104 protein-coding genes, 1 tRNA gene, 1 pseudogene and 1 CRISPR repeat array (2 of these 107 running past the window's edge) are annotated in these 115,343 nt (G+C 37.1%); of the genes and pseudogenes, 51 read left to right on the top strand and 55 right to left on the bottom strand.

Features of this window, described 5'->3' with window-relative positions; genetic code table 11:
- The 8 genes from H7A25_25425 to H7A25_25390 form a co-directional block, all read right to left on the bottom strand.
- Window positions 1-459, bottom strand: partial view of a DUF4384 domain-containing protein gene (locus H7A25_25425; GenBank protein MCP5503264.1) — the beginning only. Its footprint begins 468 nt before the window's first position; 459 of the gene's 927 nt are visible here — the first part of the coding sequence; it begins with the start codon at window positions 457-459; its stop codon lies beyond the left edge, outside the window.
- 7 nt (window positions 460-466) lie between these two features.
- The gene (locus H7A25_25420; GenBank protein MCP5503263.1) at window positions 467-919 is read right to left on the bottom strand and encodes a hypothetical protein; all 453 of its coding nucleotides are present in this window, start codon (window positions 917-919) and stop codon (window positions 467-469) included.
- A 58-nt stretch (window positions 920-977) separates the two neighbouring features.
- A complete protein-coding gene (prfB, locus tag H7A25_25415) occupies window positions 978-2,081 on the bottom strand; it encodes a peptide chain release factor 2 (GenBank protein MCP5503262.1) in 1,104 nt (367 codons plus the stop codon).
- A 78-nt stretch (window positions 2,082-2,159) separates the two neighbouring features.
- Window positions 2,160-2,519: a VOC family protein gene (locus tag H7A25_25410; protein MCP5503261.1), complete on the bottom strand. Its 360-nt coding sequence runs from the start codon at window positions 2,517-2,519 to the stop codon at window positions 2,160-2,162.
- Between the two features lie 98 nt (window positions 2,520-2,617).
- Window positions 2,618-3,916: a cyclic nucleotide-binding domain-containing protein gene (locus tag H7A25_25405; protein ID MCP5503260.1), complete on the bottom strand. Its 1,299-nt coding sequence runs from the start codon at window positions 3,914-3,916 to the stop codon at window positions 2,618-2,620.
- Window positions 3,913-4,851, bottom strand: coding sequence for an alpha/beta fold hydrolase (locus H7A25_25400; protein ID MCP5503259.1), 939 nt, complete (start codon window positions 4,849-4,851; stop codon window positions 3,913-3,915). Before H7A25_25400 ends, H7A25_25405 begins: the two co-directional genes overlap by 4 nt.
- On the bottom strand, window positions 4,852-5,703 hold the full coding sequence (locus tag H7A25_25395) for a class I SAM-dependent methyltransferase (protein ID MCP5503258.1): 852 nt from the start codon (window positions 5,701-5,703) through the stop codon (window positions 4,852-4,854).
- A gap of 65 nt (window positions 5,704-5,768) precedes the next feature.
- Window positions 5,769-6,977, bottom strand: a complete 1,209-nt coding sequence (locus H7A25_25390; GenBank protein ID MCP5503257.1) for a hypothetical protein — start codon at window positions 6,975-6,977, stop codon at window positions 5,769-5,771.
- A gap of 622 nt (window positions 6,978-7,599) precedes the next feature.
- Here H7A25_25390 and H7A25_25385 point away from each other — a divergent pair.
- On the top strand, window positions 7,600-7,803 hold the full coding sequence (locus H7A25_25385) for a hypothetical protein (protein ID MCP5503256.1): 204 nt from the start codon (window positions 7,600-7,602) through the stop codon (window positions 7,801-7,803).
- 272 nt (window positions 7,804-8,075) lie between these two features.
- Here the strand turns inward: H7A25_25385 and H7A25_25380 are convergent, their stop codons facing one another.
- Window positions 8,076-8,600: a hypothetical protein gene (locus H7A25_25380; protein ID MCP5503255.1), complete on the bottom strand. Its 525-nt coding sequence runs from the start codon at window positions 8,598-8,600 to the stop codon at window positions 8,076-8,078.
- A gap of 133 nt (window positions 8,601-8,733) precedes the next feature.
- Between H7A25_25380 and H7A25_25375 the strand changes: the two genes are divergently transcribed.
- Genes H7A25_25375 through H7A25_25365 form a run of 3 tightly spaced genes read left to right on the top strand, consistent with a single transcriptional unit; the run spans window position 8,734 to window position 11,028 of the window.
- Window positions 8,734-9,042 carry a hypothetical protein gene (locus H7A25_25375; GenBank protein ID MCP5503254.1) on the top strand — a complete coding sequence of 103 codons (309 nt, stop codon included), beginning with the start codon at window positions 8,734-8,736 and terminating at the stop codon, window positions 9,040-9,042.
- 35 nt (window positions 9,043-9,077) lie between these two features.
- Window positions 9,078-9,368 carry an IS66 family insertion sequence element accessory protein TnpB gene (tnpB, locus tag H7A25_25370; protein ID MCP5503253.1) on the top strand — a complete coding sequence of 97 codons (291 nt, stop codon included), beginning with the start codon at window positions 9,078-9,080 and terminating at the stop codon, window positions 9,366-9,368.
- A gap of 52 nt (window positions 9,369-9,420) precedes the next feature.
- On the top strand, window positions 9,421-11,028 hold the full coding sequence (locus H7A25_25365) for an IS66 family transposase (protein MCP5503252.1): 1,608 nt from the start codon (window positions 9,421-9,423) through the stop codon (window positions 11,026-11,028).
- 53 nt (window positions 11,029-11,081) lie between these two features.
- Here H7A25_25365 and H7A25_25360 read toward each other — a convergent pair whose 3' ends face one another.
- Window positions 11,082-11,738 carry a hypothetical protein gene (locus H7A25_25360; protein MCP5503251.1) on the bottom strand — a complete coding sequence of 219 codons (657 nt, stop codon included), beginning with the start codon at window positions 11,736-11,738 and terminating at the stop codon, window positions 11,082-11,084.
- A 419-nt stretch (window positions 11,739-12,157) separates the two neighbouring features.
- On the opposite strand from H7A25_25360, the gene H7A25_25355 reads away from it, so the two are divergent.
- The 4 genes from H7A25_25355 to H7A25_25340 all read left to right on the top strand — a co-directional run bounded on the left by H7A25_25355 (window position 12,158) and on the right by H7A25_25340 (window position 15,619).
- Window positions 12,158-13,102: an Rpn family recombination-promoting nuclease/putative transposase gene (locus H7A25_25355; GenBank protein MCP5503250.1), complete on the top strand. Its 945-nt coding sequence runs from the start codon at window positions 12,158-12,160 to the stop codon at window positions 13,100-13,102.
- A gap of 423 nt (window positions 13,103-13,525) precedes the next feature.
- Window positions 13,526-14,080, top strand: a complete 555-nt coding sequence (locus tag H7A25_25350; GenBank protein MCP5503249.1) for a hypothetical protein — start codon at window positions 13,526-13,528, stop codon at window positions 14,078-14,080.
- A complete protein-coding gene (locus H7A25_25345; protein ID MCP5503248.1) occupies window positions 14,081-14,470 on the top strand; it encodes a hypothetical protein in 390 nt (129 codons plus the stop codon).
- A 213-nt stretch (window positions 14,471-14,683) separates the two neighbouring features.
- Window positions 14,684-15,619, top strand: coding sequence for an SH3 domain-containing protein (locus H7A25_25340; protein MCP5503247.1), 936 nt, complete (start codon window positions 14,684-14,686; stop codon window positions 15,617-15,619).
- 428 nt (window positions 15,620-16,047) lie between these two features.
- Here the strand turns inward: H7A25_25340 and H7A25_25335 are convergent, their stop codons facing one another.
- Together H7A25_25335 and H7A25_25330 are read right to left on the bottom strand one after the other, a co-directional pair.
- Window positions 16,048-16,377, bottom strand: a complete 330-nt coding sequence (locus H7A25_25335) for a type II toxin-antitoxin system RelE/ParE family toxin (protein MCP5503246.1) — start codon at window positions 16,375-16,377, stop codon at window positions 16,048-16,050.
- Complete coding sequence (locus tag H7A25_25330; protein MCP5503245.1) at window positions 16,367-16,624, bottom strand: hypothetical protein; 258 nt, start codon at window positions 16,622-16,624, stop codon at window positions 16,367-16,369. The genes H7A25_25335 and H7A25_25330 overlap by 11 nt, the downstream gene beginning before the upstream one ends.
- A gap of 145 nt (window positions 16,625-16,769) precedes the next feature.
- Here H7A25_25330 and H7A25_25325 point away from each other — a divergent pair, with 145 nt between their 5' ends.
- The 11 genes from H7A25_25325 (at window position 16,770) to H7A25_25275 (ending at window position 31,049) form a co-directional block, all read left to right on the top strand.
- Window positions 16,770-17,102, top strand: coding sequence for a helix-turn-helix transcriptional regulator (locus H7A25_25325; protein ID MCP5503244.1), 333 nt, complete (start codon window positions 16,770-16,772; stop codon window positions 17,100-17,102).
- Window positions 17,103-17,879: 777 nt separating this feature from the next.
- A complete protein-coding gene (locus H7A25_25320; protein MCP5503243.1) occupies window positions 17,880-19,394 on the top strand; it encodes an IS1182 family transposase in 1,515 nt (504 codons plus the stop codon).
- A gap of 620 nt (window positions 19,395-20,014) precedes the next feature.
- Window positions 20,015-21,139, top strand: coding sequence for a type III-B CRISPR module RAMP protein Cmr1 (gene cmr1 / locus H7A25_25315; protein ID MCP5503242.1), 1,125 nt, complete (start codon window positions 20,015-20,017; stop codon window positions 21,137-21,139).
- Window positions 21,139-22,905: a type III-B CRISPR-associated protein Cas10/Cmr2 gene (gene cas10, locus H7A25_25310; GenBank protein MCP5503241.1), complete on the top strand. Its 1,767-nt coding sequence runs from the start codon at window positions 21,139-21,141 to the stop codon at window positions 22,903-22,905. The genes cmr1 and cas10 overlap by 1 nt, the downstream gene beginning before the upstream one ends.
- Entirely contained in the window at window positions 22,905-23,978 is a 1,074-nt protein-coding gene (cmr3, locus tag H7A25_25305; protein ID MCP5503240.1) for a type III-B CRISPR module-associated protein Cmr3, read from the top strand. The genes cas10 and cmr3 overlap by 1 nt, the downstream gene beginning before the upstream one ends.
- The gene (locus H7A25_25300; protein MCP5503239.1) at window positions 23,968-25,434 is read left to right on the top strand and encodes a putative CRISPR-associated protein; all 1,467 of its coding nucleotides are present in this window, start codon (window positions 23,968-23,970) and stop codon (window positions 25,432-25,434) included. The genes cmr3 and H7A25_25300 overlap by 11 nt, the downstream gene beginning before the upstream one ends.
- 110 nt (window positions 25,435-25,544) lie before the next feature.
- On the top strand, window positions 25,545-26,606 hold the full coding sequence (gene cmr4, locus H7A25_25295) for a type III-B CRISPR module RAMP protein Cmr4 (protein MCP5503238.1): 1,062 nt from the start codon (window positions 25,545-25,547) through the stop codon (window positions 26,604-26,606).
- Window positions 26,596-27,036, top strand: coding sequence for a type III-B CRISPR module-associated protein Cmr5 (cmr5, locus tag H7A25_25290; protein MCP5503237.1), 441 nt, complete (start codon window positions 26,596-26,598; stop codon window positions 27,034-27,036). The genes cmr4 and cmr5 overlap by 11 nt, the downstream gene beginning before the upstream one ends.
- On the top strand, window positions 27,023-29,644 hold the full coding sequence (gene cmr6 / locus H7A25_25285; GenBank protein ID MCP5503236.1) for a type III-B CRISPR module RAMP protein Cmr6: 2,622 nt from the start codon (window positions 27,023-27,025) through the stop codon (window positions 29,642-29,644). Before cmr5 ends, cmr6 begins: the two co-directional genes overlap by 14 nt.
- Window positions 29,641-30,600, top strand: a complete 960-nt coding sequence (locus H7A25_25280; GenBank protein ID MCP5503235.1) for a hypothetical protein — start codon at window positions 29,641-29,643, stop codon at window positions 30,598-30,600. Before cmr6 ends, H7A25_25280 begins: the two co-directional genes overlap by 4 nt.
- Window positions 30,601-30,641: 41 nt before the next feature.
- Entirely contained in the window at window positions 30,642-31,049 is a 408-nt protein-coding gene (locus H7A25_25275) for a hypothetical protein (GenBank protein ID MCP5503234.1), read from the top strand.
- A 28-nt stretch (window positions 31,050-31,077) separates the two neighbouring features.
- Here the strand turns inward: H7A25_25275 and cas6 are convergent, their stop codons facing one another.
- Window positions 31,078-31,848: a CRISPR-associated endoribonuclease Cas6 gene (gene cas6, locus H7A25_25270; GenBank protein ID MCP5503233.1), complete on the bottom strand. Its 771-nt coding sequence runs from the start codon at window positions 31,846-31,848 to the stop codon at window positions 31,078-31,080.
- 169 nt (window positions 31,849-32,017) lie between these two features.
- Here cas6 and cas1 point away from each other — a divergent pair, with 169 nt between their 5' ends.
- From cas1 to H7A25_25205, 13 genes are all read left to right on the top strand, one after another.
- Entirely contained in the window at window positions 32,018-33,001 is a 984-nt protein-coding gene (cas1, locus tag H7A25_25265; protein ID MCP5503232.1) for a CRISPR-associated endonuclease Cas1, read from the top strand.
- Window positions 32,998-33,297, top strand: a complete 300-nt coding sequence (cas2, locus tag H7A25_25260) for a CRISPR-associated endonuclease Cas2 (GenBank protein ID MCP5503231.1) — start codon at window positions 32,998-33,000, stop codon at window positions 33,295-33,297. The genes cas1 and cas2 overlap by 4 nt, the downstream gene beginning before the upstream one ends.
- A 315-nt stretch (window positions 33,298-33,612) precedes the next feature.
- A CRISPR array of direct repeats spans window positions 33,613-34,183; the repeat unit is 37 nt; unit sequence GTGGAAATGGATAATCGGACTCGTAGAGTGTTGAAAC.
- A gap of 190 nt (window positions 34,184-34,373) precedes the next feature.
- Entirely contained in the window at window positions 34,374-34,628 is a 255-nt protein-coding gene (locus H7A25_25255) for a hypothetical protein (protein ID MCP5503230.1), read from the top strand.
- Window positions 34,628-35,737, top strand: a complete 1,110-nt coding sequence (locus H7A25_25250; GenBank protein ID MCP5503229.1) for a suppressor of fused domain protein — start codon at window positions 34,628-34,630, stop codon at window positions 35,735-35,737. Before H7A25_25255 ends, H7A25_25250 begins: the two co-directional genes overlap by 1 nt.
- Window positions 35,738-35,755: 18 nt before the next feature.
- Window positions 35,756-36,952 (top strand): hypothetical protein, encoded by a 1,197-nt coding sequence (locus H7A25_25245; GenBank protein ID MCP5503228.1) that lies wholly within the window; start codon window positions 35,756-35,758, stop codon window positions 36,950-36,952.
- Window positions 36,949-37,335 (top strand): hypothetical protein, encoded by a 387-nt coding sequence (locus H7A25_25240; GenBank protein MCP5503227.1) that lies wholly within the window; start codon window positions 36,949-36,951, stop codon window positions 37,333-37,335. Before H7A25_25245 ends, H7A25_25240 begins: the two co-directional genes overlap by 4 nt.
- Window positions 37,336-37,421: 86 nt before the next feature.
- Entirely contained in the window at window positions 37,422-37,931 is a 510-nt protein-coding gene (locus H7A25_25235; protein ID MCP5503226.1) for a sigma-70 family RNA polymerase sigma factor, read from the top strand.
- Complete coding sequence (locus H7A25_25230; GenBank protein MCP5503225.1) at window positions 37,915-38,202, top strand: hypothetical protein; 288 nt, start codon at window positions 37,915-37,917, stop codon at window positions 38,200-38,202. The genes H7A25_25235 and H7A25_25230 overlap by 17 nt, the downstream gene beginning before the upstream one ends.
- Window positions 38,203-38,310: 108 nt before the next feature.
- Complete coding sequence (locus H7A25_25225; protein ID MCP5503224.1) at window positions 38,311-38,628, top strand: hypothetical protein; 318 nt, start codon at window positions 38,311-38,313, stop codon at window positions 38,626-38,628.
- Window positions 38,625-39,563 (top strand): hypothetical protein, encoded by a 939-nt coding sequence (locus H7A25_25220; GenBank protein ID MCP5503223.1) that lies wholly within the window; start codon window positions 38,625-38,627, stop codon window positions 39,561-39,563. The genes H7A25_25225 and H7A25_25220 overlap by 4 nt, the downstream gene beginning before the upstream one ends.
- A 46-nt stretch (window positions 39,564-39,609) precedes the next feature.
- Window positions 39,610-40,470 carry a hypothetical protein gene (locus tag H7A25_25215; protein MCP5503222.1) on the top strand — a complete coding sequence of 287 codons (861 nt, stop codon included), beginning with the start codon at window positions 39,610-39,612 and terminating at the stop codon, window positions 40,468-40,470.
- A 158-nt stretch (window positions 40,471-40,628) separates the two neighbouring features.
- Window positions 40,629-41,474: a hypothetical protein gene (locus H7A25_25210; GenBank protein ID MCP5503221.1), complete on the top strand. Its 846-nt coding sequence runs from the start codon at window positions 40,629-40,631 to the stop codon at window positions 41,472-41,474.
- Window positions 41,471-42,715 (top strand): amidohydrolase, encoded by a 1,245-nt coding sequence (locus H7A25_25205; GenBank protein ID MCP5503220.1) that lies wholly within the window; start codon window positions 41,471-41,473, stop codon window positions 42,713-42,715. Before H7A25_25210 ends, H7A25_25205 begins: the two co-directional genes overlap by 4 nt.
- A gap of 16 nt (window positions 42,716-42,731) precedes the next feature.
- Here the strand turns inward: H7A25_25205 and H7A25_25200 are convergent, their stop codons facing one another.
- The 4 genes from H7A25_25200 to H7A25_25185 are packed head-to-tail and all read right to left on the bottom strand — an operon-like array spanning window position 42,732 to window position 46,780.
- Window positions 42,732-43,049 carry a hypothetical protein gene (locus H7A25_25200; protein ID MCP5503219.1) on the bottom strand — a complete coding sequence of 106 codons (318 nt, stop codon included), beginning with the start codon at window positions 43,047-43,049 and terminating at the stop codon, window positions 42,732-42,734.
- Window position 43,050: 1 nt separating this feature from the next.
- Window positions 43,051-44,148: a CPBP family intramembrane metalloprotease gene (locus H7A25_25195; GenBank protein ID MCP5503218.1), complete on the bottom strand. Its 1,098-nt coding sequence runs from the start codon at window positions 44,146-44,148 to the stop codon at window positions 43,051-43,053.
- 51 nt (window positions 44,149-44,199) lie between these two features.
- Window positions 44,200-45,426 carry a SpoIIE family protein phosphatase gene (locus H7A25_25190; protein ID MCP5503217.1) on the bottom strand — a complete coding sequence of 409 codons (1,227 nt, stop codon included), beginning with the start codon at window positions 45,424-45,426 and terminating at the stop codon, window positions 44,200-44,202.
- Between the two features lie 7 nt (window positions 45,427-45,433).
- The gene (locus H7A25_25185) at window positions 45,434-46,780 is read right to left on the bottom strand and encodes a DUF445 family protein (protein ID MCP5503216.1); all 1,347 of its coding nucleotides are present in this window, start codon (window positions 46,778-46,780) and stop codon (window positions 45,434-45,436) included.
- A 188-nt stretch (window positions 46,781-46,968) separates the two neighbouring features.
- Between H7A25_25185 and H7A25_25180 the strand changes: the two genes are divergently transcribed.
- Window positions 46,969-51,135: an Ig-like domain-containing protein gene (locus H7A25_25180; GenBank protein MCP5503215.1), complete on the top strand. Its 4,167-nt coding sequence runs from the start codon at window positions 46,969-46,971 to the stop codon at window positions 51,133-51,135.
- Window positions 51,136-51,198: 63 nt separating this feature from the next.
- Here H7A25_25180 and H7A25_25175 read toward each other — a convergent pair whose 3' ends face one another.
- The gene (locus tag H7A25_25175) at window positions 51,199-53,865 is read right to left on the bottom strand and encodes a PAS domain S-box protein (GenBank protein MCP5503214.1); all 2,667 of its coding nucleotides are present in this window, start codon (window positions 53,863-53,865) and stop codon (window positions 51,199-51,201) included.
- A 113-nt stretch (window positions 53,866-53,978) separates the two neighbouring features.
- Between H7A25_25175 and H7A25_25170 the strand changes: the two genes are divergently transcribed.
- A complete protein-coding gene (locus H7A25_25170) occupies window positions 53,979-55,202 on the top strand; it encodes an amidohydrolase family protein (GenBank protein ID MCP5503213.1) in 1,224 nt (407 codons plus the stop codon).
- Between the two features lie 25 nt (window positions 55,203-55,227).
- On the opposite strand, the gene H7A25_25165 is transcribed toward H7A25_25170, so the two are convergent.
- The 6 genes from H7A25_25165 to H7A25_25140 form a co-directional block, all read right to left on the bottom strand.
- On the bottom strand, window positions 55,228-55,920 hold the full coding sequence (locus tag H7A25_25165) for a leucyl/phenylalanyl-tRNA--protein transferase (protein ID MCP5503212.1): 693 nt from the start codon (window positions 55,918-55,920) through the stop codon (window positions 55,228-55,230).
- Window positions 55,921-55,925: 5 nt separating this feature from the next.
- A complete protein-coding gene (locus H7A25_25160; protein ID MCP5503211.1) occupies window positions 55,926-57,134 on the bottom strand; it encodes a CapA family protein in 1,209 nt (402 codons plus the stop codon).
- Window positions 57,124-58,203, bottom strand: coding sequence for a hypothetical protein (locus H7A25_25155; GenBank protein ID MCP5503210.1), 1,080 nt, complete (start codon window positions 58,201-58,203; stop codon window positions 57,124-57,126). The genes H7A25_25160 and H7A25_25155 overlap by 11 nt, the downstream gene beginning before the upstream one ends.
- A 284-nt stretch (window positions 58,204-58,487) precedes the next feature.
- Window positions 58,488-59,192 (bottom strand): hypothetical protein, encoded by a 705-nt coding sequence (locus H7A25_25150; protein ID MCP5503209.1) that lies wholly within the window; start codon window positions 59,190-59,192, stop codon window positions 58,488-58,490.
- Window positions 59,193-59,230: 38 nt separating this feature from the next.
- Window positions 59,231-59,809 (bottom strand): D-sedoheptulose 7-phosphate isomerase, encoded by a 579-nt coding sequence (locus tag H7A25_25145; protein ID MCP5503208.1) that lies wholly within the window; start codon window positions 59,807-59,809, stop codon window positions 59,231-59,233.
- A gap of 8 nt (window positions 59,810-59,817) precedes the next feature.
- Window positions 59,818-60,561 carry a methyltransferase domain-containing protein gene (locus H7A25_25140; protein MCP5503207.1) on the bottom strand — a complete coding sequence of 248 codons (744 nt, stop codon included), beginning with the start codon at window positions 60,559-60,561 and terminating at the stop codon, window positions 59,818-59,820.
- A gap of 73 nt (window positions 60,562-60,634) precedes the next feature.
- Between H7A25_25140 and H7A25_25135 the strand changes: the two genes are divergently transcribed.
- The 3 genes from H7A25_25135 (at window position 60,635) to H7A25_25125 (ending at window position 64,657) form a co-directional block, all read left to right on the top strand.
- On the top strand, window positions 60,635-61,921 hold the full coding sequence (locus H7A25_25135) for a hypothetical protein (protein MCP5503206.1): 1,287 nt from the start codon (window positions 60,635-60,637) through the stop codon (window positions 61,919-61,921).
- Window positions 61,922-61,923: 2 nt separating this feature from the next.
- Window positions 61,924-62,994: a hypothetical protein gene (locus H7A25_25130; protein MCP5503205.1), complete on the top strand. Its 1,071-nt coding sequence runs from the start codon at window positions 61,924-61,926 to the stop codon at window positions 62,992-62,994.
- Between the two features lie 76 nt (window positions 62,995-63,070).
- A complete protein-coding gene (locus H7A25_25125; GenBank protein MCP5503204.1) occupies window positions 63,071-64,657 on the top strand; it encodes a DUF342 domain-containing protein in 1,587 nt (528 codons plus the stop codon).
- Here H7A25_25125 and mtnA read toward each other — a convergent pair.
- On the bottom strand, window positions 64,654-65,748 hold the full coding sequence (gene mtnA, locus H7A25_25120; GenBank protein ID MCP5503203.1) for an S-methyl-5-thioribose-1-phosphate isomerase: 1,095 nt from the start codon (window positions 65,746-65,748) through the stop codon (window positions 64,654-64,656). The genes H7A25_25125 and mtnA overlap by 4 nt on opposite strands.
- Window positions 65,749-65,880: 132 nt before the next feature.
- Here mtnA and H7A25_25115 point away from each other — a divergent pair, with 132 nt between their 5' ends.
- From H7A25_25115 to H7A25_25080, 8 genes are all read left to right on the top strand, one after another.
- A complete protein-coding gene (locus H7A25_25115; GenBank protein MCP5503202.1) occupies window positions 65,881-66,135 on the top strand; it encodes a DUF2061 domain-containing protein in 255 nt (84 codons plus the stop codon).
- A 27-nt stretch (window positions 66,136-66,162) separates the two neighbouring features.
- The gene (locus H7A25_25110) at window positions 66,163-66,879 is read left to right on the top strand and encodes a phosphoadenylyl-sulfate reductase (GenBank protein ID MCP5503201.1); all 717 of its coding nucleotides are present in this window, start codon (window positions 66,163-66,165) and stop codon (window positions 66,877-66,879) included.
- Window positions 66,880-66,892: 13 nt separating this feature from the next.
- Window positions 66,893-67,798, top strand: coding sequence for a sulfate adenylyltransferase subunit CysD (gene cysD, locus H7A25_25105; GenBank protein MCP5503200.1), 906 nt, complete (start codon window positions 66,893-66,895; stop codon window positions 67,796-67,798).
- Window positions 67,798-69,045: a 50S ribosome-binding GTPase gene (locus H7A25_25100; protein ID MCP5503199.1), complete on the top strand. Its 1,248-nt coding sequence runs from the start codon at window positions 67,798-67,800 to the stop codon at window positions 69,043-69,045. Before cysD ends, H7A25_25100 begins: the two co-directional genes overlap by 1 nt.
- Window positions 69,046-69,047: 2 nt before the next feature.
- Window positions 69,048-69,818: a uroporphyrinogen-III C-methyltransferase gene (gene cobA / locus H7A25_25095; protein ID MCP5503198.1), complete on the top strand. Its 771-nt coding sequence runs from the start codon at window positions 69,048-69,050 to the stop codon at window positions 69,816-69,818.
- Window positions 69,819-69,823: 5 nt separating this feature from the next.
- Window positions 69,824-70,426, top strand: a complete 603-nt coding sequence (locus tag H7A25_25090) for a bifunctional precorrin-2 dehydrogenase/sirohydrochlorin ferrochelatase (protein MCP5503197.1) — start codon at window positions 69,824-69,826, stop codon at window positions 70,424-70,426.
- Between the two features lie 16 nt (window positions 70,427-70,442).
- On the top strand, window positions 70,443-72,104 hold the full coding sequence (locus H7A25_25085; protein ID MCP5503196.1) for an NADPH-dependent assimilatory sulfite reductase hemoprotein subunit: 1,662 nt from the start codon (window positions 70,443-70,445) through the stop codon (window positions 72,102-72,104).
- A 111-nt stretch (window positions 72,105-72,215) separates the two neighbouring features.
- On the top strand, window positions 72,216-75,413 hold the full coding sequence (locus H7A25_25080) for an SUMF1/EgtB/PvdO family nonheme iron enzyme (protein MCP5503195.1): 3,198 nt from the start codon (window positions 72,216-72,218) through the stop codon (window positions 75,411-75,413).
- Window positions 75,414-75,426: 13 nt separating this feature from the next.
- Here the strand turns inward: H7A25_25080 and H7A25_25075 are convergent, their stop codons facing one another.
- The 11 genes and pseudogenes from H7A25_25075 to H7A25_25025 form a co-directional block, all read right to left on the bottom strand.
- On the bottom strand, window positions 75,427-76,809 hold the full coding sequence (locus H7A25_25075; GenBank protein ID MCP5503194.1) for an adenylate/guanylate cyclase domain-containing protein: 1,383 nt from the start codon (window positions 76,807-76,809) through the stop codon (window positions 75,427-75,429).
- A 14-nt stretch (window positions 76,810-76,823) separates the two neighbouring features.
- Window positions 76,824-78,272: a DASS family sodium-coupled anion symporter gene (locus H7A25_25070; protein MCP5503193.1), complete on the bottom strand. Its 1,449-nt coding sequence runs from the start codon at window positions 78,270-78,272 to the stop codon at window positions 76,824-76,826.
- A gap of 1 nt (window position 78,273) precedes the next feature.
- Window positions 78,274-79,596, bottom strand: coding sequence for a TRAP transporter large permease subunit (locus tag H7A25_25065; protein ID MCP5503192.1), 1,323 nt, complete (start codon window positions 79,594-79,596; stop codon window positions 78,274-78,276).
- The gene (locus H7A25_25060; protein ID MCP5503191.1) at window positions 79,593-80,141 is read right to left on the bottom strand and encodes a TRAP transporter small permease subunit; all 549 of its coding nucleotides are present in this window, start codon (window positions 80,139-80,141) and stop codon (window positions 79,593-79,595) included. The genes H7A25_25065 and H7A25_25060 overlap by 4 nt, the downstream gene beginning before the upstream one ends.
- Window positions 80,138-81,250: a TRAP transporter substrate-binding protein gene (locus H7A25_25055; GenBank protein ID MCP5503190.1), complete on the bottom strand. Its 1,113-nt coding sequence runs from the start codon at window positions 81,248-81,250 to the stop codon at window positions 80,138-80,140. Before H7A25_25055 ends, H7A25_25060 begins: the two co-directional genes overlap by 4 nt.
- Before the next feature lie 250 nt (window positions 81,251-81,500).
- Complete coding sequence (locus H7A25_25050; GenBank protein MCP5503189.1) at window positions 81,501-81,695, bottom strand: pentapeptide repeat-containing protein; 195 nt, start codon at window positions 81,693-81,695, stop codon at window positions 81,501-81,503.
- 38 nt (window positions 81,696-81,733) lie between these two features.
- The gene (locus tag H7A25_25045) at window positions 81,734-82,441 is read right to left on the bottom strand and encodes a WG repeat-containing protein (GenBank protein MCP5503188.1); all 708 of its coding nucleotides are present in this window, start codon (window positions 82,439-82,441) and stop codon (window positions 81,734-81,736) included.
- A complete protein-coding gene (locus tag H7A25_25040) occupies window positions 82,432-83,397 on the bottom strand; it encodes a methyltransferase (protein MCP5503187.1) in 966 nt (321 codons plus the stop codon). The genes H7A25_25045 and H7A25_25040 overlap by 10 nt, the downstream gene beginning before the upstream one ends.
- Window positions 83,385-84,026, bottom strand: a complete 642-nt coding sequence (locus tag H7A25_25035; GenBank protein ID MCP5503186.1) for a tyrosine-protein phosphatase — start codon at window positions 84,024-84,026, stop codon at window positions 83,385-83,387. The genes H7A25_25040 and H7A25_25035 overlap by 13 nt, the downstream gene beginning before the upstream one ends.
- A pseudogene (locus H7A25_25030) lies at window positions 84,023-86,343 on the bottom strand (glycosyltransferase). The gene H7A25_25035 and the pseudogene H7A25_25030 overlap by 4 nt, the downstream one beginning before the upstream one ends.
- 83 nt (window positions 86,344-86,426) lie before the next feature.
- Entirely contained in the window at window positions 86,427-87,680 is a 1,254-nt protein-coding gene (locus H7A25_25025) for a hypothetical protein (GenBank protein MCP5503185.1), read from the bottom strand.
- A 385-nt stretch (window positions 87,681-88,065) separates the two neighbouring features.
- Here H7A25_25025 and H7A25_25020 point away from each other — a divergent pair, with 385 nt between their 5' ends.
- Entirely contained in the window at window positions 88,066-89,322 is a 1,257-nt protein-coding gene (locus H7A25_25020) for a hypothetical protein (GenBank protein ID MCP5503184.1), read from the top strand.
- Window positions 89,323-89,448: 126 nt separating this feature from the next.
- Here H7A25_25020 and H7A25_25015 read toward each other — a convergent pair whose 3' ends face one another.
- Window positions 89,449-91,170 carry a hypothetical protein gene (locus tag H7A25_25015; protein ID MCP5503183.1) on the bottom strand — a complete coding sequence of 574 codons (1,722 nt, stop codon included), beginning with the start codon at window positions 91,168-91,170 and terminating at the stop codon, window positions 89,449-89,451.
- Window positions 91,171-91,283: 113 nt separating this feature from the next.
- On the opposite strand from H7A25_25015, the gene H7A25_25010 reads away from it, so the two are divergent.
- Window positions 91,284-92,048 (top strand): MBL fold metallo-hydrolase, encoded by a 765-nt coding sequence (locus H7A25_25010; protein MCP5503182.1) that lies wholly within the window; start codon window positions 91,284-91,286, stop codon window positions 92,046-92,048.
- A gap of 47 nt (window positions 92,049-92,095) precedes the next feature.
- Window positions 92,096-94,366, top strand: a complete 2,271-nt coding sequence (locus H7A25_25005) for a SpoIIE family protein phosphatase (GenBank protein ID MCP5503181.1) — start codon at window positions 92,096-92,098, stop codon at window positions 94,364-94,366.
- A 5-nt stretch (window positions 94,367-94,371) separates the two neighbouring features.
- Here H7A25_25005 and H7A25_25000 read toward each other — a convergent pair whose 3' ends face one another.
- From H7A25_25000 to galK, 5 genes are read right to left on the bottom strand one after another with little or no spacing between them, the layout of a single operon-like run.
- Window positions 94,372-96,525, bottom strand: coding sequence for a penicillin acylase family protein (locus H7A25_25000; protein MCP5503180.1), 2,154 nt, complete (start codon window positions 96,523-96,525; stop codon window positions 94,372-94,374).
- 2 nt (window positions 96,526-96,527) lie between these two features.
- Window positions 96,528-97,286, bottom strand: a complete 759-nt coding sequence (locus H7A25_24995) for an SDR family oxidoreductase (protein MCP5503179.1) — start codon at window positions 97,284-97,286, stop codon at window positions 96,528-96,530.
- Window positions 97,287-97,814, bottom strand: coding sequence for a 2-amino-4-hydroxy-6-hydroxymethyldihydropteridine diphosphokinase (folK, locus tag H7A25_24990; protein ID MCP5503178.1), 528 nt, complete (start codon window positions 97,812-97,814; stop codon window positions 97,287-97,289).
- Between the two features lie 27 nt (window positions 97,815-97,841).
- On the bottom strand, window positions 97,842-98,252 hold the full coding sequence (locus H7A25_24985) for an STAS domain-containing protein (protein MCP5503177.1): 411 nt from the start codon (window positions 98,250-98,252) through the stop codon (window positions 97,842-97,844).
- 4 nt (window positions 98,253-98,256) lie between these two features.
- Window positions 98,257-99,399 carry a galactokinase gene (galK, locus tag H7A25_24980; protein ID MCP5503176.1) on the bottom strand — a complete coding sequence of 381 codons (1,143 nt, stop codon included), beginning with the start codon at window positions 99,397-99,399 and terminating at the stop codon, window positions 98,257-98,259.
- A 245-nt stretch (window positions 99,400-99,644) separates the two neighbouring features.
- Here galK and H7A25_24975 point away from each other — a divergent pair, with 245 nt between their 5' ends.
- Window positions 99,645-100,661 (top strand): ankyrin repeat domain-containing protein, encoded by a 1,017-nt coding sequence (locus H7A25_24975; GenBank protein MCP5503175.1) that lies wholly within the window; start codon window positions 99,645-99,647, stop codon window positions 100,659-100,661.
- A 235-nt stretch (window positions 100,662-100,896) separates the two neighbouring features.
- On the opposite strand, the gene H7A25_24970 is transcribed toward H7A25_24975, so the two are convergent.
- From H7A25_24970 to H7A25_24915, 12 genes are all read right to left on the bottom strand, one after another.
- A complete protein-coding gene (locus H7A25_24970; GenBank protein ID MCP5503174.1) occupies window positions 100,897-101,673 on the bottom strand; it encodes a hypothetical protein in 777 nt (258 codons plus the stop codon).
- Window positions 101,674-101,731: 58 nt separating this feature from the next.
- Window positions 101,732-102,547, bottom strand: a complete 816-nt coding sequence (locus H7A25_24965; GenBank protein MCP5503173.1) for a hypothetical protein — start codon at window positions 102,545-102,547, stop codon at window positions 101,732-101,734.
- The gene (locus tag H7A25_24960) at window positions 102,547-103,362 is read right to left on the bottom strand and encodes an aldo/keto reductase (protein MCP5503172.1); all 816 of its coding nucleotides are present in this window, start codon (window positions 103,360-103,362) and stop codon (window positions 102,547-102,549) included. Before H7A25_24960 ends, H7A25_24965 begins: the two co-directional genes overlap by 1 nt.
- 113 nt (window positions 103,363-103,475) lie before the next feature.
- On the bottom strand, window positions 103,476-104,375 hold the full coding sequence (locus H7A25_24955) for a polyprenyl synthetase family protein (protein MCP5503171.1): 900 nt from the start codon (window positions 104,373-104,375) through the stop codon (window positions 103,476-103,478).
- A 55-nt stretch (window positions 104,376-104,430) separates the two neighbouring features.
- A complete protein-coding gene (locus H7A25_24950; GenBank protein ID MCP5503170.1) occupies window positions 104,431-104,847 on the bottom strand; it encodes a nucleoside-diphosphate kinase in 417 nt (138 codons plus the stop codon).
- A 14-nt stretch (window positions 104,848-104,861) separates the two neighbouring features.
- Window positions 104,862-105,350, bottom strand: a complete 489-nt coding sequence (gene coaD / locus H7A25_24945) for a pantetheine-phosphate adenylyltransferase (protein MCP5503169.1) — start codon at window positions 105,348-105,350, stop codon at window positions 104,862-104,864.
- The gene (locus H7A25_24940) at window positions 105,347-106,561 is read right to left on the bottom strand and encodes an argininosuccinate synthase (GenBank protein ID MCP5503168.1); all 1,215 of its coding nucleotides are present in this window, start codon (window positions 106,559-106,561) and stop codon (window positions 105,347-105,349) included. The genes coaD and H7A25_24940 overlap by 4 nt, the downstream gene beginning before the upstream one ends.
- Before the next feature lie 62 nt (window positions 106,562-106,623).
- A complete protein-coding gene (locus H7A25_24935; GenBank protein MCP5503167.1) occupies window positions 106,624-107,349 on the bottom strand; it encodes an NTP transferase domain-containing protein in 726 nt (241 codons plus the stop codon).
- On the bottom strand, window positions 107,349-108,332 hold the full coding sequence (locus H7A25_24930; protein MCP5503166.1) for a phosphotransferase: 984 nt from the start codon (window positions 108,330-108,332) through the stop codon (window positions 107,349-107,351). Before H7A25_24930 ends, H7A25_24935 begins: the two co-directional genes overlap by 1 nt.
- A 10-nt stretch (window positions 108,333-108,342) precedes the next feature.
- A tRNA-Gly gene (locus tag H7A25_24925) sits at window positions 108,343-108,413 on the bottom strand.
- A gap of 50 nt (window positions 108,414-108,463) precedes the next feature.
- Entirely contained in the window at window positions 108,464-108,907 is a 444-nt protein-coding gene (locus H7A25_24920; GenBank protein MCP5503165.1) for a hemerythrin family protein, read from the bottom strand.
- Window positions 108,908-109,053: 146 nt separating this feature from the next.
- Entirely contained in the window at window positions 109,054-111,762 is a 2,709-nt protein-coding gene (locus H7A25_24915) for an ankyrin repeat domain-containing protein (GenBank protein MCP5503164.1), read from the bottom strand.
- Between the two features lie 207 nt (window positions 111,763-111,969).
- Here H7A25_24915 and H7A25_24910 point away from each other — a divergent pair, with 207 nt between their 5' ends.
- Together H7A25_24910 and H7A25_24905 are read left to right on the top strand one after the other, a co-directional pair.
- Window positions 111,970-112,545, top strand: a complete 576-nt coding sequence (locus tag H7A25_24910; protein MCP5503163.1) for a hypothetical protein — start codon at window positions 111,970-111,972, stop codon at window positions 112,543-112,545.
- Window positions 112,542-113,930 carry an MORN motif precursor gene (locus H7A25_24905; protein MCP5503162.1) on the top strand — a complete coding sequence of 463 codons (1,389 nt, stop codon included), beginning with the start codon at window positions 112,542-112,544 and terminating at the stop codon, window positions 113,928-113,930. The genes H7A25_24910 and H7A25_24905 overlap by 4 nt, the downstream gene beginning before the upstream one ends.
- A 5-nt stretch (window positions 113,931-113,935) precedes the next feature.
- On the opposite strand, the gene H7A25_24900 is transcribed toward H7A25_24905, so the two are convergent.
- Window positions 113,936-115,343, bottom strand: partial view of an FAD-binding oxidoreductase gene (locus H7A25_24900; protein ID MCP5503161.1) — the 3' portion only. 26 nt of this gene lie beyond the right edge of the window; only the last 1,408 of its 1,434 coding nucleotides appear in the window; the start codon falls outside the window, past its right edge — the gene reads right to left on this strand; the stop codon is at window positions 113,936-113,938.

Genomic DNA, 115,343 nt, shown 5'->3' with positions numbered 1-115,343 from the left:
CATAGAATCGAGAATACTCAGAAGTTCATTCATCGAATAAGACAGTTTTTTTATCGCCGATGCAAAGGAACTATCCTGAATTGTTTTTCCACCTATAATGAGTCCGCTTTCTGTTTTCATCAACCTTGCTGCTATCGTATAAACTGTTTTTTTAGAAGAAGTTTCTTTTACAATATCACCAATAAGAATATGGGTAGAACCAAGTAGCTTTCCTGCTTGCAAGTAGGCTTCATTTTCATAAAGACCTGTCTGTGCGTTTTTTACTTCGTCAAGGGCCTTGTTCAGTTGAGATTTTTCCACCAGCCTGTATTTACGGTACGAAGCCAGTTGGGAAGTTAAAAGGGAAGCTGCTTTTTTACCCTCATCTTTACCTCCTCCTTCAAAGGGAAAGATTCCGACAACAGGTTTTTCAGCAAAAATTTGTATGCAAAAGAAAAAAAATAGCAAAAGAAAGCGCATGACGACCTCAGTTCAGGGAATTTAGACTTGTTTCCAGAGAAGCTTTTTCGCTATCAAAATTCAAATATAAATTTTCTCCTTTCACTTTTAAAATAGCACAGGAAAAACTTAAAAAATAAACTTCCTCTTTATTTTTTATGGCAGAGGTAAATACGGGTAGGCAACGCTTGGCTTTTTCTTTTCCGTAGGCGGGCTCATTTTTCTGCAAAATCTGGTTTAATAGATTTATTATCTCCGGTTTCAAGGAATCCGTTTTAAACGTTGCTACTTTCTCCGGATCTACCTCTTCGAGACTCGGAGCAAAGCGGTAATAAATAACTTCTTTTTTTTTGGGAACAATCTGGATTTGTCTTTCTCGGAAAGGAGTAGAAGCTGTAAACGCAGTTTTTGGCTGGGCGCTGCACTGAAAGAGAAAAAGTAGTACCAGATATAATCTGATAAATAAGTATAAAGAGTTCATGAATTCCTCCGGTCTATAGGCAATAGATACACAGAGGCAAATAAAATTCTTCTTTTTTTTAGAGAGATTTGAGATAAGCCATAATAAAAGGCTCCAATTCTCCATCCATGACCGGACTAATATTGGCAGTTTCGAATTCGGTACGATGGTCTTTTATCAGGTTATAGGGATGAAACACGTAGCTGCGGATCTGGGAACCCCAGGCGATGTCTTTTTTCTCCCCTGATTTTTTTTGGAGTTCTTCTTCGGCTTTTTCTTTTTCCATTTCATAGAGTTTGGCTTTCAACATTTTCATAGCAGTGGCCCGGTTCTTAATCTGGGAACGTTCATTCTGGCACTGTACGATAATATTGGTGGGAAGGTGGGTAATTCTCACAGCCGAGTCGGTAGTATTGACGTGCTGTCCTCCTGCACCGGAAGAGCGATAGGTATCGATTTTTAGGTCTTTTTCATCAATTTCGATATCAATTTCCTCGTCTACATCGGGGGTTACATGAACCGCGGTAAAAGAAGTGTGTCGGCGTTTATTAGAGTCAAATGGAGAAATTCGTACCAGACGGTGGATTCCATTCTCACCTTTTAAGTATCCAAAGGCATAGTCTCCCTGGACATAAAGGGTTACGTTTTTAATTCCAGCTTCTTCCCCTTCCTGATAGTCAATAATATCAAACTTATAGCCTTTCTTCTGAAAATAACGGCTGTACATTCGAAATAGCATCTCGGCCCAATCCTGACTTTCGGTTCCACCGGCTCCCGGATGGATGTTAAAAAAAGCTCCCCGGCTATCATCCGGTCCGTTTAAAGCACCCAACAGCTCCAGATCTTCTAATTTTTCCGAAAGTCTTTCATAATCCCGGTTTAAATGTTCAAGTCCGGCTTCTCCTTCTTCTTCAAGGGTCATTTCTACCAGATCGGGGAAATCATGGATTTCCTGGCGGATTTCGAGCCAGGGAGCCAATTTCCTTTCCAATTCGGTCTTAGTCTTTGTCACCTGTAGGGCTTTCTCCGAGTTCTCCCAGAGAGCGGGATCTTTGGCCTGTTCTTCGTACGAAAGCATTCTGTCATAGTCAGTCTGAAGATTCAGGCTTTTCCACCTTTTCTGGAAGTTTTCTAAGATTTCTTTAGAAAGTTTAATAAGTTCTTTAGCCGGTCTGATTTCCATATTATATACCTTAAAATAAAAAAACAAGCTTTCATTCGGTTATTCAGAAATCCGATAGGGCTTGTTTTTTAAAATACTTCAGTTGTAAAAGATTTCTATGAGGTTGTTATCAGGATCTCCAAACAGCAGGTATTCTCCTTCTCCGGACACTTCCGGACCTTCAAAAATTTTTAAACCTCTCACTTCCAGCTCCTGAATGGCTTCTGTAAAATCGTCTACGTCCATTCCAAAACTCATGACAGGTTGTCCCATTGCGGTCAGGTGGTTTTCTACCTTTTCTGTTTTCACGAGTTTTATCTTGAATGGTCCGAAGGAGAGAAAGCTATTCGTATCATCTTTTTCCAGTTCTTCAAAATCAAAAACATCTGTGTAAAACGCTATGGATCTCTGTAGATCGGTAACGGCAACGCTTATATGGTCTAAACCTTCAAGTATCATTCTTTAACCTGTTCTTTTTTTGAACATGTTCGATTTGAAGCATTGCCTTGTCTATTTAAAAACAATTGCCCGAAATATTTTCCTCAGAATCCGCTTTTCTACAGGGCCTGGTTTCTTAAAATAAGCCTTTTGGTGAGAAGTCTCGCCAGAAATACACCGGCATAAGGATATTTTTTAATCATAGTGATAAAACCGGTTCGAGAAATAGGAACGAGAGTAGAGTGGGTTTTGGCTCTCACTGTTCCCGTTCTTTTATTATGGTGTAAAAAGGCCATTTCTCCAATAAAAACATCTTCCGGACCGAGCAGGGCGATTTCCTTCTCGTTTACATAAACTCCGAGTCTTCCGCTTATGATATAGTAAAAAAAGTCGCTCTCTGAACCGGCTTCGAAAAGAAGTTCTCCGGGTTTTAAATGGATGAATTTCCCATTTCCGAGTTTAACCAGCTCATTCTCTCTCCGATAAAAGCGGTTCTGGTTATGAAAAAGAAGGCTGACCCGGTTCCCTTTTCTATTATATTTCATCCGGTCTACAAAATTACGGGTCATTAAAATCCCGCGTCCATGCGTTAAAAGCAGGCTGGCTTCAGAAGTTGGACTGGGAAGTTTGTCAACTGAAAACCCATCCCCTTCATCAGCTATCGTAAAAACAGCTCTTTTTGCATTAATATCATAGTATATCAGAACCTTTTTGTCTTTATTTTCCGGTAGTTCAGTGAGTTGCTTGAGATAACCGGAAATACTGCCTCTTTCGTCGAGAAGTCTGGTCTTGGTTTCATAGCCGAGTTTACAATTTCCATGCTCAACCGAGTTGGTAATCATCTCATGTAGACAGATAGAAATCCTGGTATAACTCTCAAGGTTCCGAAAACCTGCTGTATAGCAGAGTTCGATAATCTGGTTTGTGACTTCCGGAATTTGAGAAGGTAGATTCGGAAGGATAATTTTTCCTTTTTCATGCAGGGTATTTTCCAGAAGAAACTGTTCGGATTCAAAAATAGAAAAATTTTTTGCGATTACCTTGATTACAGTAGGAAGTTTATAGAGAATTTCCTTGCAAAAAATAATATCAGCAACCCCCAATTCCAGAAGGCTATTCATTTCCCGGCGATTTAAGGTTTTTGCCAGAATGATAATGACTGTACCGTGTAGCCAGGGGTCGTCATGAATTTTTCGAATCGTTTCTTTAATTCGTTCCCCTTCTTCATCGTATTCTAAAAGAAAAATGCGACTGGTTGATTGTCCGTAGGTTAAGAAATCTACAGCTGTCTCCAGTTCTTCAAAAATCTCCGAACAGTACTGGTATTCATCCGTTTCGGAAAATTCTTCACTTCTTTTAACTTCTTCAATAATTTCAGGTAAGGTTGCGTAAACGGTATAGGATATTCGTGCATTCATTCGTAAAGGGCTCTTGTAAAGGTTTTTGAAATTTGTTCGGCATAAGCCTTTTTTTGATGGTTCCATATCCGGCAATGCCCGGCACCTTCCGCCTTATAAAAGGTTTTTTCCTTGATAGGTAGAGCCTGAAAAATATCCAGACCGTGCTGGAAGGGTATTGTCTTATCCTCCGTTCCATGACTCACAAGAACGGGAATTTCCGGAAAGTCTTTTAAGTTTTCCCCGGGTTGAATCATTCCCGGTTCAAATTCATTATATACTTGCATCCAAAAATAACTCAATCTCAGAAGAAAATAAGGTAGTTTTTTTGCTGTAGGATTTTCTTCGATTAATCGTTTCAGGCTAAAAAAGGGGTTTTCGAGGACAAGAGCTTTTACTCTACCCTTCCAGTCTTTATGGCTTAACAGGACGGCTGAAGTTCCGGCAGAAGAAGCAAATACATAGATATTTTTTGCTTTTTTCTCTGCGAAAGATAAAACCTTTAAAAAGCCTTCTTTTTCTTTGAACCCATAGGAAATACCTTTTCCATCGTTATAAGATTCGCCATGATTGGGAGAGTCGTATAACAATACGGAATAACCTGCCTTCAAAAAGGTAGATACGTATTTATAGCCGTTTCTGCGGTCTCCACCCGCTCCATGAACAAAGAGAAATAAATGTTCGGAACCCTTTTCTTTGGGAAAAAACCAGCCTCTGAGGAAGGAATCCCTGTAAGGGATACGAATCGGCTCAAAGGGGATTTCTAAGGCCAACTCAGGATTTGAAATACAGAGTTTGGGAGCAGATTGGATTTGTTCGGAAGAGCATTCTTTTCCCAGGCCCGGATGGTACCAGGGAGGACGGGTGACTAAAGAAGCTAAATAAATCCCGGAGAACAAAGGAAATAGAAGTATCAGGAAAAGAACAATAAATACTATCCATTTCCATTTTTTCATCTACTGCCTCCTGATGGTAGCAAAAAGGGTATTATTCAGGTTGATATGATGAAAGCTTGCTTCCCAGAGAAAATGGGTAATATAATAGAAAGAAAGCTTGGCCAGTTTACCCAGAGAGCTTTTACTTCCGGAAACCGAGAGAATGGGTTTTAAAACATAAAATTCCGGCCTCTTAAATCCGCATTGCAGGGCCAGGTGGCTGAGACTTTCCCGGGTATAATTATTTATATGGTCTTTTGCTTCAAGGTAATGCACTCCTTCCCTCATCCCTTTTAACAGGACTTTAAGCCTCGCTTTAAAAAGTTGAATCGGAAAGTTAGGTGTCTGTAGAAAGAGGATTCCGTCAGGCTTTAAGAGGCTGTGCAGGTAGTTCAGCAAGGACTGGGGCCTTGGAATGTGTTCAATCACATCCCAGAGAGTAATAATATCGAGACTTCCTTTTTCAATCCCGCTGGATTGAACCATGCCCTCAAAAACGGTATCCTGCCCATTTTTTTCCCGGGCAAATTTTACTGCCCTCGGAGACATTTCATATCCTTTCACTTCCCAGCCGGGAAAGGTTTCCCGAACATGCTTCACAAAAAAACCCAGACCGCAGCCCACATCCAGAAGCCGACCTTCTTTCTTATGAATGAAAGTAGAACTGAACTGTTCATAAATTGGCCTGTGAGCCAGATCCCACCAGTCCAGATCGAAATCTTCTCCTTCATCCCAGTAGCCGGCATAATGTTCTTCCTGCTCATAGGTAGAATACGTATGTCCGCAGTTCTCGCATCGGACAATGGGAATTCCATTTTCATTAAAAACTTCCCTATACTTATCGCTTAAACAGAGATAACAATTCGTATTCACTTTATCTGCTTCCCTTTTTCAAATTTATTTTGTCCATTGGATAGACTGGCTCTAATTTGTATGCCTTATTTCTTTTGATTCAAATGGGCTCCGGTTTTGTAGGGAGCAAGGTGCTTCACTCTCGGAATTGAAATTTTGATTTCAGATGCACTTCCGGCAGGACGCAGAGAAATCACTTTGCGCTCTCCTGTTTCGATGCCCGGAAGATGAGCCGGAGCCTGACTTTTTTGATTTGTCGGTTTATAGGGACTCGGAGTAATGGCTCTCGAATAGGGAGTTCCGCCATTATCCTGAACAGGAGGAGCAGTTGCAACCTGTGGTTTGGGCTTTTGAGCTTCTAACCTGGAAAGGATGTTTTTCGCTAATTTCAGTTCTATGAAATTGGGTTCCGAGGTAAGTTTCCATTCTCTATAATAAAAGCGAGAGCCCTGTAGTCCCGATGGAAAATTAACCTGTCCTCCTGGTTTGCTTTCCCCTTCTTTAGGTGGAGCCGGGTTTAAACGTTCCAGATCAACTCTCATCCTGGAAGTATAATATTCTTTCTTTTTTTCATTTTCTAATTTTATATTCTCTTCTAAAAATTTTAACTTCTCTTCCTCTGTAGCTTTCGTAAGCCAGGGGTTTTTATCTACAAACAGGTTCAGTTTTTTTTGCAGGCTTCCTTCCTTTTCCTGAATATCTTTTTGAATACCGGAAAAGATCTGGGTCTGGATATCCGGACAGGGAGTTTCATTTGGATCCCGGTTTTTATCACAGACTTCTGCCATGAAGGGTTGAAGATACGTCAGTTCGATATAGGCACTTATGAAAGATTCGTGCTCCGGAAGTTTCTTTAAAGATATTAACTGAGGAAGTGTTGAATCTCTGAAACTCAATTTCAGAGGACTTGATGAGGAATTTTGCTTTTGAACCTCATGAATCAGGAGAGGTTTTTTTATTAGGATTTCTCCACGAGAATTACGAATTATAAGAGAATGTTCCAGAATTCTTCCTTTTTGAATTTCCTCTACAAGATGAAAGCCGGACTCTTTGTCCTTGATTTCTACAATGAAGTAAGGTTTACCGGACTTATCTTCTTTTACCTCAATAAATTTTTCATCCTTCTGAGGAGAAATACGAATAGCTTTAAGGGATAACTTATCTGGATAAACGGGATAGTCAGAAATAAACTTTTCATTTTTTAACAGGAAGTTTTTACAGTTATTAAGTAAAAAGAAACTCATAAAAAAAAGAAATAGGACTCCCATGGGAGGACGTGAAATCATAAAATTCATGATTTCAGGGATGAAGCTTCCAGATTAATTTTCAACAAAAAAACCACCCGGAATTTAAACTCCATGGTATAGTAGTTTTCGGATAAACAGATTTTGAAGTAAGCAAGCCAGCTTTTTACCTATTCCCCGGCCCCTTGGCTTCGGCTCAGACTTACGTCATCGCTCAGCCGGCGGGCGGCTACTGCCCTTCGGCTACTCTACGAACCGCGAGCCAACGGCGAGTCGAAGTATAGCCCGATAAGAAAAGCTTACGCTTGCTACCCTTATTCTATATTTTTAAACTTACTTTCTATTAGACCGAATAATTTTTGTCTGTAGCTTGACTTCGGTATTCCCTTCAGCCGGACGCTGTGCGCATGCTCAGCAACCACATCCGGCTGGGAAAAAAGGGCACCGCCCTGTGCTTGGCTTCGGCTCGTTTCACTCTCTCAGCCAGCGCAGAGCGACCCCTGAGCAAGCGAAGCGCGTCGAAGGGTAGATTATTTATTTTATTTTCTTTTTTTCAAGGACTCCGGGTTTCTCCTGTCATGCCATACGGCTATAATCGAAACCAAAGTTTCTTTGAGAACATAATAGAGGGAGAAAGGAAAACGCTTTAGTCTTGTTTTCTTCACAGTAGGAGATATATTGCTATGCGTCTCTACAGTGCTTCACCTATAGGTACAATGTGAATAAGCTTGTATATTATGAACTATTTCACGATCTAGAAGAAGCTATCCATAGAGAAAAGCAGATAAAAGGATGGAGAAGATCTAGGAAAATTGATTTGATTGAGTCTGTGAATCCTGAATGGAAGGAACTTTTTGATGATATGGTGTTTGAGTAAACTACGTCATTCTGAATTGAGCGTAGCGAAAATGAAGAATCTCACTGGGTTTTGCATGGTGCTTGTCCTTGTGGGATCCTTCACTACGTTCAGGATGACGTGGTAGTGTCGTGGGATGAGAATACGTCATTCTGAATTGAGCGTAGCGAAAATGAAGAATCTCACTGGGTTTTGCATGGTGCTTGTCCTTGTGGGATCCTTCACTACGTTCAGGATGACGTGGTAGTGTCGTGGGATCCTTCGTCCTACGGACTCAGGATGACGCGTGGTAGCTACGCCAGCATACTCATCGCCCTACTCCACATGGCTACGAGTGTCCAGGCTGTACCGCTGACTAGGAAGCCTATCAGTGCCCACTTTAGTGCATCTTTTGCTGCAGAGAAACCACCCTCGCCTCCTGCTCTGATGTACTTGATACCTGCTACGAATACACCCAGTATCGCTGCTACGAAAGCCATGCGATAAAAGAATGTAACGATACGGTTGATCCAGTTTAGGATAGACCACTCACTACGACCTTTGGATCTAAAGTCTAGGATCTCCTGAGCATGGAATGGTGCACAGTCGATATTGTATTGCAATACTCCTCCGTCCTCTGCATTGCCTGTCTTGATAGTACCGTCTTTGTTTTCACAGTTGGCATATATCTGACGGTTGAAGGATTCTTGTACTTTTTTTTCGTCTTTTTTCTCCAAAGGATTAGCAGTGTCTGATGATGTATTCTCTTGTGCAAATATAAAGTCTGTTGGCAGAAGTGTGTTGAATATTAATACAATTGTAAATATTTTTATAATCATTCTATAACTATTATTATACAAAAAACATCTAGATATAGTTTTTTAGATTGATCTTTATTATAAATTATTTTCTAATGTAAGCGTATCATGAACCCACCTTCCCAAATCCTGGGAACCGTGTTACACTGGCTTCATGAAGACAATACAAAACTGGGAAGAACATATCGAGAACTGGCAGGCAAGCGGCAAGAGCTGCATGGCCTATTGTAAAGAGCATAGTCTATCTTATTCATCCTTCAGATACAATCTGAAGAAGTCTACAAAACCCGTAAAGGTAAGTCCAAAAGAATATCCCTTCGAAGACCTCGGATTTTTGGAATACGAACAAAAGGAAGAGAACTCAGAACAAAGTCCTCTATTGAGTATCAGTGTCAATCAGGAAGGGATGATAGAATGTAAGATAAATCTAAGATTCCAAGTTATGATTTGGGATTTCTCATGAGACGTCGTGTATTTATACGTCCTGGAGTGACGGATATGAGAAAATCAATAAATACACTTACTCAGTTGGTTCAGACAGAAATGAACTTATCACCCTTTGATAAGAGTCTGTTTATATTCTGCAATAAGCGCAAAAACATGTTGAAAGTCTTATATTGGGATAAGAATGGGTTTTGTCTCTGGCAGAAGAAACTGTCCAAACAAAAGTTTCCCTGGGTCAATACGGATGAGGAAGTAAAAGAGATTTCAAATCAACGCTTGCTCTGGTTACTTAAAGGAATAGATTTTTTTAAGGAGCATAAAGAAGAAAAATATCTAAAAGTATAAAATAATTCTTTACAGATGGTATGTGGGAATAAACATATCATCTGTAATATTCATGAAATCTACCGAACTTCCAACAGGCATTAAAGAATCACATAAAATAATTCAGCAGCAATATGAAAAGCTTCAGGAATATTCTAAGATTATCAAATCTCTTGAATCTCTAAACAAATTGAAAGATGAGAAAATAGAGTATTACAGAAACCAGTTGTATAATAAAAAATCAGAGAAGTGGACACCTGAAGAACAAAAACAGGCACTACTCTTCAACGAAGCAGAACAAATAGTTGATGAAGAGAAAACTATTTTAGTAAAAGAGCATAGAAAGAAGAAAAAAAAGCGCGGAAAGCGAGACGGCCTGGATCCAAACTTACCGAGAGAAGAAGTGATTCTTGACCTCGAAGAACACGAAAAGGTATGTGGCTGTGGTTGTATGCTGACAGCTTTAGCACATTCAGAAGTTCTTGAAAAGCTGAAGATCATCCCGGCTCAGTTTGTAGTTGTGAAGACGATTCGACCTCAATATGTTTGTAAGAAATGCGAAGGTAGCGGTGATGAAAATCGTCCCGGTGTAAAATCAAAACCTCCGGTTCCTCAGCTTATTCCCAAAGCGATTCTGCATCGTGATAGTCTGGCATATATGATTGTTCAAAAGTATTGCGACCATCTTCCTATAAACAGAATATCTAATATATTAAAACGTTTAGGTGTAAGTATTTCAAAAGCTACTATAGCAAGAAATTTTATAACGATTGCAGAAATGCTTGAGCCAATAACAAATCAAATTTTACAACTAATACAATTCGCTCATGCTATTCAGATAGATGAAACTCGCTTACAGGTAGTCAGTGAGCCGGGTAGAAAAGGAACCAATTTATCCTGGATGTGGTGTTTTCGCAGCGGTCTGGTAGGCGAGACTGAGAGAGCAGTATATTTTCATTATGACCAATCGAGAAGTGCAAAATTTCTAAAAGACTTTCTATTTGGCTACAAGGGAATCATTCAAACCGATGGTCTTGGAACCTATAATGCACATTTATCTTCTATTGTTTCTGAAGATGAACATGCCGGTTGTAATGTTCATGCAAGAAGGAAGTTTACTGATATTTATAAATCGATTAAAAATAATAAGTCTGTAAATCACATATTAGAGGAATATAACAGACTCTATAGATTAGAAGAATCTTATTATCAATTAAAAATACACCATAATAAAGATAAACTCGAAAAGCGACGGCAAAGACATAGCCTTCCAATAATGGAACGAATGAAAGCTTTTATTGCGAGTGAACTCTCGGTTATGGAACCTTCAGGTGATCTATATAAAGCAATGAGATATTTTATATCTCATTATGATAAATTAATAATATTTATATATAATGGGAATATAACACCTGATACAAACCTGGTAGAAAATGCCATTCGTCCATTTGCACTGGGAAGAAAGAATTGGTTATTTGCCTTTTCCCCTGAGGGAGCAAAGGCAAGTGCAATTTACTATGCTCTGATCGAAAATGCAAAATTATGCGGTCTGGATCCTTACCAATATCTTAAAACCGTTTTTGATGAGATAGTGGAAAATCCCAATTTCGATCCGAAAGATTTGACTCCGCAGGCTATCGCAAAGAAACAAAAAGAAGAATCCAGAACAACCACAACTTAAATCTACCTCCGGGCCAAGCACTGCCGGGGGTGGGTTTATGATACGCTTACTTTCTAATTATCTTTAGTGTAACTATATTCTTTAGTTACTAGATTTAATTTGTTGGTGTATTTCTTACCGTCTTTTTCTGTACTATAAATAAATATATTGCCGTCTAGGTCAATTTTTGTTATTGAATAATCTTTTTCATAAAGTCCACCAATAGCTGTTGTTGCTCTTGTGACTTGTACTGGAGTAAATCCTGCCCCTGTCAAACCAACGCGTAAAACTGCTTTAGCAGTACGCATATTGTAATCTTCTAAAGCCCTTAGCGTTCTTCCACCTATACTACAAGCCTTATCATCTGGGCTGTCACAGTGTTGTAGTTCTACTTCGTAGAGTTTGTTGTCGGTTACTTTTTTCTGTATCTTGTTACTACGCTCGCTAGGAGTTGCTATGTTGTTTTTTTGGTTTGAGCTAGGTTTATTGATGTTTGGATTTTTGTCCGATGTATCTTCTGTGCCTGCTGGTTTGTCCCCTGCTGGGTTGGTTGGGGTTGATTTGTCTGCAGATACAAAGTATCCAGCTGCTACTAATAATCCTCCTCCTATCAATCCGGCAATTGTTTTCTGCAACCCCGTAAAGCCTTTTTTTGCTTTTTCTGTTGGTGTTTCTTCCTTCACTTCTTTTTTCTCCTCTGGTTTATTATTGGTATATAGGAATTTACTCAAAGTTTAAAGTCCAATGTCTACCCAAAAATCTTATGGCTTATAAATAAGTTACTTCCCATAAGGTGATATATGTCCTATTGCTCCATGGGTAACTTATTGTTAAGACTTAAATTTCGGAAAAATTCCAAAATAAATTCTAATCAAAAAAACGATCCCCATTAAGGACTTCGTAAGTGTTTCATAAACCCACCCCCGGTTGCAACATCTCTTTACCCATAAGTTTTTTACCTATCCCCCTCTTTCCCCCTTCCCTAATTCGTTCTCTCGCTTCGCTCATGCTTTAGCGTGGGGAAACGGGGAAATGAGGATTTAAAAAAATCTTAAAAATTATCCCAAAAGTCCAGTTTCAGTTCCTGTTTAATAGAAAATTTTTGTTCCTTCTGTGCATTTTCAAACCCTTTATAGTAGGAGATCATAAAATGAAACAGAAAGATACGGAAAAACAGAACGGACTTCTACCCTTACATAGCGATATTGTATTTAAGATATTTTGCATAAAGTATCCGCACTTGCTGACTGACCTTTTAAACTCGGTTCTCGGTTTTGAAGGTAACCAAAAAATTACCCGGCTAAAAATATTAAACCCGGAAATTCCCGGAGACCTTATGAGTGATAAGTTGTCGGTTCTGGATATACACGCAAAGAATAAAAACAAACAATATTTCGGAATCGAAATGCAGGCCTTTCCCCAAAAATTTTATGGAAAACGAATCCTGTATTACTGGGCAAAGCTTTATTCTCAGCAAATAGTTCGAGGAAAGAAATACTCGGACTTAAAACCGGTTTATTCCGTTTCTTTTTTGAATTTTAAGCTTCTGGAAACAGAAAACTACCATTCGATTTTCCGGGTTCTCGAAGCAGAAGGCAGAGAAATAGCCTTGACGAAAGACCTCGAAATCCATATTTTAGAATTGAAGAAATTCCTGAATACATCCGGAACTCAGGAGTCTAATTTAGAAGATTGGATATATCTCATCCAAAAAGCCGAGAAATTAAAGGAAGAGGACGTGAAAAAGCTCAAAATCAAAAACCCCGTGATTCGTGAAGCCGTTGAAGCTCTTCAGGATATTTCTCTCGACAGAAAAACAAGAAACTACTACGAGATGCGCCTGAAAACAGAAAGAGACCACGAAGCCACTATCGAGTATGCTTTCGAGGAAGGACTCAAAAAAGGAAAGGAAGAGGAACGCCTGCTGGCCGAGAGACAAATTGAAAAAGAACGAAAAAGAGCCGAGCATAAAAGTAAACTCAGGACTGCGATAAAAATGAAACGTGCAGGCTCCTCTTTAGATTTCATCTCAGAAATGACCGAACTCCCGGAAGCCTATCTGGAGAAGTTTTTTCGGAAAGCGATTAGAAATTAAGAAATAGGAATTAGTAATTTACTAATCCCTAATATCTAAATACTAATCACTAAGTTTACCTATCCCCCTCTTTCCCCCTTCCCTAATTCGTTCTCTCGCTTCGCTCATTTACAGGGCAGGGGAGGTCTTATTTGGCGGACTATGCTGTTTTGATACCAGGCCGGTCTATCCCTTTCCGTTTCGGAGAGGGATTTGGTTAAGTAGAGCTTTCTAATTCTGGTAGATAGGGAGAGGTATACAGTAACTTGTTAGATTATCATAATATTAGAAGATGCTTTCTCTTAAGCCCATGTTTCAACGTGGGGTTAAGGAGGATTTAAAAAAATCTTAAAAATTATCCCGAAAGTCCAGTTTCGATTCCTGTTCTATAAAAATTTTTTGTTCCTTCTGTGCATTTTCAAACCCTTTATAGTAGAGGGTCACATGAACAAACGAAAACTCCAAAAAACCTTTGATGAAGTATTTAAGAAAAGAGCCATATCGTTTTTCTCAAAGTTTGCAAAGGTTGAAACGGAATATGAATTACACAGGCTTCCGAGAAAACTCGATGTCCTTGTGATTGAAAGCGATAAACCTATAGGTAAACACCTCGACTTAATGAACTATTTTCAGGAATTCAATATCATCGAGTTCAAGTCAGAAAGCCAGGGCGTAAAACTACAGGATATATATAAAACTTTATATTATATCTCGGCTTTTATCCTGCGGAAAAAAGAAAAGGGATGTTTAAGCTTTACTCTTATCACGACAAAGAAGCCAAAGCGATTTTTGGAGGCATATCATTTCTTTGAAAATAAAAGAGGACTTTATGTCATGGAAATTCCGGGGATTACAAAGATACACTGTATCGTAGTTTCAGAACTGGACAAAAACTCTGACCGAGAACTGGAGTTTTTGCAAATATTTGGCTTCGATACAAAATATTTTGTTTTCACAAAATATTTCACTCAGCCGCCGAGAATCCAATACGGTTGCTGAGTGAAATTTATTGCTTTTGCAATAAATTTAGTATCGAAGCAACTTTACAGAGAAGAAGTTGAGTCTATACTAAAGGAGATGGGAAAAGATATGACTGCTATAGAAGAAAGAGTCTGGGAATTAGCTGAAGAATTCGGAATCCGGGAGAAAAGTATACAGGAGGGCAGAGAACAGGAACGCTTCTTTGCTCAGAAAGAAATTGAGAAAGAGCGAAAACGCGCAGAAAAAGCAGAGCATAAAAGTAAACTCAGGACTGCGATAAATTTAAAGAAAGAAGGAGCTGAGTTGAAATTCATTTCTCGTATTTCTGAACTTCCCGAAGCTTATTTGGAAAAATTTTTTATGCTTCGGCTCAGACTTAAGTCATCGCTCAGCCGGCAACACCCTTGAAGATAGGTCATTTATTTTATTTTCTGTTTTTCGGATATTCAAAAATTCTTCTGCTAAAATTATAATGTGCCACAGTCATTGAGCTATGGACGTGAGATTTCACCTTTTTTAAGCTTTTAAAAGTCCGGTTTCATCTGGAGCTTGACTCTTTATAGAAGTTCTATTATAAATACATTGGAGATTTTCCTAAAAGAATAAATAGAAGGATATTAAATGAAGAATATTATTTTAGTAAGCATATTCATATTTGTTTCTTTGTTTTCTACAAATTGCAAAGAAAGCAAGTCAATCGATTCCAGGACCACTTCTTCTGATAATCAAACTGTATTCAAATATGTTACTCCCAAAAGTGGTTTGATTATGAGAAGTAAACCTTCAACATCCGGTAAAAAACTTGGATTAATTCCTTTTAAATCTAAAGTAAAGATAATTGAGGAATCTAAGGAGGTATTAACTATTTCCGGGGCAACCGGTAGATGGACAAAGGTTAATTATAACAAGCAAGATGCTTGGGTTTTTGGAGGATTTTTAGGAGATGAACCTTCTGATTCAAATGAAAATTTAGATTCTGGAGAATTTTTTGGAGATAAAGACAATCTTAAAAATTATGAAGCGGCTACGAGTCTTTTCAAAAAAGCTAAAGAGGTTAAAAAATCATCCAAAGAAGAAGCGTTGAAACTCTTTAAAGAAGCGAACCTGAAAAGGTCAAAAATTGATTTAGCTAAAGAAAAAACGAGTTCTTTTAATAGGTATGATATTTTAGATTCGTTTGATTCTGATATTGAATACCAACTTGTAGAAATCGAGCATTGCTCTAAGGATAATGTACAGAAGAAAGAATTTGGTTCTATGGATGAAGCAATAAAATTTGCAAACTCTGCTATTAAAGAAAAAAATTTAGATGCATTGGTATCTATAACAGGTTGCGTACTTGCGACCGGTAGATATGGAACTGAGTCATTTCCAACCTATTCGCCCGCAAGAAAAAGGCTCAAGGAAATGTTAGATAAAAATGAATTAAAGCCGGAAGAGATTGACCCTGAAAAACCGGAAGAATATAAAAACTTAGTAAATTTAGGATATCTTTTTGTTTTTGAAAAGGATGAAAAAACTAAGAAATGGAGTTTATTTATGGTGAGTAACGATTAATATGTAAGCTAAATGATTTAGTGAAACATACTCTTCATTCTAATTCAAAGAAAAGACTTGAAAAAAAAGGGTGCTTGGCTTCGACTCAGACTTACGTCATCGCTCAGCCGGCGGGCGGCTACTGCCCTTCGGCTACTCTACGAACCGCGAGCCAACGGCGAGTTGAAGTATAGCCCGATAAGAAAAGCTTACGCTTGCTACCCTTATTCTATATTTTTAAACTTACTTTCTATTAGACCGAATAATTTTTGTCTGTAGCTTGACTTCGGTATTCCCTTCAGCCGGACGCTGTGCGCATGCTCAGCAACCACATCCGGCTGGAAAAAAAGGGCATCGCCCTGTGCTTGACTTCGGCTCGTTTCACTCTCTCAGCCAGCGCAGAGCGACCCCTGAGCAAGCGAAGCGCGTCGAAGGGTAGATTATTTATTTTATTTTCTGTTTTTCAAAGACTCCGGGTTTCTCCTGTCATGCCAGACAGCTACTATCGAAATCAGGGTTTCTTTGAGAACATAGTAGAGGGAGAAAGGAAAACGCTTTAGCTTTGTTTTCTTTACCGAAGGAGATGTATTGCTATGCGTCTCTACAGTGCTCTCTCCCATCTTTTTTCCCAGCTTTTCGGCTGTATCAAAAACCTCATTAGCAAACTCTAAACCCAAACCTTTCTTCTGCTTTTCATACCAGAGAAAGGAGTCTTCCAAATCCTTCTTGGCTTCCGGTTCAAACCGATAGCTCTCTCCTTTTTTGTCTTCATTTTCCATGAGAAACCCCCTGAAGACTCCCATTCAAATCTCTTTCCACTTCTTCCCTTGAAAAACCGGGATGAGGGTTTTCTTCCATACGCTTTAAGCGGATTTCAAGTTCAGTCCTGCGTTCTTCTTCGTTTACATTGGGTTCATCCTCGAAAACTACAACGACTGTGTAAGTTCCGGGTTCTACAGCCTGCGGTAGCTTGGTGGTGAGGGTTCCATCCTCGGCGACCGTGGCTTCTACTTCGTAGTGTTGCATAACTATGCTCCTTAAATTTCCAAGCTCACTACTAAGTACTTGACCGAGAGGTCTTACTTGCAGAAAACTTAGATTGGTGATATAGTCATTATATATAGATATATAGATTAAAATCAAGTAAAATATCGATTTTTCTATCAATAAAATGAAAAAAGAAAACTACAACGAGTTATTTAATTATTTAAAAGTGACACAAAGGGGTTTTGCAAAAGAATTTAGTATTTCCCAATCCACTATTAGTGATATTGTGAATGGAAAGGTAAAGACACTACCAGTTGAAATAATTTACCGACTCAATAAGGAATATGGAATAAGTCTTGATTGGTTAGTAAAAGGTGAGGGTCAAATGTTCGATGTTGGAAGTAAAGATTCTCTAACAAAAGAAGAAGAGGAGCTTTTTCAGGAAGTCAGAAAAGACCCCAAACTCTTAGTTCTCATAAAAAGCTTAATCGAAACTCTAAAGAAAACGTATAAATGAAAATTATAATATTACAGAGCTATTTTCGTATATAGTAGAGGGTTTATATTATGATAACAGAATATTTCTGCTATAGTCTCGAAAACAAAAAAGTGTACCCTTTTTTAGTTCCAAAAAGGGGGGAGGTTAGAAGTTTTTTGAAAACTTTTACTAAACAAATACTTACAAAAATGGGTAAAAAAAGGCCGTTTTTCGCTATAACAGAGGGCGAAAAAAGTGTACCCTATTTTCGGGTCAAAAAAGGGTTAGGGTACACTTTGACACAAAAATTTGTGCTTGATACTATATTCAGAGTATTGTACAATGGCACCATGCCACGATGCTGTGGAAATGGATAATCGGACTCGTAGAGTGTTGAAACCTTTCGTTCTTCTTATATATAAATCAGCCCTCTTCTTTGGTGGAAATGGATAATCGGACTCGTAGAGTGTTGAAACTTAACAGGGTAAATTCAGCCTTCTCTTGTCGATTCTTCAGTGGAAATGGATAATCGGACTCGTAGAGTGTAAAATAGCTGTTAGCTGGAAAATTAATCGGACTGTTTAGCTGCCAGCAATCAGCGGGTCAGCGGTCAGCTTTTTACCTATCCCCCGGCCCCTTGGCTTCGGCTCAGACTTACGTCATCGCTCAGCCGGCGATCTCCTTTTGCGTTGCTTCAATTCAACCGGCTACTGACAGACTGTGTGAAAAGTCTCGTTATTGAATATTTTTTGTTTGTCAGGAATGTAATGTATATAGAAAATTTCCTTATAACGATAAAGAGTTATAGGTGCAGCTATGAATTATATACAAGGAACTTCTCGAGAACAGATAGTATTATACAGTGAATGTTTGGATAACGTCATAAAAGAAGATAGTCCGGTAAGGGTTATTGATGCCTATGTTGATAATCTCGATCTTAAAAAATTGGGTTTTAAAATTCCAAAGTTAGAAACAGGTAAACCACCATATAATCCACATGATTTACTAAAAATATATTTATACGGATATATAGAACGAATCCGAAGTAGCAGAAAATTAGAGAAGGAATGTAATAGAAACCAGGAACTTAGGTGGTTAACAAAGAATCTCGCCCCGGATTTTAAGACAATAGCTGATTTTCGAAAAAATAATAAAGATGGAATAAAAAATATCTTCAAAGAGTTTTTATTCTTTTGCAAGAAAATGAATCTACTAACTCTTTCAATAGTTGGAATTGATGGAACGAAGCTAAGAGCACAGAACGGACAAAATAATGTATTTAAAAGAGAGCGTATTGAAAATATCGAGCAAAATATAAAATCCAAAATACAGGAATATTTGGAGGAATTAGAATTGAATGATATTTCCGAAGCAAATGAACTAAATCTTAAAGATGGAGATGAAGCCAGGGATGTATTAAATAAACTAAAAAGACTAACGAAATACAATGATAAAGTGAAAGGGATTCGGGAATTATTTGAAAACGACCCGGAACTACAGGTCTATTTTGCTAACGACACAGATTCAAGATTTCAAAGTGACAAAGGAAAAATTCGTCCTGGATATAATGCCCAAACTGCAGTGGATAATACAAATAAGTTGATTATTGCAAATGATGTATCGCAAAAGTCAAATGACCTGGAACAAATGACTCCTATGATTGAAAAAGTCCAGTCGATAAAAGAAGAACTTAAAATAGAAAATGAGACAAATGCAGTAATGGATTCCGGATATTTTAGTGAAAAAGAAATAATGAATAATAAAGATAAATCGGGGATAAATATTATAGTACCAGATACCAAATCTGCACTGGATAGTAATAATAAGCGTGAATGTAAAAGTAATCCTGATAAACTTCCTGCAAAAGGATATGAAATCCAGGATTTTGTTTATGATAAAGAGCGGGATATATACGTATGTCCGGCAGGAAAAGAATTAAATAGACAAAATGAAAATCCAAGACAGACGTCATACGGGATTTATGTAAATGAGTATAAATGTAAGGAATGTAAAGATTGTTTTCATAGAGCAAAATGTACCAATAGTAAAACTGGACGAACTATTCGGGTCTCGATAAACCGAGAGACAATGGATGATTTTAAAAAAGAGATGGGGAACGAGGAAAATAAAAAGCTAATTCGTAAACGTAAGGAGATTGTGGAACACCCATTTGGCACTATAAAGAGAAATTTGGGGTTCACTTACTTTATACAAAAAGGAATTAGAAGCGTTCAGGCCGAATTTAGTTTCATATGTTTTGCTTATAATTTTAAAAGAGTCATAAATATTCTGGGAATAAGGGCTTTTATAGATGCTGTAAATGCAAAATAGTAGGAATAATAGATTTTTATTTGATGGATAGCAATGAATTTTCTCTCTTTTATGACTTATAGTAAATTTATTTACTAAAAACCAATTTGGAATGATTGGTTTTTAGTTTTTTTAGTAAGAACCGAGTTCGTCAATATCTACAGGTTTTTTTTTGCTCACTTTTCACACAGTCTGTGAGCGAGCCAACGGCGAGTCGAAGTATAGCCCGATAAGAAAAGCTTTTCTACAAAGAAGGGAAGACTTTTTATTAAGGTCATTCTTATATTACAAGAGGATTCGGATAATAGAGCCTTTCCCGAGGGCGTGGGTTTGAGCCACGTCATCGGGTTATTAGCCCGGAAATGGAACGGTCACGACCGTTCCTTACGTTTGCTACCATATCTCATGTATTAGAAGAAGCTTTCTCTTAAGCCCACGTTTTAACGTGGGGGTACGGGGGATTGTAGTCACGACCCGGAGACAATCCGGTCTTTTTTTTAGCTCAATCTAAAAAGAACTTCCCTGTATATTGCATTTCTATCTTTTAAATAATCCAATGAAAGGAGAAAACAGCCAAAATATGAAATATATGTTTACAAAAAGAAAGAAATGAATAGTTTTGCTTTGAGGGAGAGACTTACGTGCAAAAAACCATTACTTTCGACTGTGAAGTGATTACCCCTATGTTCTGCGGCGGTGCGAATCCGCAGGAAGTAGAACTACGGCCACCCGCGATAAAGGGAGGACTCAGGTTCTGGTGGAGAGCCATGCACGGGGACTGGCCTCTTGATAAGCTTAAAACCGAAGAAGCGAAGCTATTCGGGGGGACAGAGAAGCTTTCCTATAGAGAAGATGGCAGGCGAGTTGATTATGAGCCTGCAAAGAGTTGTTTCACTGTTGAAGTCCAGGATAAGGGGCTTCAGGTTCTATCAAAAAACCATCTTCCTGTTTTAAAACCCGAATGGCATCCGGATTACTACGATGATTATAAAACAAAGAAGACCGATCTCTTAAAATACATGGCCTATGGAACTTATGACTTTCACAAAGGTTTTCATGAGTATTATTCTGTAGGAAGTAATTTTTCTATTCTACTGACTCTTTCAGAAGGTAGAATCAAGCACCAGAAACTGGAAGTTGATACTGTCAGAAAAGAATTGATATATTGTATGCGCTTATTCTCTACTTTCGGAGGCATCGGACAGAGAAGCCGAAATGCACTGGGTTCTTTTAAGATAAATAGAATAGATGCTAAAGAAGTGGACTACGTGGGAATTTCTGCTCTCAGAAAAGGAGAAGAAGGAAAGTATTCTCACTTCTCCGCAAATGCCAGGCTTTTCAAGACAAGGAAATTATATGATAAATGGGAAGAGGCATTTAAAGAAATAGCTGAGGTCTATCGCAAAGCAAGACTTCAAACAGAAGGCACAAAGTGGAAGTTTCAGAAGCGCGTTTATATTGCTTCTCCCTTACAGCAGGCAAAACCCTATGAAAGAGTATTGGATAGACACGCCAAACCTTTTTTCATGAATATTAGAAAAGAAGGGAATCAGTTTGCAGGTTATATGCTGTTTTTACCCTCTTATTTTGTAGATAAAAGTGTAGAATTAAGTAATAAGAACTTATTTGTAATGAATGCCAGAGGGAAAAATATTAAAGATATGCCGGACCACCAGAGAGCCAATCATAATTTTCATTTAGTTTGTAATGAATTTATAGAAAAGGCTCTGAATAAGAAAGAGAAAGAGTTTTTAGAAGAAGTTTAATGAAAGAATACCTGTTATTATTATCGATTTCACCCGTCCAAAGTTTTATCGAAGCTTCCAGAAAAACTGTAGATCTATTTAACGGAAGCCAGATTTTATCAGATTTGATAGATGGTGTAAATAAGAATTCTGATTTTATTAATAAAGACCTGATAATCTTTCCTGAACAGAGTTTATCATCTAAACCCAACCGTTTATTAGCAATTGTGCAAACAGATAATCCTATGGAATATGGAATACAGCTAAAAAACTATATTACAGAAACACTACTGATAGGCAAAGCTAACAAAACACTTGGAGAACAGCTTACAGAGGATAGTATCAAACAATTTAAAGATCACTTTCAAATTAACTGGAATCTCCTTGAATATTCCAAAGAGAATTACCATGAATTGTTCTGGACTATAGAGAGAGAACACTCTGCTATGAAAATGCAACGTGAAGTTTCATACTTTTCAGAGACAGGAAGAAAATGTGCTCTCGATGGAAAGTATAATGTAAAGTTTTATAGAAAAACAGAGACAGAGAATGATGAAAGAAAGCTTTATAACAATAAGTTATTCCAAGAAAAAGATAGTGTAGAGATATTTGCCTATGAAAACAGTTCTAAAAAACTTCAACCCGGTGAAGGGCTTTCGGCTGTCAGCTATTATAAGAGGATGTATAACAACGAGCACTTTTCTTCTACTGCCGGAATTGCTTTGATGGAGCAAATAAATAATACAAATGTAGGCACCCTTTGTAAAATAAATAATTACTTCAAAAAATTTGATGAATCAATAGAAAATCATCAATTATTATATGAAGAAAATCTAACAGAAGAGTATTTTAGAAAAAATGGATATTCTAATTTCCTCGAAAAGCTTTCCTCTCTTCAGAATGAAAGAAAAGATCTTGAAAAGTGTATCAAGGAAAATACAGGTTTTAAACAGCTTCATAAATACTATGCCATGATTCTTTTTGATGGTGATAGTATGGGCGCCTTTCTATCGGGAGAGACCTTAGAAGAAAAACCGGAAGGTGAAGAGTTTCAGGAGTTTCATAAGTATGTGTCTCAATGTCTGGGTGAGTTTGCAAGCTATGCAAAAAATTATTTGGATTCCGAAAACAGGGGCAGAACAGTCTATGCTGGTGGTGAGGATTTTTTGGGCTTTATTAACTTAGTTCACCTGTTTGAGGTTATGCGAAATTTAAGAATCAAGTTTAAATTAATGGTATTTCAAAAGATCAAAAAAATCTATTCTTTAAAAAAAGAGCTGACCTTTTCAGCAGGAATTGTAATTGCACACTATAAAATCCCTCTCTCTGTAGTTCTCGGACAGGTACGAAAAGCAGAGAAAAGAGCCAAATCAGTAGATGGAAAAAATGCTTTTGCCATATCGGTGTTGAAACACTCCGGGGAGAGACAGGAAGCGGTCTGGAAATGGGGGGAGAAGAAAAATGTTTTAAAGCCTATTCAAAAGATTTATAAACATTTTTATGATAAACAATTCTCTTCAAATTTTGTTAAAGTGCTAAGCCGGGAGTTTTCGCTTCTATATGAGAAAAATGGGAAATATTTCAATCAGGAACATGTTCGAGCTGAACTGAAAAGATTGTTAAAACGTGCCTATCTGGGTAATAGAGAAAATAAAGAAAAGAAAGAAAAGAATATAGAAGAAATGTATAGTTTTCTGAATATGCTTCTATCAACTAGAACATCCAGTCTGAAGCATTACTTAATAACTCTAAATATTATCGATTTCATGATAAGGAAAATAAGCTAATGCAATGTTTAGAAATTAAACCATTAGACCCGGTATTTTTTAGAAACTCTGCTCCTTTTACTATGGGGGATGAAACAACAGCACAGGAGATGTTTCCACCAAATCCTTCTGTGATTTATGGTGCTATAAGAGCCAGTTTTTTTAATGAAGGAAATATATCACTAGCTGAGATAAGAAAAAAAACAGAAAAATTGAAAATAGAATCTATCTATTATAAAAAAGGAAATAAAGCAGGTTTTTTAATTCCCTTACCGGCAGATATTTGTAAGATAAAAAAAAATAACAAAATTGATAATTATATTTTAAATTCACTCTCAGATTTTAAAAGTGAAGCATTGAAAGGTAAGAAATACATAACACCGGGTGATCAAAAGGACATTAGCGAAGTTATAGAAAATGCCTTTTTCGAATTAAACTTAAAGAAATATATTCTTGGAAGCATAAAGAATGAATCTAAAGTTTCTGGTATTGTTCCTTTTGATTCTATAACAATGAATGAAGCAAAAATAGGAATAGGTAGAGATAATATAAGTCGGAGTTCGGAAGAAGGAAAATTATACAGGACGGATTTTATACGATGGGAAGGAGAGAATAAAGAATCCGATCTGTCTTTAATTGTAGCAATTTCAGGGCTTAACTTACCGGATTCTTCCGGATATCTAAAGCTGGGAGGAGAAGCAAAGCTTGCTTTTTATAAAACTATAGAGAGTTTACCTTTTTATTGGAACGAGACAAAACCCAGGTTAAATAAGCAGTATTTTAAATTAGTCTTACTCACTCCTACATTTATTAGGAATGAAGAATTTTTAGATAAAGCAATTTGCAAAATTATAAATAAAGTCCAGTACATAGGTGGTTTTGATATTCGCGATAAAAAACCAAAACCGTTAAGAAAAGCGTATCCGGCAGGTTCGGTCTTTTTCTTTGAAAGCAATCAGTTTTCAGAAGAGAGGAAACAGGAATTGATTGAAACCTATCACGGAAAAGCAAATCTATGTTCTGAGGAAGATCAATTGCAGGGATATGGAATGAGTTTTCTAGCAGATATAGGAGAGGTTAAGAATGGCAAATAAAATACTAATCACTACAGTAGGAACTTCTCTTTTTGAGAATTTTGCAAAATACAGAATGGATAATGAATATGATGTTCCGGCTGAAATAGAATATCTAAAAGATAATACAGATTACAAAGATTGGGATGACGAAAAAGAGAATATTAATAATTTAAAAGAATATATTATAGAATGGATGAATGAGAAAAAAGAAGACATTCATGATTGTTCTGCTGAAATAAAAAGTATTTTAAAGATAAAGGACGAAATAAAAATTGAAAAAGTTTATCTCATAGTCACAGAAACTATCCTTTCCCGCTTAGCAGCAGAGATTATTCAGGAGAAATTAGAAAATGTGAGTATCCAATTTGATTCTCAAAAAGATGTGATAGGAGGTCTGCAGGTAGATGATTTTAATACTTTTAATGAAAAAGGGTTTTTAGGTTTAATTAATCGAATTGAGGAAATTAAATACAGCTATTTTCCGAATGGAGAAACACAGGATAAATTTATACTGAATACTACAGGTGGTTATAAGGCTTTAAACCCTATTATGACGATCATCGGACAGATAGAAAATTGGGATTTAAAATATATTTATGAAGACAGTGATGCGTTAATTACTATCCCCGGAAAGCTGCCTATCAGTTTTAATTGGGATGTTGTAGAAGCTTTTTCTTCCTATATCAGTAAAGAAGGTTTAAAAGAGTATGTGACGAATTCTGAATTAATGAAGGAACTAGTTGAACTTCAGTTGATTGTAGAAAACAAAAACGAAACAGATCCTGAAAAGAAATATCAGGTTTCAATTATAGGACAACTATTGTCCAGATATATAGAAGAAAGGTCAGAGATAAATAAAGGGAATCTGGGTTTGTTCTTAGAATATATTTTATACCGCTACTTTAACGAAGAAGATGTTAAAAAGACGGGGTATAGAACTAAGAGTAAACTAAGCTTTAATGAATATTATAAGTTAAGTGATGAATACGACCCGAATGAATTAGAATACGAAAAGATAGAATTCACAAACTCTAAGAATGATAGAAGTGTTGGAGATATTGATCTTTTTTTAGAAAACCAGAAAGGGAAACCTGTATTATGTGAAGTAAAGTCGTTTAAAGAAGTTGTTGGTTTTTCGTATAATCTAAGCGATAAACAAAAAGATTATTGTTTTAAGATCTTTGCCAGAATAGAAGCCTACCATAAAAATAAGGGACAATATCCGGAAGAGTTTTTACTTATCATTCATAGAACAAGGTATGGAAAAGATCAATCGATTCTGATTTCTATGGATGAGAAAGTAAGGGAAGTAATTGACAACTTTAATTCAAGGATAAACAGGAAATACGATGGGAAAGTGAAGCTTAAAGTAAAAGCTTATTATGTAGATTTAGTTAAAAAGTCTCTCAAAGTAAATTACACAGACTTGCTACAAAATTCAATTAAAGAATCCAACTGGGAGAATATTCTGTGATCTTCCCTAACCCTTCTCCAGAAACCGCCATTTCTGTGTTCCAAAACTTTTTCAGGATATATTAGAGATTCAAAAAGTATTTGCCAAAGAATTTTTATAAGAGGAATAAAATGTTTAAAGAAGCAAAGCCCTTATTTTTAATCTGCGAGACTCCCCTTCATGCCGGTAGCGGTGATGAACTGGGAGTAATTGATTTACCCATACAAAGAGAAAAACACACAAACTTTCCCAAAGTGGAAGCTTCCAGTTTAAAGGGAGCATTACGGGAAAGTTTTGAAAGTAAATGTGATATTGAGAAAGATAGTTATGTACTAAAAGATGATAACTTATTAAAAAAATATCCAAACTTAAATGATCCCTGGATGATGAAATCAAAAAAAGATGGAAAAGAAGTTGAATCGCAAAAAAAATTCCGACTCAAAGAAGCTAAGAAAGAGATATCTGCTATTATATACAACCAGGTAATCTTTCATTTATTCGGTCCGGAAGATGAAGAAAATAATTATGAAGGTGCCCTCGGCTTTACGGATGCTCGCCTCCTTTTCTTTCCGGTAAAGTCTATGAAAAATGTTTTTGCTTATATTACCTGTCCTCGCGTGCTGAAACGTTTTAAAGAAGAAATGGAGATGACAGGACTTAAAGACATCCCTGAACTTCCCAAAAAAGAAACCGTACCTGACAAGTCTCCACTTCTCTTTATTTGTGATAAACAAAAGAAAGTTATATTAGAAGAATTTACCTTTGATTTTACTGAGGATGAAAATGCTGCAAAGTTTGCAGAATGGATTTACAATAACGTTATACAGGATGAAAAACTCAAAACGGATATTGTGGTCTTAAGTGATGAGGACTTTCGGGATTTTGTCACCCACTCAACAGAAGTTATCACCCGAACCAAAATCAATAACGAGACGGGGACGGTTCAAGATGGTCAATTATTCACAGAAGAATACCTACCGCAGGAAAGTATTTTGTATTCCCTCGTAATGGCTTCCCCTATCTTCAATGAGGAAAAAGGTATTTTCCAGAAAGACAGCAAAGAAAAGCAAGCACAGGAAGTTTTAACGTTTTTTCAAACCGGCTTATCTTCAGTTTTTCAATTAGGAGGAAATGCAACAACCGGCAAAGGTTTACTCAGAACCAAATTTTTGGGAGCTAAAAATGATAAGTGAAGATGATAAAAAAAAGGGTCTGAAAGGAATTGAGCAGGGACGGGCGGATTATGCCTATCGTTGTGTGGAAGATGCAAAAAGGGATTTGAAAGAAGATGCGGATAAATATAAATCCTACTGTAAAAAAATCCCCATGATGCTTAAAATAAATGGTTTGGGAAATACAATCGGTTTTATTAAAGCTAAAAAAGAAAAAGCTTATGGTATATTATATAAACAGGTAAGTGAATACTTATATAATGAGAAAAAATGTATCTATCCATTTGATACAGAGCAGGAACTCTTAAAACAAATCATTCAATTAGACACTCCCGAATACAGAGCGATTACCCATGAGCTATTGGCTCTTTTTAGTTGGATGAAGAGATTCTCGGAAGGCTTAATCAAAGGCAAAGAAGATAAGCAAGAGAAAGATCATGCCGAAGGATAGACAACCAAAACAAACACAGGGTTTGGAAAGTATAGGGGAGCATTTTGGTAAAACACCGGAATATACAAAACCTGTAGATAAAGATAATTCCTCTCCTTATCTTCTACCCAGAGATACGGTTCGAGTATTAAAAGAGTCAAACTATTCTATAGAAAACACCTATCTCTGGTTTCATCGTTTAAGAGATTTCAACTTTAATAGAAATGAGTTTTTTAAACTCAAGGGAACGGATAAATTTCCTTATCTAAGAGGAAAGAAGGATTCATTTGACTTTACAAAATTCAATAAAAGACAATATGAAAATGCGGAAACTATATTTCAGAAAGAAAACATTTTTCGTATCCTTCTTACGACTTCCTGGAAACTGGCTATTGGACTCGGAGACCATTCGGTATTAGAAACATCGGTTACTCTTCATCCTGTATATGGCTTTCCTTACATTCCCGGCTCGGCTATCAAGGGTACATTAAGAAGTTATATCATTGAAGAGTTTTTTAATTGTGATGAGAAAAAGGCTTTTAAGGATAAAGGTTTCTGCCTTCTCTTTGGTTCACCCAAAGAAAGTCAATTGAAAGAGCATAAGGGAATTCTTACATTCTTTGACGCTTATCCCACGCATACACCCAATCTTTCCTTGGACATTATGAATCCACATTTCGGTGACTATTACCAGGATACTACAAATAAAAAACCACCGGCTGATTATTATAATCCCGTCCCCGTAACCTTTCCGGTTGTGGAGAATACGACTTTCCAGTTTCTCGTGGGAGTCGATAGGAAATATAATGGAGTATTGGAGGAAGGGAGTTTTTTTGGAAGGTTACCTAAAATATTAATCGAACAGTTATTGATAGAATGCCTACAAAACAAAGGGATTGGAGCAAAAACATCAGCAGGATATGGACGTATGAGAGAATTAAATGTAAGTTATTATTTAAATTGTGAAAAAACAAAAGAATATTACGAATCCTTGATTGAAAAAAAGTTACAAGAAAACAATATTCCAAATTATATAAAAAACAATCCGATTACTCACGGAATTATTATTCACACAGTTGATGAAGCTCAAGATAAAAATTTAATTTTTAAATCAATTGAATCTTATATTAAAAATAATATACCATTTAAGATATTTGTTTTTGCAGATGACCCTGAAATCAAAGAAATCGATTTAAAAAAATACGAGTCCAGTAAAAAAGTAAAAGAGAAACTTTTAAAAGAATATAAAAATAATACAATAGAGTTTAAAAAAGAAGAGGAATTAAAGAATTCCATTTCAATTTTCTTAAGAAACATAACCAAACGCGATGTCCAGGATGCAAAAATTATTAACTTAAAGTTAAAAAATATTGGATTATTTGATGAATTGGAATTAGGCTTTGAAGAAAACTTTAATGTATATATTGGAAATAATGGCTCCGGAAAATCTACTATTCTGCGGGCAATTGCACTCGGCCTTGTCGGACATAATTATAATGGTATAGATAAGGAAAAACTTATCTATTCATTACCGAAACGAAAAGGACGGAATGGTAAATATGTAATTGTAGATGAAGCATTGATTGAGTTACAGATTAAGATAGGTGAAGAAACTTTCACAAATATAATTAATTTTGTTAAAGATGGAGAAGAGAAGAGTGGATTCCGCATTGAGTCTAAATTAGGATTTGCAGGTGGAAAAGATTCCAGTTTTATTTTAAATTATTTGGCTATTGGTTTTGACCAGACAAGAACTAAAGCTTCTATTCTGGAACCTGCGGAGCTAAATGGTTTTATCGAACCAAATGCAAGTGACTTGTTTTCTGTTATTAATGATACACAGGATAAGAAAATGTTATCAGTAATTGCGTGGTTGGCAAATTTAGATAATGATGAAAGAAACAATCATCAAACATCAAAAGAATCAGCCGAGTTAAAAGCTTTAGTTTTTGATACCATTTCAAAAATATTAGGAGAAGCAGATAGTATTAAATTTAAAAAATTAGTAAACGTAGAACCAATAGAAATTGATATAACTACTCCTATAGCACCTCAAGGTGTAGATATTCGATTAGCCAGCGATGGAGAACAATCAACGATGGGAATGATCGGATATATTATAGAGAGAATGAGAGAATGTTTTTCTGGAGAAAAAGATTTTCTGAAACGTTCAGGAATCGTAATTATTGATGAAATAGATTCTTACCTTCATCCCTCCGCACAAAGAAATATAATTCCTTTACTTTCGGAAATATTTCCCAACGTGCAGTTTATTGTTAGTACGCATAGCCCTTTTGTATTAAACCAATTGACACCAGACTCTGTAAAGATCGTAAAAGATAGGATAATTAAAAGCATTAAAGATTTATTATCTAATTATAATACCTATGGAGCAGATATAAAAGAAATTATAGAAGAAGTTGTGTTCCCTAACGAAAAATATCCTTATTACCCACCCAAGGTTAAAGAAGGTTTTATAGAATATTTCATGAGTATTGATGATAATAATTTTGAAAAAGCAGAAAAAATAAAGAAAACATTGATTAATGAAACAGGAGTAGATTCTGACCATCCCGAATTTCTGAAAGGTGAAAGTCAAATAAAATTAAAGAGGTTATTCAAAAGATGATCTATATTAATAAAGATATTTCCCTTGAACAAAATAAGAAAGCTATTGGTCTTTTAGAAGATTATGAAAAATTTGAAAATATTAGTAAAGAGCAACAGGATAAATTTAAAGATGATGAAAATATCGATAAAGAGCGATGGAAAAAATTTAGAAATTATAAAGAAGGAAGGTCATATAAGGACTTACTTAATGAATTATTACTCATACAGGGATTTGTCTGTTGTTACTGCGGTTCAAGGGTAACAAATGAAAGTTTATCTTATGAAATCGAGCATGTTAAGCCTAAAACTAAATTTCCAAAGAAAGCTCTAAGCTTTGAAAACTTATTAGTATGTTGTAAAGGCGGTTCTAGGGATATTATTCATATAGCAAAATTAGATGAAAATAAAACTATTATTGCACAAAAATATGGATTATTAGAACAAGACCTTGAAGAAATTCAAGTTAAACTGAATGATATAATTAAAGACTTAGAGAAGAAATGTTCAAATAAGGTTATAGATAAAATAAAGCAAAAAATTGATCTAAATGAAATCAAGGAAGGAGATAGAATTCTAATAAGTATAGCCAAAGAAAAAGAAGAACAACATTGTGGAGTAAAAAAAGGTAAAAAAGAAATAACACTTAGTCCGCTTAATAAGAATGTAGAAAATATTTATTATACTATTGAAGGTGAGGTAAAAGCAAACGGATTCGAAAATGATATAGAAAAAATACTGAATTTAAATACTACACACTTAAGACTTATTAGAAAAAGAAGAATTTCTAATATTCAATCTAATATATTACCTTCTATACCCGATGATATTGAGCTAAATTTTGCTTTAAGAAAGTTAATAGATGATTATAAAAGTAAAAGCGAAAGTGGAGAATTCGAGCCATATTATTTTGTAAATGTTGCTATTTTAGAGGGTAGATTTAAGAACAATACAATATCTAACAATTCCCAACTTTGATTAAATGGTTTAGAGAATTAGAAGGCATATAACCTAAACCCATGTTTCTCAACTGCACAGCTCATAGCTTAAATCCAAGGCAAGTCAAGAAAGCTCTGGAGCTTTCTGCTAATATAGCGGAGTTAAAAACAATAAAGCCTTCCCTGCATGAAAGACTTATAAATTGTCCTTCTACAGAGATAGAGCAAATAGACCTTGCCTATGAACTTTTTGATGAAATACTAGTTCAGAAAGAAAAGTGCAAAGAGGATTTGTATGTACATCTTCCTGTTGGTAGTCCCTTTTTTATGACTGTTTTTATCCACTACTTCCCGAAAGACAAAAAAGGTATTCACTTCGTGTTCTCTCATTCCAAAAGGGACAGTGAGGAAGTTCAGCTTTTAGATGGTAGCACAGAAAAGAAAAGTCTTTTTGTTTTTGAGAAGTTTCTTGTGCTTAATAGAAACTAAAAAGTTCTTTTTTTCTATAACATACTGGTCATGAGGAAATTTCTTTCTTCACTTCCACACAACCGAAACCCATACTATTTTTTTCACCAAATCCTGCATAGTAAGCCATGCGATTTATCTCGGCATTTGCTTTGATTTCAAAGGCAAACTGGTAGACCCTGACACTTTGAACATTTTCAGAAGAAGCCTTCAGCTTGATTAACTTCCTTACGGGCTTATCCAGAACCTTCAATTGTAAAGTTTCTGATAACTCTTCTTTCGTATCCTTTGAAAGATAGGATTCGTATTTATGAATAAGGTGCTTTAAAAAATAAGATTCATAGTTTTCATCTTCCGGACCGAGATAGTCTGGAAAACCATTACTTCCGGGTTTGGAAATGCAAATAGGAGACAGGGTATAAAAACGCATGGTATCGGTAAAATTTGGTTTCGGTTTTTCTTCCAGTTTTTCTATGTTAAAAGTAGCACGAGACTTTTTATCTCCTATACTAAATTCTTTCTGCGAAAAAAGACCTATCAGGAAAGTCTTACCCGTTTTTTCTTCTAAGAAAGATATCTCAAAACTGGAGTATTCAGAAAAAAGAATCAACCTGTCTTCATAAACCTGAACTTCAGGAGTTTTCAATTTGGAAAAGGTAAAAAGCTTGTAAGCACTTTCTTTCTTGCTATGTAAGTTTTTAGCATAATTTTTATCACCCTGTGCCAGGACAGAATATATCCATGAAGCCAACTCGTACTGATAGTTTATGGGAAGAATTCTTTCTCCGGGAATGTTTTTTAATTTAAGTATAAAACGCATAAATATACCACTGTTCTTTTTTATATTTTTTAACCTGATACATCCTGACAAGTAGATTATTCCTTGCTTTCGTTTTGAGATATGTCAGAAAGTAGTACAGGAAGAGAGTAAGCATTATTTTAAAAAGGAGAGTAAGGGGAAACCGAAAGAAGTTGCCCTGATTTTTTAAATGGCAGATATTTATATCGTAGAGGATTATGCCTGTCTCAGTAAAAAAGGGGATAAGCTGAATATCTCTAAAAATAAGGAAAATATGGGTTCTGTTCCTTTTCACAAGGTGGATAGTATTCATGCTTTTGGTAATGTTCAATTCTCAACTCAACTTTTACATGAGTTGCTGAATAAGAATATTAATTTATCTTTATATACTCATTCGGGTAATTATATAGGTCAATTAATTTCTCCTACTTCGAAAAATATAGACCTTCGCTTCATGCAATATAAACAGTACGAAAATGAAGAGTTTCGTCTTGCAATAGGAAAGGCTTTAATTGCACAAAAATTTGAGGCAAGTATTCGACTTCTGGAAGATAATGTAAAAAACTCGGAAACTCTTTCTTTAAAAGATGAACTGAAACAACTTCGTAAATGGAGAAAGAAACTGGAAACAGCAAAAGATATTCCGGGTCTTTTGGGATTGGAAGGAAGTTTTGCCCGTATTTACTTTGAATGCTTCGGAAAACTATTTAAACAGGAAAACATTTTTCAGGGTAGAAGTAAGAAACCTCCGAAGGACCTTGGAAACTCCCTTCTCTCTTTTCTATATGTGGTACTTACCAATCGAATTTCTTCCTATCTCGAAGGACAGGGCTTTGAACCCTTTATTGGTTTTCTACATGCAAGAAAATACGGAAGAATCAGCCTTGCCTGTGATATTATAGAGCCTTTGCGTCCTGCTTTTTGTGATAGGCTTGTCTTAAAAGCGTTTAATCTAAAAACTGTAAGTGAAGAAGATTTTGAGAAAAAAGAAGAAGGTTTCTATTTAAACCCCGAAGCCAAGAAAGCGTTTTTAAAACTCTATTCTACGGAACTCTTTGAAGAACGTCAGTATCTTTTTCACAAAGGAACGATTCAGGATATACTCATATACTTTTCAGACTGGTTAAAAACCTGCCTGGAAAAAGGAGAAGTCATAGCACTTTCAGGAAAATGACAGAGAAAACCTATTTATTTTGTTATGATATTCCTTCGGATAAAGAAGGAAATCGAAGGCGTACCAAACTTATGAAACTTCTGGAGAAGAATGGAATACGTGTGCAGTATTCTATTTTTGAAATTCGCCTGGAAAAAGATGAGGAACTCAATGAGCTTCTGAATGCAGTGCAAAATATTGTTTCTAAAAAACAGGACTCGATTCGAATCTACCCCTTGTATACGGATGTCATGAAGAATTTAATTTTAATCGGTCAGGCCAATCTTTATAAGGAGCCTAATGAATATATTTTTTAATATTACAGAGCTATTTTCGTATATAGTGGAGGATTTATATAATGATAACAGAATATTTCCGCTATAGTCTCGAAAACAAAAAAGTGTACCCTTTTTTAGTTCCAAAAAGGGGGGAGCTTAGAAGTTTTTTGAAAAATTTCACTAAACAAATACCCGGCAAAATAGGCAAAAAAAGGCCGTTTTTCGCTATAACAGAGGGCAAAAAAAGTGTACCCTATTTTCGGGTCAAAAAAGGGTTAGGGTACACTTTGACACAAAAATTTGTGCTTGATACTATATTCAGAGTATTGTACAATGGCACCATGCCACGATGCTGTGGAAATGGATAATCGGACTCGTAGAGTGTTGAAACTTACACGTTCTACTTTTACGGTTTGTTTTTTTGCAGAAGTGGAAATGGATAATCGGACTCGTAGAGTGTTGAAACACATATAAAATTCCTATGGAGAAAAACGTATTTTTTTCGGTGGAAATGGATAATCGGACTCGTAGAGTGTTGAAACCGGTTAATAGCGCTTTCACTATCAAGTCACGCTTTCTTGGTGGAAATGGATAATCGGACTCGTAGAGTGTTGAAACATAGCACAGGAGGCTGACGGGATATCTACACCCTCATTAGTGGAAATGGATAATCGGACTCGTAGAGTGTTGAAACGGCTGACAGAAGCAATATGGATAATACCGCAATTAATGTTGTGGAAATGGATAATCGGACTCGTAGAGTGTTGAAACAAACAATCTCGAAACCGTTTCTTATTAGAAACGTATCTACCGTGGAAATGGATAATCGGACTCGTAGAGTGTTGAAACTCTAACTTACTTAATAACCCAATTTCTTTTGGTAATGTTGTGGAAATGGATAATCGGACTGTTTAGCTGCCAGCAATCAGCGGGTCAGCTTTTTACCTAAAGCCCTCCTTAGTTTTTTGGTATCGGATATTAGTGATTTCCACTTTTTTTACTTGCTTTTGCAGATCCTATTCCTATAATCACGCCGAAAACAGGAAGGGATTTCGGCTTGAATTTTCTATCGCATTTTCATATTTGTTTTAAGTATTAATTTCACGGAGACATTCATGAAGAATCAAATGACACCGGAGTCGGCTATTGCAGCCTTCATTCAATCCGAAAAAGAGGGAACAGAGCTTCCTTCTACTGCTCTTGAATCCATTCAAAATTACCAGAACTGGGGGGAAGTAGCCCTGAAAGGCCTTTTAAATACCTCGGCTTATTACCCCAAAATTCTTTTAGAAGAGGACATGGAAAGAAAAATCATCCAACTTCTGGAAGGTTTTAAAGCGAGACAGGTAGAGAGGCAAATTACCTACTAATGACAAACGAAGAGGGTATAACCTATCAGGAAACAAACCCCTACGGGAGCATGACTGCTTTCCTGGAGGATGATGGAAGAACCGTGTACTTATACCTGCAAAGCCAGATGAACCCTGCATACGAAATGCAATCTGTCTGGGTAAAAAACCGGGTGGAAGCCCCGGAAAAAAGAACCGAAGAGGAGTTACGCTCCGGCAGGGCTCCCGTTCTCACTCGTTCCGAACTGGCTTCAAACCCCGACATTTCTCCACTCTCAGAAAAGGATCTCTACTTTATCTGGCTCGAAGAAGGAAACGGTCTTGCTCTTTTTGTAAACGATTCTTTATACACCTTTCTCCCTCCCTGGTCCGGAATGAAAGGTTTTCACGGTTACAGTCGGTATGTCAAAGATGAGGCCCTGACAGCTACTGCGATAGGAGATACAAATCATGGGGTCATAGTCGAGAGAATTGAAAAAGCGAGACAATTCTGGGAATACCGTTCCAAACCGGAAACCTGGATTCAAATTCGTGATTCCCGGCTGCATTTTTTAGAATCTAAGTTCGGAACCCATACAAAATACTGGTCGGCAGATGGAGGGAAATTCCCTTTTATCGGAATCGCCCGGTTTCAGTTAAAAGATAGTTCTATTCAAATATATTCCACCATAGGAATGAGCGGCCAGAACATGCCCGCAGTAGAGTTTTATCATAAAGATTATGAAGCCTATGCCAGAATTGAGCTTGTGTTTGCCATCCGCTCCGGAGCCGGGCCTGATTCTACTGAATCCTGGGTTCCTCATTTTATGGGAGAACTGGTTAAGTTTCCCTGGAACATGCAGAAATGGCTGGGAGAAGGCCATACGATTCAGCTCGGTCGTCAGGATCCGGAAGCCTTACTGGAATTTAACCATCTTTTACTTTTTGAAGATTCTAAGCCTTCTCTACTTCCTTCTTTAATGGGTTTCAATACGGAAAAAGAAAAACCGGTAAGATTTCTTTATATGCTTCCGATTACAGAAGAAGAGAAAGTCTGGGCCTCAAGAAATGGTTCTTTACAACTAAAAGAAAAATTCATTGAAAAAGCTTACGGTGTCATTCACCATCCGGACAGGCAAAGCCTGGTATAGGGAAAGGAAAAAGGTCTTATGAAGAAATATATTTTAAATGATCAGGCAACTCTGGGTAATATTATCAAAAGACTGGTAGGTAAAAGTCTTACCGCCAGACAGGAAAGCGGTAAATATAAAATTAACAGCTATTCTTTAGAAAAAGACCTGAATAACTCGGTTCATATAATTATAGAACAGGTAGAAGGACCTCCGGGAAAACCAGGCACTCTGATTTCTATCACGCGGGAAAACCGGGTAGAAATTCGAATCAAACAGGTAAACCCCTATCGAACCGATTTATTTCATGTTCAGGAAATTATTATTACCCCTTTAGAAAGAGCAGCCCAGAGGGCAAGTATTAAGAATATTAAACTCATCAACCTGCATTATTCTCCTCAATTAGACCTTCCTACTCTACTTTCCCTATACGGAAAAACGTATAGCATTACAGAATCCATCCAGAACTTTCAGATGGAGCTGGAGTCGACCTTAAACAAATCGGGTTATTTTATTACAAAGGTAAACGTGGGTTTTTATTATGCTGCCAATACTCCTCTTTTGAATCATCTGGCAGATTCAAAGATGCCTTATTTCTTGCGGGATGCCTACCGTAAGATGTTTTATACCCAGAGCACCTTTTTTAACCCGGAACAAAAGATGAAAAAGGAACTCAGAGAATCGATTGTCCAAAAACACCTGATAGAAAACATCAAGTCGGTATTGATTATTCCCTTCTTCGGAGCCGGTAACTCCCTTATCGGCTATGTGGAACTTTTAAGCAGTCTTCCGAATCTCGGAAATGATAATCTCGCTTTGGATATAGAATCTACCAATGGTCTTCCGGCCATTATGAGTTTTATAGAGTCACGCTGCGAAGATTTTACCTTTGAAATGGAACTCTCCTACGTAAAAGAATGGAAGTTTTTTTCAGCAGAAGAAGAAATCATGGATATAAGCCAGGATGGAAGAGGAGTCGGTTGCCGGGTCAAGGAAGGTGCCAAATATGATTTTTTGGTCCCCGGTGCGAAGATAGCTTTTTCTATACTTATTAATAATCAGAACTATGATTTTTATGCCGGGGTAAAAAATATCAAGAAACGACCGGAACTGGGAACAAACGCTGTAAGCATGGGTATAAAAATTTATATGGCGAATCCCCCTGATGGAATTCACCTTCTGGCTACTTTTGTAAACCAGTTGATTAATCAGAATGAAATCAGTAAGATACAATGAGTCCTGAGGAAAAAAAAGCATTAGAAGAAATTATTCGAACCGCTCTCGAAACAGGTTCTAATAAAGGTGGAGAAAGCGGTTATACCCTTGTTTTATACCTTGTTCCAATTTTTGGGATTGTGTTCGGTTCAACCCTTCTCTGGTTTTTGTTCTTCTGGTGGCACCGACAAAAAATAGCCCTCATTAAAGCCGGCCTGTATAAGTCTTTCCCCTTCGATATTCGAGCTTACTCCTTTTTTATCGGTCTTTTGTTGACATTTACAGGACTCGTTCTTTCCATTGTATTTATCATGGTACTGGGTCGTTCTATGGCCATGTTAGGAGGGTTAATACCATTAGCAATAGGGCTCAGTCTCTTAACCTTTTACAAACTTCGGAAATAGAAAAAAAAGCCATCCTCTGTGATCCGACAGATTGGCAGGCTATTCATGTCATACTCTCCGGAAACGTAGATGCTTTTGAAACCCTGATGGATAAATACCAGGATCAGGTCTTTGCCCAGGCCCTGAAATATACCGGTAATCCGGACGAAGCGGAAGACATAACTCAGGAAGTTTTTCTTAAGGCCTATGAAAGTCTTTCTGCATTTCGGGGGGAATCTCAATTTTCATCCTGGCTGTATCGCATCACCCAGAATGAACTTATTAAGAGAATTCGAACCAGGTCACGTTTACCTGAACAACTGGAAGAAAACCCGGAAACGAGTTTTTCTTACTCTGATATGTTTAAAAAATGGAGTGCTTCTCTCAGTCCGGAAGTAAATCTTATTAAAGAAGAAATGGCTCAAAGAATTCATTCCCTTATAGGTCGCCTTCCACTTAATTATAAAAAGCCTCTGGTTCTTTATTATTTTGATAATATGTCTTATAAAGAAATATCCGAAAGCCTGAATTTGAAAATGAATACCCTAAAAAGTTATATCTTCAGGGGAAAAGAACTTATGAAGGAATGGATAAATAAAGATGAAGATAGAGAGTAAGTTAAGAATTAAAAAGAATGTTCTCTCCCGCTTGCTTCCTATCAGGTGGTTGAAATACCTTGCGTTTAGCCTATTTTTGCTCTTTATCTCTCCCTTTCTTCTCCTATATGCAAAACCTTCCCTACCGGGGAATGAAAAACTTTTTCATTACATCATTTTTAGCCTGAGTTTTCTTTTCTGTATCGATGCTCTTTTGTTTGGGATTATTTTTCTCAACTATAAGCTCCCGATTCTACAGGAATGGAAAGATAAACTGGGTTATATAGAATAGAACATCATTATGAAACACAAAAACCTTGTTTTTTCAATTATTTTTACTGTCTTATTTCTCTTACTTCCTTTCATCGGATTGCCGGCAGAAGAAAAGCCCCTTCCCAGAATAAGTGCAGAAGAACTCCTTCAAATGGATCTGGATAAGGTATTTCCTATTATTGAAAAGCTGAATAAAGAAGAGACAGCCGCCCTGATTACCCAGATACGTTCTACAGCTAAAACTTCTTATAAAGATATTGATAAGTTTTATCTTCTTATTTCTCAACTGGAAAGCATTAAAGCCATTGCGATTGAAGAAAAAAGACTAAAAGATCTACATCTGGTCTATGGTCTTGGTCTCTTTTTGTTTTCTTCAGTTCTCGGTTATGTAATCTTCTCACAAAGAAAGATTATCCAATCCCTGCAACAGTATCTTGATAAGTGACCGGCGTTTCTCCTTTTAGCATTCATGAAATAGAAGGGCAGGATATTGCCCTGAGATTTGTCAATTACTACTGCCTTTATCCGCATAAAATTCCCCCTCTCTTAATTTTTTATGGACCGGAAAGTGTAGGAAAATGGTCTCTGGCAGAGCGTTTTGCCCGACATGTCCTCTGCTTGCAGGGTTCGAGCTGCGGTATCTGCCCTTCCTGTAAAGCTTTCATGCACCAGGCTCATCCGGATTATATTGAATTTCCGGATAATCAGCGTATTGCTATCGGTGAAGAAAAAGATCCTTCCGAATTTACCGTACGCTGGCTACAAACCAAGCGCTTAAATTTTTACCCTCACCTGTCTCAAAAACGTTTGATCGTGTTTCCCGATGCAAGCCTGATTAATAACGAAGCCGAGACCGCCCTATTGAAATCTCTTGAAGAACCACCGGAACACTCCCGTTTTCTGTTTATAGTAGATGACTTAAGTAAGTTAAAGCAGACTATCGTAAGCCGGGGTGTATGTGTACCCTTTGCTTACATTCCTCCTGATAAAGCCAGAGAGTTGAGGCAAAAATATTCTTTACCTACAGAATCTTTTATAGGGGGAAGCTTAAACCTATTCAATGCTCCTGCTGAAGTTTTGAGTCTTATCCAGACAAAGGTAAAAGAAACTGCTTTTGACCCCCTGCTACTCTTAGAACTGGAGAACTGGGTTCGAAACTATAAAGATAAGCACCCTCAATGGGAAGATGACTTTAATTATGACTCTTTTCTGGAATTATTCTGCCTTGTTCTTTTGAATTTCTATTATGAGCAGGATCCGAAACAATACGAGAGAAAGATGGAAGCTATTTTTACCTTTAAGGAAGAACTTCATAAGAAAATAGCCGGTCTTGAACCCTATCTTTTAAGCAGACTTTTTCATAGCCTTTCTGCTTCCTGATAAAATTACTTGTAAGAATTAAAGGAAAGTTTTACTCAGAGCTATAATGTTTTTTCTAAAAATTCCTGTTTTCTTTATTTTTTCAGTTTTTCTTCTATCCTTTATCTCTTCTTTGCCATCCGAAACCCGGCTCAGACCGGAAGAATACAGAGCCATCCGCACAGCACTTAAAGTGAAAGATAAGGACTTCTTTAAAAACATAAAAAAGGATTTTCTTGAAAAGGGAAACTTGAAAGGTACTCAGGGTTTCAGTCTTTTAGAAAGAGCGAAATATAAATATACAGAAGCTTTAATCAGTGGAAAAGACAATCCGGATCCACAAATAAGAGCGGTATTATACCGCTCCTTAAGCTTTCCCTACTATACAAAAAAATACAATAAAAGTCCCAAATACGTTCTCCTTCAAAACAAGGAATGGAAAACCTATTTACAACAAATTCTTGTATTAGCCTATTCCACTATTGAAACAGAAGAACCCGCCAGAGAAGCTCTGATAGAATTAAAAAAACTGTATTCTTACAGTCTCTCAGAATGCATTCTACACCGATTACATTTACCTCTGGCTCATCTTTCACCGGAAGAATTTCAGAAACAAAACCGCATCGGTAATAAAAGTTTTATATCATCACAGGGAAAAAAGGCTATGGTTCCCCTTCTGAACGCTTTATCTGTAAAAGGTGCCTTGAAAGAAACAAAAATTCTTATCCTCGAAGCCCTTCGTTTTCAAGATAGGGGAGGACCGGAAAATCTTATTAGCGATGTAAAACTAAAAGATGAAATAAAAAAGAAAGAAGAAAACCTTCTGAAAAAAGCAGAAAGAATTTTCCTTCTTGCAGATACAGAAAAAGACCCGGAACTAAAAAAAATGTTACTCAATTTAGCCATACTCTATTATCCGTATAAATAATGGTTTACAATCCGGACAGATACGAACCGAAGAATAAAACTTCGAAAGTAAAATACTTATTCTTTTTCACAGCATTTCTGGTGCTTATATTTGCGGCTTACAAACTTGTTGCACCACGTTTTCTTCATAGTACCTCCTCCTTAGGTGAGGTGAATCGTTTGGAAAGTGAAGGAGCTGCCAGGCTTCTTAACAAAGAATCTATAGGGAATATAAGTAAAAGCTTAAAGACTGCTATTTTTAAACACTTAAAGAAAGAACGTCTCGACCCGGATGCTTTTCACTTTCTTGCAAGGGCCTACTTCTTTGATGCAACAGAAGCCGGTCTGGACTTAAATGCAACCTTTCTTTTAAAACAGGCTTCCGGTAATAAGTTTAACTTCAATCTCAGTCGTAATATAAGTCTTGCTCTCACCAAGATGTACAAATCAGCCCTGAGGGCAAGGGCCTTAGTAAAAGACAGGCATTATTCCGGTTTAAACCGTCTCTTTATTCTTCTGCATGAAACATTCGAGGCACGCAAAAAGAAGAAATACATTATGCAGGAATTAGAGGAAATTGATATAGATAGTATTCCTTCTGCTTATAAGAAACTCTATCTCTGGTTACACCTTTATGGAATTTCCCAGAGTGGCAAGATTGAGAAATTTCAAAAGTTTGAAAATGAAAACCAGTCTCTTCCCGTAAAACAAAGGATTCAGTTTTCAGAAAGAGAAAGAGCTTTTCTTTCCGGCATTGTTTATTTCTACAATAAAGATTATATAAAATCTCTCAGCTTTTTACGAAAAGCAAGAACTGAAAAAGATTTGATTAGTCTCAAGGCTATGAAGCTGGAAGCGAGAATTTTTTACAAGCAAAACCTTCCCGACAAAGCCATACATCTTTTAGAAGATCTTTATAAACAAACCGAAGGTAAGGATTCGGAAATATTAGATATCGCAAACCGAATCTTTTTTGATTATCCCGAACTGAAAAAGAAATCCGAGTTAAAGGATGTAAAACCATGAAAGAAAAAATTTCAGGTAGATTAGTAAACCATGAAAAAGAATGGTATGGAACGATTGTTTTCGATTCTAAAACCGGTCTAATCGAGGAGGTAACCGAAAACATCGAAGGCTATGCAACTTTTTCTCCGGAAGACTGTATCATTTTTCCGGGTTTTGGAGATATCCACATTCATGCTCGTGAGGATTTAAGCGGTCTTCATACGTATAAAGAAGATTTTTTTTCAGCAGGAATAGCAGCTCTTAATGGAGGACTCTGCCATATCGCTGATATGCCCAATAATCCGGTGGCACCTATCAATGATGATATATACAGAAAAAAAGAGTTTTTAAGCCGTAAATCTCCGATTCATGTTACCCTATATGCAGGCATAGGGCCACAAACGAAACCTCTTTCTCGCTCAGTTCCTTATAAGGTTTTTATGGGTCCTTCTGTAGGAGACCTTTTCTTCAAAGATAACGAAAGTCTGGAAATGGTTATACGAGAATATGAAGGCCAGAATGTTAGCTTTCATTGCGAAGACCCAATCATTCTCGAAAAACATGCAACAAATCCAAAACACGAAGAAAGACGACCTCCCGAAGCGGAAATTACGGCTACCGCATTTGCCTTACATCTGATAGAAAAATATAAGCTTCGTGGAAAACTCTGTCATTACTCGACCGGTGAAGGATTACAACAAATCATTTCTGCAAAAAAGAAAGGCCTACAACTTAGCTGTGAAGTAACACCCACACACCTATTCTTTGATAAGAGTATGCTAACAGATGAGAACAGGCATTGGTTGCAGATGAATCCCCCCTTACGTACAAAAGAAGATAAGGAAATTCTCTTACAGGCTTTTATAAATGGAGATATTGATTATCTTGCCAGTGACCATGCTCCTCATAGTATAGAAGAAAAACAAAAAGGCATCAGCGGTGTATCTCATCTCGATACCTATTCCTTATTTGTGACTTATCTAATTTTGGAAAAAAAAGTTCTCCTGACACGAATTGCAGAGACCTGTGCAAAAAATCCGGGAGAATTTGTAAACCCCTATTTACCTTCTAATTTTGGAAAAGGATTTGGAAAATTAGAAAAAGGTTATGTTGCAAATTTTACGGTTCTGAACCTCAAAGAAAAAACCAGCTTTGAAAGAAATATGGTGAAAAGCAAAAGTGGCTGGTCTCCCTTTGAAGGCTTCACCTTTCCCGGTTCAATAGAAGCGGTATATTATCTCGGAAAAAGAATGAAAAGATAAGCAAATATATTAACACTCAGTTTTTTCTTAAACGAACTCCCGGAGGCAAAACATAGGGGACATCTACCTTGAACATTTCCAGACAAACGAGTGGATACGTTAGAAATGGACAATTTGATTTCACTATGGAAAACACACAGGCATTCATAGCTGTTCTTTTCGGTCGATCCATAAAGATAATCGGAAGAGCCGGTTTTTGACCGCATTCAGCTTCTTTATAAAGAATCGCAGCATAGATCTCAATATAAGCTTCTTCTTTCTTTGGATATTCTTCATCCAGGTTATAACAAGTTGCGAAAAACAAAAGGCTCAATAAAATAATTATTTTTTTCATATTAAAACCTGTATTCATAAAGAGTTGGCATGAAATGAACCTCTCTACGATTCTTGCTAAAATTATCATCCGGTTTATACTTCCGAAGTTCTATTGCTATGGCAATAATATCCCACCAGAAATGTAGGGCTATGCCGGGGCGAATATCATAACCGTTGATCTGGTGTAAGAAGGCCGCATAAAAACCAAAGAGCGTTTGGATTACCGGGGCCCGATTTTCCTCACCATAATGAGCCAGTCCGAATGTCAGACCGGAAACAAAGCCTCCTGCTATAGCTCCATGTCTTCTGGAGATACTATGATTCAAATAGCCTCGAAAAAAAGCTTCTTCCCCCACACCGGCATTGAAACTTACCACCGTTGTAAAAAAAGCTCCATCACCGTTACTATGAAAATTTTTGGGAACGAGAGTAGCTTGCTGACTATCCAAAAGACCGCTGGCTCCGAGTATAGCCAGAGCGGCGATAGGTGTCCATATTGTCGGATGAGAAAGGATTTGGAAATCAAAAGGAGCAGTTGCCAGAGAAGCGAATGTTTCTTTGCTTCTTTCTTCTCCCATAACTCCCGTATCCCTGTAAGCCGAATACACGGAATAAAAGAGTGTATGCAGCATAGTCTGCTCGGCCATCTGTGCATACAGACTCACCTGGTTAATCCGAGTATAGGGTCCGTATTCAAGAAGGGGATTCTGTTCGGCCATTTTTTTTTCTTTTAAGAATCTTAGCCTTCTCTCATATTCTGTCTCCCAGATACCGGGTGCGGGTACATCTTTATTATACATATTCCTTGCTGAGATTTCATTTGAAAGATACGTATAAAATGGATCAAAATCAATCTTCCTTTCATTTATATGAATATAATCTCGATGCCTGACATAGTAGGAACTTAAATAAGCAGCAGAGCTAAATGTCAATACTTGAGTTGCAGCAGAGAAATATTCTCCATTGATAATTTGTCCGAGACCCGGCACAAGTCCATAAAAAGCTGCTGTCTCCGGGCGAATATGTGTTTGGCCTTTTTCCGGACTTAAGGGTTCAGAAAATAAAGAATCCACAAAGAAAGAAAGAATTATTAAACAAATATAAATATATTTAATCATAACATTCCAACAGTATCCTTTAAAAGATGGCATTCACTCTTTTTCTTCTATTCAAGTAATATCAATTCCGATTAGCGTAATGTCATCCTGAATGGGCTTTCCATTTAAAAAGGTTTTTAAATTACGAAGAATAGTTTCTACTGAATCATTTAGCTGCAAATTTTTATATTCCTTAAATATTTGCACCAGACGTTCTTCGCCAAATTCTGATTCATCTGAATTGAATTCTTCATATATTCCATCAGAGAATAGGAATAAACGATCACCCGGCTGAATGTCGTATTGCTTAAGCTTATAGTTTACCTCGGAAACAACACCAATGATTCTCCCTGTTTTTGTGATGGTATGAACTTCTTCATCCCGTAATAAGAATTGAGAAGGATGACCGGCAGAAGCTACTTCTAATTTAAAATTTCTCAAATCGAAATCCAGTATACAACAGGAAAAGTAAGAATTTAAAGAATTATATTTTTCGATAAAGCGTTTATTGAGTATGGTCAAAAGTTCTGCCGGGTTACGTACCTGTTGTTTTAAAATTTCATATTCCCCTTTAATCGCCATTGTAACCAGAGCTCCCTGAACTCCATGTCCGGTAGCATCAGCAACTAAAACTCGAACATCCCCTTCTTGATTCTTTGAAATATCATAAAAGTCTCCTCCTACTTCCTGAAGAGGTATATAACGTATACAAAACTTCAATCTATCTAAGGAATCTATTTTATCAGGAAGAATATTTGACTGAATCTTTTTGGCTACACTCAAATCTTTCTTGATACCAGCAAGGCTTATATCCAATTCCTTCGTTCTTTCAAATATAAGCTGTTTTAGCATCTGGCTTTGCTCGTTCTGTAATTCCTTGATAACTTTAAAGCTTATATTTTCATTATTTTCAATTTTCCTTAAAATTTCTTCTTGAAGTTTCTGTTCTGTAATGTTCTTGCTATTGGATACAAGACCTATAGGTTCATTCCATACATTCTTTAGAAGACTAACCGCAAGCAGGCAGGTGATCGGGCTATCATCCTTTCTTCTCTGAACAATTTCTCCTTTCCAGTAACCGGCGTTCTTTATAGATTCAATAATTACATCGGTATTATGGCTCAAATGGGAATTGAAAATATCTACACTTTTTCCGATTAACTCCCCCGGTTCATAACCGTATAGGAGTTCCGCAGCTTTATTTGTATAGATAACCGTTCCCTGTAAGTCAGCATAAACAATGGCCTCCCAACAGTTTTCTAAGATTTGTTCAAATACAAATTTATCTTCTATATTCATTGATGATTTATTTGTTTATTTCATACTTTCTCTTGTTCACAACATGGGCAATATAGGCAATTAAAACTAAAACCATAACCGGGAAAGTAAAGAGAATATGAACCTGTATCAGACCGGCTATCATCCCGAGAACTCCACCTAAGACCTGGATTACAACCAAATTACCACCGGTGTTATCTAAGATCATTTTTTCTAATTCATCCGTATCGAGCTTCATGACCTGTTCTTCTACGAGCTGGGTAACATTAATCTGGTGAACCACTTTCGCTATATTTGTTTTGACATGTTCCTGTCCTTCGTCTGAACTCATATACTCCAGTACTTTTACCTTACCCCAATCGAGTGTTTTAAAAATAAACTGATCCAATTTTTGCCAGTTCTTTTCATCATCGAGATACGCTTTTAGTTTATCAATTCCGGTAGGCAGGATGGATTGTCTTGCATATTTACTCGAAATACTGATCCAGTCTTCTACCTTGGAAAGAATAAAGTCCTGGGTTTCCTGGGAGTTCAATTTGGCCTGAAATTCATCAACCAGGGTGTCGAGCATACCCATAAACTGTTCCGAGGTTTCCGGATCCTTTATAAATTTTTCCAGGACTTCCTGAATCGCGCCATCATTGAAAGAAACCAGCTTCTTCAAGCTCATCCCCAGAGTTCCTATGGCTTTTTTCTGGTGGAGGTAGGTTTCCAGGGCTTCATTTAAAACCCTGGAAAGCCTCGGAATTTCTTCTAATAAAACTTTTTTTGTACTGACCGCTATGGCTTCCCGGTTTTCTTCCGTCTTTATATATTCTACAATTCTTTCTCTTGCATGTTCCCAGAACTTTTTGATTTCTTCGGGATTCCGGGCGAGATTTTTTAAAGTTTCCTCTGAAACATCAAAAACGGCACTTACGATTTCCGGTCCCTTCTCTTTTAAAACACTGATAATTTTGGCTGTTACTGCATTTCGAACTTTTTCATCCTGGAAAATCTGGTCTATCCAATTTGCCAGCTTCAGAGTTCCGGTTTCAATTAACTTCCTTTCGTAGATATAAGCCAGGATAATCTCCGGGGCTAATAATTGATTCTGAATACTATTCCCGAGACTTCTGGCAATTTTCTTTTTATTTTTGGGAACAAGCCCCTCCCAGCCTAAAACTTTTCCCTGCTTGGGTTGAAAAAGCATTTTAATAGCTAAAAAATTTGTAAAATAACCCACAATCCCGGCCATAAGGACTACAAATAAGGCCCTGACCCAGATATTATCTTTGAAAAGGGTAAACTCTAAGATGCCAAAGAGAAGGGTAATAATCACAATTCCCCTTCGAAAGAGAGTATCTACAGTATTGATACTGAGTTCATGTTTCATATATTATCCAATTTTTATGAAGTATAGATTTCAGGGAATTCTTCACAATCAAAATACAGGAAATGAGAAATTTAATCTTCTTTTTTTTGAAAACCCGTTAAAAAAAACCTTTTCACTTGTTCTAATGAATAGGGACCTTTAGATCTCGTATTAGGGAGCAGGGTAGCGTTTGCTATAGGGTAATTATCATGTTTAAATTTATTTATATCCTTGTCTTTTTACTTCTATCTTTGAGTCATTGCATGAATGTTCCGAGTGCGGATTCCTTTCTTCTGTCTTATTTTGCTCTTTTATCTTCGGGAGCGAAAGAAACATCGACAACAGTTCCGGTTCCGGTGGTTCCGGTAGATCCAACTCAAACAGAAACATTCTCTTTAAATTCTTTCAGTCCCTCTGCCGGGGCTGTGGATATTTCGACGACTACTCCAATTAATCTCTTATTCAACTCTTCAGTAAATCTTATAAGTATTGTTACAAACACAGGCTCCGGAACCTGCACAGGTTCCATTCAGTTTAGCACCGATAATTTTAGTACCTGCCTTGCAGTTTCGGTAGATGCGTCTTCTAATCCGCAGATTATCATAAGTCCAAATCCGAATTGGCCTCTTCAGGCCCAGGTATCTGTAAAGGTTCAAACTGCTCTTGAAAATGCAAATGGAATCTCCTTAGATAAGGAATACTCATTTTCTTTTACTACAGGAACCGTTCCGGCTGTAAGCGTAAACAATGTTAGTTCAAGCAATGCAGATGGTATGTATTATGACGCTCAAAACATTGATATACAGGTATTCTTTTCTGATGTGGTGACAGTTAGCGGAAGTCCTTTTTTACAATTAGAAACAGGAACTACTGATGCAAATGCGGTTTATCTTTCCGGTAGTGGCACCAATACCCTTGTCTTTCGTTATACTGTGTTAAACGGTCATTCCTCTGCCGATCTGGATTATCTCAGCACATCAGCTTTGAGCTTAAACGGGGGAAGCATTCAAGACAAATATGGAAGAGATGCAAGTTTGATTTTACCCACACCTGCAGCTGCATCTTCTCTTTCCTATAATAAAAATATCAGTATTGGAATTTTATATAAGGTGGGTTTTACAGTACAAAATCTGAGCGGAACGGGACTTATCCTACAAAATAATGCAAGTGACAATCTGGCGATTCCGAGTAATGGTACTTATACATTTGCAACTCTCTTAGGAGATACCCAGGTTTATGATGTTACTGTCCTGCAACAACCCGCAGGCCAGTATTGTGGAGTTATAAACCGGGCAGGAAAAATTCAAGCCTCAGATGTCAGTAATGTTCTTGTTGATTGTCAGGCCTCCTATACAAGCTTTGTGGCTTCTACTTCGGGAGTTATTTCTTACTGGAGGTTGGGAGAAATTGGAGCTACAGCTACGGATAGCATTTCCGGCTTGAATGGAACCTATTTTAATACTCCGAACCAAAATGTTTCCGGGGCTATTATGGGAGACACAAACGGAGCTGTTTTTTTAAATGGTAGTACGCAATATATTGAGGTTTTTCATTCTGCCGGGATTTCTCCCACTTCAGCCCTCAGTCTGAATCTCTGGATATTCAAACACGATTCTTCCATTAGTTCCTGCAATGCGGTAAGCGGAATTGTATCCAAGTTTGAGTCCGGGGGATACGAACTTAGTTGCAATAATACGAATATTCAGTTTACCTTAAGGAGAAATTCTATAGATGTAAGCATAAGCTTTGCTTTAAGTTCTGTTCCTTATGGCTGGCACATGTTAAGTGCTACCTACGATGGACAGATTATGAAATTATATCTTGATGCAGGTTTAAAAGCCAGTAATGATGCGGGAGCAGTCTATCCAATCGATTATACAATTTCCAATTCTTTAATTCTCGGGGCGGCCTCCGGTACAAGCGGGCCGGAAACAGGGACCTATGCAGGAGTCAAAATCGATGAACTTTCCCTGTACAACCGGGGGTTGGAAGCAGGAGAAATCCTCGAACATTTCAAACTCGGTACCCGACTGGTACGGAATTATAATTTTAAGGCGGGAAGTCTTTCAGATTCTTCCAAATTTTCTTCCCTTACTCATACTCTCAGCTCTGATTCGGGAACATCGCCCTCACCTGTAAACAGTGGCTTTTTGGATACTCACGGAGAACTGGGGGGTGCCTACTATTTTGATGGAACAGGAACTGATGGTTCCGGTTTTGTTTCATACAGTCCGAATGATCTTCCTCTTGGAAATTCGCCCAGAACTATCTGTACCTGGTTTTTCCCCGATGCCTATATACCTTCTGATAGCACTATTTTCGGATATGGAAATTATAGTACAGCCGCCGGAAATTTCATTATAGGAATTTCTAATCATAAGCCCTATGTGGCATCAACAGGTCTTGGATTTTTACAAACCTCTTCCAGCCCGGCCATTCTAAAAGACTGGACACATCTCTGTGCTTCCTATGACGGAAAAATTGTTATCTTGTATGTAAATGGTATGGCGGAAGCTCCGGTTATAACTTCTTTGAATACAACTTTTACGAAGCTTTTAATAGGCAAAGCTGATGCAGGAACAAATAAGTTTACCGGAAGAGTCGATGATGTAAAGGTTTATAATACAGCCCTGAGTGCTGAACAGATAAGAATGCTTTCCACAAAGGTTCCGGATGGTCTTATTGCCCACTATGACTTCAAAGGTAATGAGAGAGATATGAGTGGCTTCGGTCAACATTTAAATACGATAAATGTAACAGCAGTTAATGGAAGACTCGGAGTATCGAATACAGCCTATAGCTTTAATGGGGTAGATAGTGAAATGGTAAGTAATGTAATTCATTTACCTACTTCTAATAAACCCAGAACTCTCTGTACCTGGATGAATCCCAAAAGTCTGACTTCCCAGACTCTCAGTAGCTATGGAAGCCCCTTGAATTCAAAAGGCTTCGGCCTTTCTTTTGATAGTTCAAATTTAATCGGAATGGGTTTTGCAGATGATGTGGTATTTAATAAGTTGTCCCTTCTGGCTCACTGGTCTCATGTCTGTCTGAGTTATGACGGTAGCATTGCGAGACTCTATAAAAACGGAATTGAGTTAAACAACGCAACAAAAACCTGGATGACAGGTTCTTCTCAATTCCAAATCGGCTTTCGTATGGATGGACAAGAATATTATAGCGGTCTTATGCAAGATGTCCGACTTTACTCCAGAGCCTTAAATTCAGGTGAAATTGCAAGCCTCAGCGGAGAACCCTATTTCTCTGAAATAGGGCCTTCCTTTTTTAATGCTTTCCAGAAAGATTTGTTATATTCCTACAGGCAGGGAAGTGGTTCTGTTTCTGATAGCAGTACAGGTTCTTTTCTTAATGGAGGTAAACTCTGGTCAGGAGGAGTACTCGCTCCCAATGGGAAAATTTATGCCATGCCTTTTCGGGCAAAAGAAATCCTGGTAATTAATACCAATGACCAGACTACTTATACAATCGCTTTACCTGCACCTTATAATAATGGTTTAACGGAAAAGTGGTCGGGAGGAGTGCTGGCCAAAAATGGAAAGATCTATGGAATCCCCTATGATGCCTCTCATGTATTAATCATTGATTATAACAATGAGACAGCGATAGATGTGGTGAGTATTGATGTTTCAGGTATTGATACGGGAAGTAATAAATGGAAAGGAGGAAGTGTGGGAGCAAATGGAATGATATATTGCGCCCCCTATAGTTCCTCTCAAATTTTAAAGATAAATCCGGATACCGGACAGTTGAGTCTGGTAGGGCCGACTATGGCTGGACTCGGAAAGTATTCCGGGGCTACCTTAGCTCCAAATGGCCAAATATATCTTATTCCTTATAACTCTTCGAGAGTTTTTACTTTCGATTCGAGATCTGAAGGTTTTTTTATTACGATGGGAGGCACTTATACAAATCTAAACAAATGGTCGGGAGCAGCTATCGGTCTGGATGGAGATATCTATGCTGTTCCGGATACCGAATCCTCCGTTTTAAAAATTTCTACCGATTCCCAAACTACCTCCCTCCTTGCTTTACCGGGTTCAGTGGTCTTACCGGCCTCAGGAAAATTTAGTGGAGCTGTGCTGGCTCCGAATGGTAAGATATTCGGAATTCCTCATTCCTCAGGTAAAGTTCTCAGTATCGATGTGTTTACACAGACTCTGGATCTTTCCTATTCGGTGGGCCTTGCCCCTAAAAAGTGGGAGTCGGGTATTCTTTCTTTCAATGGAATTATATATGCCATTCCTCATGGTGATGGATTTGATATAAGTCCTCTGAATGTACTGATGTTAAAAACAGGTGCGAATGGTTCCTTTATTCCGCATACAAGGATTTCTGCCTATCTGAATAAATTTTAAATCTTCGCGAAATAGGCCTTAGGTGGATAAACATAAGCTCGATAGAAGATAACTTTTGTAGTCCTATAGTAGAATACTATAGGCAGGAATATTTATATAAAAGATAGTTCCCTCATTTTCTTTAGATTCAAACCAGATTTTTCCTTTCATTTTTTCTACACAGGATTTCACAATATTTAAACCCAAACCAATTCCCGATATATTCTTCACATTACTGGCGCGAAAAAAGGATTTAAATAAACTATCATATTCCTTTTGCGGAATTCCGATTCCATAATCTTTTACTTGAATTAATATATCATCTTTATCTAATTCTAAGTAAACTTCTATACTCTTTTTTCCCGGAGAATACTTAATTGCATTTGTTATTAAGTTTTGCACAATAATTCGAAATAGACTATCATCGAGGCTATAAACCGTTTTACGATCTCCTTCTACTGAAAAAAGTATTTGGTGTGTTTTATAACTTATTTCAAGTTTTTCAATAATGTCCTGTATCGTATTAACAGGTTTCATTTCTACCGGATGATTGTTCAAACTATCTTCTTCAGACTGGTTGATTAAGATAACATCATCAAGCAAACCTATTAAATTATGAATGGCATCTTCTATATATTTAAAATACTTTTCTTTCTTTTCGTCATCAAGCCGATTCCCGTAAGACTTAATCAGATGAGAAGAATTCATTATAGTGGTAAGAGGAGTTCGGAATTCATGTGAAACCATCCGGATAAAACGTGACTTAAACTCATTGAGAGCAATTTCTTTTTTTAATAAATCTTTAACTCTTTCTTCCTCTTTTCTTCTCTCTGTAATGTCCCTTGAGATTCCAACAATCCCGATGACCTGCTCATCCGAAAAAAGCGGGTATTTATAGGTATCAAAAATTCTAACTTTTCCATTTTTATCAATCACTTCGACAGAACTATTATGAATGGTTTTCCCTTTTAGTACTTCCAGGTCCTCTTCTCGAAAGCCCTTGATTTCTCTTTCATCATCGCCAAAAACAATATTTTCATGAAAACCTATTTGTATATCACTTCTTCCTAAAATATCATCCGGATTCAAGTGCATATCTCTTGCAAAAGAATCATTTACTCGAAGGTAACGAAATTCCAGGTCCTTGATATAAATCCAGTCGGGAGAAGCATTGATGATAGTACTCAGCATTTTTCTTGAACTTTGTTCAACATTTAATAAATTCTTAATATTTCGTTCCGAAATCTTTTGCTGACTTACATCGATTATGGCTAATAATCTATACTTTCTTCCATCACTATAGGTAATAGAAGTCGCTTTAATGTCTATCCAAATATTATTTCCTTTCAGGGTTTTGACCTTCAGAGGTTTCTTGTTTGACATGGTATCTTTAGTAAAGAGCAGATGATAGAACCTTTTTTTTCTGGTTCCACTTAAGCCGGCAAACTGGTGGAAACTTTTAAAGTTGACATCTTCATTTTCACTAAAAATAGTTTTGAACTTCTGATTATATTCTTTTATATTCCCCTCTCTATCTAAAATACATATCCCTACTTGAACCAAATCAAATACGGAACTTAGAAGTTCTTGTTTTTCTTTAATTAGATTTTCTGTATATTTTTTTTCTGCAACATTTCGACCAACAGATAGAATAACAGGCATTCCATTCCATTCCATTTTCGTATATAACAACTGGACAGGATATAGCATTCCATCTTTTCGTTTATGCAAACATTCGAATTCCAAACGTTCCACCTCATCTTTTAAAAGTGGATCAATCAGTTTAAAAAATTCTTCCTTACTCATCCCTTCTTTTATCTCATAGGGATGTTTTAAAAAAATTTCTTCTTGCTCAAGGGCCAGGTTACTTAAAGCAGTTGAATTTGTATAAAGGTAACGAAAAGTTTCAAGTGATATAATATAAAATTCTTCAGAGGTAGAATCTAATATTTTAACTAATTCTTTTTTCTTTTCCCATTGCTTACTCGAAGTAATATCATTAAAAACCCAGAGGTTTCCTTCATATTCATTATCATGCGAAAAAAGAGGAATATACTCTAAAGAAAGAATTTTTCCCTCTTTATTTGTAAACTCTTCCCCCTTGAAATGATAGCGGTTTTCCGCCATCCACTGGTATTTCTCTTTTAAGTCAAAAGACTCCGCATAGTTTCCGGCTAAAAACTCCACTACCTCTAAAAATTTTTGAGGTATTTCGTAAGGTTTAAATCCTAAAACCGGGATAAAATGTGGATTCATATAGGTAATATATCCATCTTTATCCTCAAGACAAATTCCGGCAGGAAGATTCTCCATCAATTTCTGCATCCTCAGGTTAGCTGCCTGCAAAGCCTGACTTCTTTCGATTACTTCCTGATTCTGACGGGTTCTCTCGAGAGAGTATTTAATGGAGCGCTCTAATACATAGGAATTAATTTTCCCTTTCAGAAGGTAATCCTGGGCACCAAGAGAAATGGAATTTAAAGCCAGATCGTTGTCTCGGTTACCGGTAAGAATAATAAAGGTAGATTTCGGAGACCTTAATTTAAGAGCCTGAAAGGTATTTAAACCGCTGGAATCCGGTAGATTGAGATCTAAAAGAATAATGTCAGGAAAACCACTCGTTCTTATGTGCTCTAAAGCTGAAGCAAGATCCGACTCATGATGTAAATTATACTCAATTTGCGTATCTTTAAGAAGCTCTGTGACATAAAAACAATCGAATTCACTATCTTCAACCAGTAGTATATTCATTATTTTGATAGACCTGACTCTTTATTAATTTTCCAGTCTGTTTCCTATATTATACCGGTAAAAAATATTTGCAAGATATTTTGTATAAAACAAAACTCTTACAGGAGACAAAAATGCGACTCATTCAAAAATTCGGTTTTTTCTTACTTTTCCATATTTTCTTAGAATCCTGTATGTTTCGCTCATTCGGAGGAGCTTTTCACCCGGATCCTTCTTTTTCAAACTTGAGTAAAGAAGCAAAAGCCCTGGTTGCTGAGGCCTATAAAGGAATCAATGTAGAGAAGCTTGTAGATTTTCATACCCATATAATAGGAACGGGAACTTCCTGCAAAGATTGTTATATCAATCCAAATATGAAATCCATTTTTCATCCTGCTCATTTTCTTCGGTATAAAATATATTTAAGTACTCTCGGAGTAAAATCTGCCTCCCGTGCAGACGAAGAAGCCCTTCATAGACTCATAAACCTGATTCGCTCCAATCCTTACCATGGAAAGCATTATATTTTGGCTTTCGATAAACACTATAATCAGGATGGAACCGTAAATGAAGAGAAAACAGAATTTTATGTTCCGAATGAATATGTATATGCACTCTCTCAACAGTATCCCGATATTTTCCTTCCGGCGATTTCTGTTCATCCCTATAGAAAAGATGCTCTGGAACAAATAGACTATTGGGCAGAAAAAGGAGTCAGACTGATGAAATGGCTTCCCAATGCACAGGGAATGGATCCCTCTGATAAAAACATTATACCATTTTATAAGAAACTCATTGAGAAAAGAATAGTTCTTTTGAGCCATTCCGGGGAAGAAAAAGCAGTAGAAGCAGACGAATACCAGAAACTAGGAAACCCTCTTTTATTCAGACTGGCACTACAACTCGGAGTCCATGTTATCCTTGCTCACTGTGCCAGTCTGGGACAAAATTCAGATCTCGATACAAAAGAGTTGAGAACCATAGATAATTTTGTTTTATTCAGTCGACTTATGGAAGAAAAATTTAATGGGAAGCTATATGGAGATATTTCTGCTTTAAGTCTGGTAACAAGATTACCCAAACCTATCCTGACTGTATTGGAAAAAGAAGATTGGGCGAAAAAACTCGTGGATGGAAGTGATTATCCGATTCCGGCTGTTAATGTTTTAATTCACCTTGGCAAATTAGAAAAACTCAAACTCATTACAAAAAAAGAACGGGAACTTCTAAGAGAAATATACCAGGTAAACCCTCTACTCTTTGATTTTGTTCTAAAAAGAAGCCTGCGTCATCCTTCCAGCGGAAATCGTCTAAAACCAGAAATATTTGAAAACAAAGAAGGTATATTCCAATACTAAACTGTCTAACCTTCCTGTAATTTATTCAGGAGTTTCTTTCAGCATAATCAAGAGGAGAAATTTGTTCGAGGAGAGGAGGCTGCCACTTTGTAGGAACTTTTACTGCGTCTTTTAGCCTCGATAGATAAACCGATTTGGGAATCTCATAGGCTCCCAAATTCCAGGTGACCTCATTCAACTGCTGGGTATCAAAGAGGGTAAAACCGGACATATCCAGGGCTGAAAAGAGATAAGATAGGGCTACCTTACCGGCATCTGAACTAAAAGAAAACATACTTTCACCTGCAAAAAATTTCCCTATAGCGACACCGTACGCTCCGCCTACGAGGTTTCCGTAACTATCCCAGGCCTCAACACTATGGGCATAACCATCCCGGTGAAAATTTGTATATCCTTCAATAAAACCTTTGCTTATCCAGGTAGGTTCATAAACTCGCAGAGCACAACCTTTCATTACATCCGTAAAAGCTTCATTAAAAGTAATGGTATATAAACCTTTTTTAATCTTTCTTTTTACCGTACGGGAAATGTGCAAACCTTTAATATCAAAAATTGCCCTGGGGTTTAAGCAATACCAGCGGATCGGATTTTGTGACCAGGGAAATATTCCGTGACTGTAAGCATAAAACAGCCTCTCCGTACTAAAATCCCCTCCAATAGCCACCATATCGCTTTTTATCATTGAAGGATTACCAAAAAAAGATTCAAAATCTCTCACAGACATCAATCACCTCCTGCTACAAGTGGCTCCTCCAGAATTGAATGCTTTTTAAAATGTCCCTGTGTATCTTTATAAAATAATTCCATTTTCTTTGTATCGGATAGAGCCAGTTTTAACTCACCCTTTTCTTCTCTGTATTTATTAACGGGTAAAACATAGTAATTCCTTTTACCTTTTATCCAGTTACGATAAACCCAGACCGGTTCATAGCCTACAGAATGAATGGAATAGCTCACTTCTTTTTTTTCACCATAATCAATCAGCTTTTTTGAAATGGAAAAATTGAAGATGATACCTCCATCAGTGAATCTTCTGTGCTGGGCAGATACAAAATTACCCAGAGAGTAAATATGCAGGGTTTGCCTGTGTCTTCCCTTTTTATCCTTTCTTGTCTGTAAACCAAAAGGTTGTAGAACGTGAGGATGCCCACCGAGAACTACATCCGCTCCTTCTTCTAAAGCCAGTTCTACCATTTCTTTTTGAAACTTATCCGGAAGACGCAAATACTCTGTTCCGAAATGATAGTATACAAATATCATATCAAAGGACTGGCTTCTGGCGAGAAGGATATCTTTTTTTATTTGTTCTTTGTCTATCAGGTTCACTACAAAGTTTCCGGGTACGCGGATTCCGTTGGTACCGTATGTATAAGCAAATAATGCAATTCTTATACCATTTTTTTCTATAGTGTAAATGCGATTCTTCTCATATTCCTTTTTATTCTTATAGGTGCCGAGATGTCCGAGTCCCTGCTTATCAAGAGCCTCTATCGTGTGTTCCAGTCCAACTTTTCCCGTATCACAGGAATGATTATTGGAGGTGGTAAGAATATCAAAACCGGCTTTTTTTAAGGCTGAAGTTAGGGAGTCCGGGGTTCCGAAAGCCGGGTAGCCGGCATATAACTTAGGATTATTGGGAAGAGTTGTTTCGAGGTTGCCAATGGTAAAGTCTGCCCGGGAAAGATAGGGACTGATTTCTTTGAATACCGGTTCAAAATCATAGCACTTGCACTTTTTGTCATAAGCTGCATCCAGCTGGGTATTGTGAACCATAATATCTCCTACTACAGAAAAGCTGAGCGAGGATTGAGAGGTTTCGGGAGAAATTCTGCGAATGGTACTGGCACAATTTACAAACCAAAACGCTAAAAGAATAATTAAAATGCTTTTTTTTGGTACAACACTCTTATATTTCTCTTTTTTATTTTGCATATTTATTAATATCACCTGATTCTTTGACTCCTGCTTCCTCCGGACTGGCCTTCTGAATGGAAAAACCTTTCTCTAATTTGGTACGTCCATTCAGGAGATTTCGAAAACTTATTTTGGATTTATATCCCATCCATTTCTTGAAATTTTGCAGAGGGTGTAGGTTGTAATGGAAAGGATAGTCCGGGAAACGCTCGCCTTCTCCCTCCGGAAAACCAAAAATTCCTTTGGTAAAGGAGGTAATGGTTCTCAAAAGCACACTTTTTTCATCTACCGGTAGGGATAAAATATTGTCTCGAAACCCCTGCGGAAACTTTGTATACTCTTCTGCATTGGAAGTATATAAAATCCGAATAGGAATATTTAATTTCTTTGCTGAAAGGGAAATGGCCTGCATGGTCTTTTTCCCGGTTAAATCCCCCGGAATCGCCTGAATTCTACCCTTCTTAGCCAGTTCGTGTAAATAAGCATATTCCTTCTCTACATTGTGAAATGATTGCAAACCAAAACGCTTTGTCATATAATTCAGGTCTTTCAAACGAGAGGGAACTCCAACTTTTGTTGCCGCAATTTTCCAGGCCTGGTTAATCAGGTTAAAGTCTGAACCGGCTTCAAATTCTTTTTTTATCAGTTCATAGGAAGCTTTATTATTACTAAAAGACCAGAGTTTTAAAAATTCGGGATAAGTGGGGGCTGTTTTTAAAAATAAGATATGTATCTTATTCACCCTGACAATCACCGGGTCAAAATCCATGAGATAGGCAAATTCACTTCTGGCCTTTGCTATAAAGCTCAGATTCTGGTCCGTTCCCACACCGATATAGCCTCCACCGATATTTTCAATAGGTTTCATGAATAAATCAATCCTCATCTCGTTGGAAATTGGATAATGAGCAGCAAATAATTTACGTTCTTTAGGCAGTTCATCATAGCTGGATTCCGGGATTTGGAAAGCTTGAAGAATTTCGGCTTCTGTAGGCTTTTTCTCGATTTTCTTTTCAGGGCCGGAACAGGCGAGTAAAAGAAACAAGCCGGGAATTATACTGAAAATGACTCTTTTTTTCAAATTCATAGTCTTACCTTCGGATATTGGAAGTTATTACCCAAAACAGCGTTTGGTCTTACCAAGAAAAAATTTCAGGCCAAAAAAGAAAGAAAAACTTCTGAGAAAACGGTTGTGAATTTAGGACTATACGGAGTAAGATTAAACATAGCTATAAGATCATAAAACAGGCTTGTGAGATGGAGAAATGGTATTGTCCGCAACCGGTTGCTGAGCTATATACTGAGCGGAGAAGGTGCTCCCTGAGCGGAGCCGAAGGGCAGCAACCGCAAGGGGGCAAAGAGAAGTTGGTTTTAATTCGAATCTTTCTTGTTTCTTTTGAAACGATTCAAGGCACGTTTGAAGATACCTACTTTGTTGACTTTGTTGAAATGAGATTCTAATTTTTTAATGAAATGACTTTTGGGATCAATTTGTCTCATATCTTCGATATACTTCTGTGCTTTTTCGCTTTCTTTATTTTCTACGCAGTATCTTCCCATTACGTAAGCAAAGTTCAGAGCTTCCACGATATGGAAGGTATCCCGCGATGGATTAATGTCTCGGAATTTTGTAATATTACCCAGAATATGGGGAATTTCCTGAAAATTTCCCGCCTGTAAGGCTTCTTCCGCACTGGCCAGTTTTCCGAAAACAAATTCAGGGAACCTTTCTTTGGCTTTCCGAATGATATCCATTGCATTTTGTTTTTCATCTTCTGCCAGATAGGCTGTGTATAAAAAGTTATAAGCCATGGGTAGATCCGGATTTTCAGTGATGATTTCTTTTAATCTTTCAATTGTTTCTGCCGGTTTCTTTTGTAATTTGAAATACAGGTCTATCAGTTCAGAACGAAGTTCATCTTCCACTTTCCTTGTGGAATACATGGGATCCCAGGAAATACTAAAGGTACTGGTCTTTATTACTTTTTTAACTTCCGGTCTGACTTTTTTAGGAAGAATTGTTTCCCTTTCCGGTACATTGATGGGTGTTTTTTTTCTTCGACTTGACTTTCTCATATTTTTCCGTCTCTTTTTACTAAGTATAATTCCTTACTTTAATTTCCGAATAACTCTTTTTCAATACATGCACAAATTATGTGACCAAATAAAATATGACACTCCTGGATTCTCGGAGTGTCTCTCGAAGGAACTTTTAAACAAAAGTCACAGAGTTCTAACATTGCACCTCCGCTTTCCCCGGTGAATCCTATTGTTACTAAACCCTTTTCCCTGGCAATTGACAGAGCTCGTATAATATTCTTTGAATTGCCGGAAGTGGAAATTCCGATAAATATATCTCCTGAATTTCCATTAGCTTCTATTTGCCTGGCAAACACATGCTCATAACCATAGTCATTTCCGATGGCTGTTAGTGTGGAACTGTCCGTATTCAGAGCTATTGCAGCAAGGCCCGGCCTGTCAAAATAAAAACGAGAAATTAGTTCACCGGCAATATGTTGACTATCTGCAGCACTACCTCCGTTTCCGGCAATCAGGATTTTTCCTTTTTGTTTATAGACTTCTATCGCTTTCTGACTTATGTCCTGCAGGGTTTGAAGAATTTCTTTGTCTTCTATTGCTTTTTGTTTGGTGAAAATTGAATCTGTAAATTGTTTTTGTATGTAATCTTTCACTTGTTTACCTATTGCTTAAGAGCTAATATAACCATACGACTATCCGTTTGTGCAAAAGGTTTTTGCAAATAATTTCCGAATACCTTCAAAATTCTGAACTTGTGTTCTTCTAAAAGCTTTGTAATTTGCTCTTCGTAGAAAACTCTCATAATGTGTCTGTCTTTGATCACCTTTTCATCAAGGTTGTAGACAAAATTTACTTCTACAAGAATTTTTTCCTGATTCGGGTCTTCCTTTAAGCGGAAACCTCGATTCCTTTGAATGATGGTTTCTCCTATGCGAGAAGTACTGACAGTAGTAATAGGTTTTCTTTGAATTTGTTGAATAGGAAAAGCATTCCAGACTTCTAAAAGAAAAAGACCGGAACGCCCGAGGTTTTTCCAGATATTTCTTAAGGCAAAGGAAATATCTTTGTCTTCAATCAGGTAGTTGAAGGTACCAAAAAGACAGGAAATGCACTCAAACTGTCTCGCAGCAATAAAAGAGCGGATATCACCTATTTCAAACTGTCCCTGCGGAAACCGTTTCTGGGCTGTTTTTATCATTTCAGGAGAGGAGTCAATCCCATGGCAGGTAAAACCGAAATTTTGAAGAGCGTTGATATGTTCTCCGGTACCACAGCCCATATCCAGAAGAGATTTTATGCCCATTTTATCCAGAAGACTTTGGATAAATGTCACTTCGTTTGAGAAGTTTCGTCCCGGACTTTCAATCTGGTAGTAGTATTCGGCTAAGTCTTTATACAGCTTCATGGGGAATAATTATTTATATTTTTAAAAGGAAAATCTATTGAATCCAGGCAGTGCTGCCGTAATTTAGTATATAATGGCAGTAATTCTAAAGGCTCTTATATATACAATCTGTTTTTTTGCAAGTTTTTCTCTGTATCCGGAAGCACTAAACCGTCCTTCCGAAAATGAGATTTATCTCTGGGGTAGTATTATGTTTGTAATCTCCCTCGGTACTTTACTACTTCTGGTTTTTATTCTTTCGAAGTTTCAGGAAAAGAAATTTCCTACCATGGGCTACAATTTGCAGGACATGCCCGAATCAAAAGCAGAAACCGATCACAGAGAGAAAAGTTTCCTGAATAGTGTCAAGACCTGGCTAAAATCAGATAAGCCCATTATGGAGAAGAAAACACTTAAAGAGGAGAAGTTGTCTTCAGTTGAAGAAAGTGAATCCATCTTTGATACGGATTCTCTTTATTCGCCTATTTCAGATGAAGACTATAACCTGAAAACTTCAGCTAAAAGTGAAGCTTTTGACCTGGGTCATTCGGATGTTTTTTCTACCGGGAATTCCGAGTTTGATGATACCTGTAGTGAATTCTTGCACCTTATGTCTGCCTCGATTCCCTGTAGGATGGTGATTTTATTTATCAAAGAGGAAACACTTAGTTCTTATATGGAACTGAAGGGAGCTTTGATCCAAAAAACAAATGGAAAAGGAAGCATCGGAATCTCGGAAGATATGATGGAACATCTTGAGAAAAAACAGGGAGCTTATTCAGGAGAGCACACAGAAGCAGTTTTACCCATTTTATATAATTCCCAGCTTTTTGGAGCTGTTATGTTTTGCTTCGATTCTCCGGTAGAGCAGATTGATATTGCGAGGGTCTGGCCGGACATAAAAAAATATTCCGGAAAATTATACGAAACAAAAAACATTACCCATACTGAAGAGCGAGAACCTTCTCTCTATAATCTGGAAGACTTTTACCAGGATTTAAACCAGAGGTTCCAGGAAGCACATCCTCAAAACTTAACCCTCATTAAAATCTTGAAATCCAAACAGGTAACGGGAACTTTTTCCGTTTTAACGGCTAGTTTACCGGAATACGTTGGAAATGGGTATAAAGCTTACCGTATTTCAGTGGATACCATAGGTTTGTTTCTGGATATTGAAGGAAGGGATAAGTTCAGTAAATCCCTGCGTAAAATTCTTCCTAAGATGAAAAAAGATCTGGGAGAAGTTGAAATTTGTGTAGGAGCAGCTGATTTTCATTCAGGTATGAAAGGGGCTCAGAAATGGTATGAAAGGGCTTTAAATACCCTGAATGAAGCCATTGCCGTTGGACCGAATAATTACAGGCTCTATAAAGTTGATTAATTGTGTTTTCTATTGGGAATATTTTAAAAGCCCTTCCGTTTGTGCTTCGCTATGCGGGTATTCTCAATAGTGCTCAGATTTTTACTGAGGAATTTTTTTTAACTTCTATCCTCCGGGAAGGAAAGGAATACAGGGTTTTTTCCTATACCCCTATGGATCCGGAACCGGAAAAACTTCCGGGTATTTTATTGATACACGGTTTAAGTGCAAGAGGCATCGAAGATGAGAGAATTGTCGAACTTGCCAGAAATCTTTCCTCCCTCGGTTTTGTTGTTTTTACCCCGGAATTAGAAGAAATTACGCAGTTACAAATAATTCCTGAGTCTATAGAGAATATAACAGATTGTATTCTTTCCATAAAACATGAGCCCCATCGATTTGCTGTAGATAGACTGGGCTTTTTTTCGGTTAGTCTTTCCGGAGGAATGGGCCTTGTAGCTCTTGCGGACAGCCGAGTTCAGGGTTTAGTGAATGCTGCTTTAATTTTAGGAGCTTACTCGGACTTTGAAACTGTAATTCCCTATGTGCTGGAGCATTTCGAAGAAGACAATTATGCCGGTCTGGTTCTTTTGTATAATTATCTGGATAGGATTCAAGATGTGAGCCCGGAACTTAAAAAATTTCTTTTTGTAGCGGCTCTCGATAACGGTCTCAGAAGAGGAAAGGGTGAGTTAGAAGCCCCGGAGCTCTGGCAAAATTTAGAAGATGAAGATAAGGGTTTTATAAAAGACTTTTTTGAAAATTCCCTGTTCAGAAAAGAATTAGGGGAAAAAATTCAAAAATCCAGTCCGGAACTTTTGCGAGAACTTTCCCCTATATACTTTTTGGATCATTTAAAACTTCCTCTTGCCATTCTTCACGGGGAAAGTGACGCTGTCTTATCAGAAAAAGAAAGTATTCAGTTGGCAATCGAATTAAAAAAGAGAAAAACACCCTTTCTCCTGGAGATAACCGGGCTTTTATCCCATGGAGATACCCTGCCGATGTATAAACAATTAAAAGAAGTTCCGGGATTAGCAAATGGTTTTGGATATTTCTTTACAAATTTATCGTCTAAAAATACGATAGGGTGAAAAGCTTGCTTTTATTTTTATAAAAACTTTTCCTGAATAGGATCGATTAATAAAGTTATAAGCCGAAGAGTAGAATATGGGAACAGAAGAACCACAAAACGAAGAACTGGAAGAAAAGCAAAATATCGAAGAGCAGGTTCCTGAAGATCCGGGAGAAAGATTGGTAGGCGGTAAAAAGTCACTTGACCCGACTACTTTTTTTACAATCGATATTGCAAAAGATTTAATGTCTGCCCATTTAATTATAGATGCAGAGTCTATAAAACTTGACGAAGTTTCTTCTCCTATGGTTCAACAATTTTTATCCCGCTCCGGATTAGATCCCGATTTAATTGATTATACCTCCATTAATTATGTCTTTGCTGAAATCAATCGCATGAAGTCGGGGCAGTCCAAGCCCGGGATTATCAAAACTCTTGTATCTCGTGGGAAGCAGCCCGAGAAGGGACGTGATGGCTGGTTAAAGTATTTTTTCCCGATTAATCAGAGAGTAGTGATTAAGGATGATGGTTCAGCTGACTTCCGAAATATAGATAAGTATGTTTCTATAAAAACCGGTGAAAAAATTGCGACGGTTTTTCACGGTCTTGTCGGAAAGCCGGGCAGGGATGTAAAAGGAGGTCTGATTCAGGCTCCTCCTATTGACAGGCCCAAGCTAATCGTTGGAAAAAATATTAACTCTCAGGACAGAGAAGAGTATACAGAACTTACCGAAGTTTTAAAATATACCGATTATCTTGCTACCTGTGATGGAGTTTTATACGCACAGGAAGGTTCTATTTCTGTTTCCCCGGAGCTGGAGATCAATTCAAATGTTGGATTGTCTACAGGTAATATAACATTTGATGGAACCATTAATATACGGGGTACGGTTGAAGACGGTTCGAAGGTAGAATCTACCGGCAATTTATTTGTTTCCGAGAACATTGAGACTTCCCAGGTAGTTGTTGGAGGAGATCTTATGGTTAAGGGTGGGATTAAGACCAATTCGAAAGGAGTGATTAAGGTTGCGGGGAGTCTTAGGTCTAAATTTATAGAGAATTCCGTTTTGGAAGTAGATGGAGATGTCTATGTTGATTTCTCCATTTTAAATTCTAAAATTTATACCCTCGGTAGTGTAATTATGACCGGGAAATCAAATGCAATCATCGGTTCGGAGATTACCTGCTACGGCGGTCTTTCTGCTCATAATCTGGGTTCTAATGCAGGTTTAAACGTTCATATAGAAACCGGAGTTCATTACAAGAACGAGAGATTATTCATCGAGTTACAGGAGCAAATTAAACTTTCCGAGAAAGAGCTGGATAAAGTTATCCCTAAAATCCAGCAAATGAAAATTTTTATTCAAAAAAGTCGAGGAAAGCTGGATAACCAGAGAAAGCTTCAGTTTCAAAAGGTTTTTGAAGAATACAAAAAACGTGAAAACATGCATAAAATGCTCGTTGCCAAGCATGAGGATCTGAAAACCGGAAGGTTTAACCTTGAGAAAGTGAACCTGGTGGTAAGAAATACAGCTTTCCCGGGAACTGTCATTAAATACAGGAGACAGGTCGAAAGAATCAGTAAAGAGCAGAGTGCTTTTATGATGAATTTCTTTCCCGGTCAGGATCATGCCGCCATGACAGCCATCAGCGGCAAGCATAAGAAATCAAAAGCAGACTAAGGTTGTAAAACCGAAAGTACAGATTCTTTTGTCGGATGAAGGATGATTCCTTTATCCGTGATGATTCCCCTGATATTTTTAGCCGGAGTAACATCAAAGGAAGGGTTCAGAGCTTTTGCTCCCATAGGAGCTATTACTCCTTGCGGTATTACTGGTGTTCCGTCTTCTTTTTTTAAAAAAGCCATGCGGGTTAGCTCATCTTCCGGTCTCATTTCTATGATAATCTCATCGCCGGACTCTATCTGTAAATCAAAACTGGTATGAGGAGCTGCTACATAAAAAGGAACACCATGCTCCCTGGCGATAATAGAAAGCGGATAGGTTCCGATTTTATTGGCTGTATCCCCGTTGAGGGCAATTCTATCGGCACCAACGATGATAGCATCAATCTTTCGATCTTTCATTAACCAGCCGGCCATATTATCTGCAATGAGATAATAGGGAATGCCTTCTTCTTCCAATTCCCAGGCAGTTAAGCGAGAACCCTGGTTATAGGGTCGGGTTTCGTCTACATATACGGTTATTTCAAATCCCTCATCTTTCAGGGCTCGGATTACTCCGAGAGCGGTGCCAATTCCGGCAGTCGCCAGGGCTCCCGTATTACAATGTGTTAGGATAGAAAGTTTCTTTTGGGAGATATAGAAAAGTTTGCTTCCATTACGGGCAATCGCCTGATTTGTCTCAAGGTCTTTTTTATAGAAGTTTATAGCGAAAGATTCGGTTTTTTCTTGTAGTTCGGATAATTTTAGGGCCTCGTAAGTCTCTTCTGGAATTTCCTGAATCAGGCTGTCCAGTGCCTGTTTGAGGTTTACAGCGGTAGGTCTCGCTGATTCAAGGTAGCTTAAAACTTTTTGAAACTCTTCGAAGGAAGGTTTCTTAGTTTGAGATTTTAAGAAAAGAACCGGGCCAAAAAGAGAAGTTACACCTATAGCTGGAGCTCCTCTTACCACCATATTTCGAATGGAATCAAAAACATCCTCATGGCTTTTGCAATTTATAAAAACTTTTCTCGCCGGGAGCAAACGCTGATCCAGTAACTGAAGCTGGTTATTTTCCCAGATAATACACTTTAAACTCTGTAATTGATTCATATAACCAGTTCTTCGGTTTCTTCCCTGTCCGCAAATAAAAAAAATGGAATTAAGTTGATTATCCTCTAATTTAGTTGACAAATAATCTGTTATATTAAATAACAGATTAAAATAACAGAGTGGTATGAAGCCATGGAAGATGAACGACTGGTAGAAATCAAAGAAAAACCCATACGCAGTGTCATTAAAGCCATTTCCTGGAGAATTACAGGAACGATGGATACGATTCTCATTTCTTTTTTATTGACCGGAAGCCCGAAAGCAGCTTTTTCTATCGGTCTTGCCGAGCTATTTACAAAAATGCTCTTATACTATACGCATGAGAGAGTCTGGTCCAAATTGAAGTTTGGAAGAGAAGTGGTTCCTCATCCGGAATACGAAATTTAGGAGAACAAATTGGAAGAAGAAGAAATACTGAAAGAAGAAGTAGAAGAATTACTCAGTCATTTAAACGAGGAAATTTCCTCTCTCTCAGCCTTAGAGGGGATGAAGTATTTAGCAGAAGAATTTTCCGGACAGGTAACTTTTTCTACAAGCCTTGGTCTGGAGGATCAGGTGCTTACAGATATCATATTCAAGAATCATTTACCAATTCGCGTTTTTACCCTCGATACGGGTCGTCATTTTGAAGAAACGTATGAAGTTTTAAATATGACTAATATCGAATATAAGAAAAAGATTGAAGTTATTTTTCCTGATCATAAAGAAGTAGAGAATCTACTTACCCAAAAAGGTCCCTTTAGCTTTTATGATTCTGTGGAGAGCCGCAAGGAGTGTTGCCATGTTCGTAAAGTCTTACCTTTAAAAAGGGCTCTTTCCGGTTATCATATCTGGATTACCGGCATTCGTTCTGAGCAAAATGAGAACAGGAAAAATTTACTTAAATTTGAATGGGATGAATCCAATGTAATTATTAAATATCATCCGATCCTAAATTGGAGTCTCACAGAAGTTCAAAACTATATCTCGGAAAACAAGGTTCCTGTGAATAGCCTGCATCAAAAAGGTTACCCGAGTATTGGTTGTGCACCCTGTACCAGAGCTGTTAAAGAGGGAGAGGATATACGCTCCGGTCGCTGGTACTGGGAAAAAGAAGGCCTGAAAGAATGCGGTCTTCATTTACATTCTTAAATCGGTGAATCATATGAGTACATATAAATTAGATTATCTGGAAGAATTAGAATCTGAATCTATTTACATTATGAGAGAAGTGGCTGCCCAGTTTGAAAACCCGGTGCTTCTTTTTTCCGGTGGTAAAGATTCGATTACCCTGATCCATCTGGCAAAAAAAGCCTTCTGGCCGGCTAAGATACCTTTTCCTCTTATGCACATAGACACAGGCCATAACTTCCCGGAAGCTCTTTTGTATCGAGATAAGTTGGTTGCCGAGATTGGAGCTAAATTGATTGTGCGTTTAGTTCAGGATTCTATTGATAAGGGTCGTGTCAAAGAAGAAAGTGGAAAATACGCAAGTCGTAATGCCCTGCAAACCAGGACTCTTCTGGATTCTATAGAAGAGTTGAAGATCGATGCCTGTATCGGTGGTGCGAGACGGGATGAAGAAAAAGCCAGGGCTAAAGAACGAATTTTTTCTGTAAGGGATGAGTTCGGAAGCTGGGAACCACGTCTTCAGAGACCGGAATTATGGAACTTATATAATGGAAAGATTCATAAAGGTGAGAATGTTCGTATCTTCCCTATTAGCAACTGGACCGAATTGGACGTCTGGAACTACATTAAAAGGGAAAATATAGAACTTCCTTCTTTATATTTTTCTCATAAACGAAAATGCTTTTATAGGGATGGTCTTATCTATCCGGTTTCTGATTATATCTATATGGATGAAAATGATAAGCCGGAAGAAATGATAGTTCGATTTAGAACCGTTGGTGACATGAGTTGTACGGCTGCTGTAGAATCGAGGGCTGATAAGTTAGACGATATTATCTCGGAAATTCGTGAATCCAAAACAACTGAGAGGGGAAGCCGACTGGATGATAAGCGTTCCGAAGCTGCCATGGAAGAAAGAAAAAGAGGAGGATATTTCTGATGGAATTACTGCGTTTTATAACCGCCGGAAGTGTGGATGATGGAAAAAGTACTCTCATTGGAAGAATGCTTTATGATACAGGTTCTGTACTTCAGGATCAATTGGAAGCAATCCAGAGAAGCAGTGAAAAGTTGGGATTTCTCAATCTGGCTCTTTTGACCGATGGACTGAAAGCGGAAAGAGAACAGGGCATTACAATTGATGTGGCCTATAAGTATTTTTCTACCGATAAGCGTAAGTTCATTATAGCAGACGCTCCGGGACATATTCAATACACGAGAAATATGATTACAGGTGCATCAAATTCTAACCTTGCCATCATCTTAGTAGATGCCAGAAAAGGTGTGATAGAACAAACCTACAGGCATTCTTACATTGCATCTTTGGTAAAAATTCCTCATATCGTGGTTTGCATTAACAAGATGGATCTGGTAGATTATTCAGAAGAAATCTTTAATAGGATTAAAGAAGAGTTCAATTCTTTTGCAGCTCGACTCGATATCAAAGATATAGAGTTTATACCGGTAAGTGCTTTAAATGGTGATAATGTGGTGGAGCACTCAAAGAATATGCCCTGGTATGAAGGAAGAAGCCTTTTGCATCATTTAGAAAATGTGCATATTGAAAGTGATTATGATTTTGTAGAAGGAAGGTTTCCCGTCCAATTTGTGATTCGTCCCCAGTCAGGAGAGTATAAGGACTTTAGAGGATACGCAGGACAAATTGCCGGTGGTATTTTTAGAAAAGGAGATTCCATTATTGTGCAACCTTCCGGTTTTGGAAGTAAGATAAAGGCGATTCATTTTTCAGGAAGAGAAATTGAGGAAGCCTTTCCTCCTATGTCGGTAACAATTACTCTTGAAGATGATATTGATGTCAGTCGCGGTGATATGATTATTCAAAAAGAAAATCAGCCACAAAAAGAACAGGATATTACTGCTTATATTTGCTGGATGGATACAGGTAAAATTGGTGAAAATTCTCGTTTTATACTTCAACATACCAGTAACCGGGTTAAATGTATTTTAAAAACGATTGCTCATAAGATCAATATCAACACCTTTGAGGAAGTCCAAAACGATAAGGAATTGCATTTAAATGATATTGCCAAGGTTCAAATACGCACCGCGTCTCCCGTGATGTATGACGAATACCGAATTAACCGTGAAACGGGGAGTTTTATCTTGATTGATGAAGCAACAAACCTGACCGCTGCGGCCGGGGTTATAACAGGAAAAGGAATCTAAACGTGGATATAGGGTTTGTAAGCCTTGTAGGGGCCGGGCCGGGTGACCCGGAGCTAATTAGCCTGAAAGGTTTTAAAGCTATTCAAAAAGCTGAGCTTATTCTTTATGATGCACTTTTATGCGAATCCTATAAGGAACTTTTTCCGAAATCTTCAGAAAGTATATTTGTAGGAAAAAGATGCGGTAAACATTCTCACAGCCAGGAAGAAATTAATCACTTACTTGTGTTAGAAGCCAAACGTGGTAAAAGAGTGCTTCGTCTGAAAGGGGGTGACCCCTTTCTTTTCGGTAGAGGAGGGGAGGAAGTTCTGGCCCTTATAGAGAACGAAATTCCCTACGAGATAATCCCCGGTATTAGCTCTGCCCAGGCAGCCTCTGCACAATTTCAAATTCCCCTTACCCATAGAGGTCTATCCCGAAAAGTCTTATACTTAAATGGACACGGAATACTTAAACAAAGTCCTTCTGAATGGAAGGAACTTGCAGACTTCAAAGGTACAATTGTTATTTTTATGGGAATGAATCGTATTCAAGATATTGCGAATATTTTAATTCACTATGGAGCTAAACCGGAAACTCCTATTTCTATCATGGAAAATGTAAGTTTTCCGGGTTCTACCATGAGCTTTTCATCTCTTTCAAATATGGCAATAAACGGGAATAGACCAAAGACTACCGGTCCCGGTATTATTGTGATAGGAGAAGTTGTAAAGTTTGCACTAAATATAGAAAATTTAGAATATAAGAGTTTTCTAAAAGTCTCGAACTTTTAAACATTATGAATCGAGAGAATAAACTCTTTCCTATTTTTTTAAACCTGCATAAACGAAGAGTTTTAATTGTAGGTGGAGGAAAGGTAGCCCTTGAAAAACTTTATAGTCTTTCAAGCAGTGGTGCCTGTATAAGTGTAGTAGGAAAAATAATTCTTCCGGAAATAAAATCTTTCAAAATGGAACAATGTAGCCTCGATTATATGGAAAGGGAATTTAAAGAAAGTGATTTAGTAGGAATAGATCTTTTATTCAGTGCAACAAATAATTCTAAAGTAAATCAGAGTATTACTGATTTAGCTAAAAAACATAAAATCTGGGCAAATTCGGTAGACGATCCCCTTCATTGCGATTTCTTCTCCGCAGCAGTATTCGACAGGGGACCGGTTCGCATAGCCCTTTCAACTGATGGTAAATTTGCCGGTCTTTCCGGAAGTCTAAAAAGAACTTTGGAGAAACTCATTCCGGAAGAGTCCGATGAGGATTTTCAAAAACTTATGGATTTAAGAACGAAAATTAAACTCATAGAACCAAACGCACAGAAAAGGTCGGATATTTTAAAAGGTATTATTCGAGAACTTGAATATAAATATTTTACTGTAGAAAAATAATAAGATAATTCAGAGGATTTTAATGTCACAGGAATTGGAACAAGTAGAGATTATTAAGCAGGAATCTAAACAGTTACGGGGAACTATCGCAGAAACACTCAAGACTGATTCGGATGGATTTGAAGAAGAAGATAAGCAACTCTTAAAGTTTCACGGCTTATATCAGCAAAAACTTAGGGGAAATGATATTCCTCCTGAAAAGAAAATTTTTACCTTCATGATACGAGGAAGAATACCCGGAGGTCGGCTGAGCTCTGAACAATATCTTGTCTGGGATGAATTGGCGGATAAATATGCCGGTTCTGCTATTCGACTGACGACCCGACAAAGCCTGCAATTACACGGTCTTCTAAAAGGAAATTTAAAGAGTGTAATGCAAACTCTGCATAGCATATCTCAGTCTTCCATGGGTGCCTGTGGTGATGTGGTGCGAAATGTAACTCAGGCCATGAATCCTCTCGGAAAAAAGCGTCTTTTTCAACTCGATGAAGTGGCAGAAACCTTATCTGATCATTTTAAATACAAGACGAGAGCCTATGCAGAAATATGGTTGGATGAAGAAGAGTTAAAGTTGGAAACAGAAGAGCCTATATATGGAAAATCTTATTTACCCAGAAAATTTAAGATAGCCGTTACAGAAGTAGGGGATAACACAATAGATATTTATACCAATGATATGGCATTTGCTGCAAGCTACTCTCCTGATGAGACAATAGATGGATTCCACGTTTTTGCAGGTGGAGGACTCGGTATGACCCATAAAAAACCCCAGACCTTTCCCCGAAAAGCTGATTATATTGGATGGATACAAAAAAAGGATCTCCTAAGTGTTTCCGAAGCTATTGTTAAAGTTCACAGGGACTACGGAGATAGAACAAACCGAAAACACGCTCGTTTAAAATATGTTTTGCATGATAAAGGACTCAATTGGTTTCGCACAGAAGTTGAGAATCAAAGCGGTGTTAAATTTGAACAAAAAGAACTTCCTGCATGGAATAGTCCTTCCTACCTCGGTTGGCAGGAAAGTGAAAACGGAACTTACTCTCTCGGTTTCCACATTCTTTCCGGAAGAATTAAAGATTTTCCGAATATTCCTTTAAAAACGACCTTAAAAGAAATTATTTCTGAATATAAGTTGGACGTTCAGGTGAGTCCGGATCAGGATCTACTTTTATTAAATATACCGAAACAAGCTAAGGTTAAAATTGAAGACTATTTGCAGAAGAAAAATGTAAATCCCTATAGCCCTTCTCCTTTACACGACAGGGCCCTTGCCTGCCCGGCACTCCCTACCTGTAGCCTGGCTCTAACCGAAAGTGAAAGGTTTTTACCTGAAGTTTTAGAAAATGTGAATGCTCTCTTAGAGAAACATTCCTTAAAAAAAAGAGCTCCTCTACTTAGAATGACAGGTTGTCCGAATGGTTGTGCCAGACCCTATACAGCAGAAATTGGGCTTGTAGGTCAACAGAGTGGTGGAAAATATGCAGTCTTTATCGGAGGGGATGCGGAAGGCACAAGGATCGCTACCCAGATAGCCGAAAAAGCAAACCTTGAGTCCATAAAAGAAATTTTAGATAAACTTTTTTCCGAGTGGAAAGCTTCGGGAATAAAAGATGAACGATTTGGAAATTTTATAAACCGAATTGGTTTTGAAAAAGTTACTACCCTTCTTGGCTAAGGCAAAGCAAGCGAGTCTTTCAATGGCTCGCTAATACTTCCGGTTTTTTTATTTCTTTTTTTAGAATTTATTCTAATTGACTTTTCCATTAAAGCATATATATAGAAAGCCATGCCAGCCCTACAAAAAGAAATAGCTTTATGGGGAGAAATCCTTGGTATGGAATTTACCTTCGTTCCTGCCGGAACTTACAGACTTGGAAAAACACAGGAAGCTTCTTTGCTTTTTACAGATCAGTACGACTACTATACCTATCTTGAGGATAAAAGAATTTCAACCGAAGGATTCTATATCAGTAGAACCCTTCTTCATTTGAGTCATTGGAAACATATTTTACAATCAAAATATAGTAAAGAAATAAAAAAACTTATACCTGAAGAGGAATTGGAAGCCTATCAATATAATTATATCCGGGAGCTAAGCTATGGAATTCACCGGGGTTGGAGAAAAGTTCTTAAAGATAAAATTGAAGAAGATCCCATTTTAACATTTAGCTATGATTTAGCCCACTTATTTGCAAAGCAATTTGGTTTAAAACTTCCTTCCGCAGAAGAGTGGGAAATTGCATTAAGAGGCGAGAAATCTTACCTATACCCTGATTCGGATACATTAGATAAATTTGAATTTACAATAGAAACTTATCCTTACTCTTACTACTGGGAAGACCCGGAAAGTACTATGGGTTATAGGGATTCGGGTACAGTTAAAGGGAATAAAAACCGAATTATCTCTTTTGGGAAATACGAAGGTTTTATAAGTAAAAACGGTTTGCAGGATCTTTTCATTTACGGAGGGGAATGGAATTATTTAGAAGAGGCTGGAATTTATCGTTCCATTTCTGATGTGGGTAATGCAAGCAGCGGATGGAATCTTTCTGATGATCCCTATGAATCAGAAGCACTGCACAGGACAAATCATCGGGCCTTTTCCTTACCACCCCTTTTTGCCTACAGCACAACAAGAAATTACCGGGTAGCCGGTTTTCGACTTTTAATTCCTTATAAAAAGGAGCTTACCCGGAATATTATAAAAGAGGAAGCCGGACCAAAGACCGATTGGAAACTATATGCGTTTTTAGGAGAGCCAATTGATAGAGTATTAGAATATTTAGGAAAAGAAGAATACCAGGATAGCTTTGATGCGAGCACCGGTGCTTCAGTATCCTATTCTTGCACATACTATTATTATAAGAAAGGAATGGTTCTCGAAGCCAATGTGCGGTTTGGAAAAATGTTTCGAGCGAGTCCATCAGCAAAAGTCTTGCGTTTTCAAAAACTGATTTTAAAATCTTTTCAAGCCCGGAGATTAGAAGAAAAGCATCATTTTGATCCTTACCAGGTAGAGGTTTTTCCCGGAATCAAAATAGGGGAAACTATAACTAAAAAACAAATTAAGAAGAAAGAAAAGTTAGAAAAAAAATATGGACTTACACTTATGCTGATAGTAAAAGATGAGATTCTTTCGGAAGTTCATATTCATCCTGATTATAAGAACTTAGAAAAATTAAACCGGCTTAAGTACAGAGAAAAAACCTTAGAAAAAGAACAGATACAAATTCTGGAACAAAAAAACCTGAGCGGACACCAGAGCCAAATTAATGGTCTTTTGGAATTGAAAGATAAAAAATTGCTTATAAGTATCTCCTTTGATTCGAGTATTTGCCTCTGGGATATGGACACAAATAAACTTATCAAGAAAATAGAACATAAGGAATACCATGCTCCTTATACCTGCATCTCTCATAGTTGCAAAGAGAATGAAATACTTCTGGGTGATAAAAAAGGAAATGTAGAAATTTTTCAAATCCTAAATGAAACTTTTACAACTTTTTCTATACATAAAGATGAAGTCTTTCAGATTATCCCTCTAAGTGAAAAAAGAATTTGTTCCTCCTCAAAAGATTCAACAATTCAAGTATATGATCTGGATTCAAAACAGCTAATATATAGTTTTCAGGGAAATTATATTTATGATAACTATCCTTTTGCTGTAAATAAATCCCAACAGGATCTATTTTGTTCTTCGACTGCGAAAATATATTGCCTGAATAGTGGTAAAGTAAAAGAAGAGTTTGAGTCTATTATACCCGCTTATGGTATTAAGAGTTTAGAATATTTTAGCAATCAGAATTATTTACTGATAGGATACGATAGTAAATTTATAGTACTGGAACTTGATACAAAAAAGATTATACTTGAGTATAAATATCCAGGCTTTTCTTTTGGTCGGGGTCTAATTCTTTCCTTAATTAAGGGAAATAGTGAAATTCTTCTTGCCGGCAATAATCTCTTAGAATTCAGAGACACAAAAACAGCAGAACTTATCCTGGGTTTTAAAAAATTTCCAACAATTGCGGTTGCTGCTTTATATTCAGAATGGAAAGAAAAAATATATGCCGGAAGCTATGATGGAAGTATTCTCGTTATGAATCCGGAGACTGAGCGATTAGAACATAGGCTCGGAGGACAAAAGTCTCTTATTTATTCAGTAGCGGTTATGGAAAATGAAATCCTATCCGGCGATAGCGAAGGCTATGTGTTCTTTTGGGATAAAAATACTCTTGAGCAAAAACGTATAGAATCCTACCATACAAGTTCCATTACATCTATCCAAATATCTCATGATAAGAAAATTCTAAGTACAGCCTGGGATGGCCGGATTCGAATTTGGAAAGATAATCAGCTCATCTGGGAATATAAGGACAGGGATTGGATCGTATCCTGTGCTTATACAAATAAGGAGAACTCCATCCTTTATTCTACAAAAGAGGGAAAAATAGCCTGTCTTGACATTCAAACCAAAAAAGTATTATATAGTTGGAATATAGGAAGGAAAGAGTATTCTGAGAATTTTCAGGGACTTTGTATCTCAACTGATAAAGAATTTTTTGCATATTGGAATGAAAAAGAAATTTATATACATTCAGTAGCAGATGTGTATACAAAAGATACCCTGAGTTTAAAAGAAGCAGTGCGGGCTCTTTCTTTTTCTTCAGATGATAATATTCTGATAGGTGCTGGCTACAGGGGAGAGCTATACCGTATAGATATAAAAACAAAGCAAATTCAGACTTTCAGACAGGCTGAAATGGATGAGATAAGCCATATTCTTATTAATAAATCCTATATGCTTTGCACCGGTAAAGAAGAAGCCCTGAGTATATGGGATCATAAAAATATGCAATACCTCGGTTCTGTAAAAAATCATTCCGGCGGGATTAGTCCGGCCTGCTTTATTACTGATGATGCATTTGTTGTAGCCGGCTCTGCAGGAACATTAAGAACTTTTAAAATAACAAGATATACATAGTAGAAAAATTAAACTAAGAAAAGGATTTATACAATTTCCAGAAATTCTGATTCGGAACCCTGATACCTTCCACTTCGTTGGAGAGTTCCTCCCGGAGATTCTCTAAAAAATACATATCTACATCGCCTTTGTTTTTTGCCTTTACTTTTCCTCTGTAAGAACAATGGAAAAAGGGTTTCACCTGCTCATAGGTTGCCCGGGAGATATTAATCTTGCCGGGTTCCCCGCTTGATTCCATTCTACTCGCTATATTCACCGTGTCTCCCCAGATATCATAGGTGTATTTTTTTAAGCCCACCACACCGGCACTCACATTGCCTGTGTTTATTCCTATTCGCAGTTCCCAGTAAGGAAGATTTAGCTTGAGACGAAGTTCTTTGATTCGATTCATAATCTCCCGCATCTCTATGGCTGCAAGACAGGCATCGACAACGTGTGTAGGGTTGACTTCGGGTAAACCACCGGCAAACATATAAGCATCGCCTATGGTTTTAATCTTTTCCATTTTGTGGCGTACCAAAATTTCATCAAACTGAGTAAAGTAAGCATCAAGTTCCCTTACCAAATTTTTTACCGGCATACTTTCTACTATCTTTGTAAAACCTACAAAATCAGTAAACACCACAGTTACCTGTTCGTAAAAAACCGATTCTACTTTACCTGTATTTTTTAACTCATTAGCAATTTTTTGAGGAAGTATATTTAAAAGGAGTCTCTCTGTTTTTTCCTTTTCCTGCTCTAAAAGTTCCTGACTTACATGGGTTTGATTCCAGGAGTAGTAACTATAAGCAAATAGAGATATACTGATAATTAAAACAACGATATTATTTGTAATTTTGTCCAAGTGTTCAGGGACGGGCAGGAAAGGTTTATGCGTAAGAAAAAAATAATTAACCAGAAGTATTTCGATAAATGAATATATGCTTCCTATCAGGATAAGGTGTATATTTTTTTTATCAAAGCAGAAGAAAGGTAGGGGTAGAAGGACATAAAAATAAAGATGATAACCCGCTTTCTCTCCCTGCAATAGGCTGTAGTAAACAATTAGTAAACCTCCGAGTAAATGGGAAATGGACATGAAAAGGGTATTTTTTCCCAGTAGGTTTTTTAAAAAAAAGAAGATCAGGATCAAAAAGAAAAAGAGTGTAACGGGAATCAAATAAAAAATAAGATATTTAGAATATATGAAATGATTTATATTTATCAGATAGAGATAGTAATAGAAAACAGCTATGCAAAATACTGCCAGGATAATATCGATTATGAAGAGAAGTTGATTGGATATGATATTATATTTCTTTTCTGAGTGATGAGTATAATGCTCATTTCCGAAATGACTGTATTTTTCCCAGAATTCTAAAAAAAAGTGAAAATAGTTCAGTGTCTTATGCTTCATGATCTTGTCCAATATTAAATTCCGAAAACCGGTTTGATAAGTAAGAAAGTAATAGCTGTAATTATAATTATAAATAAGATATTTAACCAAAACCCTGCCCGCATCATTTCCGGGATACTAAACATTCCGCTTCCATAAACAATGGCGTTCGGCGGAGTAGCAATCGGCATCATAAAAGCACAGCTTGCCGAAAAGGTTGCCGGAATCGCTAAGAGTAGAGGATTTACGTGAATTCCGAGAGCTACCGAACTTAAAACCGGTAAAAACGCGGCGACTGTCGCCGTATTACTGCTGAGTTCAGTAAGGAAGACTATCAGAGTTGTAACAGCAGCAACAATAACAAGGGGAGGAAAATCTTTCAATACAATTGTCTTCTCTCCTATAAACGAGGCAAGTCCTGTAGTTTCCACCGCATAGGCAAAGCTTAAACCCCCACCAAAAAGTAAAAGCACATCCCAGGGAATGCCCCTTGCTGTTTTCCAGTCAAGAAGGAATTCTCCACTTTGCAAGTTTATCGGTATAGAAAAAAGAACGAGAGAAGAAAGTAGCATAATCGAAGAGTCATTCAGACCTGGGATAAGTTTTTGAAGACTGGTTCGAAAGATAAGAAGAATCGCCGTTATTACGAAGACGAGGAAGATAAGCTTTTCCGGTTTAGAAATTTTTCCTAATTTCAAAAATTCCTTTTCTATGATTTCCTTTCCGCCCGGAATTTCCGGTAAGCGTACAGGAAAAATGAAGCGAGTTAATAATTGATAACAAAGCGGTAAGGAAATAACTACAAGAGGAGTTCCTACCATCATCCACCTGGCAAAACTGATGTCGATTCCCCGATTTGCAAAATAGCTCACCATAAGAGCATTGGGAGGGGTTCCGATAATGGTTCCGATTCCTCCTATATTCGCTCCATAAGCAATCGATAGTAAAAGACAAATTGCAAAATTTCGAATATTCGATTTTTCCTCGTTTGCGAGCTGTTGCTGTATAAGTTCGATAATAGAAAGACCCATAGGAAGCATCATAATTGCTGTTGCTGTATTACTTACCCACATACTCAAAAAAGCAGAGGAATACATAAAGCCTGCGATAATTCGTCTCGGCTTTGTTCCTATCCAGTGTATTATATACAGTCCTATACGTTTATGCAGGTTCCATTTTTCCATAGCCAGGGCGAGTAGAAAACCACCTAAGAAAAGATAGATAGGCGGGCTGGCATAAGGTGCTGCTATTTTATCAATTTTATCAACTCCTAATACAGGTAAAACTATAAGGGGGATTAAAGCCGTAACGGCTATCGGAACCGGCTCAGTTATCCACCAGCTCACCATTAGGACTCCTGTAGCTGCTGTGTACCAGGCAGAAGGTTTTAAACCTTCTGCTGGAGTCAAAAAAAGCATAAGGATAAAGAAAAATGGACCGACAAAAAAACCAATTTTTTTCCGCAATGAAAATGCTGGATTCATCTTAAACTCCTCCGAATTTTATAATTCCCGGAAATAATATTAAAACTCCGAGTGTAAAAATTTGTATAAGTAAAAAAGGTACAACCCCCCTGTAGATGTCTGAAGTCTTTATGCTTTCGGGTGCTACTCCTCTCAAATAAAATAGGGAAAAACCAAAAGGAGGTGTTAAAAAAGAAGTTTGTAGGTTCATAGCAATTAATACAGCATACCAGCCGAGGTCAATCCCTATTTTTTTTGCAGCAGGAACGAGAAGAGGGACGAGAATAAATACAATTTCAAAGAAATCGATAAAGAAGCCGAGTAAGAAAATAAGTAAATTCGAAAATACTAAAAAACCAATTTTACCCCCGGGGAGATTGAGTAACAGATCCTGAACCCATAGGTCCCCATCGAGACAGCGAAATACCAGGGAAAATGCAGTAGAGCCTATAAGTAGAAAAAGAATCATTACCGTAAGCCTCATAGTTTCATTCATACTCTGCTTTAAATTGGCTAACTTGAGGCTTCTATTCATAAGAGCAAGGATGATAGCCCCTAAAGCACCTAAAGCTCCGGCTTCTGTAGGGGTAGCCAGACCGACAAAAACTCCACCCAAGACTAAAACAATTAAGAGAAGGGGAGGAAGCATTACAAATGCGGTTTTCTTTAATAAAAGGGGAAGGGGGATTTGTCTTTCACTCTTAGGAAGAGCCGGTGCTTTAGAGGGTGAAAAAAAAGCGATACCCAGAATATATAGAATATATAAAAAAGCTAAGATTAAACCTGGAACAATAGCTGCGGCAAATAGATCACCAACAGAGATTCCCATTTGGTCTCCTAAAACAATTAAAACCACACTCGGAGGAATAATCTGGCCCAGGGTTCCGGAGGCTGCAATAATTCCGCTTGCTAATTCCTTGGAATAGCCGTATTTCAGCATGACAGGAAGAGAAATCATTCCCATAGCCACAACCGAAGCACCTACTACACCTGTAGCTGCTGCCAATAAAATTCCTACGAAAATCACGGCGAGTGCGAGACCGCCCCGTAAAGGGCCGAATAAGAGTCCGATGGTTTTTAAAAGACCTTCTGCCAATTTTGATTTTTCTAATATGATTCCCATGAAGATGAAGAATGGAACTGCAAGCAAAATGTAATTAGACATGATTCCGAAAGAGCGTTCGGTAATAGCCATAAACAGTTTCGGATTAAAATAACCCAAAATAGAAGAAAAAAAACCAAAAATTACTGCAATTCCGCCCAGAGAAAAGGCGACCGGGTAGCCTGTAAAAATCAGGGCTAAAAGGCTTAAGAACATCAGAGGAGCAAGCCATTCGAAAATCATACATGTCCTCCCTGTTCTTCTTTTTTATATTTTTTTTCTTTTATAGAATAGTATCCTTTTATCGTTTGCGAAAGTCCCTGTAAAAAGAGAAGCAAGAAAGATAGGGGGAGTAGGGTTTTAACCGGATAGCGGGGAAGTCCACCGGGATCGGGAGAGAGTTCCCAGACTTTCCAGGAGTTTATAACCGCAGGTAAAGATGCGACAAAAAGAGTTAAACAAAAAGGCAGGAGTAAAAAAAGATTTCCGTAGAAGTTTATTTTTTCCTTTTTTTCTGGAGAAAACTTTTCATAAAAAACATCTACTCGAACATGAACATTGTGCTTGAGCCCGTATGCGGCTGCCAACAAAAACAAAGCGCTAAAAAAATACCATTGAATTTCTAAGAGAGAATTGGAACTTAAATTTACCTGTAAGTATTTACTTAAGAACCTTGCAATAGCATTATAAGCCCCTACAAGCACCATAAAGAGGGAAAGCCATTGCAGCACGGTTCCGGCTTTTTCATTGAGACTTTCAATTGCATCGGAAATTCTTTTTAAACTCATTTTGATTCACCGTAAGCAAAATTTGCATAAGAAGTTTCACTTTTATTAAACCATTTAAAGCTAGCTTCTCGAAAGTTTTTCCAGGAAAGATAAATTTTTTTATAGGCTGCATCTTTAGCTGCATTTTCTTCCATTATTTCAAAAGCCTTTTTTCTGGCTTCTATTAAAATGTCTTTAGAAAACTCCCGAAGTTGAACTCCTTTTCTTAGAAGACTCTCCAGTGCAATCGGATTAAGGTAGTCATAGTTTGCCATCATCTGTATGTTGGCTTCTGTAGCCGAGAGTTTTATTATTTCCTTATATATCTCAGGAAGTGTTTTCCATTCTTCTGTATTAATATAAAACGAAATTTGTGCTGATGGTTCCCAGAAGCCCGGATAGTAGTAATACTTTGCTACCTTGTAAAAACCTAATTTTTCATCGTCATGAGGGCCTACCCATTCGGTGGCATCGATGGCTCCTCTCTCCAGGGCAGGATAAATGTCACCTCCTGCCAGTACCTGAACATTGACTTCGAGTCGATTCATTACCTGTCCCCCCAGTCCCGGAATCCGCATTTTGATTCCTTTTAGCTCGGAAAGATTTTTTACTTCGTTTCGAAACCATCCCCCCATTTGTGTTCCTGTGTTTCCACCGGGAAGGCTGAGTATATTAAAGTCCGAAAAAATAGAAGCTAAGAGTTCTTTCCCTCCACCAAATTCTTGCCAGGCATTCTGCTGTCTGCTTGTTAAACCGAAAGGTACTCCGCAATCGAAAGCTAAAGCCGGGTTTTTTCCGGTGAAGTAATAGCTTGCAGAATGACCCATTTGAATCGTTCCGTTTTGGACTGCATCCAAAACTTGTAAGCCCGGTACGAGCTCACCTGCTGGAAAGACACGAATTTTAAAGCGTCCACCGGAAAGAAGTTTTACCTTCTCGGCAAAGACTTCCGCTGCGTTATAAATCGTGTCGATTCCCCTGGGAAAACTCGAAGCGATTCTCCAGACGAGATAGGGAAGTTTTTCCAGGTTTTCGATATTTGAGTAATTACGGGAGGGTTTACAGTCGGAGAGTCCTGTTCCGAGGGCGAGACCTGCGAATGAGTGTTTTAAAAAATCTTTTCGGTTCATTACCCGGAGGAAAATACAGGCTCTCTATAATTCAAGCAAAAAAAGAACTCACAAGACTTTTCCTTGAAAAGGTCTATCCTGAGAGCTAAACGGTCGCTTTTTATGCCGGATAGAATAAAAATAGTTTTATGAGAAATATTTAGGGAGGCTGAAAGTTGAGTTGAAAATAGAGAGGCTTTCTTCTTTGCGATAAATCTTTTTTTCTGCATATGTGGAGTTTTGTATATTTGAATATGTATATATTATGAAATTATTCAAATTTACAATCCAATAGTTGTCGATCCCTGCTTTTGCATAAATTCCTATTTTGCTTCTTCAAGAACGGCCCCTCAAGACATGCTCCTTCAAGGTATGCATCCCGAAAAATCACACCATTAAGATTTGCATTTCTAAGGTTATAATAACCATCTTTATTTCTTGGACAACTTTTTCCTATATCCGTCATAGTTATATAACGTTTTACTTTTGTCTTTATTGATTCCCCTATACTTCAAGAATTATCTTTCCTATTTCATCTATAAGAAATTTTTTATTATCAAAAGATTCCACTAATGAGAATCCATTATAAAAAGGTTCGATATTTAAATATCTTTCTTTATATAATGGAACTCCATTCAGGTCAATATGATGCCAGCCATCAAAATCTTTTGCAGTAGCAAAACCTTTATGATATACTCCTAAATCTATAAATTCCTTCTCATTTAATCGTTCGCCTTTTTTATCAATGTGAACAAATTGCCCCGTTTGCAAGCGAACACAGGCATAATTATCCTTGAAATCACCTGCGTATTTATATTTTTTCTCATATATTTTATTTCCTTCTAAATCAATGTGGAAATAATTATTTTCTTTATCCCTGACTGTACATAATTTTTCTTGAAAATTTCCACACCATTTATAATTATCTTCATAAACTCTGTTTCCATTTTCATCTATATGAAACCAGTTTAAATCATCTACAACCGAAGCCCTATTATAATAATATCCAAAAACCCTTGTATATTTTTTATTATATATTTGATTTCCAGTAGTATCTATATGGTACCAACCATTCTCATCTAAAACAGCAGCAATTCCCGGAGGGTGAAACTTTAAAGCCTGTTTATAAAATTTATTAAAAAGGGTTTCTCCTTTATATAGGAAATAAGTTTGATCTTCGGATAATTGAATATTAAAATATTTTAATGGCATATTAGTATTCTCTGTAGGTGATTTAAAGAAATGGTTTCTAAAATTTTAAAGTTATTTGAATGTAAAAGTTTTTGATATTCTGATAAAGTTCTTTCATGACTTTCACAAATGCCTAACATGTTTAAGCATAACAAATGTGCCGTATTTTCATTTTGCAATATTTCTATCACGTATAATCTTCCATTTTCATTCAAAGCTGAACGACAATTAGATAATATAGTATTTGCTCTTTTATCATTCCAATCATGAAGAACTCTACTTAGAATAATGGCGTCAGTTTTAAACGGTAGTTTTTCAAAAAAATTTCCCGATAAAATAGTATATGGTTTTGTTGAAGGAGTATTTATAATATTCACAACGTTCTCTAAGTCAAAAAGAATACATGAAGTATTTTTATATTTCAGGGCAATTGGTTCAATTAAGGTTCCAACACCTCCACCAACATCTGCGATAGATTTATGAATAGAAAAATCAATTTTCGCAGCAAGATTAAAATAATCATCTTTTGCATAATCTCTCATTGCAAGATGATAATTCTTTAATTTATCCGGGTGTGATTCCAGATAATCAAAGAAAGGTTTTCCATAAATATTTTCAAAACTTGGTTTTCCTGTTTTAAGAGTATAGTCAATATTTTCCCATGCTTTTAAGTGTTCCTCCCCCCACAATATACATGCATTTTTTAAACTTTCCGGGTGACTCTCTGTTAGTAGAAGACCTTTTTCCGTTAGAGATAAAATATTATTTATCTCACTTACATATTTTTCTTCTATTAAAAACATTATCAAGTGAGACATTGCTTTATGGTTGACTTTTAATAAAGTTATTATTTCAGAAATAGTTTTATTTTTTTCTTCTATAATATCGAAGAGATCTAATTGGCAGGCTTTTTGTAAGGCAAGAAAATACCAATAGGATGTAAAAATATTTTTTAATTCAGATTTTAATTCTTGCATAATAAATTTTTTAATTGTTGAATCTCTTCTTCAGTTAGCTTACAGCTTCTAAGATAGGATACAATTCCTCCAAATTTATCTACCAGATTAAAGACAATTTCCAAATAAGATGGATTACTGTCCATCTCGCTTGCTAAATAATCTAATAAAATTGTTTCTCTATCTGTCCCGATTAATAAACCCAGAAGAGCTATGATGATTCCTGTTCTATCTTTTCCGGCATGGCAGTGTATTGCAATTGCACCTTCTGAATCTAAAATTGTTTTCATTACTAACTTAATACTATTCTTACATTCTAACATAAAAAAATGGTAAGCTATTTCTGCATTTGTCCCGGTATTATAAGTGTTTTTAAATTCAATACTCTGGTTCCAGGGATCAAACGGACTTCTTACATAATGGATTTTTTGAATTGTATCCTGAGAGTAATAACTTTCATTTACTTCTCTATCAGCTCTTAAATCAATTATCGTTTTTATATTTTTTTGATGCAATAACTCAAGAAAGAATTTTTCTTTATCATAAAATGTCAATGATGATGTTCTAAAAATTTTATCTTTCACAGCAGTATTATGAAATTTTGAAAGATCCCTAAAATTTAATTTTTTGAAAATTTCAGTTTGTTTCATATGGGTTTTCTCATATTACATGTTTTGCATAAATTATAATTCTTATAATTCATTGCTAATTGTTGATATTCATTGCTTTCAATAACTTCGTTCAAAGTTTTATCCTGAATATTTCCAAAATCTCCCAGACTCTTTCTAAGTTCATCCGGTGCACAACAGGGCGATATTTTTCCTGTTGCTGAAATCCATATTTCTTGGTTTAAAAATGGGCATTCGTAATTTTCAGGAACTTCAGATTTTTCCTGTATTTTCAATGGGATAACATTTTCTAATAATATTTTCTTACCACTTTTTTTGAAGATATTTTTTTGTTCCATATGTGCTTCTTCTACATATTGGTTCCATTGATGAATGCTAGTAAAATCTTTCCTAAAAGATAAATCCTGTATTTCATTAAAATGTGCCCAAAGATGATGTCCCTTTATTCTATTGACTCCAATTTCACCCGCTAAATTTACAATATCTTTCAATTCGTGCATATTATTTTTTAAGAATGTAAGTTGTAAAGTGACTCTGCAAAAATTACCTGTATCTTTAAATATGTTGTCTCGAACTGTTATAAAAGTTTTTAGTTTATTGAGTGCTTTATTAAAGTCTTGCCCTACCATTATTGATTCAGCGGTTTCTTTGCTTGCTCCATTCCAGGAGATTTTTATATCCGATGTAATTGGACAAATCAACTCTGCCCAATCTTCCACTTTTCTTCTGGGAAAAGTTCCATTAGTTGTAAGATTTAATTTTATATTAGATTTATTACAGTAATCTAATATTCTATCAAAACTTTTATACAATAGAGGTTCGCCCATTGTTGAGGGTATTACTTCATGAACACCTAATTCTTTACCTTGAGAAAATATATTTTCCAACCACTCCGGAGGCATTACCCTTCTTTTTACTCCGGTAGTTCGATACAATTCTTCTTTATAATTACTATATTGACTATGCTCCTCACACATGATGCAGTGCAAGTTACAATCTTCAGGATTAGTATCTATAGTAATTCTCCAAAGTTTTGTTTTCATTTCAATAACTCTAAATATATTTTTTCAAGGTCTTCTATGTGTGTCATAATGTTTGGAATATGTTTATCCTCAGAATACAAATATCCTCCTGTAGATAATGCTTCTATTTTTTTGGGATGATCGATTAACAATTGCATCTGTTCTTTTAGACTCAATACATTTCTATGTTTAAAAAGAAGTCCATTTTTTCCATGTTGGATATGTTCCTTCATTCCACCAATATCTGCTGTAATCACACATACTCCGGCTTCTAAAGCTTCATGGATAACCAGTGGAGAATTTTCTACCCATATGGAAGGAACTATTATACAATCGACATGGTTAAATACATCTTCTACAATATTATCATTATTATATTCTTCTTTCCAAACAATATTTTTTTTCCTTTCCTCCGGTAATCGGTCACTAAGTTCTTTTAGAAAAGGTGTATATTCATTTCTATGTTTTCCCCAAATTAGAAGCTCTGATTTTCCATTTGTTTTTCCAAATGCTTCAATCAATTGGTGAATTCCTTTTGTTGGAATATGAGTTCCTATATAGCCAAATACAATATGGTTTTTTATATTTTTTCTTTTTCTACCCTGTAGTATCTCTGTATTAAAACCATAATCCAGAAATTTGATTTTATTTTTACTTATAAATTTACTTTGAGTAAATCTATCCATTAGATAACGGGAAGGGGCAATAAACAAATCTACCCTTGATGACATTTCTTGAACATGAGCCATTCTTTGTTTTACCCAGGACGACCAGTATTGTATGTCCTCCTTGCTTTTTACTCCACCTGATATGTATCTAGTATAGCATTTTTTTGCACAGATCATATCTTCCTGTTTTTCACAAAGTTGATATGGCTCTTTTTCACCAATATTAAATTGAATAAATTGTCCTCTGGGACACATTAACCAGTAGTCATGTAATGTAAATATTATAGGAATACTATACTGCTTGATAGCTTGTATGAGAGAAGTAGAAAGATGATTCAAATGTCCGATGTGCACAATATCAAATTTTTGTTTTTCTATCAGTCCGGCTACATATTTATCAACCTCTTCATGCTGGTATCTATCTTTTGAACGAACAATATTTATTAAATGAATTGGAATTTTCTTTTTTTTATAGAAATCAAGTTCTATCCTTGTGGAAAAATCAGGCTCGAAAGGATTTTCATATCTACTGAATACAGTAACATCATGGTTTTTTTCGAGTAAACCTCTTACAATGGAACGAGAATAAACTTCTGAACCGGCGTTATATCTTGGTGGATATCCATGTATTATTTTTAAAATACGCAAATCATTCTCCTGAAATTAAAAATGAGTAATTTTGGTCTACCGTTCTTGAACAGGGATGCTCAAGTTACCTTCTCCTAAAAACTTTAGGATTCAAATATTCCTCTTCGAATCTCAGGTAGAAGTTTTTTATATCCATCCAGAACACTATCCATGGTTTCGTGTCTTTCTTTCGGAGATGTATAAGCCTGTCTGTAAGGAGATTCTAATTCCTTTTCTATGAAATAGCTTTCGATAGTCGTAATGAGAAAGTGCAGATTGCGTTTGTGATACTTTACTTTCAAGAGAATTCTTACATATTGTCCGGTTATCAGCTTCTCCAAATCTTCGCAGGAATTATAGGCCAGTAGTAGTTTTTGTCGTCCGGGGCCGTATTCTCCGCATTTTAAAGAATGTTCAGAATCTCTTATTCTATGAATCAAGCGATAGTATTGAAACCATATTCTATATTGTAATGTATCGCTTTTTTCTGGCTTCATTAAATCGATATCTTTTTCTGAAATTTCTAATATACATTTTCTTTCTTTTTCTTCCAAATTTATAAAGGGAACTAAACTGTCGCCAATTAAATCTGAGCCATGTTTATATAAATGATACATTCTATAGTCGTTATATAACTCTTTATGCTTTTCAACTCGCTTTCCTACGGACTCCAGACAAAGCCCTGCTTCTGTCAAAGCATTTTTGATCCACTGCTGATAATTGCTAAAATTACTATTATCGTTTTCAAAAAAATATCCTGTATTTCGCAAAAAACCTACATAATTCAGATGAAAGCTCATTTTAAAAAAAGCATCGAAAATCTCATAGCGTTCTTTAATATTTTCATATATATTATGGAAGCGTTTATGACTTTTCAAGTTCTTAAACTTTTCTACAAAATACGCTTGATTATCTCTCAGTTCGGCCTTTAACTCCCCATATCTTTTCTTTTTTTCTTCCCTATTATATTCTTCATTAGAATACCGAAGTTCATAAAGTTCAATCCACCTTTCCCAAAATCCATCCTTCTTCATCAAGCTCATCTTAATAAGTTTGTAATACTTTTCAGCAAGCCTTGCGGAATTAAATGTTTCAAGTCTTGTTGTCATCCCAAGATCAAAGAACTGCTCATAAAAATTAGTTTCGATAAGCAGAAAAAAAACAGACTCTGAAAGTTTTTCTGAAAGTGTATTAAGTCTGTTAAAATGATCCTTAACCGTGCTTACAGTTAATCCTGACAACAAAGAAATCAGATCATATAAATCTTCGAGTTTCCGCCCCCTGTAATTCTTCCAGAAAGCTTTCAGGGGTTCCGCGTAAAATTCAAACCATAAATGTGCATTCTTACCATTTCTCATAATCCGAACCCTATTTTTATGTAGGATTTATACATAAAATTTTTTTCTAATAATTCCTCTTTTCTAATAGTTTTCATTTTTTTCCATAAAATATTTTATTTAAAGTATCTAAAATGATAAAATGTTATTAAGGAGAAATAAAATGGTCGGAGACCCAAATTTCGTAGTTGAACATACAGCCAGAATCGAGGAACTGCTCCCCTGAGTAAATGAAAGGATACTATCTTTATGTAGGATTTATACATAATTTCCTCCTGGGGAGATTTTCTTTTTGTCTATATTTCACATTCTTAATTGTCATCATCTCCTTACTCACTTTTATATGCCTAATCTAAGATTAACATAATGGAGTAAAAAGATGAAACAACTTTTCATAATACTGTTAATGACAACATTAATAAGTGTTTCAGGGTTTAATTGTAAACAGGATAAGAGCGACAATAAAGGTGAACAAATTGCTCTTCTGGCACTTGCTTCTCCCAAGGGAGATTCATGCAGCGGAGGGACAACATCTATAAACGGTAGCTGGGTTGCGACAGGAGGCACTTACGAAAAAAATGGAGTTAAAAGTGATATAAAGGTATATGGAACTTTTGTTGACACATATACATCTTCTTCTGTCTCTTCCATTGCTAATGGTATATTAGAAGTTGCTGGTTCTCCTATTGTGCAGGCTGCAAACTGTACAGCAAAATCCAATTACACTCTAGGTACAAGCAATTTATGCTCAACCGTCACATCAGTTTCCTGCTCAGGCTTGGGAGTCAATGTAGGGGATAAGATAAATTATACGTATTCTGTCAATGGAGATACGATGATGCAAAGCTATACAAAAGATGGAGTTTCTGTATCTATAACCTATAGTAAGTTTACTCAGTCCTCCCTTGTGGGTTCCTGGAAGGCCACGAGCGGTTATTACATTTCTCTTAATGGAAGCCGCTCCACACTTTCCTTAAGTGGAAACTTTATTACTTCTTACTCAAATGATGGAATTTTTGAAGTTGATAATGGTACAATCAAATCAGGTTCAACAACTCTATTGACATATACAAATTGTGGATATTACAGCAGCTACACGAGTGAATCCGGATATATTTCTTCGACATTAAAGTATAAAGTCTGTTCGGGCGATAGTGTAAATTATGTAGGTAAAACCAGTACCTACTCTTATATCGCAGAGACAAATCAACTACTAACTTCTTATAGTGATCCAGGCTCAGGAACAATTATCTTGATTTCTACCAAGCAAGCAAATCCTTTTACAGGAAAATGGAGTTTAAATAGTCTGAATGTTTCCGGTACTGGCAACTCAGCTTCCTATAGCGGTACATTTACAGAAGAATTTTCTGCTGATAATATCTCCAGTGCTTACTATAACGGAAGCTATACATACGTGGTTAATGGCAATACCATAAACTTAACATTTACAAGTTGTAGTAACAAAAGCCACGTTGCTTATGATGAAAGTAAATTATTTTATGTAACCCTGTCAAAAGCCGGGAATTGCAATGGAGACAGTAGTCTCGGCTTTGGAACTCTTTCGGCAGCACTGGGACAGGATTATACCGTCAGTGGTTCTCTATTCACGACAAGTGTGGATCTGGGTAGTGGAGTAATTTCAACCCAAACTCTAATTAAATAAGGTTTACTGTAAGCCTTCATTTTTCCTGAGGAGCAAGCGAGCCACCAATAGCTCGCCTGCGATTTATAAAATACTCCCGGCTTTTTTAAAGGGATACAAAAACACTCCTGATTATTTACAATTCGTCTAAAGTCCGTAACTCATTCCCGGTATTATATCTGTAAAAGAAGAGACAAATGTAGCATCAAGTTTGTTATTCCAAACAGTCTTGATTCTTAGCTTTCCGATTTTCTTCTTATCTTTTACTATGTAGACTATCTGTCCTTCTTTTAATTCTTTTGCTAATTTATTCGTACTTAAGTAATACAGATTATTCGAATAAGATAAAACTTCACCTAATAGTGGATAGTCATCTTTAACTTCTTCGACCTGTTTATTCGAATCAAGCCTTTTAATCAAAATATCAGCCTCACCTTTATAGGAGCCGATAGGAATGAGACCTTTGTAATAGTATTTTCCGTTTTTTTCTTTTATATTTTGTAACATCGCTGACTTGATTTCTTTTCCGGTCTTCGGATCTACAGCTATTGCTTTCAACTTCCAATCGGGACTATCTGCCAGATATTCCACCGGGTATTCTTTGCCACTTTCCCAAACGGGTGGTGATATCCCTTTGTTTTCTTCAGAAAGTTGAATATTTTGAGTAAATTCTCTTTTTTCTTCCCCAAATTCCTCTGTTATTTTTAGTGCAATTTCACCGGAACCACTTAAATTGATAGGAATGGAACGGTTTAAACTTGCACCGGGTGGAATGGGAAATTCAAAAACATTCAAACCATCATTACTGATGCAATCTGCCTGTTTGGATTCTATGGTATAACGCAATATGATTTCTTTATCACCTGTATTTTTTTTATCAATGTTTAAAAGTCCATATCCGCTGGTTTTATCTTCCAGGGAGAATGAAATGCCCTCCTGCCTTAAAATATATTGATAAGAGGTAGAGACGTGCAGGGTTGATTGGGGATTGATCATTCGGTTATTCCACCATTTTAAGACAGCCGAATCGCCTGTCACTTTAGAACTCTCATCTAATTCATAATCCCAATCACTTCGTATAGCTTTTGCCCAGTTTGCAAAAACGACTCTATCGGGAGGGGTAAGACCAGAACCAACCAGGGAATTGCGAAGGAATACAATATTGTTTTTATCATCAAAATTTTCCCAGATAGGACTTGAAATAGAAGTAAAATCCAGTTCGTGATCATAGATTACTCTCTTTTCTCTATCACTTCCCGGAATAGCAAAAGGAACACCATCATTATGCCCTGCATAAGTATCTAATAATATACGAATACTACATTGAATAGGGTTTTCTTCATAATTACTCACATCATAAACGAGGATAAAGTTATCTTTTTCAGGTTCTATTTCATGTATCCTCTGGGTAATTAGAATATTTCGATTCGGTATTTTGCCGCGAAAACTTACCTCTTTGTTTTTTTCTTCAATAGTTACATTGATTCCTTCTAAGGAATCAAAACGATAGTTTTTTCCATCAACCCGGATCGTTGTATAGGAAGTTCCTATACTATTTGAGCCTACAGCATTCGGATGACCGAATAATAAATCAGCTTTTCCGTTCTCATCTGTTGTGCCCATAGTAAATTGACCTACCGAATTAAAGGCAAACTCCATTTTTTTCCCTTTTAAAAAAATGGGTTTAGAAAAGATTCCGGAGAGATTCCGAATGATTCTTTCGCTGATGTGTTCCGTATGAAGACTGAGTTCAGTATCCGTACCGGTTTGAGAAACGGGAGTAGGAGAAGATGAAGCAGTTGTAGTAGCTTTACAACTATAAAATATAAGTAAAGCCGGTAAAAAATAGATCTGCAAGATTGAACGCATTGTATAACTCCGAAAATTCAGTATGTTTGTTTTTTTGAATAAAGCAAGTTTTTTTTATTTATTAATATATCCATCTTAAAAAACTATAAATCATTTTCAGGGATAAACATAATATGAAGATAAAATTTTTAGGCACGGGCACTTCTCACGGAGTCCCCCTGATTGCCTGTACCTGCAAAACTTGCAGTTCTGACAACCCAAAGAATACCCGCTATAGAACCTCTGTTTTTCTTGAAGTAGAAAATACTCATATTCTGATAGATACTCCACCCGAATTTCGATTGAGAGCTTTGGAATATGGAATTGAAAAAATAGATACCGTTTTATTTACCCATGCTCATTCGGATCATTGTTCGGGTCTCGATGATATCAGGAGGTTTAATGAAATCCAAAAGGCTTCTATTCCTATTTATGGAAATTCTGAAAGTCTTATTGATTTAAGAAAGCGCTTTCAGTATATTTTTGAACAAACACAGGAAGGAGGAGGAAAACCTAAAATTACTTTATCCTTGATTCAAAATGAACAGGAATTTTATCTGGGTTCACTCGCCATTCTTCCCCTTACCGTTTTACACGGAACTATTCCGGTTACAGCATTCCGGATTCAAAACTTTGCATATATGACCGATGTTTCGGAAATCCCCGATAGTGTTTTTCCCCTGTTGAAAGGGCTTGAAATCCTGGTTTTAGATGCCCTGCGTACTGAGCCCCATCCCACTCATTTCAATCTTTCTCAGGCAATTGAGGCCGCAATGAAGATCGGGGCAAAGAAAACCTATTTTACTCATATTTCACATCGATTGGAGCATGAAGAAACAGAGAAAAATCTTCCGGATGGAATGTTTATGGCCTATGATGGACTTGAATTAGAAATTTAGCCTTGACTTTTTAGGAAATACTATTACCTTCTTTTTAGTACATTACTATGAATCAGCAGATAGATGGCTATAAAAATGTCCTCTGGGAACTTACCTGGAAATTAGAATTGTTTACTCATATCGTTCCGGTCCCTATGGCAATTTATTTTTCGGGAGTAACGGGAAATCTTGTCGGCATTAAAGAAATTATGATGACCATCTTTACCGGAGGACTTGCCGGAACACTCATGGTCTTGATGGGTATTGCCTGGAGAACTTATATTTTAAAAAAACTTTTTCGTTCTTATGATGGTTTTTTAGAAAAGGGAGGTACGGAAAAAAAGATTTTAATGAAGTTAAAAACGAAGATTATTAACCATCCTTTCCATGAAGGACGGATGATAGTTTTTCGCTGGTGTTTTGGAGTACCCCTGACCCACATTTTGTTTATTCTCTTTTACAAGGTGAAACCGGAAGCACATCAAAGCATTCCATTTTTGTTACTGTATATAGTACCTGTATCATATATTTCTTATATTTTAATTTCTGAAAGAGTTCTTCAGAAAATTCTTACTAACGATAGTTTCAAAAACCTGCCTCCTTTAAAAAATAAAGCATTGAGTATGAACTATTTTAGAAGGTTGTTAATCTCTTTTCTATCGGTTGCTATCATGCCTTTTTGTGTTCTGGGCTATTTAATGTATGCAATGGATAAGGGCTTTCTAAAAGTTTCGCATCCATTCTTGCATATAGGAATTATTGGTGTAAGTATGTTTGTTCCTATCATGGTTGTCTCTTACGTAATGGCCGGTTCTCTACGAAGCGGCATAGATAAAGTTACTCACACTTTAAAACGAGTATCACTCGGAGACTTTTCAGAAAGACTGGCTGTAGCCTCTAACGATGAATTTGGAATGCAGGCCAAAACTCTGAATGATATCATACTTAAATTGAGCCAAATGTATACAGAGATTAAAGATTTGAACCAGAATCTGGAACGTAAAGTGGAGCAAAGAACGGCCGAATTAAAGGAATCATTAGAGCATGTAAAAAAGCTAAAATTCCAACAGGATGGAGATTATTTTCTAACTTCACTTCTTCTCAAACCCCTGGGAAAGAATGAAATCAAATCTGATAAAGTAAAAATAGATTTTCTGATTAAACAAAAAAAAGAATTCGAGTTTAAGAACCGCGTATTTGAGATCGGGGGAGATCTTTGTCTAAGTCATAGTATTAAGCTAAAAGGAAAACCCTATATCATTTTTATCAATGCTGATGCAATGGGAAAGTCCATACAGGGCGCAGGTGGAGCCATTGTTTTAGGTGCTGTATTTAAATCTATATTAGAAAGAAATAAAATACAGGATGAGGGAGAAAATATATACCCTGAGAGATGGTTAAAAAATGTATTTATAGAATTACACAGGGTTTTTGAAAGTTTCGAAGGATCTATGCTGGTTTCCCTTGTCTTCGGTTTAATAGATGAATCCAGCGGACTTATCTATTTTATAAATGCTGAACATCCCTGGATGGTTTTGTATAGAGATGCCCATGCCAGTTTTATCGAGAATGAATTAACCTTTCGAAAATTAGGAACTTCTATAGAAGAAGGTTTTATTTATATCCGAACCTTCCTGATGCAACCCGGAGACATTATGTTTGCCGGTTCAGACGGAAGGGATGATTTAAATCTTTCCAAATCTGTTTTTACCGAGGTTCGAAATATTAATGAAGACGAAAATTTATTTTTAAGTCTTGTAGAAAGAGCAGGAGGAGATATTCAAAAGCTATATAAGGAAATTCAAAATAAAGGTCAAATTACCGATGATTTATCTATCTTAAGAATATCTTATACACTTGATGCTGAGGAAACCTGCAACCAATCTGAAGAAGAAATTTCAAAAGAAATACTACATATGATGGAAAGTGCAGGGTTTGAGGAATTATCTGAGTATATAGAAGCACAACATGAATCAGAAGTAAAATGTGCAGAACTGTATAAATGTCTTTCTGAGGCATATAGTAAATTTAAAAAGTATAAAAATGCCTTACGGGCTGCTTTATTGTATGCAGAGAAAAAACCCTACAGCATACAGCCTTTAGATATGGTTGTAAGCTGCGCAGAAGCCTGTAAAAATTATTCTCTTGCGATTGAATTTGCAGATAGAATTCGGCTAAGACAACCAATGAATCTGGATAATTTATTTCTTCTTAGTTCTTTATACTTTAAAAATAAAAATGAAAAGAAGGCCAAAGGAATCGTTGAAGAAATACTGTTTTATGAGCCGCAAAACCCGAAAGCTTTGCGGTACGCAAACCGTTTGCATATAAAAATTTAAACCTTTTAAATTTTTAGTTCTTCGATGGTATAAGTTCCATTCAACCAGTTGAATATTCCATTTGCATAATGGGGAGAAAATCTTCTATCAGATACTCCACCTGCAATATTTGTATATATAGTAGGTTTTGCCATATCTGTAATGAAATGAATCGTTGGAAAAAAAGAAGTTTGTCTTCCGGCGGAGCGATAAATTTGGCCTTGAAATACGGAAGCTCTTCCACCCGGTAAATTATAAGGCCCTTTATCAAAACCCAAAAAGAGAGGGAGCTTACCACCTAAGAGAATATTTTTAAATATCAGCTTATTTTTTTCACCCCATTTTATTCGTTTTATGTCCTTGATCTTTTCAAAAGCTTCTCTATATAACTCTTCTCTTGTTTTTCCTTCAAACCAAACCGAATTTTCAGAAAGAAGAACTTTATCAAAATTTGCATAAAAATCAATAAACAGTCCGCTTTCTCCCTGTATATGAGCAATTGTTTCCGGACCCATTCCTCCATTTCCAAAAACTAATATATATAATTCCTTATAAAACTCTTCAAATAAATAAGCAGCTTCTGATTCGATTTCATACTGAAAATTCCAGCGAAGAAGAATCTGTGCATTTTCAGTATCTTTGTATTCTTCAAGAATTTTTTGAAGAACAATAAAAAATTTAACTGCCTGTACAGAAAAGGTATCATATTGCAATTTTTTCATGGTTTCTATAGTGCATTTTTTTTCAGAACCCAGAACCTCCGAAATTCTATCTGCACGATAAGAACCCATAGGAAGGTTTATAGGCATAATTTTTCCGTACATATTCAAATCATTATTAGCTGTTACAAAATATCCCTGTTTCGGATTATAGATAGAAGGTAATTGCTTCGGATTAACAAAACCATCCCAGTCGTTCTCTTTTTGCCAACCGGGAAGGGGAATAAAACCTCTCCAGGTTTTTTTTCGTTTCGGCATAAGGCCGGACATCTGGTAACCAATATTCCCTGCTACATCGGCTAATACAAAGTTCCAGGCAGTTTCCACAGTTCTTAAAACTTCCTGTCCTTCTTTAACTGTTTTAGAATGTAATATATTTCCTATATTATTAATTGTGTGAATACCGGATTCAGCACTTGACCAGCGTGTGCTAAGAAGATAGGACTCTTCTTTTGAATCCGGGTTACCGGAAAGAACTCCGTGATTGTTTTCATAAAAGGTGACATGATTAGCCTGTTTACCTTTTCTTTTTATGATTTCTTCTCTTTTTTTAAAAGGAATATAGCCCTCTTTTTCTCGGTAGTAATTTCCTTCGGAACATTTTTCTATCCAGGAATCTACCGAATCCATAAAAGTGTAAGTAACTCCCCAGCTTAAGTGCTTGGTCCTTCCGATAATAATTGCAGGTAAGCCCGGCACCATAGCACCTGCCACAAAATTATCCTTCCAAAAAGCTGTAATTTCATACCAGACATTCGGAAGTCGATTTACCTCCAGGTGAGGATCATTAGCTAAGATTGGAAATTTGGATTCAGTCCGTTTCCCGGAAACAACCCAGTTATTGGAAGCCATTAGCCGGGGAAGGCCTTTTTGCCAGAGACTGGATGGTTCTACAATTCTATGCTCTAATTTTATTTTTTTAATCAATTCAAAGTCTGCTTCATGTAAAAGATCCGGGAAAAGTTCCTGTAAGCGCTCTTTCTTGATACCGGCCTGTACCATTTCAATGAATAATTTTTCCATTTCTTCCTGGGAAGCAGCAAGACCGATGTAGCCCATCATCCGGGATAAGAGGACAGAATCTTTTATCTTCCAATCTTCATGTTTATATCCTAATAAATTTAACTCAAAAGGAAGAGATTGGGAGAATGCATCATTTATACCTTTACAATAGGCCTGTATTAGGGGAAGGACTTCCTGCTTAAGATCCGATTCTTGAAAGTTTACCTTTCCCCAGTTCATTCTTCTGAAGAAGAGATCTATTTTCAAGGATTCATCACTTGAATCTAAAAATTCGGAAAGCCTGCCCTGACCGAGAAGTCTCATCATTAACATTTGAAGACCCCTATCTTTTGCATTGCAATAGCCCAGAGCATAGTAAACATCCCTTTCTTCTTCTGCCTGGATGATAGGTTTTCCTGTTTTAGAGCGTTTTATTTGTATCTTATCTGACTTGAACATCCTTATATTTTACCGGGATCATAATCCCCGGCATTCCTTCCTGTAAAATTTATTCCTTCTGCACCATCTATATGTAAAATTTGTCCTGAGATGAAATCATTTTCTATCAGATGCCAGATAGATGTTGTTATATTATGAGTTTCACCTTTTTTTTGTAAAGGAATTGCGCTTATTCTCCAATCCAAATATTCTTTACTTCGACTCGGCAGAGGAAGAATGACTCCCGGTGCGATTCCGTTTACTCGAAACGCAGGAGCAAATTCTAAAGCTGCCATTAGAGTAAATTCGGCTAAAGCTTTTTTGCTTAATAGATATGCAGCATATTGAAACTGTCTGTAATTGATTTTATTATCAAGGATGTTAATAATATTTCCCTTATCTATCACCTTATAAAATGCCTGACTCAAAAAAAATGGAGCTTTTAAGTTGATTTGAAATTGTTCATCAAATGTTTTTTCGTCTGTATCTTTTATGGACTTTTGTGTGTAAGAGGAAGCACTATTAATAAGAATATGAAGGTGTGGAAACCTGTATTTTACTTTTTCAATATACGACTGGAAAGAGCTAATATCCTTTAGGTTGAGAGGAAATAGCTCGCAATCTATACCCAGTGAACGAATTATCCTTGCAGTCTCTTCCGCTTCTATTTTAGAAGAATTATAGTGAAGTGCAATATCTATTCCTTTTTCAGCCAGGGATAGAGCAATTGCTCGACCGAGGCGTATTCCTCCACCGGTAATAAGAACTGCCTGCTTCTGCATTTAAAAAACTTCCTTTTTTAAGAATAATGGTTTTTTGCCAATTAGTTTTTTCTTATATACTATTTCTTGCCCTTCATCTAAAGGAGAAAATGTGGGAAGACCGGAAAATTGAAGTGCCTGAAGAAGTTCAAGGGTGGTTGGAAGTAAGTATTTCTCTACCGGCAATTCCGATTGACTGATTACTCTTTCAGGATAAGGGAGTGTCAAAAGAATATCCAGATCCGCTGTTCGATTTTTGACTTTTTTTAAATTGTCGGTTCTATCTCTGCCGAGGGCCATTTCTATCGAGTTACAAAAATTTTTCAGATGCTCCTTTTTTAAATCTGTCTCGACATAGATGCAGAAATTTAAAAATGGATTGGCATCCTGAAGCATACCGATAGCTTCCGTTTTTAAAATCCGACTAATGAGAATTTGGTGAAAGTGATCCAAAAGCCTATCCAAAATCCCCGGAACATTTTTGAAAGGCTCTATATTACTTCCGATTCCCAGAATGTAGGAATTTAATCCTTTTGGTTTCTCAATCATTCGGGGAAATACTTCCAGAAATAAGTTTTAGGAACCCAGCTCGTCGACAGCTTCTTCGATAGAATTTGATACTCGCATCATCTGTTTGAGCTTGGTTAAATTCAAAACGTTTGTAACGCTTTCGGAAGGAGAGCAGATTCTTAAGTATCCTCCCTTTTTTACAATTCTCGATTGAACCCCAACCAGTGTACCGAGACCGGAGGAATCGATATAGGCCATGCCTGACATATCAAAAAGCATATAGACAATATCATCATTTAAAAGATTATCAAGTATATCTTTCAGTGCAGGTGTCGAGTAAAGGTTTAATTCACCTTTCATATCAATGATTACACAATTATCCGGAAGGTTAAAGGGGAGGTCTTGCGTCCTTACACTGATAAATATCTCAGAACCTTCATACTGGAAGTTGGGTGTAGAAAAATCTTTTCTTGCCATTGTTTTATCTCCCGATTTCGCGAACTCCATCCGTAATACGGAAATTATAAATTTGGAGGTCAATTCCGAATTTATCCTTATATGCCTTCCTTAGAAGAGCTTCTTTTCCGGAAAATTCCCCTGTTTTTTCTATAGCAAGCACACAACCCCCAAAACCTCCTCCTATCATCCTTGCCCCGACAGTCCCGGAATTCGATAAGAAATTCACTAAAAAATCCGTTTCCGGACAGGATACTTCAAAAAGTTCAGATAGGGACGCATGTGCTTTTAGAATATGCTTACCAACATTCAGGATATCATTTTTAGATAAAGAGTCAACAATATTTATGGTTCTTTTTCTTTCTCCTATTACATGTAAAACTCTTTTTAGCTCTACCGGGGAAAGATTCGTCCCTTCGAGGTGTTTTTCTTCTGCCATATAGAGAGTTTGGACTTCCGGATATTTCTCCCGGATTTTCATCAGGGCTGTATCACATTCTTTTCTTCTGGTATTGTAGGCACTATCTTTTAAAGAATGCTTTACTTTTGAATCAATTAAGAATAGCTCATAACCTTCAAAAACAGCCGGGTGATATTCATATTGTAAACTGGCAGTATCCAGTAGAATACAATGGTTTTCTTTGCCAAAAGCAGAGGCAAATTGATCCATAATTCCGCATTGTAAACCGATGAAGTAATTTTCTGCATCTTTTGCAAGCAAACTTAAGGCCTTTTTATCCAAATTTAATTCGAATAACTCATTCAAAGCAAATGCTACTCCTACTTCGAGGGCAGCAGAAGAGGAAAGACCGGCTCCTTCGGGAATATTTCCCCCTATTGCCATTTCAAAACCGCCTATCAAAAGATTACGTTTTTGAAATTCGTCAACAACCCCATGGATATAATTGGCCCAGGTATTTTCCGTTTCATGGACAGGAGAATCTGTTTGAACAAGGGAATTGTATGCTTGAGAATAAAGTTTATAACCCGACCCGGAAGTTCGGCAGGCGATAATATTTATTGAAAAATGTATAGCAGCCGGAAGTACCTTTCCTCCGAGGTAATCTACATGTTCACCAATAATGTTTATTCTACCGGGAGCTACAAACTGCCGAACCGGTTTTTTCCCAAAATGAGTATAAAAATCCTCTAAAAGTTTAGAATCCATAAATATTCGTCATTCAATAAAATAAGATGCAGATGTCCCTGCTTCAAATAGACACCCGAAGTAAGCTTAGAATTATAGATTCTAATTTGTCAAATTAAAACTGCCACCACGGGTTTAGGGATTGGAAATTAGGGACAAAAAGTTTACTTCATATATAAGTATAAGCTAAATTTTTCTTTTTATAGAGTTTTGCATAAAAGATTTTTTCTCTTGACAATAATTATTTCAATAAAAGAATTTTTGGTATGAGCTTAAGGAATATTGGAATTGGTATATTACTTTTCAGTTTATATCATTGCGGAAGTCCTCAGGGAAGATTTCTTTATGATCTCAAACGGCAGAGGTATAAGGGTATGGAAGAGGAGTTAAAAGCCGGAGCTGAAGTAAATGGTTTCTATGGTTTAGAAACGCCTATTCATACTGCGGTACTTAAGATTTATCCTTTAAAACGTGCGAAGTCGGAACAGATAACTGAGATAGAATTACTTATAGAATTTTTGTTGGGTAAAGGAGCCGATATCAACCTGCAAAATAAGAGTCACGAGACCGTTATAGCTCTTGCCTCTGAATCGGAAAATGCCTTAGAGCTTATAGAATTTTTATTGGAAAAAGGAGCAGATCCGAATGCCGGAGTTCCTGCTTTATTTAAATGCCAGAGCCCAAAAGTTGCCGAACTCCTTATAAAATACGGAGCTAATGTACAAAAAGTGTATGATGGAGAGAATGCTTTGTTAGCGGCGGTAAGAAATAATAATTCGGATCTTGTGAAGTTTTTTCTCAAAAAAGGACTTGATAAAAACTTTACGTATTCGGGTGATCTAAAACCTATTAGGGGATATACTGCTTTACATTTTGCTTCAGAATCTTTTCAAACCGAGTTGATGGATTTACTATTAGATGCCGGTGCTGAGATTAAAAAAGATGCAAATGGAAATTATCCGGGTGATTTGATAAAGGTTAACGAAGCATCTGGTTTTTTTGAGAGAGATACAGGGATAAAAATGGCCTACCATGCTCTCTTAAAGGGTAAGAAAAAAGAGGAATATTTCAGAACTATAAACAATACAGATACTCAAAAAAATCTTATTTTATTATCTCCGAAAGGTACAGAAGCAAGCAAAACGAAATGTAAGTTGTTTTATTCCTATCTCGGCCTCTCAGAATATGAGAAAAACATAGATTATATAAAAGCCTTAAAAAGAATCGGTGCAAAAAAAAGCCCAAAAGATGGAACTGTTCTCATAGGAAAATGTGGAGGCTAATGAATTTTCAATTAAACATGAAGCTGCAATGAGTCCTTTCGATATACTTACACCGACAGACCGTGTTCTGACCCAACCTGCGAATCCCTTCTACTGGGCTGGCTATCAAGCCTTTGTCAGCGAGCATCGGCACAAATTGGAATACAACTTATGAACCAGAACCCTTCCGCTTACAAAAGCCTCGCTATAGATGAAGCAGAGGCTTGATAATTTTGTATTATTCAAGTAATCTAATTTAGATTTTCTTTAAGTATTTTGCAATAGTAGAAATGCTTTCTACCACTTCTCCGTGTTCGATTATCTTAGAAATATATTCTTTGTTTTCTTTTCGTATGCTTTCTATTTGTGAATGCAATTCTTTATCAGAAACAATTTTGTTTTCTTTTATGGAATGACTTAGTTCGATTAGTTTATGCTCTAATTTTTCTAAATGCTTTGAATAGCCGGCGAGCTGTCTATCTACTTCTATTTTCCAGGAATTGCTATTTTCCTCTGTATTTAAAAGGTAATAATTCTCTTCTACTTTTTGTTTTAAGAGAGCGACATCTTCACGCGGATAATGAAACTCTTCCCGTATCATTTCTAATTTCTTATGAAGGTATTCATAGAAACGAATTCCGGGTCTTAAAAAAGTAAGAAGGAGGATTAAAACAGCGGAGTAATAACCCACGACACTGATATGGGTGTAAGAGACCCAGAATAATAAAACAGCAGAAGCTATATGCAAAAGTACTGATACAGCTAAAGATCTCTTTGCTACCTTTTGTGCGAAGACTAAGCCATCTTCCTGGATGTTTATATTTTTCAAGCGAGAAACTTCTGCTTCGTAAACAATTTCTCGGGCTTTAAAAAAAGAATTCCAGGGAATAGTTACTACAAAAAACATCCAGATGAGAGAAAGCGAGCCGACAAGCCAATCCATAAACTCACCCGAACCGATGAGTTTATAAAGACCGAAGGCAGCGGCCAGGATGAAGAAAGAAGCGACAACAAAGAATATTAGATTTTTCATAATTTTTAATATTCTAAACCCTGACTAATAAATCGTCAAGCAACTATTAGGCTTTATTTTATCGAGGTATCGAAAGTTCTATCATGAAGGTAATCTGTCCTACCTGTTCGTGAAGTTCTATAGTTTCTAAGAAAAATCTATCTTTCCTTCTTTCTTCGAGTCCTTCTTCGATGCTTTTAGGAACTGTAAAGGTATAAGATTTTCCGGGTTTTAAGGTCGGTATTTTTTTGGTTTTGAACCTCGGAGAGGGTTTGCCTCTTCCACCTTCATAATGAAGATTTAATTTTACAGAGGGAAGCTCTTGTTCTAAAATATTAGTAAAGGTGACTTTTATATGTTTCTCTTCCTTTTTCAAAGAAAAAAAATTTGCTTTCCTGATTTTTAGAACTTCAAGATAAGAAAGAGAACGTAGAGCCTCTCTATTGGTGAGACCGGGTATCCAGCTAACCAGCCCAAAGTCATCTTTCCTGTTTTCAACAGGCATCCAATCCATACGAATTTGTTGCATACCAAATTGTTGATTAAACGTAGATGGATCACATTTTCCTTTCTTCTTTATTGCTTTAGTCAAATCTTTTGTTGCAAAGCCTTCAAGTAGAACAATACCTTCTTCCAAATCTTTAAGCTGTACATTCTTTGCAGCTAAAAGATTTACATTTCCTATTCGATGCGAAAATCCTTCATAGAGATTATTTTCCGGAATGAGACAATATTCAGAGGGCTTAAATGAAGAGGGAGAGTTTTTCTCCAGGCTTCCGATAATATAACGCTTGGCTTTTTCAGAGGCAATTCGTTCATCTGCGTAGTCTTTGGCCTGTAGACCTTTGTTGCAAGCCGTCATACTAAAAATAATGAGAATGAGTAAAGCTTTCATTAAGATAACTCCTTCAGGTATTTAAGAATATTCTTTTGTTCTGATTTCTCCGGTAAAGAAAAACCGGCTTCCATATTATCTTTCATGTGTTGTAGTTTTGTCGTTGCCGGAATGATACAGGTTACAGCCGGTTCCGATAGAATATACTTTAAAAACACAGAGGCTACTGTCTTGCAACCGAGAGAAGAAAAATAATCGGGAAGTTTTTTATTATTAAAAGAATGAAAGATGCTTCCACCTTCAAAAGGACGGTTTACTAATACAGCAATTTTTCTTTCCTTTGCAAGAGGTAAAATTCGATTTTCAGCATCCCTGGTTTCTACGGAATAGGGAATTTGGATAAAATCAATAGGTTCCGTCTTCATAATCGTTTCCATCTGAGAAAAGGCAGAGCTTACATAATGAGTAATTCCTATATACCGAATTTTTCCTCTTTCTTTCCAGTCTCTTAAAGTTTTTAAATGAGTTTTCCAATCAATAAGATTATGAATTTGCATTAAATCGATTTTTTCGGTTTTCATTTTTTTAAAAGATTCGTTCATCTGTTGAATTCCACTATCTTTTCCTCTGGTCCAGACTTTGGTAGCATAGAAAATAGAATCTGTTTTAGGAACTATATGACCGATGGCTTCTTCTGCCAGACCGTACATAGGAGAGCTGTCTAAAAGCCTTCCACCGAGGGAATAAAACTTCTTATAAACTTCCACCTGGTTTTGAAAAGCTTTTGTTCCCGCTGTCATATCAAAACTCATGTAGGTTCCGAGACCTATAACCGGGATACTCTCACTTGTAGAAGGAATGATTCTTGTTTGCATTTTACCTCTCGGATAAGAATATAAATTTGGATATAGAGTCTGAATTCCGAATAGTGCTAAAAGCTTTAGAAAGCCTTTTCGATTCATGAAAAGATTCCTGTATCCAACATGTTTTAACTTCTCCTGCGGGCTACATAAAGGGGAAGGTTTGCGAAAAAATCACCTTTTCTATCCAATTTCTTACCCATTTCTACTAATTCTTCGGTTATAGTATCTCTCATCTCCCTTGTTTTGTCCAGACCGAAAAGGGCAGGATAAGTTAATTTTCCACTGGCTAAATCTTTTCCGATAGTTTTTCCGAGTTCTTCGGAGGTACTTTCTAAATCCAGAATATCATCTGTTATCTGGAATAGTAAACCGAGTTTTTCTCCGTAGTTACGGATGGAAGTTTCGCGTTCTTTCCAGTTTTCTAATAAACGGTTTCCTAATAGAAGGGAGGAAAGGATTAAAGCCCCGGTTTTTTTTGTATGGATTCGGTGCAGGGTTTCTTCAGAAAACAGAGAAGGATTGTTTTCGTGTTCGATATCTTCCATTTGCCCGGAAACCATACCGGGCCCTCCTCCTCCCCTGTGTAGAAGTTCTAATAAATTAGAAAGAAAATAGGGCTTTCTTATTTCCAGTTTAGATAAGAGATAAAAGGCGTGTGCGTTTAATGCATCTCCTGCGAGTATGGCAGTAGCTTCTGAAAATTTTATATGGCAGGTGGGAAGCCCTCTACGCAAATCATCGTTGTCCATACTGGGAAGGTCATCATGAATCAGAGAATATGTATGAATACATTCAACAGCTGAGGAAAGATATAAAGCATCGGCACTAACATTTTCCTGTATGGAAAGATAAGCAGAAAGAAGCAGCACCGGACGAAAGCGTTTACCACCGGCTTTGCAAGAGTAAAGCATAGCTTCGGCTAAAGTTAAATGATGTGTGCTATGAATTTCAGGTAAGACAGTGTTATAAAAAAAAGCTTCAAAGGCCTGTTTTCGTTCTTCGTAGAGTTTTTTAAAATGTTCCAAGGGAATTTAAATGCAGGAAAAGCCCCGTATGAACGGGGCCGGTGCCGCTAAAAATTTAGCTTACAAGTTCATAGCCTTTGAAGAAAAATGCAATTTCCTGAGCTGCATTTTCATCAGAGTCGGAGCCATGAACGGAGTTCGCACCTTTGCTTTCTGCATACAGGGCACGAATAGTTCCGGGAGCTGCTTCTTTCGGATCAGTTGCTCCTATAACTTCTCTCCAATGAGCTACCGCATTTTCTCTTTCCAGTGCTGCGGCAACAATTGGAGTTGCTGACATATCTTTACAAAGTTCATCGTAAAAGGGTCTTTCTTTGTGGACTTTGTAGAACTGTTTAGCATCTTCTAAAGAAAGGTGTAGATATTTAAGGCCTAAAATTTTAAAACCCTCTTTTTCTATCCTTGCAATGATTTCTCCAACGTGCTTGTTTCTTACCGCATCCGGTTTAATCATGATCAGTGTTCTTGACATAGTGTTCCTCTATCTTAATTATGTTTAAATTTTTTTAATAACGCTTCGCTGACCGGTTCGGGGACATATCCAACTGCAGAACGCCCGTGCCTTGCAATTTCTTTCACGATAGTAGAAGATACGAAAGAAAATTCGGCAGATGCCATGAAAAATACGGTATCTATATTCGGGGCAAGTTTCCTATTTGTCAGGGCTATGGCATACTCGTATTCGAAATCGGTGACAGCTCGTAATCCACGAATGATAGCCTTCGCATTTTTTTTAACACAGTAATCAACTGTAAGGCCCTGGAAACAATCTACTTCTACTCTATTCGTATTTCGGAATGAATGTTCTATTAATTCAACTCTTTCTTCCATAGAGAAGAGAGATTGCTTTTTAGAGTTCACAGCCACCATGACTATTACCTTATCACAAACCTCTAAAGAACGATTAATAATATCAATGTGGCCATTGGTAATGGGGTCAAAGGTTCCCGGGTAAACCCCTATCAGGCCATTCATTTTCCGGCTCTTAGTCTCGCAGCTTCTTTGACCGGCAGACCGAAGATATTAATAAAACCCTCTGCATCGTACTGATTGTAAAGTTCATCTCCCTCGAAGCTTGCAATCTGTGGATTATATAGAGACACAGGAGATTTACGACCGACTACTGTGCAATTTCCCTTATATAGTTTTACCCGAACAGTTCCGGTTACGTATCTCTGGGTTTCGGCAATATAACTTTTTAAGGCATCCATGCGGGTGCAGTACCAAAGACCATTATATACTAATTTAGCAAACTCTAATGAGAGAGCATCCTTTTCATGCTGAGTGTCTCTATCTATAGTGATTGACTCAAGGTCACGATGTGCTATATGGAGAATGGTTCCACCCGGTGTTTCATAAACACCTCTCGACTTGATTCCGACCAGACGGTTTTCAACTATATCGACCCTGCCTATACCATTTTCGCCACCGGCTTTATTTAGAGTTTCCATCACTTCAAGAGGATTCATTCTTTTTCCGTCTATAGCTACACAGTTTCCTTCTTCAAAGTCTAAGTCTAAATAAGTGGCTTTATCCGGGGCTTTTTCGGGTGAAACGGATAATAAAAACATGCTTTCATCCGGCTCTCTGTAAGGGTCTTCTAATATTCCGCCTTCAAAAGATAAATGCAGAAGATTTCTGTCCATAGAGTAGGGTTTTTCGGCTGTGACCGGAACGGGGATGCCATGTTGTTTTGCAAATGCGATTAAGTCCATCCGTCCTTTAAATTCCCAGGTTCTCCAGGGGGCGATAATCTGCATTTCGGGAGCCAGGGCTTTAAAAGTAAGTTCAAAACGAACCTGGTCATTACCCTTACCGGTAGCTCCATGAGAAAAAGCATCTCCCTCTTCCTTTTTTACAACTTCTACCATGGCTTTCGCAATGAGGGGGCGGGCAAGGGAAGTGCCCAATAAATAGCGCATTTCATAAATGGCTGTGGCCTGTACTGCCGGAAATATGAAGTCACGAGCAAACTCTAGGCGCAGGTCTTCGATATATACCTTCGAAGCACCGGTTTTTAAACCTTTTTCTTCGAGTCCGCTCAATTCTTCTTTTTGGCCTACATCGGCACAGAAGGCAATAACTTCACACTGGTATTTCTCTTTTAACCAGGCAAGGATCACAGAGGTATCGAGTCCTCCGGAATAGGCTAAAACTATCTTTTTAGGGGGATTTTTACCGGGCATAGGTGTCATGTATTCAAATCGAGCTATTCTGGCAATCAATATTCAAATTTCAACCCTGAGTATTAGAGTCCGGAATTAAGACGGGCCTTTAATTCCTGAAAGCCGGGTTCTGAAAATAATTCGGGAAGCTGTAAGTTTTTATAGAGCTCATACTTCTCTTTTGTGCCTAAATCATAAACTTCTCCCGGGTATAGACCACCGCAGAGCTCGTCTTTTCTGGCTAAGTTTTGAAAGTAAAGGGAGAGGTCTGAATATCCCTCCGGAAGTTCCTGCTGAAGAGCTCCTGCTTTCATAAGAGCAAGGCCAATGTAAGTATACATTTTTCCTGAGTTATTTGAAAAATAGACTTTTTCATTTTTTAAAGATAGGGTTGTGTTTGTTTCTCCTGCAAGGCTTTCTTTCAAGAATAGGAAAATTTTGCCCGGAAAATTCGATGGGAGTGTGAATGTTACATTAGGAATGTGTAAAATATCGGGATTCAGCACGAGAAAAGTTTCCTCCGGATCTAAATTCTTGATACCTTTGCGGATTCCACCACCGGTTCCCAATATTTCTTTTTCTCGGGATATAGAAATATTCAAAAAGGAAAATTTCTCCAGTTCTTTTTCTAAGACTTCGGCTTTGTAATGGGTGTTGATAATAAAGTCCCGTATTCCGAGACGATAAGCGAAATATATAGAATAATGAATGAGTGGAAATCCCCGAATAGTTAAAAGAGGTTTGGGTATATCCTTGCAAAGATCTCCCATCCGACTTCCAAAACCGGCTGCTAAAATAAAACAATTCATTACAGGCTTTCCAGGGAGCTTCTTAAATTAGAAAGAAAAAGAAAAAGGCTGTCCGGAAAAAAACCTTTCTGGCAGATTTCAAGCAGGTTGTTTACGCAGGGAATCAAGCTTTCTTTGTATTTGAATATTCTTTTTTCGTGAAATAGGAAGAAATAGGAACCGAGGGCTTTAAAGGAGCGTTGCAGAGCCTGTTCCATATATATTTTTCTCACTCCTTTTTTTTCTTTGAACCTACTTATAAAATACTGGTAGTATTCTTCTCGTTCTTCATGTGAAAGGGGATTATAAGCATCATATAATAAACTACTCAGATCATAAAATGGAGTTCCGAGCATGGTATCTTGAAAATCAATAATTCCAAGTTGTTCTTTTTTATTGATTAGAAGATTCCTGGAATGATAGTCTCTGTGACAGAGAACTTTTTCGGAAAAGGAGGCTAAGATATAGCAAAGGTTTTCAAAAAAGGCTCTGAGTTCTATATTAACGTCTGGGAAGTCGGGATAGTCTATGTGAAAAGCCTCATATTTTAAAAAAGTCATGTTTACTTCAAAACTTAGTTTTGTAAAATCAAACGAACGAGAAGAAGCCGGCTTTTCTTTGGGAAGTTTTTGAATACTAAGGATGAGGTCTATGGATTTTTTTAAGTATTTATCTTTTTTCTTTTTATCTTTGATAAAACTTAGATCCAGTTCACCGGAATCAGAGATAAGGTAAGCCTTTAAATCTTTTGAATAAGAATAAATTTCCGGCACGGGTAAATTTTCTTTTTTATAAAGTTTTTGAATTAAAAAGAAGTCTGAATTTTCTCCCTGAAAGTTTGGGTCAGTGCAGAGAATTTTTGTATCTTCCTTAAAAAAAAGGCGGTAGTATTTCCGGCTGGAGGCTTCCGGGACAAGTGCCTGAACGGAATCCGGAATAGCATTGAGAATAGGAAGATAGGGTTCTATAAACGAGGAACTGACGTTTGATTCAGGATGATACATAAAAGGAATTAGCGGGCGAGGGGACTCGAACCCCCGCCAGAAGCTTGGAAGGCTGCTGTGCTACCGTTACACCACGCCCGCAAGGAAAGTAAAACCAGTATCATCAGGGGATAAATACTGTCAATTATATTTTAGGATTTTTCTGCGTTCCTTTCACTATGGTCCCCTATCTGAACTTTGTTTTTAAAATAGAATGTAGCAATTTGTTTGTCCTCCAGGGAGGTATGACTTTTAAACCATTTTAATAAGAAGGCTATTATTTCTTCACAGGCTTCATTAAAATTATTTATGGATAAAGCTATTTCTTTTTCAGAAAGGACATCAAGGATTTCTAAATGCTCTAATCTGTGTTCTTCTATATTAGGATAATTTATAGAATACATAAAGTTTTCTTCACTTATGAAGTGGTATTTTGCATAAGCATTGATTTCTGCAATGAGTTTCTTCACATATTTGGGGTCTTCAACACTTTGAAATACATCATTTAATTTCTTTATTAAATTTAAAAAGCTATGATGTTGTGAATCAATATCTTCAATACCTAATAAATAATTATTATTCCAGTTAAAATTCATAAAATTCCCGCATACGTATACTATAGTAAGTGATTTATTCATCAAAGGAAAAAACTAATTGTCTTTTTAGAAGAACTATCAGGGAGATAAAAAAAGCCATGATCTCTCATGGCTTTTACTTTACAACTCTCAATAAACTTGAGGTTTTATTTGGCTCCTTTACTTTTCAAGTAATTGGCAATGTCTGTATAATTGTTTTTTACGGCTTTTTCCAGGGGAGTAGTTCCTTTTCCTGTTTTGACATTCACATTGGCTCCGGCTTCTACCAGAAGTTTTACGATGTCAAATTTATTCCTGTCAACAGCAAAGAAAAGAGCAGTAAAACCAAGATTATTTTGTGTGTTTACATTAGCCTTTGCTGCAATTAGGGCTTTTACTGTATTTACATTTCCCCTTATAGAAGAATACATCAGCGGTGTGTTTCCTCTTTGGTTTGCCAGTTCAGGATTAGCTTTTGCATCAATAAAGACTTTTGCCAGCTCTTCGTAACCTTTGTAGCAGGCTTTGAAAAGAGCAGTCTCTTTTCCTATGTCCTGAAAGTTCAGGTTTGCTTTCGCGGAAACAAGGGTTTTCGCTACATCTTTGTTATTTTTGTAAACAGACTTCATAAGAGCTGATTCTTGCTCATTATCAAGGTCATTCACATTAGCACCTTTTGCCAGCAGGGCTTTTATAACTTCCAGATGCCCATTGAAGGAAGCCATAATTAGAGCTGTTTTGTTATCAGAATTTTTTAAATTCGGATTGGCTTTTGCTGCTAAAAGTGCATTTACCAGTATAGACTTACCTTTGAGAGAAGCATACATTAAAGCAGTCTGACCTTTATAATATTGTTTATTCGGGTTGCCACCGGCTAATAGATAAAGCTGGAGTAGCTCAGGTTTATTGGTAATGGTTGCCATCCAGATAGCATCCCAGTTTCCAACCATTTTGGAATGGTTCGGAGAAGCTTTTTTAGTGAGAAGTTCTTTTATAATCTCCGTGTGACCGAAGTAAGTAGCAATGGTTAAGGCTGACATTCCTTTTGTAGAAACGCTGTCAGGACTATCACCGGCTTTCAGAGCGTCTTTAACTCCCTGTAAATCACCTTCGATTGTTTTTACAATGATATTGCTTTCTTTTCCAATGTCTCCTCCTGCTTCGCTACCATCCATAACAGTTCTGTCACCGGTAGTTTCGTCCAGTGCCAGCATATTTGCAGTAGTGGATTTCGAAGGACTTGGAATCGGAGTTTTGGAAGTGGAACTCCCTCTTTCTTCCGGATTGGTTACAACCGAAACAGCTCCTTCTTTAGAGGAACCTTCATCAGTTTTGGCGGGTTCGGTGGTAGCTGTACTTTCAGTAGTTTTGGCGGGTTCTGTTGTGTCAGTGGCTGTTTCAGAACCTTCTTTGGAGGAACCCTCGTCCGTTTTAGCAGGCTCGGTTTTGTCAGTAGTTTCTGTTCCTTCTTTAGAAGAACCTTCGTCTGTTTTGGCGGGTTCGGTTTTGTCTGTTGTTTCAGAACCTTCTTTGGAAGAACCTTCGTCAATGATGAGACCTGTTCCCTTGGGCAGACCTCTTACATTGTCAGCCAGAGCAAGAGCATCGGCTACTCCAGTGCCGGGATTTGGAATCGGAGTTTTATTTATAGGTTTTGAACTATCATCTGTTTTGCTGGTATCATCAGCAGGAGTAGTTCTATCTGCTGTATCAGTACCCTCTTTGGAAGAACCTTCGTCTGTTTTGGCAGGCTCGGTTTTATCCGTAGTTTCTGTACCTTCTTTGGAAGAACCTTCGTCTGTTTTGGCAGGCTCGGTTTTATCCGTAGTTTCTGTACCTTCTTTGGAAGAACCTTCGTCTGTTTTCGCGGGTTCGGTTTTGTCTGTTGTTTCAGAACCTTCTTTGGAAGAACCTTCGTCAATAATAAGGCCTGTTCCTTTGGGTAGTCCGCGAACATTGTCAGCCAGAGCAAGAGCATCGGCTACTCCTGTGCCGGGGTTTGGAATCGGAGTTTTATTTATAGGTTTTGTGCTGTCCTCTGTTTTTGTGGTATCATCAGCAGGAGTGGTTCTATCTGCTGTATCAGTGCCTTCTTTGGAAGAACCTTCGTCCGTTTTAGCAGGCTCGGTTTTATCTGTAGTTTCTGTACCTTCTTTCGTTGAGCCTTCGTCCGTTTTAGCAGGCTCGGTTTTGTCCGTAGTTTCTGTACCTTCTTTGGAAGAACCCTCGTCTGTTTTAGCAGGTTCTGTTTTATCCGTAGTTTCTGTACCTTCTTTCGTTGAGCCTTCGTCCGTTTTAGCAGGCTCGACTTTATCGGTGGTTGTTGTTCCCTCTTTAGAAGAGCCATCATCTACCGGAGTAGTTCTGTCTGAAGTTTTGGAACCGGAACCTTTTGCATCATTACTGATACATCTAACTTTATAATAACGACGGGAATCGAGGGTTGTGCCCTGATCGTAGCCAAAATAGATTCTTTCTTTATTTACTACGCCGTATAAACCCCTGTATTTAGTCCAGTAGTAGTATTTTGCTTCCGCAGAAGAAAATTCCTTTGTATCTTTAATATAATTCAAAAGAGAGCGAAGTTCATCTGAGCTTGGGAGGCGCCATTTCTTTCCTTCGAGATCCAGAGTTTCGCAGGCTTTACTGGCCTCTTCCCAACTCATATCTTTTCCTTCTCCCGAACATTTAGAGTCTTTAAAAGAGCCATTATCACAATATTCCCAGTATACCTGAGTGGATTCGGATATAATTCCTTTTGACTTCTCTTCTGTAAACTCAGCAGAGAGAGATAATGTGAATAGAAGTCCCCATACCAGCATCGATATTTGTTTAGTTTTTTTCATTGTACCTGTCATTATTAATTGAGAGTTCATAGAGATTTTACCTGTATCTTAAATATAACTAAAAATTATACTATAATAAAACACAAGAAAAAATAGAGTTGCGACGAAGAAGAAATACGTTTGTTTCCTTTATCCTGAAATAAGGTTTTACGATTGACTTTAGGTTCTATGGATTTATAAATAAAGCAAAAGTTTTAGCCAGTTTTTAGGTTTTTCCTATAGCACAAGGAACTCGTAATGAAATTATCTATCTATACAATCATTAGTTTTTTATTCTTATCATATCTTTCCGCCCTTTTCTCCCAGTCAAGGTGTGTTTATGGAGACTGCGTGAATGGAACCGGTAGCATGACCTATTACAACGGGGACAAGTATACAGGACAATTTGAAATGGGTAAGAAATCAGGTAAGGGAACCTATTACTTTTATGGTGGAGATAAGTATGAAGGTGAGTTTAAAAACGATATGCCCAATGGAAAGGGAGAAGCGATTCTGAGAAACGGAAATCGTTATGAAGGCCATTTTAAGGACAATTACCCGGATGGAGAGGGGACCATGACCTATCAAAAAGGACATAAATACATCGGTTCCTGGAGAAAAGGCTTGAAGAATGGCTTTGGTACTATGTACTACAAAAGCGGAGCGGTATACCGGGGGCAGTGGGTAAATGGTTTGAAAGCCGGCAAAGGAACCATGGAATTTGACAGAAAACCTTTGAGCCCGAGGATAGCTCAAAAACCACAGAAGACAAGGAAGATAAAACAGATGCGTAAGATTTCCCAACCTTTCTGGAGAGGTGTAAATAAAAATTGAAAACACAATTAATTATTTTCCTGGTTCTCATTGAATTTTTTAGCTCTGGTCTCGAAGCAAGAGATTGTATTAAGGGTAATTGCCAGGATGGAAAAGGCATCATGAAATATGAAAATGGCGAGAAATATATCGGGCAATGGAAAGACGGCCAGAAAAACGGAGAAGGAATTTACTTCTACTTTGATGGCAGCCGGTATAAGGGCGATTGGAAGAACGGAGAACTACAGGGAGAGGGAGAGTATATCTTTGCCAGCGGAGATAAATACATAGGAAGTTTTGAGAAAAGCCTTTATCATGGAAAAGGGATTTATAAGTATAAAGATGGAGTTTATTACAGCGGGGAGTTTGTTTACGGAAAGCGGCATGGTCTCGGAACTTATTATTTTGAAGACGGTTCCAAATACGTAGGAGAATTTAAAGAAGATAAATTTGATGGAGAAGGAACTTTTATCTTTTCAGATGGAGATAAATACGTAGGAAGGTTTAAAAACGATCAGTTTAATGGTAGAGGCTCTATGTCTCTAAAAAATGGGGATGAATTCAGCGGAAATTTTCAGGAAGGGAAGAAGGTCGGACACGGGATTTATACCTACGCGGATGGTTCTCAGTATGTAGGAGAGTTCAAGGAAGATAAATATAATGGTCTGGGAACTTATAGCTTTTCGGACGGAGATGTTTATTCCGGGGAATTTAAAGATGATATGTACCACGGACAGGGGGTATATACTTTTGCGGGGGGCCTGGGTAAGTTCATCGGACAATTTGAGTTTGATCACTTTGTTGGTAAAGGTGTGTTATTCGGACCGAGCGAGAAATACGAAGGAGAATTTCAAAACGATAAGTACCATGGAAAAGGGAAGCTTCTCTATGCGAATAAGGACTTTTTTGAAGGTAGCTTTTATAATGGAAAGCCTCATGGAAAAGGAATTCTTAAGTATCATAATGGAGACCGGTACGAGGGAGAATTTCAATACGGTAAAAGAAACGGAAAAGGTGTTTACTATTATTCCAAAGGCGACAAATATGAGGGAACTTTTGAGGGTGATAAGTTTCATGGAAGCGGAACCTATTCTTTCTCTGATGGGAGTAAGTATTCAGGCTTTTTTCGGTATGATGAATACCATGGAGAAGGAACGTATTTTTATCCGAATGGAGATAAATACCAGGGGAGTTTTGAAAATGGTTTAAAGCATGGCAGGGGTGTTATCTATAAAAAAGATGGGAGCCGTTATGAGGGCTTTTTCCGCTTTAATAAAAAACACGGTCAGGGAAAGTTTTTTGGACCAAAGGGAGAAATTGTAGAAGATATGGTCTGGGAAGATGGAATCCTTGTAGAAAAGAAGATTCAAACAGCGGTTCAGGAACTAAAAAAAGAAAAGGAATAACAGAATTAAAATTTTAAGAGATCTGAGAAAATTCTGCGGTACAGGTCGGATTGAATGAGGTTTTCGGGATCGCAGAAATTTTTTAATTGCTTTAAAGTTTGTATATCTTCTTCGCCGAACATTTCCCTCACCGTTTTGGATTCTAAAGAAGTATCTTCAGCCAGATAAACTTTTCCTTTGTTAAATAGGAGAAGTTCTGTGAAGTCCTTTGTAAGTTGAGTAAGAGAAGCCTGATTGTCCTCGTTCAAAGGAAAATCCATAGTTAAAGAATAGCCATCGAGGGAGCCGGAGAAAAGGAATTTATTTGGTCTGTGTTTTTCCAGTTTGCATTCATAAGGAGGAAGTCCTCTCTTCCGGGAAAGGTGCAGCATCTGCATCATAACTTTCAGACTGTTCTGTCTCGGTACAAAAGCATGATATTGGATAATGCTTCCGGGTTTATAAGAATACTTCAGGTTAGGAAGTTTCTCGTCGGTAAATAAAAAAGATAGGCAGTTTTCTCTGTGTGTCTTTTCTTCCTTTCCCTGGGTTCGGTAATAGAAGCTATTCAGGGCTTTTTTTCCGGGTTTATTGGTGAAAGGAAGAAAAAATAACCAGATAAGAGAACGGGGAATTAATCCAAAAAAATTTTCACCGAGAGTATGGTTTTTAATGGAAAACCTGGTGGGGCTCGTATCTTCTCCTTCTTCTAAGTGTCGGGCTCTGAAAACAAAACCACGACCTGTTGAACGACCGCTGGAGAATCCATCCACCCAGGCATATAAATAATCCGAGGCATTTTCAGCCCTTTCAAAATAATCGAGGGTTTCTTCCAGATTCTCGGTTCTTTTGGTTTTTACTTCCAGTTCAGAGGAATGGATTTTTTTGAGTTTTAGACGAACTTCGAGGATAACTCCAAGAAGTCCCATACCGCCTATTACAGCATGAAAAAGTTCCGAGTTTTCTTCCCGGCTACAGGAGTAAATATTTCCGGAGGGGCATAGGAGTTTAAAGTCAAGAACATGATCTCCTATGGTTCCCATTGAGAATCCGTTCTTTCCGTGAATGTTCATAGAAAGAGAGCCTCCAAAAGTGGCCTGTGTCGAACTGCTTACAACCGGTGGCCAGAAACCTCTTTCAAGGCTGAATTCACAGAGGGCCTGCATACTCAGGCCGGATTGAATGTTAAGGATTCCGGTATTTGGATCAAAGTCTATAATTTTGTTCAAATTGCTTAGATCCAGAATAATTCCGTTATTGTTAATGGCAGAGTCTCCGTAGCTACATCCTCCACCCCGAAAAGCTAAAAAGAATTTTTGTTTGCTGGCAAACTGGAATACTTTTCGAATCTCTTTTTCTGTTTCAGGGCGAAATACGGGACTGTAACAGTGATGAGCCATACCCCAATCCTGAACTTTTTCCGGGATCGGGAAA

This window comes from Leptospiraceae bacterium, assembly GCA_024233835.1.
In the GTDB taxonomy this organism is placed as follows: Bacteria; Spirochaetota; Leptospiria; order Leptospirales; family Leptospiraceae; genus JACKPC01.
Note: the sequence above shows the minus strand (reverse complement) of the source record. Positions and strands in the feature narration are given on the sequence as shown.

What these genes read in the sequence shown, in the direction of transcription:
- H7A25_25420 (MCP5503263.1), bottom strand. Translation starts at nt 919, where the DNA reads ATGAACTCTTTATACTTATTTATCAGATTATATCTGGTACTACTTTTT.
- prfB (MCP5503262.1), bottom strand. Translation starts at nt 2,081, where the DNA reads ATGGAAATCAGACCGGCTAAAGAACTTATTAAACTTTCTAAAGAAATC.
- H7A25_25410 (MCP5503261.1), bottom strand. Translation starts at nt 2,519, where the DNA reads ATGATACTTGAAGGTTTAGACCATATAAGCGTTGCCGTTACCGATCTA.
- H7A25_25405 (MCP5503260.1), bottom strand. Translation starts at nt 3,916, where the DNA reads ATGAATGCACGAATATCCTATACCGTTTACGCAACCTTACCTGAAATT.
- H7A25_25400 (MCP5503259.1), bottom strand. Translation starts at nt 4,851, where the DNA reads ATGAAAAAATGGAAATGGATAGTATTTATTGTTCTTTTCCTGATACTT.
- H7A25_25390 (MCP5503257.1), bottom strand. Translation starts at nt 6,977, where the DNA reads ATGAATTTTATGATTTCACGTCCTCCCATGGGAGTCCTATTTCTTTTT.
- H7A25_25380 (MCP5503255.1), bottom strand. Translation starts at nt 8,600, where the DNA reads ATGATTATAAAAATATTTACAATTGTATTAATATTCAACACACTTCTG.
- H7A25_25375 (MCP5503254.1), top strand. Translation starts at nt 8,734, where the DNA reads ATGAAGACAATACAAAACTGGGAAGAACATATCGAGAACTGGCAGGCA.
- tnpB (MCP5503253.1), top strand. Translation starts at nt 9,078, where the DNA reads ATGAGAAAATCAATAAATACACTTACTCAGTTGGTTCAGACAGAAATG.
- H7A25_25365 (MCP5503252.1), top strand. Translation starts at nt 9,421, where the DNA reads ATGAAATCTACCGAACTTCCAACAGGCATTAAAGAATCACATAAAATA.
- H7A25_25355 (MCP5503250.1), top strand. Translation starts at nt 12,158, where the DNA reads ATGAAACAGAAAGATACGGAAAAACAGAACGGACTTCTACCCTTACAT.
- H7A25_25350 (MCP5503249.1), top strand. Translation starts at nt 13,526, where the DNA reads ATGAACAAACGAAAACTCCAAAAAACCTTTGATGAAGTATTTAAGAAA.
- H7A25_25340 (MCP5503247.1), top strand. Translation starts at nt 14,684, where the DNA reads ATGAAGAATATTATTTTAGTAAGCATATTCATATTTGTTTCTTTGTTT.
- H7A25_25335 (MCP5503246.1), bottom strand. Translation starts at nt 16,377, where the DNA reads ATGGAAAATGAAGACAAAAAAGGAGAGAGCTATCGGTTTGAACCGGAA.
- H7A25_25330 (MCP5503245.1), bottom strand. Translation starts at nt 16,624, where the DNA reads ATGCAACACTACGAAGTAGAAGCCACGGTCGCCGAGGATGGAACCCTC.
- H7A25_25325 (MCP5503244.1), top strand. Translation starts at nt 16,770, where the DNA reads ATGAAAAAAGAAAACTACAACGAGTTATTTAATTATTTAAAAGTGACA.
- H7A25_25320 (MCP5503243.1), top strand. Translation starts at nt 17,880, where the DNA reads ATGAATTATATACAAGGAACTTCTCGAGAACAGATAGTATTATACAGT.
- cas10 (MCP5503241.1), top strand. Translation starts at nt 21,139, where the DNA reads ATGAAAGAATACCTGTTATTATTATCGATTTCACCCGTCCAAAGTTTT.
- cmr3 (MCP5503240.1), top strand. Translation starts at nt 22,905, where the DNA reads ATGCAATGTTTAGAAATTAAACCATTAGACCCGGTATTTTTTAGAAAC.
- H7A25_25300 (MCP5503239.1), top strand. Translation starts at nt 23,968, where the DNA reads ATGGCAAATAAAATACTAATCACTACAGTAGGAACTTCTCTTTTTGAG.
- cmr4 (MCP5503238.1), top strand. Translation starts at nt 25,545, where the DNA reads ATGTTTAAAGAAGCAAAGCCCTTATTTTTAATCTGCGAGACTCCCCTT.
- cmr5 (MCP5503237.1), top strand. Translation starts at nt 26,596, where the DNA reads ATGATAAGTGAAGATGATAAAAAAAAGGGTCTGAAAGGAATTGAGCAG.
- cmr6 (MCP5503236.1), top strand. Translation starts at nt 27,023, where the DNA reads ATGCCGAAGGATAGACAACCAAAACAAACACAGGGTTTGGAAAGTATA.
- H7A25_25280 (MCP5503235.1), top strand. Translation starts at nt 29,641, where the DNA reads ATGATCTATATTAATAAAGATATTTCCCTTGAACAAAATAAGAAAGCT.
- H7A25_25275 (MCP5503234.1), top strand. Translation starts at nt 30,642, where the DNA reads ATGTTTCTCAACTGCACAGCTCATAGCTTAAATCCAAGGCAAGTCAAG.
- cas6 (MCP5503233.1), bottom strand. Translation starts at nt 31,848, where the DNA reads ATGCGTTTTATACTTAAATTAAAAAACATTCCCGGAGAAAGAATTCTT.
- cas1 (MCP5503232.1), top strand. Translation starts at nt 32,018, where the DNA reads ATGGCAGATATTTATATCGTAGAGGATTATGCCTGTCTCAGTAAAAAA.
- cas2 (MCP5503231.1), top strand. Translation starts at nt 32,998, where the DNA reads ATGACAGAGAAAACCTATTTATTTTGTTATGATATTCCTTCGGATAAA.
- H7A25_25255 (MCP5503230.1), top strand. Translation starts at nt 34,374, where the DNA reads ATGAAGAATCAAATGACACCGGAGTCGGCTATTGCAGCCTTCATTCAA.
- H7A25_25250 (MCP5503229.1), top strand. Translation starts at nt 34,628, where the DNA reads ATGACAAACGAAGAGGGTATAACCTATCAGGAAACAAACCCCTACGGG.
- H7A25_25245 (MCP5503228.1), top strand. Translation starts at nt 35,756, where the DNA reads ATGAAGAAATATATTTTAAATGATCAGGCAACTCTGGGTAATATTATC.
- H7A25_25240 (MCP5503227.1), top strand. Translation starts at nt 36,949, where the DNA reads ATGAGTCCTGAGGAAAAAAAAGCATTAGAAGAAATTATTCGAACCGCT.
- H7A25_25235 (MCP5503226.1), top strand. Translation starts at nt 37,422, where the DNA reads ATGGATAAATACCAGGATCAGGTCTTTGCCCAGGCCCTGAAATATACC.
- H7A25_25230 (MCP5503225.1), top strand. Translation starts at nt 37,915, where the DNA reads ATGAAGATAGAGAGTAAGTTAAGAATTAAAAAGAATGTTCTCTCCCGC.
- H7A25_25215 (MCP5503222.1), top strand. Translation starts at nt 39,610, where the DNA reads ATGTTTTTTCTAAAAATTCCTGTTTTCTTTATTTTTTCAGTTTTTCTT.
- H7A25_25205 (MCP5503220.1), top strand. Translation starts at nt 41,471, where the DNA reads ATGAAAGAAAAAATTTCAGGTAGATTAGTAAACCATGAAAAAGAATGG.
- H7A25_25200 (MCP5503219.1), bottom strand. Translation starts at nt 43,049, where the DNA reads ATGAAAAAAATAATTATTTTATTGAGCCTTTTGTTTTTCGCAACTTGT.
- H7A25_25195 (MCP5503218.1), bottom strand. Translation starts at nt 44,148, where the DNA reads ATGATTAAATATATTTATATTTGTTTAATAATTCTTTCTTTCTTTGTG.
- H7A25_25190 (MCP5503217.1), bottom strand. Translation starts at nt 45,426, where the DNA reads ATGAATATAGAAGATAAATTTGTATTTGAACAAATCTTAGAAAACTGT.
- H7A25_25185 (MCP5503216.1), bottom strand. Translation starts at nt 46,780, where the DNA reads ATGAAACATGAACTCAGTATCAATACTGTAGATACTCTCTTTCGAAGG.
- H7A25_25180 (MCP5503215.1), top strand. Translation starts at nt 46,969, where the DNA reads ATGTTTAAATTTATTTATATCCTTGTCTTTTTACTTCTATCTTTGAGT.
- H7A25_25175 (MCP5503214.1), bottom strand. Translation starts at nt 53,865, where the DNA reads ATGAATATACTACTGGTTGAAGATAGTGAATTCGATTGTTTTTATGTC.
- H7A25_25170 (MCP5503213.1), top strand. Translation starts at nt 53,979, where the DNA reads ATGCGACTCATTCAAAAATTCGGTTTTTTCTTACTTTTCCATATTTTC.
- H7A25_25160 (MCP5503211.1), bottom strand. Translation starts at nt 57,134, where the DNA reads ATGCAAAATAAAAAAGAGAAATATAAGAGTGTTGTACCAAAAAAAAGC.
- H7A25_25155 (MCP5503210.1), bottom strand. Translation starts at nt 58,203, where the DNA reads ATGAATTTGAAAAAAAGAGTCATTTTCAGTATAATTCCCGGCTTGTTT.
- H7A25_25150 (MCP5503209.1), bottom strand. Translation starts at nt 59,192, where the DNA reads ATGAGAAAGTCAAGTCGAAGAAAAAAAACACCCATCAATGTACCGGAA.
- H7A25_25140 (MCP5503207.1), bottom strand. Translation starts at nt 60,561, where the DNA reads ATGAAGCTGTATAAAGACTTAGCCGAATACTACTACCAGATTGAAAGT.
- H7A25_25135 (MCP5503206.1), top strand. Translation starts at nt 60,635, where the DNA reads ATGGCAGTAATTCTAAAGGCTCTTATATATACAATCTGTTTTTTTGCA.
- H7A25_25125 (MCP5503204.1), top strand. Translation starts at nt 63,071, where the DNA reads ATGGGAACAGAAGAACCACAAAACGAAGAACTGGAAGAAAAGCAAAAT.
- mtnA (MCP5503203.1), bottom strand. Translation starts at nt 65,748, where the DNA reads ATGAATCAATTACAGAGTTTAAAGTGTATTATCTGGGAAAATAACCAG.
- H7A25_25115 (MCP5503202.1), top strand. Translation starts at nt 65,881, where the DNA reads ATGGAAGATGAACGACTGGTAGAAATCAAAGAAAAACCCATACGCAGT.
- cysD (MCP5503200.1), top strand. Translation starts at nt 66,893, where the DNA reads ATGAGTACATATAAATTAGATTATCTGGAAGAATTAGAATCTGAATCT.
- H7A25_25100 (MCP5503199.1), top strand. Translation starts at nt 67,798, where the DNA reads ATGGAATTACTGCGTTTTATAACCGCCGGAAGTGTGGATGATGGAAAA.
- H7A25_25090 (MCP5503197.1), top strand. Translation starts at nt 69,824, where the DNA reads ATGAATCGAGAGAATAAACTCTTTCCTATTTTTTTAAACCTGCATAAA.
- H7A25_25080 (MCP5503195.1), top strand. Translation starts at nt 72,216, where the DNA reads ATGCCAGCCCTACAAAAAGAAATAGCTTTATGGGGAGAAATCCTTGGT.
- H7A25_25075 (MCP5503194.1), bottom strand. Translation starts at nt 76,809, where the DNA reads ATGAAGCATAAGACACTGAACTATTTTCACTTTTTTTTAGAATTCTGG.
- H7A25_25070 (MCP5503193.1), bottom strand. Translation starts at nt 78,272, where the DNA reads ATGAATCCAGCATTTTCATTGCGGAAAAAAATTGGTTTTTTTGTCGGT.
- H7A25_25065 (MCP5503192.1), bottom strand. Translation starts at nt 79,596, where the DNA reads ATGATTTTCGAATGGCTTGCTCCTCTGATGTTCTTAAGCCTTTTAGCC.
- H7A25_25060 (MCP5503191.1), bottom strand. Translation starts at nt 80,141, where the DNA reads ATGAGTTTAAAAAGAATTTCCGATGCAATTGAAAGTCTCAATGAAAAA.
- H7A25_25055 (MCP5503190.1), bottom strand. Translation starts at nt 81,250, where the DNA reads ATGAACCGAAAAGATTTTTTAAAACACTCATTCGCAGGTCTCGCCCTC.
- H7A25_25050 (MCP5503189.1), bottom strand. Translation starts at nt 81,695, where the DNA reads ATGACGGATATAGGAAAAAGTTGTCCAAGAAATAAAGATGGTTATTAT.
- H7A25_25045 (MCP5503188.1), bottom strand. Translation starts at nt 82,441, where the DNA reads ATGCCATTAAAATATTTTAATATTCAATTATCCGAAGATCAAACTTAT.
- H7A25_25040 (MCP5503187.1), bottom strand. Translation starts at nt 83,397, where the DNA reads ATGCAAGAATTAAAATCTGAATTAAAAAATATTTTTACATCCTATTGG.
- H7A25_25035 (MCP5503186.1), bottom strand. Translation starts at nt 84,026, where the DNA reads ATGAAACAAACTGAAATTTTCAAAAAATTAAATTTTAGGGATCTTTCA.
- H7A25_25025 (MCP5503185.1), bottom strand. Translation starts at nt 87,680, where the DNA reads ATGAGAAATGGTAAGAATGCACATTTATGGTTTGAATTTTACGCGGAA.
- H7A25_25020 (MCP5503184.1), top strand. Translation starts at nt 88,066, where the DNA reads ATGACAACATTAATAAGTGTTTCAGGGTTTAATTGTAAACAGGATAAG.
- H7A25_25015 (MCP5503183.1), bottom strand. Translation starts at nt 91,170, where the DNA reads ATGCGTTCAATCTTGCAGATCTATTTTTTACCGGCTTTACTTATATTT.
- H7A25_25010 (MCP5503182.1), top strand. Translation starts at nt 91,284, where the DNA reads ATGAAGATAAAATTTTTAGGCACGGGCACTTCTCACGGAGTCCCCCTG.
- H7A25_25005 (MCP5503181.1), top strand. Translation starts at nt 92,096, where the DNA reads ATGAATCAGCAGATAGATGGCTATAAAAATGTCCTCTGGGAACTTACC.
- H7A25_25000 (MCP5503180.1), bottom strand. Translation starts at nt 96,525, where the DNA reads ATGTTCAAGTCAGATAAGATACAAATAAAACGCTCTAAAACAGGAAAA.
- H7A25_24995 (MCP5503179.1), bottom strand. Translation starts at nt 97,286, where the DNA reads ATGCAGAAGCAGGCAGTTCTTATTACCGGTGGAGGAATACGCCTCGGT.
- folK (MCP5503178.1), bottom strand. Translation starts at nt 97,814, where the DNA reads ATGATTGAGAAACCAAAAGGATTAAATTCCTACATTCTGGGAATCGGA.
- H7A25_24985 (MCP5503177.1), bottom strand. Translation starts at nt 98,252, where the DNA reads ATGGCAAGAAAAGATTTTTCTACACCCAACTTCCAGTATGAAGGTTCT.
- galK (MCP5503176.1), bottom strand. Translation starts at nt 99,399, where the DNA reads ATGGATTCTAAACTTTTAGAGGATTTTTATACTCATTTTGGGAAAAAA.
- H7A25_24975 (MCP5503175.1), top strand. Translation starts at nt 99,645, where the DNA reads ATGAGCTTAAGGAATATTGGAATTGGTATATTACTTTTCAGTTTATAT.
- H7A25_24970 (MCP5503174.1), bottom strand. Translation starts at nt 101,673, where the DNA reads ATGAAAAATCTAATATTCTTTGTTGTCGCTTCTTTCTTCATCCTGGCC.
- H7A25_24965 (MCP5503173.1), bottom strand. Translation starts at nt 102,547, where the DNA reads ATGAAAGCTTTACTCATTCTCATTATTTTTAGTATGACGGCTTGCAAC.
- H7A25_24960 (MCP5503172.1), bottom strand. Translation starts at nt 103,362, where the DNA reads ATGCAAACAAGAATCATTCCTTCTACAAGTGAGAGTATCCCGGTTATA.
- H7A25_24950 (MCP5503170.1), bottom strand. Translation starts at nt 104,847, where the DNA reads ATGTCAAGAACACTGATCATGATTAAACCGGATGCGGTAAGAAACAAG.
- coaD (MCP5503169.1), bottom strand. Translation starts at nt 105,350, where the DNA reads ATGAATGGCCTGATAGGGGTTTACCCGGGAACCTTTGACCCCATTACC.
- H7A25_24940 (MCP5503168.1), bottom strand. Translation starts at nt 106,561, where the DNA reads ATGCCCGGTAAAAATCCCCCTAAAAAGATAGTTTTAGCCTATTCCGGA.
- H7A25_24935 (MCP5503167.1), bottom strand. Translation starts at nt 107,349, where the DNA reads ATGAATTGTTTTATTTTAGCAGCCGGTTTTGGAAGTCGGATGGGAGAT.
- H7A25_24930 (MCP5503166.1), bottom strand. Translation starts at nt 108,332, where the DNA reads ATGTATCATCCTGAATCAAACGTCAGTTCCTCGTTTATAGAACCCTAT.
- H7A25_24920 (MCP5503165.1), bottom strand. Translation starts at nt 108,907, where the DNA reads ATGAATTTTAACTGGAATAATAATTATTTATTAGGTATTGAAGATATT.
- H7A25_24915 (MCP5503164.1), bottom strand. Translation starts at nt 111,762, where the DNA reads ATGAACTCTCAATTAATAATGACAGGTACAATGAAAAAAACTAAACAA.
- H7A25_24910 (MCP5503163.1), top strand. Translation starts at nt 111,970, where the DNA reads ATGAAATTATCTATCTATACAATCATTAGTTTTTTATTCTTATCATAT.